The sequence below is a fragment of the Pseudarthrobacter sp. MEB009 genome (assembly GCF_030208875.1).
Taxonomy (GTDB): domain Bacteria; phylum Actinomycetota; class Actinomycetes; order Actinomycetales; family Micrococcaceae; genus Arthrobacter.
The window spans coordinates 1-98704 of sequence record NZ_JARVTC010000020.1; the positions used below are offsets into that span (position 1 = coordinate 1).

The 98704-nt window shown below is 66.3% G+C and carries 92 protein-coding genes; 54 read left to right on the forward strand and 38 right to left on the reverse strand.

Annotation, left to right across the window (positions count from 1 at the left end; genetic code table 11):
• The 5 genes from QRN07_RS18415 to QRN07_RS18435 form a co-directional block, all read right to left on the reverse strand.
• Positions 1 to 589, reverse strand: a 589-nt coding sequence (locus QRN07_RS18415) for an amino acid permease (RefSeq protein WP_285241839.1), incomplete at its 3' end; no start/stop codon positions are given.
• A gap of 76 nt (positions 590 to 665) precedes the next feature.
• Positions 666 to 1598 carry a glutaminase gene (locus QRN07_RS18420; RefSeq protein WP_285241840.1) on the reverse strand — a complete coding sequence of 311 codons (933 nt, stop codon included), beginning with the start codon at positions 1596 to 1598 and terminating at the stop codon, positions 666 to 668.
• The gene (locus QRN07_RS18425; protein ID WP_285241841.1) at positions 1595 to 3193 is read right to left on the reverse strand and encodes a PucR family transcriptional regulator; all 1599 of its coding nucleotides are present in this window, start codon (positions 3191 to 3193) and stop codon (positions 1595 to 1597) included. The genes QRN07_RS18420 and QRN07_RS18425 overlap by 4 nt, the downstream gene beginning before the upstream one ends.
• A 210-nt stretch (positions 3194 to 3403) precedes the next feature.
• Entirely contained in the window at positions 3404 to 5152 is a 1749-nt protein-coding gene (locus tag QRN07_RS18430; RefSeq protein WP_285241842.1) for an ABC transporter ATP-binding protein, read from the reverse strand.
• 48 nt (positions 5153 to 5200) lie between these two features.
• Positions 5201 to 6052 carry a sugar phosphate isomerase/epimerase family protein gene (locus QRN07_RS18435; RefSeq protein ID WP_285241843.1) on the reverse strand — a complete coding sequence of 284 codons (852 nt, stop codon included), beginning with the start codon at positions 6050 to 6052 and terminating at the stop codon, positions 5201 to 5203.
• A 103-nt stretch (positions 6053 to 6155) separates the two neighbouring features.
• Here QRN07_RS18435 and QRN07_RS18440 point away from each other — a divergent pair, with 103 nt between their 5' ends.
• The 7 genes from QRN07_RS18440 to QRN07_RS18470 all read left to right on the forward strand — a co-directional run bounded on the left by QRN07_RS18440 (position 6156) and on the right by QRN07_RS18470 (position 14810).
• Positions 6156 to 7310 (forward strand): substrate-binding domain-containing protein, encoded by a 1155-nt coding sequence (locus tag QRN07_RS18440; protein ID WP_285241844.1) that lies wholly within the window; start codon positions 6156 to 6158, stop codon positions 7308 to 7310.
• A gap of 158 nt (positions 7311 to 7468) precedes the next feature.
• Positions 7469 to 8782 carry an ABC transporter substrate-binding protein gene (locus tag QRN07_RS18445; protein WP_285241845.1) on the forward strand — a complete coding sequence of 438 codons (1314 nt, stop codon included), beginning with the start codon at positions 7469 to 7471 and terminating at the stop codon, positions 8780 to 8782.
• A gap of 54 nt (positions 8783 to 8836) precedes the next feature.
• The gene (locus QRN07_RS18450) at positions 8837 to 9784 is read left to right on the forward strand and encodes a carbohydrate ABC transporter permease (protein ID WP_285241846.1); all 948 of its coding nucleotides are present in this window, start codon (positions 8837 to 8839) and stop codon (positions 9782 to 9784) included.
• A complete protein-coding gene (locus QRN07_RS18455; protein WP_285241847.1) occupies positions 9781 to 10707 on the forward strand; it encodes a carbohydrate ABC transporter permease in 927 nt (308 codons plus the stop codon). Before QRN07_RS18450 ends, QRN07_RS18455 begins: the two co-directional genes overlap by 4 nt.
• Positions 10704 to 11717 carry a hydroxyacid dehydrogenase gene (locus QRN07_RS18460; protein WP_285241848.1) on the forward strand — a complete coding sequence of 338 codons (1014 nt, stop codon included), beginning with the start codon at positions 10704 to 10706 and terminating at the stop codon, positions 11715 to 11717. Before QRN07_RS18455 ends, QRN07_RS18460 begins: the two co-directional genes overlap by 4 nt.
• Before the next feature lie 124 nt (positions 11718 to 11841).
• Entirely contained in the window at positions 11842 to 13857 is a 2016-nt protein-coding gene (locus QRN07_RS18465) for an outer membrane protein assembly factor BamB family protein (protein WP_285241849.1), read from the forward strand.
• Entirely contained in the window at positions 13857 to 14810 is a 954-nt protein-coding gene (locus QRN07_RS18470; protein WP_285241850.1) for an ROK family protein, read from the forward strand. The genes QRN07_RS18465 and QRN07_RS18470 overlap by 1 nt, the downstream gene beginning before the upstream one ends.
• A 25-nt stretch (positions 14811 to 14835) precedes the next feature.
• On the opposite strand, the gene QRN07_RS18475 is transcribed toward QRN07_RS18470, so the two are convergent.
• Positions 14836 to 16866, reverse strand: a complete 2031-nt coding sequence (locus QRN07_RS18475) for an outer membrane protein assembly factor BamB family protein (RefSeq protein ID WP_285241851.1) — start codon at positions 16864 to 16866, stop codon at positions 14836 to 14838.
• 133 nt (positions 16867 to 16999) lie between these two features.
• Positions 17000 to 17494: a MarR family winged helix-turn-helix transcriptional regulator gene (locus QRN07_RS18480; RefSeq protein WP_235504692.1), complete on the reverse strand. Its 495-nt coding sequence runs from the start codon at positions 17492 to 17494 to the stop codon at positions 17000 to 17002.
• Positions 17495 to 17591: 97 nt separating this feature from the next.
• Here QRN07_RS18480 and QRN07_RS18485 point away from each other — a divergent pair, with 97 nt between their 5' ends.
• The 4 genes from QRN07_RS18485 to QRN07_RS18500 all read left to right on the forward strand — a co-directional run bounded on the left by QRN07_RS18485 (position 17592) and on the right by QRN07_RS18500 (position 20635).
• Positions 17592 to 18632: an LLM class flavin-dependent oxidoreductase gene (locus tag QRN07_RS18485; RefSeq protein WP_285241852.1), complete on the forward strand. Its 1041-nt coding sequence runs from the start codon at positions 17592 to 17594 to the stop codon at positions 18630 to 18632.
• A 44-nt stretch (positions 18633 to 18676) separates the two neighbouring features.
• On the forward strand, positions 18677 to 19051 hold the full coding sequence (locus tag QRN07_RS18490; protein WP_050685009.1) for a DoxX family protein: 375 nt from the start codon (positions 18677 to 18679) through the stop codon (positions 19049 to 19051).
• A gap of 226 nt (positions 19052 to 19277) precedes the next feature.
• Positions 19278 to 19646 carry a GntR family transcriptional regulator gene (locus tag QRN07_RS18495; RefSeq protein ID WP_050685010.1) on the forward strand — a complete coding sequence of 123 codons (369 nt, stop codon included), beginning with the start codon at positions 19278 to 19280 and terminating at the stop codon, positions 19644 to 19646.
• Complete coding sequence (locus QRN07_RS18500; protein ID WP_285241853.1) at positions 19643 to 20635, forward strand: hypothetical protein; 993 nt, start codon at positions 19643 to 19645, stop codon at positions 20633 to 20635. The genes QRN07_RS18495 and QRN07_RS18500 overlap by 4 nt, the downstream gene beginning before the upstream one ends.
• Before the next feature lie 88 nt (positions 20636 to 20723).
• Here the strand turns inward: QRN07_RS18500 and QRN07_RS18505 are convergent, their stop codons facing one another.
• Positions 20724 to 20924, reverse strand: coding sequence for a hypothetical protein (locus QRN07_RS18505; RefSeq protein WP_056598450.1), 201 nt, complete (start codon positions 20922 to 20924; stop codon positions 20724 to 20726).
• Between the two features lie 80 nt (positions 20925 to 21004).
• Positions 21005 to 21826: a response regulator transcription factor gene (locus QRN07_RS18510; protein WP_285241888.1), complete on the reverse strand. Its 822-nt coding sequence runs from the start codon at positions 21824 to 21826 to the stop codon at positions 21005 to 21007.
• A gap of 399 nt (positions 21827 to 22225) precedes the next feature.
• Between QRN07_RS18510 and QRN07_RS18515 the strand changes: the two genes are divergently transcribed.
• Positions 22226 to 23293, forward strand: a complete 1068-nt coding sequence (locus QRN07_RS18515; RefSeq protein WP_285241854.1) for a glycoside hydrolase family 16 protein — start codon at positions 22226 to 22228, stop codon at positions 23291 to 23293.
• An 80-nt stretch (positions 23294 to 23373) separates the two neighbouring features.
• On the opposite strand, the gene QRN07_RS18520 is transcribed toward QRN07_RS18515, so the two are convergent.
• The 3 genes from QRN07_RS18520 to QRN07_RS18530 form a co-directional block, all read right to left on the reverse strand.
• Complete coding sequence (locus tag QRN07_RS18520) at positions 23374 to 23538, reverse strand: hypothetical protein (protein ID WP_285241855.1); 165 nt, start codon at positions 23536 to 23538, stop codon at positions 23374 to 23376.
• A gap of 4 nt (positions 23539 to 23542) precedes the next feature.
• A complete protein-coding gene (locus tag QRN07_RS18525; RefSeq protein WP_082178239.1) occupies positions 23543 to 24664 on the reverse strand; it encodes a glycosyltransferase family 2 protein in 1122 nt (373 codons plus the stop codon).
• A gap of 245 nt (positions 24665 to 24909) precedes the next feature.
• Positions 24910 to 25668, reverse strand: a complete 759-nt coding sequence (locus tag QRN07_RS18530) for a ZIP family metal transporter (protein ID WP_285241856.1) — start codon at positions 25666 to 25668, stop codon at positions 24910 to 24912.
• A 199-nt stretch (positions 25669 to 25867) separates the two neighbouring features.
• On the opposite strand from QRN07_RS18530, the gene QRN07_RS18535 reads away from it, so the two are divergent.
• Complete coding sequence (locus QRN07_RS18535; RefSeq protein WP_285241857.1) at positions 25868 to 26344, forward strand: sensor histidine kinase; 477 nt, start codon at positions 25868 to 25870, stop codon at positions 26342 to 26344.
• A gap of 30 nt (positions 26345 to 26374) precedes the next feature.
• Here the strand turns inward: QRN07_RS18535 and QRN07_RS18540 are convergent, their stop codons facing one another.
• Positions 26375 to 26986 (reverse strand): NADPH-dependent FMN reductase, encoded by a 612-nt coding sequence (locus tag QRN07_RS18540; RefSeq protein WP_050685016.1) that lies wholly within the window; start codon positions 26984 to 26986, stop codon positions 26375 to 26377.
• Positions 26987 to 27361: 375 nt separating this feature from the next.
• Between QRN07_RS18540 and QRN07_RS18545 the strand changes: the two genes are divergently transcribed.
• The 3 genes from QRN07_RS18545 (at position 27362) to QRN07_RS18555 (ending at position 32386) form a co-directional block, all read left to right on the forward strand.
• The gene (locus QRN07_RS18545) at positions 27362 to 30106 is read left to right on the forward strand and encodes an exo-rhamnogalacturonan lyase family protein (RefSeq protein ID WP_285241858.1); all 2745 of its coding nucleotides are present in this window, start codon (positions 27362 to 27364) and stop codon (positions 30104 to 30106) included.
• A gap of 447 nt (positions 30107 to 30553) precedes the next feature.
• Positions 30554 to 31291: a hypothetical protein gene (locus tag QRN07_RS18550; protein ID WP_350224303.1), complete on the forward strand. Its 738-nt coding sequence runs from the start codon at positions 30554 to 30556 to the stop codon at positions 31289 to 31291.
• 168 nt (positions 31292 to 31459) lie between these two features.
• Positions 31460 to 32386: an SRPBCC family protein gene (locus QRN07_RS18555; protein ID WP_050685019.1), complete on the forward strand. Its 927-nt coding sequence runs from the start codon at positions 31460 to 31462 to the stop codon at positions 32384 to 32386.
• 116 nt (positions 32387 to 32502) lie between these two features.
• Here the strand turns inward: QRN07_RS18555 and QRN07_RS18560 are convergent, their stop codons facing one another.
• Both QRN07_RS18560 and QRN07_RS18565 read right to left on the reverse strand, forming a co-directional pair.
• Positions 32503 to 33669 (reverse strand): SLC13 family permease, encoded by a 1167-nt coding sequence (locus QRN07_RS18560; RefSeq protein WP_050685047.1) that lies wholly within the window; start codon positions 33667 to 33669, stop codon positions 32503 to 32505.
• Between the two features lie 113 nt (positions 33670 to 33782).
• Complete coding sequence (locus QRN07_RS18565) at positions 33783 to 35792, reverse strand: rhamnogalacturonan lyase (RefSeq protein ID WP_285241859.1); 2010 nt, start codon at positions 35790 to 35792, stop codon at positions 33783 to 33785.
• 440 nt (positions 35793 to 36232) lie between these two features.
• Here QRN07_RS18565 and QRN07_RS19810 point away from each other — a divergent pair, with 440 nt between their 5' ends.
• Together QRN07_RS19810 and QRN07_RS18575 are read left to right on the forward strand one after the other, a co-directional pair.
• A complete protein-coding gene (locus QRN07_RS19810) occupies positions 36233 to 36481 on the forward strand; it encodes a helix-turn-helix transcriptional regulator (RefSeq protein WP_350224305.1) in 249 nt (82 codons plus the stop codon).
• Positions 36465 to 37709: a type II toxin-antitoxin system HipA family toxin gene (locus QRN07_RS18575; protein WP_285241861.1), complete on the forward strand. Its 1245-nt coding sequence runs from the start codon at positions 36465 to 36467 to the stop codon at positions 37707 to 37709. Before QRN07_RS19810 ends, QRN07_RS18575 begins: the two co-directional genes overlap by 17 nt.
• A 14-nt stretch (positions 37710 to 37723) precedes the next feature.
• On the opposite strand, the gene QRN07_RS18580 is transcribed toward QRN07_RS18575, so the two are convergent.
• The 3 genes from QRN07_RS18580 to QRN07_RS18590 all read right to left on the reverse strand — a co-directional run bounded on the left by QRN07_RS18580 (position 37724) and on the right by QRN07_RS18590 (position 41329).
• Entirely contained in the window at positions 37724 to 38497 is a 774-nt protein-coding gene (locus QRN07_RS18580) for an SAM-dependent methyltransferase (protein ID WP_285241862.1), read from the reverse strand.
• A 77-nt stretch (positions 38498 to 38574) separates the two neighbouring features.
• Positions 38575 to 39888, reverse strand: coding sequence for an MFS transporter (locus QRN07_RS18585; protein WP_056598482.1), 1314 nt, complete (start codon positions 39886 to 39888; stop codon positions 38575 to 38577).
• A gap of 16 nt (positions 39889 to 39904) precedes the next feature.
• Positions 39905 to 41329, reverse strand: coding sequence for a M20 family metallopeptidase (locus QRN07_RS18590; protein WP_285241863.1), 1425 nt, complete (start codon positions 41327 to 41329; stop codon positions 39905 to 39907).
• Between the two features lie 120 nt (positions 41330 to 41449).
• Between QRN07_RS18590 and QRN07_RS18595 the strand changes: the two genes are divergently transcribed.
• A complete protein-coding gene (locus QRN07_RS18595; RefSeq protein ID WP_285241864.1) occupies positions 41450 to 42352 on the forward strand; it encodes a LysR family transcriptional regulator in 903 nt (300 codons plus the stop codon).
• Between the two features lie 39 nt (positions 42353 to 42391).
• Here the strand turns inward: QRN07_RS18595 and QRN07_RS18600 are convergent, their stop codons facing one another.
• Positions 42392 to 42874: an Lrp/AsnC family transcriptional regulator gene (locus QRN07_RS18600; protein WP_285241865.1), complete on the reverse strand. Its 483-nt coding sequence runs from the start codon at positions 42872 to 42874 to the stop codon at positions 42392 to 42394.
• 91 nt (positions 42875 to 42965) lie between these two features.
• Between QRN07_RS18600 and hisC the strand changes: the two genes are divergently transcribed.
• The 4 genes from hisC (at position 42966) to QRN07_RS18620 (ending at position 45920) form a co-directional block, all read left to right on the forward strand.
• The gene (gene hisC, locus QRN07_RS18605) at positions 42966 to 44060 is read left to right on the forward strand and encodes a histidinol-phosphate transaminase (protein WP_285241866.1); all 1095 of its coding nucleotides are present in this window, start codon (positions 42966 to 42968) and stop codon (positions 44058 to 44060) included.
• Positions 44057 to 44716 (forward strand): YitT family protein, encoded by a 660-nt coding sequence (locus QRN07_RS18610; protein WP_285241867.1) that lies wholly within the window; start codon positions 44057 to 44059, stop codon positions 44714 to 44716. Before hisC ends, QRN07_RS18610 begins: the two co-directional genes overlap by 4 nt.
• A 69-nt stretch (positions 44717 to 44785) precedes the next feature.
• Positions 44786 to 45448 (forward strand): NADPH-dependent F420 reductase, encoded by a 663-nt coding sequence (locus tag QRN07_RS18615; protein WP_285241868.1) that lies wholly within the window; start codon positions 44786 to 44788, stop codon positions 45446 to 45448.
• Positions 45449 to 45572: 124 nt separating this feature from the next.
• Positions 45573 to 45920 (forward strand): hypothetical protein, encoded by a 348-nt coding sequence (locus tag QRN07_RS18620; RefSeq protein ID WP_050685031.1) that lies wholly within the window; start codon positions 45573 to 45575, stop codon positions 45918 to 45920.
• Between the two features lie 23 nt (positions 45921 to 45943).
• Here the strand turns inward: QRN07_RS18620 and QRN07_RS18625 are convergent, their stop codons facing one another.
• Together QRN07_RS18625 and QRN07_RS18630 are read right to left on the reverse strand one after the other, a co-directional pair.
• Positions 45944 to 46897 carry a threonine/serine dehydratase gene (locus tag QRN07_RS18625; RefSeq protein ID WP_502934799.1) on the reverse strand — a complete coding sequence of 318 codons (954 nt, stop codon included), beginning with the start codon at positions 46895 to 46897 and terminating at the stop codon, positions 45944 to 45946.
• Positions 46884 to 47060 (reverse strand): hypothetical protein, encoded by a 177-nt coding sequence (locus QRN07_RS18630; RefSeq protein WP_157370959.1) that lies wholly within the window; start codon positions 47058 to 47060, stop codon positions 46884 to 46886. The genes QRN07_RS18625 and QRN07_RS18630 overlap by 14 nt, the downstream gene beginning before the upstream one ends.
• A gap of 207 nt (positions 47061 to 47267) precedes the next feature.
• On the opposite strand from QRN07_RS18630, the gene QRN07_RS18635 reads away from it, so the two are divergent.
• From QRN07_RS18635 to QRN07_RS18690, 12 genes are all read left to right on the forward strand, one after another.
• On the forward strand, positions 47268 to 47597 hold the full coding sequence (locus tag QRN07_RS18635; RefSeq protein ID WP_050685034.1) for a PadR family transcriptional regulator: 330 nt from the start codon (positions 47268 to 47270) through the stop codon (positions 47595 to 47597).
• Positions 47594 to 47965 (forward strand): DUF1048 domain-containing protein, encoded by a 372-nt coding sequence (locus tag QRN07_RS18640; protein WP_285241869.1) that lies wholly within the window; start codon positions 47594 to 47596, stop codon positions 47963 to 47965. Before QRN07_RS18635 ends, QRN07_RS18640 begins: the two co-directional genes overlap by 4 nt.
• A gap of 52 nt (positions 47966 to 48017) precedes the next feature.
• The gene (locus QRN07_RS18645) at positions 48018 to 48797 is read left to right on the forward strand and encodes an ABC transporter ATP-binding protein (protein ID WP_285241870.1); all 780 of its coding nucleotides are present in this window, start codon (positions 48018 to 48020) and stop codon (positions 48795 to 48797) included.
• Positions 48798 to 48803: 6 nt separating this feature from the next.
• Entirely contained in the window at positions 48804 to 49565 is a 762-nt protein-coding gene (locus QRN07_RS18650; protein ID WP_285241871.1) for an ABC transporter permease, read from the forward strand.
• 100 nt (positions 49566 to 49665) lie between these two features.
• On the forward strand, positions 49666 to 50268 hold the full coding sequence (locus QRN07_RS18655; RefSeq protein ID WP_285241872.1) for a nucleoside/nucleotide kinase family protein: 603 nt from the start codon (positions 49666 to 49668) through the stop codon (positions 50266 to 50268).
• Positions 50269 to 50555: 287 nt separating this feature from the next.
• Positions 50556 to 51416 (forward strand): MurR/RpiR family transcriptional regulator, encoded by an 861-nt coding sequence (locus QRN07_RS18660; protein WP_285241890.1) that lies wholly within the window; start codon positions 50556 to 50558, stop codon positions 51414 to 51416.
• 47 nt (positions 51417 to 51463) lie between these two features.
• Positions 51464 to 52375, forward strand: a complete 912-nt coding sequence (locus QRN07_RS18665; protein ID WP_056598505.1) for an NAD(P)-dependent oxidoreductase — start codon at positions 51464 to 51466, stop codon at positions 52373 to 52375.
• A 25-nt stretch (positions 52376 to 52400) separates the two neighbouring features.
• Positions 52401 to 53948: an aldehyde dehydrogenase family protein gene (locus QRN07_RS18670; protein WP_285241873.1), complete on the forward strand. Its 1548-nt coding sequence runs from the start codon at positions 52401 to 52403 to the stop codon at positions 53946 to 53948.
• A 29-nt stretch (positions 53949 to 53977) separates the two neighbouring features.
• On the forward strand, positions 53978 to 55204 hold the full coding sequence (locus tag QRN07_RS18675) for an amidohydrolase (protein ID WP_285241874.1): 1227 nt from the start codon (positions 53978 to 53980) through the stop codon (positions 55202 to 55204).
• The gene (locus QRN07_RS18680; protein WP_050685042.1) at positions 55201 to 56577 is read left to right on the forward strand and encodes a DUF3100 domain-containing protein; all 1377 of its coding nucleotides are present in this window, start codon (positions 55201 to 55203) and stop codon (positions 56575 to 56577) included. Before QRN07_RS18675 ends, QRN07_RS18680 begins: the two co-directional genes overlap by 4 nt.
• A gap of 276 nt (positions 56578 to 56853) precedes the next feature.
• Positions 56854 to 58338, forward strand: a complete 1485-nt coding sequence (gene dctA, locus QRN07_RS18685; protein WP_050685982.1) for a C4-dicarboxylate transporter DctA — start codon at positions 56854 to 56856, stop codon at positions 58336 to 58338.
• 298 nt (positions 58339 to 58636) lie between these two features.
• Positions 58637 to 59386, forward strand: coding sequence for a GntR family transcriptional regulator (locus tag QRN07_RS18690; RefSeq protein WP_050685984.1), 750 nt, complete (start codon positions 58637 to 58639; stop codon positions 59384 to 59386).
• Between the two features lie 85 nt (positions 59387 to 59471).
• Here the strand turns inward: QRN07_RS18690 and QRN07_RS18695 are convergent, their stop codons facing one another.
• Both QRN07_RS18695 and QRN07_RS18700 read right to left on the reverse strand, forming a co-directional pair.
• Positions 59472 to 59930, reverse strand: a complete 459-nt coding sequence (locus QRN07_RS18695; RefSeq protein ID WP_285241875.1) for a PTS sugar transporter subunit IIA — start codon at positions 59928 to 59930, stop codon at positions 59472 to 59474.
• The gene (locus QRN07_RS18700; protein ID WP_050685988.1) at positions 59930 to 60160 is read right to left on the reverse strand and encodes a PTS sugar transporter subunit IIB; all 231 of its coding nucleotides are present in this window, start codon (positions 60158 to 60160) and stop codon (positions 59930 to 59932) included. The genes QRN07_RS18695 and QRN07_RS18700 overlap by 1 nt, the downstream gene beginning before the upstream one ends.
• 229 nt (positions 60161 to 60389) lie before the next feature.
• On the opposite strand from QRN07_RS18700, the gene QRN07_RS18705 reads away from it, so the two are divergent.
• The 5 genes from QRN07_RS18705 (at position 60390) to QRN07_RS18725 (ending at position 66332) form a co-directional block, all read left to right on the forward strand.
• Positions 60390 to 61640 carry a PTS transporter subunit EIIC gene (locus tag QRN07_RS18705; protein ID WP_056598516.1) on the forward strand — a complete coding sequence of 417 codons (1251 nt, stop codon included), beginning with the start codon at positions 60390 to 60392 and terminating at the stop codon, positions 61638 to 61640.
• 42 nt (positions 61641 to 61682) lie between these two features.
• On the forward strand, positions 61683 to 62462 hold the full coding sequence (gene nagB / locus QRN07_RS18710) for a glucosamine-6-phosphate deaminase (protein ID WP_056598519.1): 780 nt from the start codon (positions 61683 to 61685) through the stop codon (positions 62460 to 62462).
• 2 nt (positions 62463 to 62464) lie between these two features.
• Positions 62465 to 63223, forward strand: coding sequence for a copper homeostasis protein CutC (locus tag QRN07_RS18715; RefSeq protein WP_285241876.1), 759 nt, complete (start codon positions 62465 to 62467; stop codon positions 63221 to 63223).
• Positions 63220 to 64542 (forward strand): N-acetylglucosamine-6-phosphate deacetylase, encoded by a 1323-nt coding sequence (locus QRN07_RS18720; RefSeq protein WP_285241877.1) that lies wholly within the window; start codon positions 63220 to 63222, stop codon positions 64540 to 64542. The genes QRN07_RS18715 and QRN07_RS18720 overlap by 4 nt, the downstream gene beginning before the upstream one ends.
• Before the next feature lie 125 nt (positions 64543 to 64667).
• Positions 64668 to 66332 carry an HNH endonuclease signature motif containing protein gene (locus QRN07_RS18725; RefSeq protein WP_285241878.1) on the forward strand — a complete coding sequence of 555 codons (1665 nt, stop codon included), beginning with the start codon at positions 64668 to 64670 and terminating at the stop codon, positions 66330 to 66332.
• Positions 66333 to 66610: 278 nt separating this feature from the next.
• Here the strand turns inward: QRN07_RS18725 and QRN07_RS18730 are convergent, their stop codons facing one another.
• From QRN07_RS18730 to QRN07_RS18750, 5 genes are all read right to left on the reverse strand, one after another.
• Positions 66611 to 67513 carry a Rieske (2Fe-2S) protein gene (locus QRN07_RS18730; RefSeq protein WP_285241879.1) on the reverse strand — a complete coding sequence of 301 codons (903 nt, stop codon included), beginning with the start codon at positions 67511 to 67513 and terminating at the stop codon, positions 66611 to 66613.
• A gap of 121 nt (positions 67514 to 67634) precedes the next feature.
• Entirely contained in the window at positions 67635 to 67934 is a 300-nt protein-coding gene (locus tag QRN07_RS18735) for a putative quinol monooxygenase (RefSeq protein ID WP_056598530.1), read from the reverse strand.
• Positions 67935 to 67994: 60 nt separating this feature from the next.
• Positions 67995 to 68744, reverse strand: a complete 750-nt coding sequence (locus QRN07_RS18740; protein WP_056598532.1) for a ThuA domain-containing protein — start codon at positions 68742 to 68744, stop codon at positions 67995 to 67997.
• Entirely contained in the window at positions 68744 to 69814 is a 1071-nt protein-coding gene (locus QRN07_RS18745) for a Gfo/Idh/MocA family protein (RefSeq protein WP_285241891.1), read from the reverse strand. Before QRN07_RS18745 ends, QRN07_RS18740 begins: the two co-directional genes overlap by 1 nt.
• 283 nt (positions 69815 to 70097) lie before the next feature.
• Positions 70098 to 71105 carry a LacI family DNA-binding transcriptional regulator gene (locus QRN07_RS18750; protein WP_285241880.1) on the reverse strand — a complete coding sequence of 336 codons (1008 nt, stop codon included), beginning with the start codon at positions 71103 to 71105 and terminating at the stop codon, positions 70098 to 70100.
• A 320-nt stretch (positions 71106 to 71425) separates the two neighbouring features.
• On the opposite strand from QRN07_RS18750, the gene QRN07_RS18755 reads away from it, so the two are divergent.
• The 11 genes from QRN07_RS18755 (at position 71426) to bcp (ending at position 82770) form a co-directional block, all read left to right on the forward strand.
• Entirely contained in the window at positions 71426 to 71755 is a 330-nt protein-coding gene (locus QRN07_RS18755; protein ID WP_285241881.1) for a hypothetical protein, read from the forward strand.
• Positions 71739 to 72326, forward strand: coding sequence for a hypothetical protein (locus QRN07_RS18760; protein WP_285241882.1), 588 nt, complete (start codon positions 71739 to 71741; stop codon positions 72324 to 72326). The genes QRN07_RS18755 and QRN07_RS18760 overlap by 17 nt, the downstream gene beginning before the upstream one ends.
• Positions 72327 to 72471: 145 nt before the next feature.
• Complete coding sequence (locus QRN07_RS18765; protein WP_056598543.1) at positions 72472 to 73035, forward strand: hypothetical protein; 564 nt, start codon at positions 72472 to 72474, stop codon at positions 73033 to 73035.
• Positions 73032 to 74819 (forward strand): glycoside hydrolase family 15 protein, encoded by a 1788-nt coding sequence (locus QRN07_RS18770; protein ID WP_056598546.1) that lies wholly within the window; start codon positions 73032 to 73034, stop codon positions 74817 to 74819. The genes QRN07_RS18765 and QRN07_RS18770 overlap by 4 nt, the downstream gene beginning before the upstream one ends.
• A 458-nt stretch (positions 74820 to 75277) precedes the next feature.
• Positions 75278 to 76081, forward strand: coding sequence for a hydroxypyruvate isomerase family protein (locus tag QRN07_RS18775; protein WP_285241883.1), 804 nt, complete (start codon positions 75278 to 75280; stop codon positions 76079 to 76081).
• A gap of 110 nt (positions 76082 to 76191) precedes the next feature.
• On the forward strand, positions 76192 to 77070 hold the full coding sequence (locus tag QRN07_RS18780) for a 2-hydroxy-3-oxopropionate reductase (RefSeq protein ID WP_050686010.1): 879 nt from the start codon (positions 76192 to 76194) through the stop codon (positions 77068 to 77070).
• Positions 77071 to 77201: 131 nt separating this feature from the next.
• Entirely contained in the window at positions 77202 to 78980 is a 1779-nt protein-coding gene (gcl, locus tag QRN07_RS18785; RefSeq protein ID WP_050686011.1) for a glyoxylate carboligase, read from the forward strand.
• 3 nt (positions 78981 to 78983) lie between these two features.
• A complete protein-coding gene (locus QRN07_RS18790) occupies positions 78984 to 80180 on the forward strand; it encodes a glycerate kinase (RefSeq protein ID WP_050686012.1) in 1197 nt (398 codons plus the stop codon).
• Positions 80173 to 81516, forward strand: a complete 1344-nt coding sequence (gene allB / locus QRN07_RS18795; RefSeq protein WP_285241884.1) for an allantoinase AllB — start codon at positions 80173 to 80175, stop codon at positions 81514 to 81516. The genes QRN07_RS18790 and allB overlap by 8 nt, the downstream gene beginning before the upstream one ends.
• Before the next feature lie 9 nt (positions 81517 to 81525).
• Positions 81526 to 82200 carry a winged helix-turn-helix domain-containing protein gene (locus tag QRN07_RS18800; RefSeq protein ID WP_050686014.1) on the forward strand — a complete coding sequence of 225 codons (675 nt, stop codon included), beginning with the start codon at positions 81526 to 81528 and terminating at the stop codon, positions 82198 to 82200.
• A gap of 90 nt (positions 82201 to 82290) precedes the next feature.
• Complete coding sequence (bcp, locus tag QRN07_RS18805; protein WP_050686015.1) at positions 82291 to 82770, forward strand: thioredoxin-dependent thiol peroxidase; 480 nt, start codon at positions 82291 to 82293, stop codon at positions 82768 to 82770.
• 99 nt (positions 82771 to 82869) lie between these two features.
• Here bcp and purU read toward each other — a convergent pair whose 3' ends face one another.
• From purU to hxlB, 9 genes are all read right to left on the reverse strand, one after another.
• Positions 82870 to 83757 carry a formyltetrahydrofolate deformylase gene (purU, locus tag QRN07_RS18810; RefSeq protein ID WP_050686016.1) on the reverse strand — a complete coding sequence of 296 codons (888 nt, stop codon included), beginning with the start codon at positions 83755 to 83757 and terminating at the stop codon, positions 82870 to 82872.
• Between the two features lie 3 nt (positions 83758 to 83760).
• Complete coding sequence (locus QRN07_RS18815) at positions 83761 to 85134, reverse strand: L-serine ammonia-lyase (protein ID WP_056598566.1); 1374 nt, start codon at positions 85132 to 85134, stop codon at positions 83761 to 83763.
• On the reverse strand, positions 85134 to 85769 hold the full coding sequence (locus QRN07_RS18820; protein ID WP_050686019.1) for a sarcosine oxidase subunit gamma: 636 nt from the start codon (positions 85767 to 85769) through the stop codon (positions 85134 to 85136). Before QRN07_RS18820 ends, QRN07_RS18815 begins: the two co-directional genes overlap by 1 nt.
• The gene (locus QRN07_RS18825; protein WP_285241885.1) at positions 85762 to 88704 is read right to left on the reverse strand and encodes a sarcosine oxidase subunit alpha family protein; all 2943 of its coding nucleotides are present in this window, start codon (positions 88702 to 88704) and stop codon (positions 85762 to 85764) included. The genes QRN07_RS18820 and QRN07_RS18825 overlap by 8 nt, the downstream gene beginning before the upstream one ends.
• Entirely contained in the window at positions 88701 to 89105 is a 405-nt protein-coding gene (locus tag QRN07_RS18830; protein ID WP_050686022.1) for a sarcosine oxidase subunit delta, read from the reverse strand. Before QRN07_RS18830 ends, QRN07_RS18825 begins: the two co-directional genes overlap by 4 nt.
• A gap of 27 nt (positions 89106 to 89132) precedes the next feature.
• The gene (locus tag QRN07_RS18835; protein WP_050686024.1) at positions 89133 to 90353 is read right to left on the reverse strand and encodes a sarcosine oxidase subunit beta family protein; all 1221 of its coding nucleotides are present in this window, start codon (positions 90351 to 90353) and stop codon (positions 89133 to 89135) included.
• The gene (gene glyA, locus QRN07_RS18840; RefSeq protein ID WP_285241886.1) at positions 90350 to 91705 is read right to left on the reverse strand and encodes a serine hydroxymethyltransferase; all 1356 of its coding nucleotides are present in this window, start codon (positions 91703 to 91705) and stop codon (positions 90350 to 90352) included. Before glyA ends, QRN07_RS18835 begins: the two co-directional genes overlap by 4 nt.
• 313 nt (positions 91706 to 92018) lie before the next feature.
• The gene (hxlA, locus tag QRN07_RS18845) at positions 92019 to 92642 is read right to left on the reverse strand and encodes a 3-hexulose-6-phosphate synthase (protein ID WP_050686032.1); all 624 of its coding nucleotides are present in this window, start codon (positions 92640 to 92642) and stop codon (positions 92019 to 92021) included.
• A gap of 86 nt (positions 92643 to 92728) precedes the next feature.
• Positions 92729 to 93346 (reverse strand): 6-phospho-3-hexuloisomerase, encoded by a 618-nt coding sequence (hxlB, locus tag QRN07_RS18850; RefSeq protein ID WP_502934800.1) that lies wholly within the window; start codon positions 93344 to 93346, stop codon positions 92729 to 92731.
• 138 nt (positions 93347 to 93484) lie between these two features.
• On the opposite strand from hxlB, the gene QRN07_RS18855 reads away from it, so the two are divergent.
• The 3 genes from QRN07_RS18855 (at position 93485) to QRN07_RS18865 (ending at position 98224) form a co-directional block, all read left to right on the forward strand.
• The gene (locus QRN07_RS18855) at positions 93485 to 94813 is read left to right on the forward strand and encodes a LuxR C-terminal-related transcriptional regulator (RefSeq protein ID WP_502934801.1); all 1329 of its coding nucleotides are present in this window, start codon (positions 93485 to 93487) and stop codon (positions 94811 to 94813) included.
• A gap of 84 nt (positions 94814 to 94897) precedes the next feature.
• Positions 94898 to 95701: an IclR family transcriptional regulator gene (locus QRN07_RS18860; RefSeq protein ID WP_056598575.1), complete on the forward strand. Its 804-nt coding sequence runs from the start codon at positions 94898 to 94900 to the stop codon at positions 95699 to 95701.
• Positions 95702 to 96259: 558 nt separating this feature from the next.
• Positions 96260 to 98224 carry a BCCT family transporter gene (locus QRN07_RS18865; protein WP_285241887.1) on the forward strand — a complete coding sequence of 655 codons (1965 nt, stop codon included), beginning with the start codon at positions 96260 to 96262 and terminating at the stop codon, positions 98222 to 98224.
• Positions 98225 to 98412: 188 nt separating this feature from the next.
• Here the strand turns inward: QRN07_RS18865 and QRN07_RS18870 are convergent.
• On the reverse strand, positions 98413 to 98704 hold a 292-nt coding region (locus QRN07_RS18870; protein ID WP_350224304.1), incomplete at its 5' end, for a hypothetical protein.

Below are 98704 nucleotides of genomic sequence, written 5' to 3' on the forward strand. Positions count from 1 at the left end.
CGACCTTGATCAGGGCGAACCAGAATTCCATCTCGCCAAAGACCTTCACCGAGACCAGGTTCAGGGCCAGGACCACCACCAGGGCGATCAGGGCCCAGGCCCACTGCGGGACCGCACCCATCCAGGGGACGTAGTTGCCGAAGAAGTTCATGTAGATCGCGGCGGCGGTGATGTCCACGATGGTGGTGGTGGCCCAGTTGATCCAGTAGAACCAGCCGGAAACAAACGCGGCTTTTTCGCCGAAGAACTCCCGGGCGTAGGAAACGAAGGAACCGGACGAGGGCCGGTGCAGCACGAGTTCGCCCAGGGCACGCAGGATCAGGAACGCGAAGAAACCACACACCGCGTAGGCGATCACCAGCGACGGGCCGGCCTCGGCCAAGCGGCCACCGGCACCCAGGAACAGGCCGGTACCGATCGCACCGCCAATGGCGATCATCTGGATCTGCCGCGGCTTCAGGTTCTTGTGGTAACCCGTGTCCTCAGCGTGCAGGGACGACTCGGTCGCATGGGCATGGCCACCATCAATCAGGTGGTCGGGGACAGCGCTGCGCTCCTGAACAACCTCGTCTTTGGGGTTGATAGGCATGGGTGATCCTTTCGGTGGGGTGATGGTGAAGCGTTGTGGGGGGGGAAAGTAGTTGCGGGGCTGCGCAGCCCGGCGTTTAAAACACGGACCAGCCGGTGCGGTCCGAAAGGTCGGCCAGGGCGGCGGTGCCGGCCAGCGAATTGCCCTTAGCGTCCAGCCGGGGGCTCCAGACGCAGATGGCACATTCGCCTGGCACAATCACCAGGATCCCGCCGCCCACGCCGCTTTTTCCGGGCAGGCCAACCCGGTAGGCGAACTCCCCGGCGGCGTCATACATGCCGCAGGTGAGCATGATGGAGCCGATGCGTTTCGCTTCGCTGGGAGAGACCACGGGGCCGTGGGCCCCGTGGCCGTCGCGGGCCAGGAAAAGCCCCGCTTTGGCGAGTTCCACGCAGCTCATCATGATGGAGCATTGCCGGACATAGTTCTCCACCACTGATTCCGCCGGCCGCGCCAGGTTGCCAAAATCCTTGAGGAAATGCGCCAGGGCCAAGTTGCGGCTGCTGCTGGAAAGCTCGCTGGCCGCAGCCTCCTCATCGATGAACGGCCTCTCGCTGCCCGCCTCTGCGGTGAGGAACCGCAACAGCCGGGTGGCGGCGTCGGGCGTTTCCTTCATCAGGTGGTCCGTCACCACCAGGGCGCCGGCGTTGATAAAAGGGTTCCGCGGGATGCCATGCTCCACTTCCAGCTGGACCAGGGAGTTGAACGGGGTACCGGACGGCTCCCGGAGCACGCGGGACCACAAGGTTCCCGGGCCGTCCCCCCGGAGGGCCATGGCCAGGGTGAACACCTTGGAGATGCTTTGGATGGAGAACGGAACGCAGGCATCGCCGGAACTGAACAGCTCACCGGACGTGGTGGCAACCGCGATCCCGAACCTGTTGAACGGTACCGCCGCCAGGTGCGGGATGCTGGCCGGGACTGAACCGCTCTCCCGTTGCGGCGTGTGGCTGCGGACAATGTCGTCCAGTAACGGGCCCAACGGAGGTGCCTCGAGTGCGGTGGTCATTTCCTGCCTAAAAGTTCTTTGTGTGTGCCGGCCCATTCCTGGATGTGGAGCAGGGCCACCAACGCATCCCGGGGGTTGCCAAAATCCAGGCCGGTCAGGCGGGATGCCTTGCTGATCCGGTAATAGACGGTGTTTTTGTGGAGCTTCATCCTGGCGGCGCACGCTGCCACATCAAGGGCTGCCTCAAAATATGCGTGCAGGGTTTCGGCAAGTTCCCCGCCTTCGCGCAGCAACGCGGAAAGGCTGCGGTGACGGAACGTTGAGGACGTGAAATTGTGGACTGCTTCGCGGAAGAGGATTTCGGCTTCAAAGTCGTCCACGCTGGCAACGTGCGCGTCCCGGGACGTGCCGACGCAGCCAAGCAGGGCCCCGGTGATACGGGTGGTTGAGTGCAGCGACAGCAGGTCCGGGACCACCGGACCCACGGCGGCGAACGGCCGGAGGCCAAGGTGCTTGCCAGCGTCCCGGACGATCGATTCAGCCAGGCTGCGCAGCCCAAGTTCCGCGGCGGCGGACTGCAGGCCAGGGACAATCACCGCGGTGTCGCCCTTGAACTGGCCCACGATCGCGGAGGCTTTGTACGCGGCGGCATGAATGGATGCCAGGTTGGCCAGCTCGCCGTGCTTCAGCGCCGCGTCGTCGGCCTGCGCCTCGGCATCAGAGATCCCCAACAGGATCAAGGCCGCCGGACGGTCAGCGGGGATCTTCTCGCTGTGGGCGCTGGCCGCGGCTTCCGCCGGGCCGGACAGGATCCGGGCCACCCGGTCTTCGCGCATGTGCACGGACTGCTGGTTGCGGTAGCGGATCAGCTCGGCCGAGGCCCTGGCGGCGGATCCGTTGAGGACATAGTCAACGTCCGCGCCGAACCCCGCCCCGGTTTCCTGGAGCCAGATGTACCCCATGATCCGGTCCCCGGCGAACAGCGTGATGGCCACGCGTTCCCGCAGCCCGTCCTGCGGCCGGGCCGGCACCCGCACCGGCAGCCGGGTCCGGTGCAGTTCCCGGTACGCGCCCAGGTCCTTGAGCAGCAGTTCATATTTCCGCGGACCGCGCCGGGTAAGGATGGAAGCCTTGCGCAGCTCATCGATGTCGTTGGAAACAGTGGAGTAGGCCAGCACCTTGTTGGCGGCGTCTTCGATGAGCACGTGGCTGGAGGTGAGCCGGGCCGTGGTCTGGGCGATTGCAAACAGATCCTCTTCCAGCAGGGTCAGCACTTCGCTCTGGTAGCTGCGGGGCTGGATCCGGTCCTTGGCGATGGACAGCAGGCGGTCCCAGTCAGCCGACGGATCCACCAGGAGCAGGCCGGTGCCCGCATCGCGGAGCAGCTCTTCGGCTTCGATCAGCTCGTCCCGGTTGCCCTTAACGGCAATCACCGGCGGAGGATTCTTCACCAGCCGCCGCAGCGCGGGCAGGGCCGACCGGCCGCGGACACCGATCAGCAGCACAAAGGCCGCGCCGCCGTCGGACGTCTCATCATCGGCGTCCACGATCAGGAACCGTTCAATGGCGGAGCCGGCCGGGACAGGCCTGAGGACCAGGGTGGCGAAACCCACGGGGAGATCCGAGAGGATGTCGTCCACCGTCACCGCTGCCATGGGTTTCCTTCTGCGTCGAACTGGCCGGACGGCTCTGTCCGGACACCTCATGCTACCGAGGCGGGCGCCCCCAAAATATGGGCGGGAGCCCAAAGGCGGTGGCAGCTTTTCGGTCTACGGACCAAGTTCGCAGGGTTCCCTGGGCGTCGGGTGCCTCGCACCGGGCCACAGCCAGCCAGGATCCGCCAGTGCCGGACATCGGCGCCGGGCTCAGACCGCCTCCTCCGCCGAGAGCTGGGAGGAAACAATCTCCCGGTACGTCTCCGAGTTCGCCAGCAGCTCACTGTGCGTTCCGCGCCCCACGATCGTGCCGTCGTCGAGCACTAAAATCTGGTCCGCGTCCACAATGCTGGAGACCCGCTGGGCGATGACCACCAGCGTGGCGCCGGCGGTGTTCCGGTGCAGCGCCTGCCGCAGCCGGGCGTCCGTGCCGGTGTCCAGCGAGGAAAACGAGTCATCAAAAATGAACAGCTCGGGCCGTTTCACCAGCGCCCGCGCAATGGCCAGCCGCTGCCGCTGCCCGCCGGAAACGTTGGTGCCGCCCTGGCTGATGGGCGCATCCAGCCCGCCCTCCATCCGTTCCACAAAGTCCCGCGCCTGCGCCGTTTCCAGCGCTGCCCAGCACTCCTCCTCGCTGGCGTCCGGCTTGCCGTACTGCAGGTTGCTGCGCACCGTGCCGCTGAACAGGTAGGGCCGCTGCGGCACCAGGCCGATGTGCCCCCACAACTGGTCCGGATGCAGTTCACGCACATCCACGCCGTCCATCCGCACGGACCCGGACGTGGCGTCAAAGAGCCGGGGCATCAGGTTCACCAGCGTGGTCTTCCCGGCCCCGGTGCTGCCGATGATCGCCGTGGTCTGCCCCGCCCGCGCGGTGAAGCTGATCCCGGACAGGACCGGCTGCTCGGCACCCGGGTAGGAGAAGCCGACGTCGGCCATTTCCAGTTCCGCGCCCCGCACACCATCCTGCCGTTCCCGGCGGTCCATGGGCCGGGCAGGCGGCCGGACGCTGGACGTGGTGCCCAGCACCTCGCCGATCCGGTCCGCGGACACCGCCGCCCGCGGAATCATCACGGCCATAAACGTGGCCATCATAACGGACATCAGGATCTGCATCAGGTAGCTCAGGAAGGCGATGAGGGTGCCCACCTGCATGGACCCGTCCTGGATCCGGAAGGACCCGAACCAGATCACCGCCACACTCGAGACGTTCAGCACCAGCATCACCACCGGGAATGCGAGCGCCATCAGCCGGCCGGCCCGCAACGCCGTGTCCGTCACGTCCTCGTTGGCGCGGGCAAACCGGGCCGTCTCGATGTCCTCCCGGACAAAGGAACGCACCACCCGGATGCCTGTGAGCTGCTCGCGGAGCACCCGGTTCACGGTGTCGATCCGCTTCTGCATCTGCCGGAACAGCGGCACCATCCGCATGGTGATCAGGCCCACGGCGATCAGCAGCACCGGGACACTGACGGCAATCAGCCAGGACAGCTGGACGTCCTGCCGGACCGCCATGACCACCCCGCCGATACTCAGCATGGGCGCCGTCACCAGCATGGTGGCGCTCATCAGCACCAGCTGCTGGACCTGCTGGACGTCGTTGGTGGACCGGGTGATCAGGCTGGCAGCCCCGAATCTGGTGACTTCCTGCTCGGAGAATTCACCTACCCTGGTGAAGATGGCGCCGCGGAGGTCACGGCCCACACCCATGGCCGCTTTGGCCGCGAAGTACACGGCGACGATGGAGCAGGCGATCTGCGCCAGCGTGATCACCAGCATCACCGCGCCCAGTCCCAGGATGAACCCGGTATCGCCCTTCGCCACACCCTCATCGATGATGTCCGCGTTCAGGGTGGGCAGGTACAGCGACGCAATGGACTGCGCCAGCTGGAAAACGACGACGGCGGCCAGCAGCCTGCGGTGCGGCCGCAGGTATTCAACAAGCAGTTTCCACAGCATCCAACGGTCCTCAAAAAGACTCAGGCTCGCAATGAACCGAAGGTCAGTTTACGACCGCAGGCTGGGTGTTGAGGTGGGGTGCGGCAGGAAAATTCGGCCAGGTTCTCCTGCTTCGTCCTGGCTGATGGACGTATCCGCCGACGGGGTGGCGGCCAGCAGGCCGTGCAGAGCCGCAGCATCCGCGATGACGTTCTCCGGCGCGTCCCCCGCCACAAACTCCAGCATGATCTCCAGGTCCCTGTTGGCTGACCTGAGGATGTCCACCGCACCCTGCCACAGGTTGCTTCGCGCAACCAGCGAAAGCCGCTCGGTGGCGGGCCACCAGGAGAAAGCGTGGACCCCAACCACGTGGTCCAGGACCAGCCGAAGGGATGCGAGGGCCGCCTGGTCCGTCAGGCCGACCGCGGGCTGCCAGTAGGTACCCACGCCGGGCCGGTCCACCCGGTGGAGAAGGTCCAAGGTGGTTTCCGGGGAATCCGTCAGGGTGCCGCCGTGGTATTCGAAGGCCAGGCTGACGCCCCGCGCCGCAGCCAGCGCGGCGACCCGATGGGTATCCTCGATGACGCCGTCCCACTGTGCAGCTGTGGCATCAGCAGAGCCTGCGTCCCCGGCCCAGATCCGGATCCTGGGTGCGCCGAGTTCCGTGGCGAGGGCCAGAACGTCCGCAAAATTACCGAACGACCCGGCCCGGTAGTAGGACCCCAGGGACATAACGCGCAGCCCGGCGGCCAGCGTTGCGCTGCGCGCACCGGCTGCCGAGCCGGCGTCGTGGACATGGACATCCGATCCCCATTCAATCCCGGCCAGCCCGGCAGCGGCGGCGGTTCGGGCCACGGCATCAATATCCACCGCGCGGAGGGTCACGGAACAGAGTCCCGGGCGCAGTAACGCCTCTGCCATGGTTCATTCCTCCTGTTGAGCGGGCTGCTTGACTCCCCACCGTATGTTGGGTGTAGTTCATTGTGAACAATACGAACAAAAATAAACACAGAGGGGTGTGCACGTGCTGACTGATGACAGGCAGAACCAGATCCTGCGTGAGCTGGCGCTCCGGGGGTCAATCAACGCAGCCGAGTTTGCGCGGCGGATGGGGATCTCCGGGATGACAGTGCGGCGTGACCTGGCGTTACTCGACGCCCAGGGCCTGCTGCAGCGGGTCCACGGCGGGGCTGTTGCCTTGGCCGGACCGGCCCGGAGTCCTGCCGGCCAGGGTCGGGGAAACAACGCCCCCTCAAACCGCGAGGGAAGAACCATGGCTCCGGCCGGCCGCAACGCGCCGATCCCGGCGAAGCAGCGCCCGCTGGCCACCATCGGCATGATCGTACCCACCGCCCGGTATTACTTTCCGGGGATCATCAGGGGCGCCGAGGCCGCCGCCCAGGAGCTGGGCGTCCGGCTGGTTCTGGGCGTCTCGAACTACTCTGCCGCCGAGGAGCAGCGCCAAATCCAGCGGCTGCTCAAGAGCGGCGTGGACGGGCTCCTGGTGACCCCCAGCGGCGAGTCGCTGGCGGGCACCCCCACCCTGGACCTCCTGGCCTCAGCAGACGTGCCCGTGGTGATCATCGAACGCTCCATTGACGGGGTGCTGGATGAGGGCCGGCTGGAGTCGGTCCGCAGCGACCACGCCCGCGGGGCCGAACTCGCCGTCAACCACCTGGTATCGCTGGGGCACCGGAAAATAGCGCTCTGTGTCCGCGAAAGCAGCCCCACGTCCTCACCGGTCAGCGAAGGGTATCGCAAGGCGATGCAGGCTGCGGGCCTGCCGCATGATCCTGCCATGACCCGCGCCATCACCCTCTCGGCCACCGATCCTGAGACGCTCCGCCACGAGCTGGACAGCATTGTTGGCAGTTTCACCGACGCCGGCGCCACGGCCGCGATCGTCCACAACGACGAGGACGCGCTGATGTTTGCTGACCTGTGCGAGGCGCGGGGGCTCCACGTTCCGGGGGACCTGGCGCTGGTGGCGTACGACGACGAGATCGCCTCTTTCGGCAGCGTCCCCATGAGCGCGGTGGCCCCGCCAAAATTCGACGTCGGGTACCACGGGGTGCAGATGTGCCTGAACCGGCTGGGCCCGCGGCGGGTTTCGAGCCTGGCCCTGCAGCGCGTCATTCTCTCCCCCACCCTGGTGGTCAGGGACTCCACGGCCAGCTGATCAGGACGCAGGATCCTGGTCGGCAAAGAAGCGAACATCCACCGATGTTCACTACTGTTCAGTTCGTTGGCTTTGTTCAACTTTGCGTGTTTCATTGAAATACACCATGTGGCACCGGCCACATCCCACCTTCGCATCGTGGATTTCAAAGGAGAACAATGAAGCGTCGCAATCTTCTCGTCGGGGCCGCCAGCCTGGCCAGCAGCGCACTGCTGCTGGCAGCCTGCGGAACCGGGCCCGGCACATCCACTGCCCCCACACCCGCTGCAGACCCGTCAGGCAGCATCACCTTCTGGTCATCACTGGCCGGCATGGACAAGGTGGCTGCAGCGTTCAACGCGAGCCAAAGCAAGATCAAAGTCACGTTTGAAACGATCCCCAACGCCGACAGCGGCGGCTATGCCAAGCTGTCCACCGCCATCACGGCAGGGAACGGCCCCGATGTCTCCACCATCGAATACCCCCAGCTGCCGCAGTTCGTCAGCAACGGGCAGGTGCAGCCCCTGGACGGCCTGATCGACAAGTCAGCCACCGTGGACAAGCTCGCCGGCGAGATCCGGAGCATGGTCCAGTTCGGCGACAAGACCTACGGCCTGCCGTATGACGCGGCTCCGATGGTGATGTACTACCGCCAGGACATGCTGGCCAAGGCCGGGGTGGAGGTTCCCAGGACCTGGCAGGAATTCGAGGATGCGGCAAAGAAGCTGAAAGCCGTTGCCCCGGACTCCTACCTGGCAAGCTTCAACCCCAACCAGGTCCCGGCAACAGCCGGTCTGGCCTGGCAGGCAGGTGCGAAGTGGTTCGGCACCTCTGACGACAGCTGGGAGGTGGGGGTGAACGACGAGGCCACCCGGAAGGTGGCCGGCTACTGGCAGAAGCTCATTGACAACAAACTGGTCAAGGTCAGCCAGGCCTTCAGCGACGAGTGGAGCCTGGACCTGGCCAACAGCACGGTTGTGGGCGTCATCGGTGCCAACTGGAGCGCCACCGGGATCCAGAAACGGACAGAGGCCAGCGGCCAAAAGGGGCAGTGGATCGCCGCCGAAATGCCCAACTGGGGCACCCCGGCAGGCGCCTTCTTTGGTGGATCCAGTTTCAATGTCACCAAAAGCAGCAAGAACCCGGCAGCTGCAGCCAAGTTCGTCGAGTTCCTCACCACCAACCAGGAAGCCATCAAGGCCCGGGGGAACACGGGTTCCGCCTTCCTGGCCTATCCCGGCCTGACACCGGTAGCGCAGCAGGCCTACGACGCCAGCTACTTCGGTAACGACATCTACGACGTGTTCGAAAAGGCCTACGCCACCGTCAGCCCGGGCTGGCAGTGGGGCCCCAGCTGGGACCTCACCAACACCGCGCTCAAAGACGCCTACGGCAACCTCGGCACCGGCGGCACGGTCCCCACAGCGCTTGATACCGCCCAGAAGGCCACCGTGGCCGGGCTGGAACAGGCCGGACTTTCCGTCAAACAGTAGCTTCGCCCCTGGGCTGCCTCTCCGGAGGCAGCCCAGCCAGTTTAGGAGATCATCATGGCCATACAGGCCCCTACTGCTGTTCCGCAGCCCGCTGCACCGCAGCGCAGGCGCAGTACCGCCTCCGGCACGGGCGGGCGGACAGCAGCCCTCTTCCTCGTCCCGTTTTTTGCCGTCTTTGCAATCGCCATGGTGGCCCCGGTCATCTACGCCATCGTGCTCAGTTTCTACGCACAGCAGAAGTCCGGACTTGGCTTCGGGGAAGCCAAAACCTCTTTCGTTGGCTTCGAGAACTACCTGCAGGTCCTTGAATCCGAGTCCTTCGTCACCGGCATTGCCCGGCTTGGCCTGTACTGCGCGATCTACATTCCCTGCATGGTGGGCGGCGCCGTTGTGTTCGCGCTCCTCCTTGACGCCACCGTGGCGCGGGCACGGAAGCTGTTCCAGCTGCTCGTCTTCCTGCCCCACGCCGTACCCGGCGTAATCGCCGCCCTCATCTGGGCCTACCTGTACACGCCGGGCATCAGCCCTGTGGTCCAGGCGCTCCAGGGCGGCGGGATCCAGGTCAACTTCCTCGATGCCCACATGGTCCTGCCGGCGATCGTCAATATCGGTGTCTGGGAGTGGACGGGCTACAACGTCATCATCCTCTTCACCGCACTGCAGGCCGTCCCACGGGAAATCCTGGAAGCCGCCCGGGTGGACGGGGCAGGGGAAATCCGGGCCGCCGTGAGCATCAAGTTCCCGCTCATCCTGCCCGCGCTGAGCGTCATTATGCTCTTCACCATCATCGGCACCCTGCAGCTCTTCACCGAACCCTCCATCATCGCCAAGGCCACCCCGTCCATCACCAGCACCTGGGTGCCCAACATGTGGGCCTACGACGCGGCCTTCATCCGGCACAACCTCAACCAGGCTGCGGCTGCCTCGATCATCATCGCCGCACTCGCTGCGTTCCTTTCCCTGGTGGTCACCCGCTTCAGTTCCAGGATGAACAAATCATGAGCACAAAGACCCTTCCCGCCCTCCGGACCAAGACGCCCAGGACCATGCCAAGGAAACCCGCCCAGCGTCAGGACACCGTGGCAGGCCACGGAGGTTTTGCCAGCAAGCTGACGGTCAACGGGCTGCTGGTGGTGGGCTCCCTCTATATGGTGGTCCCGGTCCTCTGGCTCCTGTTCGCCTCCACCAAAAACGCTGCGGACCTTTACGGCACCAGCGCCTACGCCCTGGGCAACTTTGCCCTGTTCGAGAACATCGCCGCCGTGGCGGCCCAGGACGGCGGAGTGTTCTTCCGCTGGATGGCCAACTCCATCCTTTACGCCGGCGTCGGCGCCGTAGTGGGCAGCCTCATCTCCGTGATGGCCGGCTACGCGTTCGACAAGTTCAACTTCCGCTGGAAGGACTCGCTGTTCGGGTTTGTGCTGGTGGGTGTGCTGATCCCCAATACGGCGACAGTGCTCCCCATGTATCTGCTCGCCTCGGTGGTGGGCATGACCAACACCATCTGGGCGGCCCTGATCCCGGTCCTCTGCAACCCCTTCGGCGTGTACCTGGCCCGCGTCTACGCCGCATCCTATGTTCCCTCGGAAACGCTGGAGGCAGCACGGGTGGACGGCGCCGGTCCCATCAGGTCCTTCTTCGCCCTTGGCCTGCCCATGATGATGCCGGGCTACATCACCATCGCCCTGTTCCAGTTCGTGGGCGTGTGGAACAACTTCATGCTTCCCCTGGTGATGCTGCAGGACCAGCAACTCCTCCCGGTCAGCGTGGGCATCTCCATCTGGCAGGGCTACGCCGTCCCCCAGCCCGAGTTTGTTCCCCTGGTGATCACCGGATCATTGCTCTCCATCATTCCGTTGCTGGTGGCTTTCATCATGCTGCAGCGTTTCTGGAAGTCCGGACTAACCACAGGAGCCGTCAAATGAGCAGGGAAACACTGAACGTCGCCCTGGCCATGGGCCCCGGCGTCGCGTCCCGGATCTTCTCGGCCGGGCACCTGGAATCCCTGCCGGCAGGCCTGCGGCTCCTGAACCATGAACCCATGGAGGAATTCAGCTCCCGGCGTTCGCTGGCGTTACTGGCCGAGACAGATATCCTCCTCACCGGCTGGAACTGCGCAAGGGTGGATGCAACCGTTTTGGATGCCGCACCGCGCCTGCGCCACATCCTGCATGCCGGCGGCACGGTCAAAAACCATGTTGACGGTGCCTGTTGGGCCCGCGGTGTCCAGGTCAGCACGGCAGCTGAAGCCAACGCCATCCCCGTAGCGGAATACACGCTGGCCATGATCCTGCTCGCCAACAAACGGGTCCTGCAGATCGCGGGCACCTTGCACCGCGAGAAGGCACCGGTGGAACCGGATGGCCTGTTTCCGGACATGGGCAACTACGGCAAACGGGTGGGCATCATTGGCGCATCAAAAATCGGCAGGCATGTCATCCGTCTGCTCCAGCCGTTCGAACTGGACATTGTGGTGGCCGATCCGTTCCTGTCCGCTGATGAGGCCAAGGTCCTGGGCGTGAGGGCGGTAGGGCTCGAGGAACTGATGGAGACCAGCAACGTGGTGTCGCTGCATGCTCCCTCGCTGCCGTCCACGCTGGACCTGGTCAACGCCGGACTCATTGCGCGAATGCGCACCGGAACCACGTTCATTAACACCGCCCGCGGAGAGCTGGTGGACCAGGAAGCCCTTTTGGCCCGGTTGGAACGGCACGAACTTTTTGCCGTCCTGGACGTCACCACACCCTGGGTCCTGCCCCCGGACTCGCGTTTCTACGCCAACCCCAACGTCCTGCTCACCCCGCACCTCGCCGGGTCCCTCGGCACCGAGTTGGAACGGCTGGCGGCCACGGCCCTTGCCGAGGCCCAGCGCATTTCCCAAGGTGAGCCGCTGCGCTTCCCCGTCCAGGACGAAGACCTGGCCTTCACCGCCTGACCCACCCCGCCGCCGTCGTCCGCATCATGGCCGGTACCACCGGCCCTGTTATCGGCGCGCAAAAAAGTACGACGGCGGCCCCCGCCTCTGCCCTTCACCTCCCCTTCAAAACAAAGGAAGTTCAATGCAGATCTCCCATCCCAGCAGGCGTTCCGTCCTCCAGGCGGGCGGCGCAGCCGGCCTGGCCGCAGCGTTGGGCCTGACCGCATCCGGGCCCGCCACCGCAGCACCGGCGAAGGCCGGCAGCACCGAAATCACCGACCTCGGACCGGCAGTGGTCCAGTTCTCGCTGATGAGTTCCCTCCTGGTGGGCGACATCGCCTACATCGGGTCCCGCAATCTCGATCCCGTCCGGATCGTCGCCTTCCACGTGCCTACGGGCAAAGTAGTGGGTGAGACCGTGGTGGCCACGGGCTACAGCATCCAGACCCTGGCCGCCGATCCGGCCGGCCGCTACTTGTACGCCGGTGTCCTGCAGAAGTCCGGCGGCCCACAGCCGAACCTCTACCGCTGGGACCTGGCCACCCTGTCCGCGCCGGCAACACCGATCGGCCAGATCGGCGACCGCGACGTGCGCGACCTCAGCGTGTCACCCGACGGACGGCTCTACGCAGTGGGCGGCGGCAACCCGGGCGCGCCAGCGCTGTGGGAGTACAACCCCGCCACCGGCCAGGTCAGCAACCTGGGCATTCCCGACGCCGGCGCCACCCTGGCCCGCGCGGTTGCGGCAACGGACGCCACCGTGTTCTTCGGCGCCGGCAGTACCCTCAATGGCGGCGGCAGTGCGGGCCGCGCGTGCCTCTACGCCTACAGCCGCGCCACCCAAACCTTCGCGCAGGTCACCCCTGCGGAGATGCTGGCCGATCCCAGCATCCGTGAACTGGCCATCCTTGGAGACAAGCTCCTGGTCGGTTCCGCCGCGTCCACGCAGCAGTCCAAAATCGCGTTGCTGGACTTGGCCAACCCGTCCTCCTACTCGGTGGCCACGTCCATCGGCAAGACCGCCAAGAACTTCACCAGCATCGGCGACCAGGTGTACTTCGCCAACGAAACCGGCCTGTGCACCTTTTCACCCGCCACGAATTCGATCGCCCAGCTGACACTCAACGGCCCGTCCCTCGGCGAGATCTGGGGTGTGGACGCACGGAACAACAGGATCCTGGCCACCTCGGGTTACGGCTTCGTGGCCGAGATCGATCCCGGCACGGGAACCATGGTCGTCACCGACCTTGGCGAAGCCGGGGCCTCCGCCACTCCCCAGACGGTCATGGGCATTGCCGCAGGCGCGGGTTACGCCTACGTCGGGGGGAACGGAGTGATCGCCCGTCACTCGCTCGCCACCGGCGGGGTGGCCAACCTGAACGCCCCGGGTGAGGCCAAGGACGCCGTCATTGTGGGCGGTGTCCTCTACACGGGCCAGTACAGCTCGCAGGGCATCTGGACGTACGATCCGCTCAGTGGCCAGCCGATCCACCAGGCCGCCGATTTCCCGGGCGCGCAGAACCGGCCGCTTGACGTCTGCTGGGACGAGGTCAACCGGCTTGTGCTGGTGGCGGCGCAGTCCGATACGGAGGGCGGGGGGTCCTTCTGGACGTACAACCCCGCCACCGGGGCAAAGCAGTGCTTCATCAACCCGATCGACAACCGCCAGCTCCTGCGCGCCGTGGCCACCAGGGATGGTGTCGCGTTCCTGGGTGGCGGGCTGCCAACCCTGGACGGAGCCGGCACCGTTGTCGCCTTCGACCCGGCGGCCGGCCGCGAACTGTGGCGCCTCGATGCCGGGTCCGGCGCGGGGCTGGCAGCCCTCGCCGTGCAGGGCCGCAACCTGTATGGGCTCACGCGCAAGGGCGGCCTCTTTGTCCTGGACATCCCCACCCGGAAGGTGGTCCACCGGGCAGACATCAGCTCCCTCTCCTACGGTTTTGGGGCCCTGGTGGCCAACAGGGGCGTCATCTATGGGGTCTCGGATACCAACGTGTTCCGCTTCGACCCCAAGTCCTTCGAGGTGTCCACCGTCCTCGCCGATACCGACGGCGGGTGGTACAGCGGGTCCCACATCACCAACGATGAAAACGGGTACCTGTACACGATGCGTGGCCGCAACCTGGTCCGCATTGACGACCACCCCCGGAAGCCGTGATGCCCCGGGGAACCGGGGCGGTGCAGCCCGCTGCGGGGTCCATGCGGATCGGGGTGGACATCGGCGGGACCAAAACCGAAGCGGTGGCAATCGACGAACACAACACCGTCCTCTGCTCGCTGCGGCGGCCAACCGGCCAAGGCAACAGCGGTGTGCTTCGAACGCTCTTCGCGGCAGTTGCCGAACTCCGGGAGGCCGAAATCCTGGCCCCGTACCGGCTGGCCGGGCTGGGAATCGGGGTCCCGGGGGCCGTGGATCCGGCAACGGGGAAGGTATCAAACGCAGTGAACATCGGCGTGGCGGAACTGGAGCTGGGTGCATTGGCGGAAGCCGGGCTCGGGTTAAAGGTCCACGTGGAAAACGATGTGAATGCCGCTGCTCTGGGCGCCCACCACCTGCTCTCCGACCGGACCTGTGCGGACCAGGGGTCCAGCGCCTACCTGAACCTGGGGACGGGCCTTGCTGCAGGGTTGATCAGCAATGGTGGCCTGGTGCGGGGGGCGGCCGGGGCGGCCGGCGAGATTGGCCACCTCCCCCTGGGCATCACGCAGGAGCCCTGCCCCTGCGGCCAGACCGGTTGCCTGGAACTGATCGCTTCCGGCTCAGGCATCGCCCGCCAGTGGACCGGTGACGGCGAATTCCCCGCAGTGTCGCTCTTTGAGCACGCATTGCTTGGTGAGCCGCTGGCGGTTGCGGTCCAGGACAGGTTTTTCCGGGGTGCAGCTGCTGCAATCCGTGTCCTGGGCCTCTCCGTCGATCCTGCCGTGATCTACATCGGCGGTGGTTTAAACGCGTTGGGCGAACCCCTGCTCGAGGGCATCCACAGGGAGTTGGCCCGCACTGCCGGCCTGTCCCCCTTTATCGCCGGCCTGGGCCTGGGCCGCCGCGTCCGGCTGGTCCCGCCCGGACTGCCTATCGGCTCGGCCGGAGCAGCGCTGGCAGCCACCGGTTAGGCAATGTCGCGCAGGGAAGTGGCCCTCACCGGCCACTTCCCTGCCGCCGCAGGCCCTGCACGGCTGCGCCGTCATCAATCCGGACGAGGTTGGGGCCGCGGAGCGTGTAGAGCGCCCCTTGCTCGTCAGCTGTGATGTGCGGTCCGCTGTACCAGCCGCCGTTGATCCCCGCCACCACCACGGAGACGGCGAAAGTCGCCGGGTCGATCCGGAACACGGTGGTGTCGGAGACTCCGTAAACCATCCCCCTGCTGACCGTTAGGGCGCCGAAATCGGTGCACACGCTGCGGAGGTCGCCGGTATGGACCAGCGCCCGGGTTTCCAGGTCGATGACAAACAAACCGGCTGCCCGGCGGGACATGCCGTAAAGGTAACGGCCCTGGATCGCCAGGGCTGCCACCCCTGACGTCTGGCCCGGGTCCAGGCGCCACAGCTCCTGGTTGGTGGTTGGGTCCCACGCCACTACTGTGCTGCGGGGACCGGTGCCGTAGATGTTGTCACCGCCGAGGTAGGCAACACCGTCCTTCGTCGCAACAGCGCGCACCATCTGGAGGGTGTCAATGGGATTGACCTTGGTGGTCACCTGGCCAGTGGCAGGGTTGTAGGCGGCGAAGCAGCCGCCGCCGCCGGTATCGTTCTGGGCGCCTGCAAGAACCAAACCGTTCGTGGCGTCCCAGCAGATGTCGAGCGGCCGGTTCTGGCCTGCCGGCAGCGCGGCAACCTGGTGCGGAAGCTGCCCGGTGGCGGGATCGTAGGCGTAGATTCCCCGTGAGTTGTATTGCCCGGTGTAAAGGATGCCACCCACAACAACAGCGTCCTTGGCCTCGCCGGTGGCGCGGAGATAGGACACCGCCGCCGGGCCTGCCTGGTGCCGCGCGATGGTGCCGGTGCCGCCAACGTAGACGTCGCCCGCACCCGCGGCCAGTCCCATGCACAGCTGCGGACCGCCCGGGGCTCCTGCTCCGGCGAGGTCGTATTTCAGCGCGGTGGCTGTGGCCGGGTTGATGCTGATGACGTCGTAGGACGAACCAGCCACCGCTTGGGATCCGAAGACATCCAGTCCCCAGATGGCTCCCACGTCCTCGGTGAGGATCTGGGTGATCTTCTTGGTTCCGGTGTTGTAGGCCCAGACACCGGGCTCCTTGACGAAGAACACCTGGTTTCCGAGTTGCCGGAACATCACTCCGGTTTTGGGTATAACGGTGTAGTCGGTGTGGTCTGACAGATTGATCAGCACGGACTTTCCCGGTCCCTTGACGCCAACGCCGAGCTGTCCATCGAGAACGTTCAAGGAGGTTACGGACACGCCGGTGGCGACGTCCGCCGGCAGGATGTTCGCTGACATCCTTGTGGCCCGGTCAAAAGCGAACAGCCGGGCGGGGCTCGAACCACTTCCACCGCCCAGGGTGCTGCCGGTTCCGAAATAGACGGTGCTTGCCGTGGCAGCGATGGCTTGGGCAATAGTGGCTCCCGGGTCCGGAACACCCCAGCTGGTGGTGGCGCCGGTGCCGGGATCGTACTCCCACAAGGCCGGCGGATTGGTGGTCTGGCCGCCGCCTGCGGCGTAGACCCTGCCATCCGGAGCGACTGCAAGGGCACGGATGTCACGGTCTCCGGTCTCGGCCACGCCTACCGCGGGCAGGTCCGGTGTGCCAAGGTCCCAGCGGTAGATGTTCGGTTTGCCGTCGATCCCATCACGGAGGACGCCCGCGTACAGGTACCGGCCTGTGGCGTCCGCCGCAAGCGCCTGGATGCTGTAACCCGAACCGAGGTCGGTCCGTGCGGTGATGGTCCCGGTGGGAAGGTGGAACCCTACGATCCGTGCCGGATTCAGGTTGCGGGAGCCGATGTAGACCGTGTCGCCTACCAGTAACGAACTCATCAGGGAGAACTGGACCACTGCGGGTCCCAGGTCGGTGATGGCAGGGCTGTCCGCGGCCAGCCGGCCGGAGTCAGCCATGGCAGTGCCGTCGGCCAGCGCGGCGAAGACAGCGGCGAGGCTCCCGGCGCCTGATGCCTGCAGTAGCCGGCGGCGGTTGAACGTGGCGTTGGCCATGGGAATCTCCTCGTTGAGTTACCTGCGCTGGATGGTCCAGATAGGGAACACTAGCTGCGGCCAGGTTCCGGGGACACCGGTCTGCACAGAACTGAACAGAGGTTGTTGTGGGGCCAGCTGCTGCACTGGCCACTCACTGGGACCTGGTTTCACCGTCCGGCCCGGAAAGGTGGTTCCGCAGTTTGCCGGTAATCCTGCCGAGGTCCGCCAGGTCGTCGGGGGTGAGGGCATCGACGAACAGCTGGCGGATCAGGCGCAGATGCGGGGCCGATGAGGCCCGGAAGAGGCGGGCACCCTCATCGGCAAGCTCCACCACGGCGCCGCGGCTGTCATTGCCGGATTTTTTGCGGTGGATGAGGCCGCGGCTTTCCATCCGGCCCAGGTGGTGGGACAGCCTGCTCCGCTCCCAGCCAATGGCCTCCGCCAGGACCGAGGACCGTAGCCTGCCCTCCTCCGCCTCGCTGAGAGCCAGCAGCACTCCGTAGTCGCCCGGGGAGATACCCGAAGTGGCCTGCAGCCCGGCCGCCATCATCTGGCGGACCACCTCACTGGTTTCCACGTACTCACGCCAAACTGCCAGCTCGCCTGCCGTGGGGCCCCGACGCCCCTGTATGCCGTTCTGATCCACGCGCCCTCCTCGTTGCTTGACATGTCAAGCATAGTGGGGTGATGATTGACGCGTCAATTAACTAATTGACGTATCAATTAAAAGGGCGCGTGACTTCATGATTTTTGGTTTGGACACCTTCGGCGACGTTCCCCTGGACGACGCCGGTAAGCCCGTCAGCCATGCCAGGTCCATCCGCCAGCTGGTGGATGAAGCGGTCCTCGCCGACCAGCTGGGCGTGGACGTTTTCACAGTGGGCGAGCACCACCGCCCGGAGTATTCGGTCTCGAGCCCGGAAACGGTCCTGGCCGGAATGGCCACCGTTACCAAGCGGATCCGTCTGGGCTCCGGGGTGACTGTGCTCAGCTCAGATGATCCGGTGCGCGTCTTCCAGCGTTTTGCCACCGTTGATGCGCTCTCCAACGGCCGTGCGGACGTGATTCTGGGCCGGGGTTCCTTCACCGAGTCCTTCCCGCTGTTTGGGTACGACCTGCAGGACTACAACGTCCTGTTTGAGGAGAAGATCGAGCTTTTCGCCCGGCTCCTCAAGGAAGCACCCGTCACCTGGAGCGGGAGCACGCGGGCCCCGCTGGTGGACGCCGATGTGTACCCCAAGACCAAAGGTGGCCTTAAGACCTGGGTGGGGGTGGGCGGCACGCCGGCCTCCGTGGTGCGGACCGCAAAGTACGGCTTCCCGCTGATGCTGGCCATTATTGGCGGCCAGCCGGAGCGGTTCAGCCCGTTCATCGACCTCTACAAGCGGTCGGCGGGAGAGTTCGGCACCACCGCCTGGCCGGTGGGGATGCACTCCCCCGGCTTCATCGCCGATACCGACAATGAAGCGAAGGAGATCTTCTGGCCCCACTACAAAGTGGTCCGGGACCGCATCGGAGCGCTCCGGGGCTGGCCGCCGGTGCGCCGCGAAGAGTTCGACGCAGAGATCGAACACGGCTCCATGTACATCGGTTCCCCGGACACTGTGGCCAGGAAAATCGCCCGGACCGCGGCAGCCATGGATGTGGGCCGGTTTGACCTGATCTTCACAGCCGGGACCCAACCCATCAGCGCCAGGCTGAAAGCCGTGGAGCTTTACGGCAGCAAAGTAGTCCCCCTGGTCCGCGAGATGCTCGCCGAAAACCCCCGCCCAACGGGGTCCTAACTCCCGCTTTTCCCAGCCCCGCTCACTCCCCCGAAGGACAAACCATGAACATCACCCTCTGGATCATCACCGCACTGCTCGCCCTGGCCTTCCTGGCCGCCGGAGCCATGAAAATTGCGCAGCCCCAAGCAAAGCTGGCCGCCGGCGGACAAGGCTGGGTGGAGGGCTTCTCCGCCGGAGCCGTCAAAGGGATTGGCGGCTTGGAGGTCCTCGCGGCGCTGGGGCTGGTCCTGCCTGCGCTGCTCAACGTCGCCCCCGTCCTGGTTCCCCTGGCCGCAACGGGGTTGTTCCTGCTGATGGTGGGGGCGGCCATCACCCACGCCCGCCGCGGCGAAAAGCCCAACGTTATGGTCAACGCAGTCCTAGGTGTCCTGGCGCTCCTGGTGGCCATCTTCCGGTTCGGGCCCTACGCCTTCTAATACTCCAGACGTGCCCCCGGAGCTGGCCCCTGCGGTCCCGGCCCCGGACGCGAAAGGCGGTCAGGGAATCAGCTTCGATCCAGGTCGGGTTCGCTCAGGTGGTGCCGGCCGGCCAGTTCCCGCCATTGGTCCTCCCGGCCGGGCATTGACTGTTCGAGGAGCCGGGTGAACGAGTCGACCACTGGTGGGCATTGTTATAGTTGCAATATAATAATAGAATGGGTGCATGCTGATCCGTTTGACGCCAGATAACGCGTCGCCCCTCCATGAGCAGATTGCCGGCGCGATCCGTCAAGGAATCCTGGAGGGCTCACTCGTCGATGGGGAACGGCTGCCGGCAGCAAAGGCGCTCGGTGAATCGCTAGGCGTAAGCCTGCATACCGTTCTACACGCCTACCAGGACCTGCGCGGGCAGGGCCTGATCGAGCTGCGCCGCGGACGGGGTGCTGTTGTGACCGCACCGGAAACGGCATCCCGCGAACACGCCACACGGATTCTCGACGAAGCAGCCCGACAACTCGCAGGCCTGGGTCTCTCGACCGAGACGACTCTTGCGCTGTTCCGCCAACGACTCGACAGGGGAAAAGCTTCATGACGACGGATACAACACACCGCTCGGTGACCGAACCAGATCCACGGTTTTGGCTCGGCGCGTTCCTACCCACAGCGGCAGTGCTCCTCGGCGCCCTCGCCCTTACCTTCAGTTGGAGCGGTCGGCTGCCGTCGCCCGTCGCCCAAAAATGGGACTGGTCCACTCAGGACGTCATTACCGTCGCACCACTCTGGCAAGGAGTGCTCTCCCTCGCTGTTCCGTCCGCGGGGGTGCTGATCTTCCTGGTGTTCTTGAAGTGGACAGGCAAACTCACCGGATGGGGGCGGCGCATCTCCATCGCCGCCCTCGCAGGAATCGCCGTCTTCACTGCCGCGTCGCTTCCGGTCATGCTCAATGGCCAGGTCGGGCTCACGGACCCACAGCTTGCCCCCGACCCACGCACCATCATGGGCGTCACCGCGGCGCTCAGCCTCGCCTACGGAATCCTCACAGCCCTCATCGCCGGCGGACGCCCGCTCGCGACCCCGGCCGCGGGCACCACACCCACTCCGGCCCTCGAGTTGGAGCCCAACGAGCTCGCCGTGTGGACTACCACGACCACCGCCTGGGTGTGTCTGCTCGGCGGCGGCTTACCGGGGCTAACCCTGATCATCCTTGGCAGCACCACAACGGTCTGGGGCCTGGCCATCCCTGGCGGGATATTACTGGCGCTGGGGATTACCACCGGCCGATGGACCATCACCGTCGACCACAAGGGCCTGACCTGCACCACACTCCTCGGCTTAGGCCGCTTCGCAGTCCCGGCCAGCCCGGGAGCTGCCGCCGAGGTAGTCAACGTGCACGGATTGTCCGAGTTCCTCGGCTGGGGCATCCGCGTAGGAGGATCCAGCTCCATCGGCCTGATCTTCCGCAACGGGGAAGCTCTCCGCGTCCACGGACCCAACGGCTACAGCCTCACCGTCACCACCTATGACGCCACAACAGCAGCAGCCCTCTTCAACGCCCAAACAGCCCGTCCCCACACCACATAAACCGTTCTCTCGACGCAACCGGGAGCCCCCGGCCGGGGGCTGCACCGCCCCTCCCGGCCTGGCTTCCGTCAACAGCCGGCTGACGCCGTCAGGATTTCTCTGTGGCTTCCGGGTCCTCTTCGGGCTCAAAGCTGTTGGGTTCCGTGTCCGCACCGATGCCTACGCCGTCGCTCCCGCCGGGGATCCCGCCGTCGTCCGCGTCCTTTTTGCCCGCGGAACGGTCCTTGTCCTTGTCCTTGTCCTTGTCCGGGTCCTGCGGCGGCAGCGATTCGGGTGAGTTGATGGACATGGCATCTCCTTTAATAGCCCGGGCTTTCACGCTAACAGCCCGGTGCGGCAAAAGAACCTGCTCCGCCGGGGAAATTCTGCCTACTGCGTCATTCGGTAGCCCACGCCGCGGACCGTCTCCAGCCACCGCGGCTGCCGCGAATCGTCACCCAGCCGCTGCCGCAGGGAGGCCACCTGCGCACCGAGGGACCGCTCCTCACCGGCGCTGACAAACGAGCGCGAATCGGCGCGTTCCTGCCGCAACTGCCGCACCAGCTGCGCCTTCGTGAGGACATTCCTGCCGTTTTCCATCAGGATCACCAGCAGGTCGAACTGGTTGGCGGACAGCTCCACCGGCTGTCCGTCCAACGCCGCCTGCCGCCCGGCAGGGTCCACGGTCAGTCCGTGGTGGGCAAGGTCCGCCGGGCCGTCCGGTGCGGGGGCATGCGGGGACGGGAAAGGCACGACGGCGGCAGGCACCCCAGACGCGGCATGCACCGATGGAACCGGCGCGGCCCCCTCGCCTGCAGCTTCCGCCGGAACGGCAGCGATGCTCCGGGGCCTGCGCAGCAAGGCCGCAATCCTGGCGCGCAGCTCCCTCGGGCTGAAGGGCTTCACCAGGTAGTCGTCAGCTCCGGTTTCGAAGCCCATCAGGGCGTCGGCCTCGTCCGCCTGCCCGGAGATGATGATGAGGTAGGCGTCGCTGAAGGAACGGATCCGGCGCACGGCCTCAAGCCCGTCAAAGTCGGGCAGCCCCACGTCCATGGTGACCACGTCAGGGTGGAACTCGCGGACGGCCGCCACAGCTTCCTGGCCGGTACCCACGGCATGGACGGTGAACCCGGCCTGCTGGAGCACTTTTTCCAGCAGCCCCCTGGTTTCCTCGTCGTCCTCCACCACTAACGCCATGCCGCGTTGGGCCATGCTTTTCACGTCCTTTTGCCTTGGGACCGGCCGCGGTAGTCCGGTGGGCCTGCGGTCCGGAATCCGGCCCTGGGCGTCCCGTGACGTGCGGACGGCGGAAATTTCAGCACTTATGTGCCGCGCATTTCCCTCAGCTGTTCGGAGCGCCTCGACAAAAAGATGGCTGCAATTCCCTTCATAACATGCAAATTTACCGCTATAAATCCGGGTGCGGAAACCATAACGGGCGGAAAGCGTACCAGCTGGAAATTGCGCTGAAATTGCGTTTATCCTGAGCGGAATACTGAAGCTTCTTGAAGGACTTCCCCTATTGCAAACTCCCATTGTTGTGCCCCATGATCTAGCTACGCCAGAAAGCGGCGTACTTGCTCGCTGGGAGCAACTGACAAAGGGGCCTGCATGTCTCGTTCTTCTTCTCCGGTCTCATCACGGCTCCGCCGGACCCGGACGGCTGCCATGATCTTCACCGCGGCCCTGGCCATGCTGGCCACCATCCCTCCCGCCAATGCTGCAGACACAACCCCCATGGACCCGAATCCGGGTCCGGCCGGGAGTTTCAGCTGGAAGGGTTTTAACTGGGAAAAGCGCTTCTGGGGCGGCTCACCCCAATTCAACGGGCAATTTGCCACTGCGAATGTTGTTAACCCGGATGCCAACGGCTACATCTCCATGAAATTGACCAACCCCACCGGCACCGCACCCGTGGCCTCGGAATTCCAGTCGACCCGCAAGGGATTCGGCTACGGGACCTACAGCACCACCGTGGAGAAGGACCTCAGCATCCTGCAGAAGGAAGTGGTGTGGGGCTGCCTCTTCACGTACGACCCGGATGCGGAGCCCGGCTACAACGAGATCGACCTGTGCGAGGCCTCGGCGTGGGGCGGCGGCGCAAGCTACGGCGAATCATGGCCGGTGACCCAGGGCCACGGCTACTGGTTTGATGCCACCAAGCCGCCGGGACAGGGCAATAACACTGTCACGTTCGGCGTCACCTCAAGTTCCATCACCACCCACAGGATGGTGTGGGAACCCGGCAGGATCACCTTTGAGACCTTCGCGGGCACCGGCTACACCGGTGCCCTGTTGAAGCGGACGGTCCTGGAAGGGACCACGGTGCCGGTCCCGGCCCAGGAACAGGTGCACTTCAACCTGTGGGTCACCGGCGGCGGGGGCGGTAATCCGGCCGCCGTTAAGGCGGAGACCGTCAAGATCCGCGATTTTTCGTTTGTGGCAGCCCCGGCGCCGGCCATCAGCCTCCGGGCGGCCACAAGCACATACACCGGCGGCTACACCACCAACAGCATGAAGTGGACGGGAGCCCAGGGGGACACTGTCACGCTCTGGATGAACAACATCCAGAAGGTGGTGCCCAACACCGGAAGCTTCCCCCACAGGTACAAGGGAACCGCCGACTACGCCTATAAGGTCTGCGACGCCAACGGCTGCTCCAACGTGGTCAACCCGTAGCCCGGCGTGCTGCGGGACTTACCCTGCCGGACAGGGCGAATCCGGTTTCCGGATGCGTGCCCTGCCCGGCAGGAGCTTCGTTAGGACTTCCTGGTGCCGACCGGGACGATCCGCTGGATGGCCAGTCCCAGGGCCAGTAGGGCGAAGGCCGCCAGCGCGAACCAGAAGATGTCCCCTGCGCCGGTCATGGCCAGGGTTCCGGAACCGGCGCCTGCGGCAGCGGGAAGTGCGGGGTTGTTGTACATGGTGTTACCAGGCTTTCTTTTTGTTGAATGCTGCGTCGGCATAGGCCTTCGCATGGACCGCCTGCAGGAACAGGTCAATCACGATTTCGTACATGGTGGCGGCGGCAAGCATGTAGCGCCAGCCGCGGAGCCGGACGGTGATCACGCGCTCGAGGATGAACACGCCGGTCACGGCCAGCCAGAAGGGCTGGATGTTCATTCCCGCGCCGCTGATCAGCGCAAACGCGATGGTGCTGAAGTAGGCGATGGTGACAACCACACCCACCATGGCCAGGATCTGGCGGCCCCAGTAGGGCTTGGTGACCCAGGTCCAGCCGTACTGCACGCAGTTCTCCACGGCGCCGCGCTTCCAGCGGAGCCGCTGGGCCCACAGTTCCCGCCACGTGGGCATCACTTCGGTGACCAGGGTGCAGTCTGCCGGCGAAAGGATCCGGTACTTGAGTGTCAGCAGGGCGAAGGAGAGTTCGTTGTCCTCGGTGAGCACCGACGTGTCGTAGACGCCGCCGCTGCCGTTTCCGGGAGGCAGGGCGCCGGAAAGCCGGCCCGCCACCACGTCGCGCAGGGTCCGGACCCGGAACAGTGCCGCGGTGCCGGTCACCACCAGGCATTTGCCGTTCAGCCGGCGGACGTCGCGGGCGTAGCGGGCGTATTCGTTGCGCTGCAGGTGGCCCACAAATCCGCCGCCGTGGCCGCCCTTGAAAACGCCGCCGACGGCGCCAAGCCGGGTATCGGAGAGCAGGTGGCCTACGGCGAGCTCAATGAAGTCGTGGGACAGCTGGGAGTCGGCGTCCTGGACCAGGATCATGTCTTCCGGTTTGCCGGTGGGCAGGAGCCCGGAGAGGACGTAGTTGAGGGCGCCGGCCTTCTTGTCGGTGTTGCCCACGGTCCGGACCACCTCTGCGCCCGCGGCCACGGCGATGGCTTCGGTGGCGTCGGTGCAGTTATCGGCCACAACGATGATGCGGTCCGGGACCAGCGTCTGGTTCTGGAGGGAGGTCAGGGTCTCAAGGATCCCGGCTTCTTCATTGTGCGCGGGAACCAGCACGGTGATCCGTGCCGGACCCCCTTGCGTGGTGGGTCCGGGGCGGAGTTCTTCGCCCTGCGGCCCCGTCTGTGTGTCTTCCATGATTCCCGTCGATCCTCCGCAGCAACATTTCCTTGCTGAGAGTGTTCCAACGGAAACGCAAGCAATTGGCACCGATCAGGCAGGAAAACCGCAAGCTTGGGTCAAGATCATGACGGGCCTAAAAGCGGCCGCGGCGTACACTTCTGAACCCCGAAGTCCACGAGGTTCACGGGATTCAGCGGCAGGGCACTTGGCTGCAGCGCCGCCGTCGTACGGTCCGTGGACGCGCACCGGCCGCCCCGGGTTTACGAGCCGCCCAGGTGGTGGACCGTGAAGGCGGTGAGGAAGCCCAAGGAAGCCGTCAGGCCGGTGAGGTTGTGGTGCTCTTCGAACGCCTCGGGGATCATGGTGTCGGCCAGCATGGCCAGGATGCCGCCGGCGGCAACCGAGGTAATGAAGGCCACCAGCTCACCGGAAGCGTTCTCCAGCGCCACGTATCCCAGCAGCGACGCCAGCCCGGACAGCAGCGCGATGCCGCCCCACAGGCCAAAAACGTAGCCGGCGCTGCGGCCGGATTTTCTCATGCCGGCGGTCCCTGACAGCCCCTCGGGGACGTTGGAGATGAAAACGGCAGCCATCATGGCCGGGCTGACGGCGCCGCCCGCCAGCATGCCCACACCCAGGACCACGGACTCGGGCACGCCGTCCAGCAGTGCGCCCACCGCGATGGCGGACCCGCTGCCCGGGCTGTCCTGCTCGGACGGCTGCTGGCCGCCGGAACGCTTGCGGTGTTTGGCGCCAGCCCGGGCCAGCAGCATGTTGGCGCCGACGTACACCACCGCGCCCGCCATGAACCCTGCCACCGTGGGCCACAGCCCGCCGCCGGCCACCGCTTCATCCACCAATTCGAAGGCCAGTGCGGAGATCAGCACGCCCGCGCCGAACGCCATCACGGTGGAGACCACCTTGGGCGGCAGCTTCCAGCGCCAGGACACGGCCGCTCCCAGCACCAGCGCCGCCCCCGCGGCAGTACCCCACGCAAACGCCTGCAGCCACACCGGCATACGAACCCACTCTCCGGTTCCCGCAGGAACCACTCCGGCGGGGCTGTTCCCGTGGCGGGACGCCCCAAGGGCCACAGTAGTTCAGCGCACCCGCCGGGCAGAATTGATGGGATCTTGACCCAAACCTTGCAGGGCCCTGACATTGCGGGTTCACGCTGGTGCCATCAGACCAACCAGCTTATGGGGAGCAGGAAACGGCATGGCACAGAAGGCAGCTCTTGACGACGGCGTCATCGCAGTGGAAGGCGTCCTCACGGACCAGCACCCGCTGGACTTCCACGCATTGGGGCTGGCCGGATGCATCGACCGCCTCACCGGGCCCCTGCGCCGGCGCGGCACCACCATCAACTGGGACACTCCGCACTGGGGCATCGAGATCCCGCCGGACTGCGCCACCCTTCTGTACCAGTCCGCCCGCGAAGCCCTCAGCAACGCGTTCAAGTACTCGGATGCGTCCCGGCTCACGGTGCAGCTTTCGGCGGTGCACCACGGTATCCGCCTGGTGGTGGCCGACGACGGCACAGGCTTTGACAGCCACAGCGCCACTTGCGGGCGGCACCACGGCTATGGGTTGCGTCTGATGGCAGTGGCAGTGCATGAGGCAGGCGGTTCCCTGGACATCAACTCAACCCCGGGCGCCGGCACCAGCGTGACCGTGACCCTGCCACTCGACTAGGTCACGGCCTGGCCGGCGCCGCGTGGTTCGTCAGCGGGAGAGTTTGCCCTCGTCGGGCTCTGCATCGCCGATATGGCCGGGTGCGTTGGCCGCCAGGACCCGTTCAACAAAAGCCCCGTATTCCTCCATGTAGTGGCTCAGGAACTTGCGGGTGGCCTCGTCCTTGACCTCGCCGTCGTCGCCGAAGGCACCGGCGTCGTACTTTACGTAGGCCTCCGGGGCGTTGAGCTGCGGTGCGTCCAGGAAGCTAAGCACGCTGCGCATCGAGGACTGCATCACCGCGGTGCCGATGCTGCCCGGTGAAGTGCCGATGATGCCCGTGGGCTTCCGGGCAAATGAGTTGGTGCCCCACGGCCGGGAACCCCAGTCGATGGCGTTCTTCAGGGCGCCGGGGATGGACCTGTTGTATTCGGGTGAGACGAACAGGATCCCGTCAGAGGCTTCGATGGCCTCCTTCAGCGCACGGCCGGCGGGTGGAAAGTCCGCGTCGTAGTCGTAGCTGTACAGCGGCAGGTCCTTGATGGGGATCTCCGTGAACTCCAGGTCGTCCGGGGCCACCGAGATCAGGGCCTTGGCCAGGATCCTGTTGATGGAGCCCGCTGCCAGGCTCCCCACGAAATAGCCGATCTTGTACGGTGCCATGCGCGTTCCTTCCGTGGCCGGCTCAGGCCGGCCGTGCTTGGATCCTGCCAACAAGGTCCGCCGCATTCTTCCGGCGGCGTGCTGCCGCGGTGCTGGTTTCCGGAGTGCTGACTGCCGGACCCTGCCGGTAGCGGGCACCGATTATGGGAGACCGGCCGGATGAGCTGCGACGGTGCTGCTCACTGCATCATCAGCCAAGCACAGTTGCCCGGCCGCGGCCAGAGCGGAAAGCGATCCAGCCGGAAAGAAGACACCGGACTGCGGCGGGCCCTTGCCTTGGCCGTCGCAGCGGACTAAATTGAAACGAATCAGAAGGCGCTTTCCCGGACGATAGTGGTGTCTGCGGCGCACCACCTCCCTACGGATTTGGATCCCATGACGGTCAATACCCCCATCAGATGGCTCGACGGCGAAGCGCCGGCTGAGATCAGCGGCGGCACCACGTGGGGCATGCCCTTTGCCCGCGGTTCCGTGGCAGGCCCGGAACTCCTCAACGTGACGGACGATCTCGGCGCACCGGTGTCCAGCCAGGCCTGGACCCTCGCCACGTGGCCTGACGGATCCCTGAAATGGGCGGGCTTGGCCCTGCCGGCGAGCAGTACACCGGCGGCGGGGTACCGCGTCGGCGCGGGTGGAAGCGCCGCAGGCGCGGGTGGAAGCGCCGCAGGCACCGGCGAAGGTGGGCCAGGCACCGGCGAGGGCGGGCCAGGCACCGGCGAGGGCGGGCCAGGCGTCGACCACACGAGCGGCCGTGATGCCGCCGCCGCGACACCCGGACCCGTCCTGCACATCACCGAAGCACCTGACGCCATCACCGTGAATACCGGAAAGCTCCGGATGGTCCTTCCGCGCAGCGGCACCACACTGTTCAGCAGCCTCACACGTGACGGCCGCACCGTGGCACGGGACGCCCGCCTGGTCAGCCTGCTGCAGGACGAAATCCCCGAGGGCGCCGGAACGGCCAGCCGGGAAGCCTTCACCGGCGAGGTCACCGCCGTCGTGCTGGAACAGGACGGCCCGGTCCGGGCGGTGGTCCGCGTTGACGGCCGGCACCGTCCGGATGCCTCGGACAGCGGACGCAGCCACTGGCTGCCGTTTGTGGTGCGGTTCTACTTTTCGGCCAACGCGCGCAGCGTGCGGGTGGTGCACTCCTTTATCTGGGACGGCGATCCGGACCGGGACTTCCTGGCCGGGCTGGGGATCCGGTTCACGGTGCCGCTGGAGGCGGAACTGCACAACCGCCACATCAGGATCGCCGGAGCTGACGGCGGTTTCCTGGCCGAGGCCGTCCGCGGCCTGACGGGCCTTCGCCGGGATCCCGGCGAAGAAACCAGGGCTGCGCAGATTGCCGGCCGGCCCACCCCGCCCGCGGAGAGCTGGAACCCGGAGGTTTCCGGACGCCTGCACCTGATCCCGGCCTGGAACGACTACACCCTGACCCAGCTCAGCGCTGACGGTTTCGAACTCCGGAAACGCACGGCCGCCGGGCATGCCTGGGTGGGCATCTCCGGGGGAACCCGGTCCGCAGGGTTCTGCTCGCTGACGGACACCCGGGGCGGGCTGGGCGTGGGCATCAAGGATTTCTGGCAGTCCCACCCGGGCCAGCTGGACATCCGGGGCGCGGCAACCGGGGAAGCCTCGCTGACCGCCTGGCTCTACTCCCCCGAAGCCCAGCCCATGGACCTGCGGTTCTATCACGACGGGTTGGGGCAGGACACATTCGCCGAACAGCTCGAAGGCCTTGAAATCACCTACGAGGACTACGAGCCCGGCTTCGGCAACCCCACCGGCATTGCCCGCACCCATGAGTTAACTCTCTTCGCCTACGATGCCACCCCGGAAACCGAAAGCCTCGCCGCGGACGCCGCGATGGCTGCCGCACCGGCACTGCTGCAGGCCGGCCCGGACTACCTACATTCGGCGGGGGTTTTCGGCGACTGGGATCCCGTGGACCGCAGCACCGCAGCGCGCGCCAAGCTTGAGGACAGCCTGGACTTCCTGTTCGACTTCTACCAGGGCCAGGTGGAGCAGCGCCGCTGGTACGGCTTCTGGAACTACGGCGACGTGATGCACACCTACGACTTCGACCGGCACGTATGGCGGTACGACGTGGGCGGCTATGCGTGGGACAACTCCGAGCTCTCCCCGGACCTGTGGCTCTGGTATTCGTACCTGCGCTCGGGCCGGGCGGACATCTTCCGGTTCGCCGAAGCCATGACCCGGCACACCGGCGAGGTGGACGTCTACCACCTGGGTCCGTGGCGCGGCCTGGGGTCCCGGCACAACGTCCAGCACTGGGGCTGCAGCGCCAAGCAGCTGCGCATCAGCACCCCTGCCTACCGCCGGTTCTACTACTACCTCACTGCCGACGAACGCACCGGCGATTTGCTCACGGAGCTGGTGGACAGCGACACGAACTTCCTGGGGCTTGATCCCGTCCGCAAGGTCCGGCCCGACGCCGACACGTACCGCCCGGACCGCGCAGCGCTGGGCGTGGGCCTTGGCACGGACTGGGGCTCGCTTGCCGCCACCTGGCTCACCGACTGGGAGCGCACCGGCAACCCGCGGTCCCGCGACCGGCTGCTGGGCACCATGGCGGACATCGGCAAACTCAAACACGGCTTCCTCACCGGCGAAGCGCTGTACAACCTGGACACCGGCCGGTTCGACACCAGCCGGGACCTGATCCAGGTGTCCCACCTCAGCGCCGTCTTCGGCCTGGTGGAAATCTGCAGCGAACTGGTGGACCTGGTGCAGGACCCGGACTTCGAACGGGCCTGGCTGCAGTACTGCCGGCTTTTCCTCGCCACGCCCGCGGAGCAGGAGGAAGCCGTCGGCCAGCCACTGCCCGGGATCTACCTCACCCAGGCGCACAGCCGGCTGACCGCCTGGGCCGCCGCCCGGCTGGACGATCCGGACCTGGCCGCCCGCGCATGGGAAAGCTTCGCCGAGGGGGGCGAGCACCTCAACCACGAATCGGCGTTTACGCTGCGGAGCATTGAACCCCCGTACGTCCTGCTGCCGGTGGACGAGGCGCCAACGGTGTCCACCAACGACACCGCCCAGTTCGGCCTCGCCGTCATCCAGAACCTGGCGCTGATAGGCAAGCACCTGCGCTGAACCACAAAGACGGACGACGCCGGCACTCGGCCGGGCCGGCAACGGAACCCGGGTGCCGCCGTCGTCCGCCCTGCAGAACCGCCGTGCCGAACCGCGGCCACCGGTACGCCCAAAGGGGCGTTGGCCGAAGCGTCCCGAAGCCCATGATCATGGGCTCTGGTCCGGCCTATCCAGTGGCGGTATGGTGTGCCTGGCGGAGGGATGGGCATATCTGAACGCCGCCACGGCGCGCCTGTCATTTCGGGGATTGCATGCGTCGAAACGGGTCCCGTACAACTCTCCATTGTCACGGGTTCCGTGCCGGAGCAAACTTGAATGGACGGCACTATCCCGTGCCGCCCGCGGGGCCACCCGGCTGCGGGGCCTCACAGTTTCCTGTAGCGGCCTGGTGGATCGATGCGCCCCGTGACGCCCCCCGGAAGGACTGCCAGGCGTTTCCGTCATCTCGTGCCCTTGGTGGCAATCGCCCTGGTCGGATGTCTCGGCGCCTGCGAGTATGAGTCCAAGGACGCCTCCCGCCTGCCCTCCCCTGCTCCGGCCACCGAGGCTGGCGCGGTTCCGCCGGGGCCGGACGGCGGCGGCACCGCCACGATCCCGCCACTGCCTGACGGCGGCGAAATTGACGCCGGCACCTACCTCGTCCTCGCCCCCGGCTACCCGGTGCCTTTTGAGATCACCGTCCCAGCCGGCTGGTCCAGTGAAGACGGCGATGGCCTGCGCAAAGACGACCCGGATCACCCGGATGACATGGCAGTCTTCGTGGGTTGGTGGTCCGCCGGCTATGTGCCGACGGACGCTTGCGCGTGGGAGGGCGCTCTCGTCCGGATCGATCCGTCGGCCAAGGCCTTCGTCGACGCGGTCACGGCGCAGGCGTCAACGGCGAGCACCCCTCCCGTGGAGGTCAAGGTTGGCAACTATTCCGGCTTCGAGTTCGACCACGCCATCGAGGGCAACGTGGACGTCACAGCCTGCGACCGCGGCAAGTTCTGCATCCACTCAGAACTCTCCAACGAGTGCACACGCTGGTACTCAACCCGGGAAGAGCATGAAGCGTACCGGGTGGTCGACCTCTACGGGCAGCGCGCCGTGAGCTGGGTGGTCCAATTCCACGAAGCGATCAATCCGGAGCTGACCAACGAGGCGCGCACCGTCTTCGACTCGATCGTGTACAGGTCCGGCCAGTGACCGGCTCTGCCGGAGAAATCAGGCCCCGCCTTCACACCCAACCGGGACTGTCGCCAAACCTGATCCCCTCCGGCCCCTCTGGAATCCGGGTCTTCGACGCTATATGGTAAGCATACTGATGAATGTTCGAATGTTCCTCAGGTTCGTGTAGACAGCAAAGGAGTAGCGATGAGCACCAAGGTGGAAAAACGCATTCTGGTCAACGTTCCGGTCAGCACTGCTTACAACCAGTGGACCCAGTTCGAAGAGTTCCCGCACTTCATGGGCGGAGTCAAGAGTGTCCGGCAGCTCAGCGACGACCGGCTGGAATGGGTGGCCGAGATCGGTGGCATCCGCCGCCAGTGGGAGGCCCGCATCCTGGAGCAGGTGGTGGACCGCAGGGTTGCCTGGGCGGCAACCGAGGGTGCCACCAATGCTGGCGCCGTGGAGTTCGAGGATGTGGGCGGCGGTCAGACGTCCCTGCAGTTGACCCTCGAATACGAACCGGAAGGCCTGATCGAAAAAGTCGGTGACAAACTCAATGTCGTGGACCGCCAGGCCGAGGCCGACCTGCAGCGCTTCAAGGAGTTCATCGAGGACGAAGGCTACGCCAGCGGAGCCTGGCGCGGGACCGTGGACCAGGGCGGGACCGTGGGCACGCCCGGCGTCGAGGACGCCGCCGGTTCGCGTGGGGATTCCGGCAAGGCGGGCATCTCAGGAGCCGTAGCCGCAGGCTTGGGCGTCGCAGCCGCCGCCGGCGCCGTTGCCGCCGTGGGCGCCGCCACTTCAAAGCAGGACGACACAACACGGGGAACCGTTCCTCCCGTCACAGTGGAACCTGTGCCGGCCGCTGGGGCCGGCAGTCCGGCCGCCACCCCCGTGGTGGACGTTCCGGTGGAAAGCACAACGCCGGGCACTGGCTCGGCGGGTTCCGTCGCCGACCTGGGGGATGACAGGATCGGCCACACCTTTGACCAGACGAACGGTTTGGTGGACACGTCCGGAGAATCCGACGGTACGGCTGAGGGAGACCTTGCGAGCAAGGGCGAGCGCGAAGACGGCGGATTGCCGGCGGTCCCGTTGCCGCCCATCAACAACAACCTGCGCCAGCCCTGACCCTGCGCCGCGATCCCGCCTCCGGGCTGCCGGGGGCGGGTCCGGCGTCGGCCGTTCCCTAACAGCGGTTGTCGAACCGCCCCTTCCCTAACCTGCCGTTCCAAAACCGCCCGTACCTAACCGGCCGTCAGTGCCAGGGCTGCGACGGCCGCCAAGACTGTCAGCGGTCCCACCAGCAGGCCGAAGACGGCGAACCCCTTCCAGGAAATCAACACGTTCATTTTTTGCAACCGGTCGTGCCACAACAGTGTGGCCAGAGAGGCCCAGGGCGTGATCAGCGGGCCTGCATTAACGCCGATCAGCAGCGCCGCGAGCCGGAGCGGGGACCCTGCAACTGCTTCAAGGGCCAGGTAGGCCGGCAGGTTGTTCAGCAGGTTGGCGCCCACCATGCCGGTGGCGGCCAAGCGGAGCAGCTCCCCGGCGTCGTCCCCCTGGCCGGACAGGGCGGACAGCAGCGCGGGCGCCCCCAGGTGCTGGGCTGTTTCCATGACCAGGAACAGGCCTGAGGCGAACAACAGCAGCGACCACGGCACCAGCAACGGCGAGAGCACTGCCCGCCTCCGGACCGCGAAGATCACGGCGAGCATGAGGGCCGCGCCCGTCGAGGGAATCCACACCGGCACCCCGGAAACAAGCATGACCAACAGGACGGCCAAAACGCCCGCACTGCCGTACAGCAGGACCCGGTCCGGCACGTTTTGCGGAGCGGCGTCCAGTGGTGGCTGGTACTTCCGGGCCAGGTCCTTGCGGAAAACAACTGCGATGAACGCCAGCGGAATGATGATGGCCACCAACGCCGGCGCAAGCATGAGCCGGGCAAACTGCAGCGGCGTGATCCCTCCCATCGCGTGCTGGGCCAGGAGGTTGGTCAGATTGGAGATGGGCAGCAGGAGGCTGGCCGTATTGGCCAGCCACACGGTGGTGAGGACAAAGGGCAGCGGCGGGAGCTTTGCCTGGCGTGCCAGGGTCACCACAACGGGTGTCAGCAGGACTGCCGTGGTGTCCAGGGACAGAAAGATGGTGGTCACACAGGCGGCAGCTGACACCAGCAGCCACAGCAGGACGCTGCTTCCCCGGCCCCACTTCCGCAGACGCCGGGCCAGGAGCTGGAACAGGCCGGCCTCGCTGACCAGCTCGGTCACCACCGTCATGGCCGCCACAAACACCAGGATGGGGGCGACGCGCTCAACGAGTGCCCCGAAATCAGCGGCCGGAACCACACCAAAAAGGGCTGCTGCGCCGCCGGCGGCCAGCAGGACGGCACCGATGATCGCCAGACGCATGACGGGAGCATATCCGACGAACCCGGGAATACCGGCGCCGGCCGCCCCTTTGGGGACGACCGGCGCTATGAGGTAAAAGTCGGTGCGGTTGGCCCGCAGGTTTCTGCTTGCTGCTACTCGCCGCTGCCGGCATAGGTCACGGCCGGCATGGCCGGGGTGGCCATGCCCTCGCCCAGGTAGAAGCTGGGGTGCGGGGGCTGGTTGTAGCCCACGGTCTCCCGCGCAACGCCGGTACGGTACATGGGATCGTGCATCAGGGTGCGGAGCCGGATTTCGGTGGGTGAGGTGCTGGTGTAGATCCGCAGTTCGGTGCTGTCCGTCGACGGGAAGACCAGTTCCTCCCGCCAGTCGCCCAGGAGGTCAGCCTGGAGCGACGGGTTGCCCTTGGTGTGGTTGTTGGTGCGGGCGCCGGTGGCGGTCAGCAGGTTATCGCTGGTTTCGGTTTCCCAGTTCCATTTGGAGATGGTGGGAACGCCCACGCCCGCTACGGCATCAAAGTTGTGGTCGACAATTTCGCGGAGCAGGTCGCCGTCCCACCAGGCCATGAAGTTGGCGGCCGGAATTTTGTCGGAGATCCGTTCCCCCTTGGCTGACATCAGGAACCCCACGGGTGAGTTCCAGGCGGCGTCGCCACCCACGGCCCAGCTCTCGGAGCCGGGGAATCGCGGGTCGATATCGCCGGTGGCGCCGCGGCCGGTGTCCTTGATGGCGGGGATGCTCCACAGCACCTCACCGGTGGCGGCATCGCGGAAGGTGGCGCCCCGGTTGCCGCTCTGGCTCATGCTTTCGTGGACCGCGAACGTTTCCAGGCCGGGCCGGGCCGGGTCCAGGTCTCCGGTGTGGATGGCGTCGCCGTGGCCCAGCTTGGTGTTGTACAGCGGGGTTCCGTCGTCGTCGATGGTCATGGAGCCAAAGACAAACTCGTCCTTGCCGTCCTGGTCAACGTCGGCCACGGACAAGTTATGGTTGCCCTGGCCCTTGTACTGGTCGCCGGCGACGTCGGAATCGAAAGTCCAGCGCTTCACCAGCTTGCCGTCCACCAGGTCATAGGTGACCAGGACCGCCCGGGTGTAATAGCCGCGGCTGAACATCATGGATGGCTTCTCGCCGTCGAGGTAAGCGACGCCGGCCAGGAACCTGTCCACCCGGTTGCCGTAGTTGTCCCCCCAGGAGGCCACGGATCCGCGCGGCGGATCGTACGGAACGGTGTCCATGATGGTGCCGTCGGCCCCCTTGAAGACCGTGAGGAATTCCGGGCCGGACAGCACGTAGCCGGCGCTGGTTCGGTAATCGGCCGCGGCGTCCCCGATGACGGTGCCTGCCGCGTCCGTGGTACCGTCCGCCGTCTTGAAGGCCACTTCCGCCTTGCCATCGCCGTCAAAATCGTAGGCAAGCATCTGCGTATAGTGCGCCCCGGCCCGGATGTTCCGGCCCAGGTCGATCCGCCACAGCTTGGTGCCGTCCATCTTGTAGGCATCGACAAACACGTTGCCGGTGTACCCGGCCTTGGAATTGTCCTGGGCGTTGGACGGGTTCCAGAGCTGGATGATCTCGTAGCTGCCGTCGCCGTCCAGGTCCGCCACACTGGAGTCGTTGGCGGAGTAGGTGTACGCCTTGCCGTCAGGGGCGATGCCGTCCGCCGGTTTGTCCAGCGGGACGGCCAGGTAGTCCTGGGCCAGCGGGGTGAATTCCGCACTGAGTTTGTCCTGGCCGTTGCCGTTGCCCACGGTTTTGATGACATATTTCGAGTCGGCCGTACCGGCGGGATCAACGAAGGTGGTGGTGTCCCGGATGGGCTGCTTGGTGATTTGCTTGCCGTCCCGGAGAACCTGGAAGCCGATGCTGTCCTTGTCCAGGCCCAGCATCCGCCAGCCCAAGGTGACACCCTGGTCTGTCAGCACCGCAACGGGCGCCCGGTCCAGGTTTTCAACCTGCCGCTTGAGCGCGGTGGCGCCGGCTGCCGGCTGGCCCGGATTTCCCGGGGCGGCCTGGGCCAGGGACACACCCGTGAAGGCCAGTGCTGCTGCCGTTATCGACGCGGCGGCCGCAAGCGGGACGGTTTTCCAGCCGCGACTGCGGCAGCCGGGGTCCTGCGGGGATTTGTTGTGCGAGGGATAGGTCAAAAGAACATCTCCTTTGATGCTGCGGCACCTGAGGTGGCGCGCTAACGGGCTTGGAACGTTTCATTTCTTGGCCGAAAGGCGCCTGTCACTACTTTTGACAGGGGCTTTACAGCAGCAGTAAACGCTTTCTGCCTTTTTGTTTTATCAGGTGCTGCTTGACGAGGTCAATGGTTTGCCGTGAGGAAATGGGAGAAATTGTTCCGTTACGTACAGTTCCCACCCTGGCGCCCGGCAGGTCAAAGGCAACTGTCGCGACGACGACGCGCTCACTGATGGCCACCTTCTCGCACAAACTTGAATGGGTAATAGTTTACCCATAAGTGTGCTTTAGGGGTAAACTATTACCCATGGGACGTCGAGAACTTGGTCTAACCCGCACTGCCGAGGACGCGGTTGCCGTGCTCGGGCAGCAAATTCGGATGGCGCGCGTTGCGCGAGGGATGACCGCCGAGCACCTCGCTGGCACAGCTGGCATTACGCGGAAAACCCTTGCGGCCATCGAGCACGGAAGCGCCGCGGGCAGTATCGGCAACGTGTTCAATGTTGCGTCGATCGTTGGCGTCCCCCTGTTCGGGGTCGACGACCCCAGTGAACTCATCGCGCTCCGCCGACGAGGCGAGGAACGACTCGCACTGCTTCCCACACGCGTCGACAAGAAGCGGGACAACGACGATGGCCTCGACTTCTGACATATATGTTTGGGCGTGGCTGCCCGAGGCCACCGCACCGGTGCCCGCTGGCCGTCTTCGAGAGGGTGCGCCCGGCCAGTTCTCCTTCGACTACGGCCGGCGGTACCTGGAGCGCCGAAACGCCATCTCCCTGGCTCCAACCCTCCCGCTGTCCGAGCGAACGTTCGGGCCCACCGGGTCACTGGGGCTACCTGGGGCCCTGCGCGACGCTTCGCCAGATGCCTGGGGGCGGCGCGTCGTTCAGTACCAAGTCACCGGTGACCGCGGTGACGACGCCGACACCGGTGACCTTGATGAACGCACATATCTCTTGAACTCCGGCTCCAACCGCTTCGGCGCCATCGATTTCCAGAGGTCAGTCACCGACTACGTCCCGCGTGCTGCGGCCCCCGCCCCGCTGGAAACTCTCCTGGACGCCGCAGACCTCATTGAAGCCGGCGGCGATCTGCCGTTCGAACTCGAGCGGGCCCTCCTGAGCGGTACAGCGATGGGTGGGGCGCGCCCGAAGTCCGTCATCCACGACTCTGGTCGCGAGTACATAGCGAAGTTCACCGCGTCCAACGACCACTTCCCGGTGGTCGGGGCAGAGGCAGCGAGCATGTTTCTCGCCGGGAAGGCGGGGCTCAACGTCGCTCGAACCCGCGTCGAAAGCGTCCTCGGCCGGGTTGTCTTGCTGGTTGAGCGATTCGACCGAACGAACGACGGCGGGCGCATCCTTGCGACGAGCGCCCTGACCCTGACCGGCTTGGACGAGTTGCAGGCGCGCAGCGGCAGTTATGTCGAGTTTCTGGACGCTCTTCGCAGCAACGGTGCGCCCGAGGGTACTGCCGCCGAACTCTTCGGACGCATCGCGTTCAGCATGGCAATCTCCAACTCCGACGACCACCTTCGGAACCACGCGGCGCTCTGGGACGGATCCGTAGCCATACTCAGCCCCGCCTATGACCTTTCGCCCATGCGGCGTAGCGGAGAGACGGCTTCGCAGGCCATCGCATATGACCGGAAAGGGACAAGGCGGAACAACTTATCTGACCTCATCGCCGTCCGTAGTCTCTATGACCTGACCAGGGATGAGGCCAACACCATCGTTGCCCGAATCGAGGACGCTATTCGTGAGCACTGGACGGAGGCTGCGGACTTTGGAATGCTGACCAGCGCCGACCGGCGCCTCCTGTGGGGGCGGCAGTTTCTCAACCCCGGCAGCCTCTACGGTTTCCGCGATCGGTGAGTCGCAGGGGTCTCCTACCCCCTGAGGCAGAAATACGCCATCCCGAGTACGCCCCGGTAGCCCTCTTCGTAGGCAGCGCGCTGTTCCTCGTATCGCCGACGGACCTGCTCCGCGGCGGGATGGTCCGCATCATGTGCTTCCAGCCAACGGGTAAACCTGTCGCGGAAGCCGGCCTCGAACACGTCCCACTCCTGAACGCTTGCCTGGTCGTTGTCCACCACCTCGAAACCAGCGGCGCAGATCTGCTGGCGCAACGCATCCGCTGACAGGTACTCGTCGTCACGTCCAGCCAGAGGGGCGGTGGCCGCCAGATGAGGTGTTGCTGACCAGATCGCCTCGCCGTAGACGAGCCGGCCGCCCGGAAGCACCAAAGCCCGAAGGGCGCGCAGGGCCGCGGCGTAGTCGAGCGGCTGGGCGTCCTCGACCGGCGGCCCCCAGATCTGGCTCGCGCCGATGCAAATGACAGCGTCTGCGGGGCGAACCTGGGCTTCCCGCCCAGGCATCGAATCAAACGCCGCCCTGTCGAGCAGCCCGCGGGTCAACGCCTGTTCCCTCGCCCGGTCGATGGATGCGGAAGCACTGTCCACCCCCCGTCCCCGTGCCTGCGGGGCCGACGTCAAAACCCGAAGCAGCAGTTCACCCCATCCGCACCCCATGTCCAGCACCTCAGCCGGTGCCGGGTTGGACAAAAACGCCACAAGGCGTGCAGCGCGTTCCTCGGAGAGCGGGGTCAGCCAGGTCAGGGATTCGTAGAGGGGCGGCAGTTCAAGCGAAGTGTCGTCGGTCACTCAATGATGCTCTCACGATTCACGGCTGCGGCTGCTTGTCCATAACCCCGTGGCACTGCGGACAGCCCGGCCCCGCCTCAGCGGATCCCGCGGAGCTTCACGCCGGAGGCCAACGCCACAAGGCTGATGACTGCCACCACTGCAAGGTAGTAGCCGGGGGCCACAGCCTGCCCGGTCTGCTGCACCAGGAACGCCGCAATCATCGGCGTGAACCCGCCGAAGGCCACCACTGCCGTGTTGTAACTGAAGGACAGACCGGTGGCCCGGGTCCGCGGATCGAACGCATCGGACATCACTGACGGCAGCGCCCCGAAGTAGGCAGCCTTGAGCAGGCCGAGGATGGTCATCACCAGCGCCAGGACCAGGAACGAGCGGGCCGTGATCACCCAGAGGAAGAGCGGCACCACGCCGATCATCAGCACAATCACCGTGGGAACCATGATATTCAGGCGCCCGTACCGGTCCGACAGGTGGCCCACCAGCGGGGTCCCGAAGGTGAGGATCACGCCGGTGATGATCAGGGAGGTGAACGCGATGCCCGGCTCCATATCCAGTTCCTTAATGGCAAACGTGGGCATGTACTGCAGGATGAAGTTCAGGGCCGTGGAGACTGCCAGCGCACCACCGGCCAGCAGGATGCCGGTTTTCTGGGTGGCGAAGACTTCCTTGACCGGCGAGTGCTCACGCCCGTCCTTGGCGGGGTCCACGGCCACAGGAACCTCCCGCATGTTCCTGCGGATCAGGAAGCCCGCCGGTCCCACCAGCAGGCCGAACAGGAACGGGATCCGCCAGCCCCACGCCGTCATGTCCGCATCGGAAAGGACGGTTGTCAGCACGGCCACGAAGATGGCCGCCAGCAGGCTGCCCAACCCCTGGCTGGCGAACTGGAAACTGCCCAGGAAACCCTTGCGCTTGCCGTTCTGCGCGATCAGGTACGCCGTTGCGGCACCGAACTCGCCGCCGGCGGAGAACCCCTGGATCAGCCGCGCCAGGACAATTCCGACCGGCGCCAGGATGCCGATGCTCTGGTAGTTCGGCATAAAGGCGATCAGGGCGGTGCCCACCACCATCAGCCGGATGGTGACCGTGAGGCCTTTTTTCAGTCCGTGCTTGTCGGCAAACGCGCCCAGCACCAAGCCACCCACGGGTCGGATCAGGTACGAGACGCCGAACACCGCGAAGGCCTGGATCAGTTCCACCCCTGGATCGTCGCTGGGGAAGAAGTTCCGGCCGATGTAGATGGCCAGGAGGGCGTAGATGGCAATGTCGAACCATTCCAGGGCGTTGCCGATGGTGGCCGCGACGATGCCCCGGGTGGCTGACGGTCCGGAGTCGGCGGTTTCCTGGGGACCGGCCGGACGGGGCTGGTTCTTTTGCTGCGGGATGCTCATGGGGACTCCAGTGGTTTCAGGGTGCGGAGCGGGCGGATTCGGTGGCAGCCATCCCCAGAGGGGTGGCCGCGGCAGCAAGGTCGTGGAACAAGCCGCAGGCCAGCTGCAGGCCCTCACGCGCGACGGCGGCGAGCAGGTGTTCGTCCGGGGCGTGCTGTTGGCAGCCTGGATGGGAATGCGGGATCCAGATGGTGGGCAGGCCCAGGACGTCCGCAAAAACAAAGCTGGGCAGGGAACCGCCGATGTTCGGCAGCACCACCGGCCGGGACCCGGTGGTGGCCGCCAGGGAACCGGTCGCCCAGGCAACCCAGGGATTGTCCGGGTCCAGCCGGCTGGCCGGGAAGGACATGCCCATGGACACGTCCACCATGGTGAAGCCGGCGGCATCCAGGTGCCGCCGGACCGCCGCTTCAAGGCCCGCGGTGTCCGTCCCGGGAACAAAGCGGAGCTGCAGGGATGCCCGTGCGGAGCCCGGAATGGCGTTGACCGGTTTGTCCGGGTTGCCGGCGCCGAGGGCCAGCACCTCCAGTGTGTTCCAGGCGTACAGGCGCTCGGCCGGGCTCAGGCTGCCGTCCCCCCAACCGGGATCGGTGGCGGGATCGCCAGGGTTGGGGACCAGGTCAATCAATTCCAGGGCCCCGGCCACGGATTCCGGAATGCCGGTGGGCAGCAGCTCGGGCAACCTGATGATCCCGTGGCCGTCCACCAGCGATGCCACTGCGGCGGAGATGGTGGTGGCCGGGTTCCGGAGCAGACCGCCCCAGTTACCGGAGTGGTAGGAGCCGGCCCGCAGGTCCGCCACCAGATCGAAGCTGACGCCACCCCGGGCGCCCAGGAAAACCGTGGGGCTGCCGGCGGCCAGCCGTGGCCCGTCCGAGCCGATGAAGACATCCGCCTGCAGGTCGCTGCGGTGTTCGGCAGCAAACTCGGCAAGGTCCGGGGAGCCGATTTCCTCGGCGCCCTCCAGCAGGAAGACCAGGTTGAAACCGAGGCTGCCCCGGCGTTCCAGCAGAAGCCGCAGGGCCACGATATTGATCCAGTGCTGGCCCTTGTTGTCCGCCGAACCGCGGCCGTACCAGCGGTCCCCTTCGGCACTGAGTGTCCAGGGGCTGCGGCCCCCGGTCCAGCCGGCGTCCTGCCCGTCCACCACGTCCGCGTGGCCGTAGCAAAGGACGGTAGGGAGGTCGGCGCCCTCGTGCCGGGTGGCCACGAGGAAGGAGTTCAGCCCGCCGCGCCAGGAGTCATGACGGGCCACCGTGCAACCCAGGGCCAGGAATGCGGGTTCAATAATGTCGTCCAGGTATGACTTCAGCGCAACCCTGCCTTCCGGCGTGGAGCTTTCCGTGGGGTAAGCCACCAGCCGCGCCAGATCCGCCTCAAACGTGCCGGAATCCACGAAGTCGGCCGCTGCTGCCAAGAGATCATTGCGTTGCTGCATCATTTTCCGTTCATCGATTACGTTCCCGGGTCCAAAGCTAAATGGCCCCACGGCAAACAACCAGTATCATTTTGTCGACCAGCTTTGACTTCAACGCAAACCTCACGGTGAAAGAGCCGCCGCATGAACATGCTGACGCCAGGCCTGCTGTATTTCGATGCGGTGGCGCAGGAAGGCACGCTGACGCAGGCGGCGGAAAAACTGCACGTCTCCGCGTCCGCCATCAGCCGCCAGATCAACAAGCTGGAATCGTCCCTGGGCACCCCGCTGTTCACGCGGCACGCCCGCGGCGTGGAGCTCACGGAGGCCGGCCGGCTGCTCCAGGCCTACGTCCGGCGGGCAGAGGCCGAGGGCGCCGCAGTCCGCGAGGAGCTCCTGGTTTCCGTGCAGCGGAAAACCCGCACCCTGCGGGTGGTCTGTGCCGAAGGGTTCGCCAGGGTGTGGGTGCCGTCCGCGATTGCCCGCTTCAGCCGCCAGCACAACGACATCGAGTTCCATCTGGATGTGGTGGCCTCCTCGGAGGGCACGCGCCGGGTGGCCGAAGGCGAGGCGGACGTGGCGGCTGTTTTTTCGCTGGGCCCGCAGCCGCGCGTGACGGTGGAGCATTCCACTCCCATGCCGGTGGCTTATGCCCTGGTGGCCCCGGACCATCCGCTGGCCACCCAGCCCAGCGCCAGCATGCAGGACCTGTGCCGGTACAAACTGGCGGTGACAGCGCCCGGCTCCAGCCAGCGGGAGCTGTTTGACCTGGCCATGCAGATCGAGGGGCTGGTCCCGGCCATCACCCTGCAGAGCGACCACATCAACCCGGTGATCGAGTTTGCCCGCGCAGGGGTGGGGGTGTCGCTGGTGGCCGGCCTGTCGCTGGACCGTCGGGACCGCGAGGACCTGGTGACCGTGCGGCTGGACCATCCGGTGCTGCGGCAGCGGCAGGGGCAGATCCAGACCATGACCGGACGCGCCCAGCCGGCCATCCTGACGGCGTTTGTGGATGCGCTGATCGATGCCTTGGATGACCTGGTGTGAGGTTTCCCCTGCAGTGCCGGCCGGTCAGCGCCGTTCCGGTCAGGCCCCGCCGGCCGCCGCTTCCAGCAACGGCAGCGTCCGGACGGGCATAACCTCCACCAGCGACATGGCCGTGCTGGTGCGGACGACGCCGTCGATCGCCAGCATCCTGTTGGTGATCCGGTGCAGCCCGGCCGGGTCCGCCGCTGCCACTTTGGCGAGGAGGTCGGCATCGCCGGTGGTGGCGTGCATCTCGATAATCTCGGGGATGGTCTGCAGCGCCGCAACCGCAGCGTCGCTGGAGGACTGGCTGATGGAGATCGAGATGAACCCGATCAGCGGCAGGCCCAGCGCTTCGGTGCGGACCCGCTGGCTGAAGGGGGCCAGGCTGCCATCGCCCAGCAGCCTCCGGAGCCTGGCATGCACGGTGTTCCGGGCAACGCCCAGCGTGCGGGAGAGGGACAGGACGGTGGCCTGCGGATCGGCATCGAGCGACAGCAGGATTTTGGCGTCCAGCGGGTCAAGAAGGTGCATACTGAGCATTTTGTCATATGAAGCGGACCAGAGAACCTGATCTGTCCGGCCACTTTGGCCTGTGTTGTGCACATCCGACGAAATGCCAGACGATGCTTGCATGACCAGCATCCTTCCCGAAGCTTCCGCACCCAAGGTGCGTCCCGACGTCGCACAGTTGCCCGCCTATGTTGCCGGCAGGAGCGCCCTAACTGACCTGACCGCGGCGCTGGCCTCGAATGAGAGCCACTTCGCGCCCCTGCCGTCCGTGCTGGACGTGTTGGGCGCGGAAGCAGGCAGGATCCACCGCTATCCCAGCATGGGGGCGGTGGAGGCCCGCGAAGCGATTGCCCAACACCACGGCGTCACACCGGACGAGGTGGCGGCCGGTCCGGGAAGCTCAGGGGTGCTGCAGCAGATCCTGTCCGCAATGTGCGGGCACGGCGACGAGGTAATCTTCGCGTGGCGGTCCTTTGAGGCCTATCCCATCCTGGTGACGGTGGCCGGCGCGGTATCGGTCCCGGTCCCGCTGCGGGCGGACGAGCACCACGACCTGCCCGCCATGGCAGCGGCCATCACGGAGCGCACCCGCGTGGTACTGCTTTGCTCCCCCAACAACCCCACTGGCGTTTCCATCGGCGCGGCGGACCTTGACGACTTCCTCGCCGCCGTTCCCCCGCATGTGCTGGTGGTTCTGGATGAGGCCTACATCGAGTTCCAGCGCGGGCCGGGCGTGGATTCACTGGACTTCTACCGCCGGCACCCGAACCTGTGCATCCTGCGCACCTTCTCCAAGGCGTACGGGCTGGCCGGCCTGCGGATTGGTTACGCGATCGCCCGGCCGGAGATTGCGGACGGACTGCGCCGCACCGCCGTGCCCTTCGGCGTGAACCGGATGGCCCAGGCGGCCGCGGTGGCGTCCCTCGCCGCCGACGCCGAAATCACCGAACGCACCGGGGCCGTGGCCGCGGAACGCAGCCGCGTGACGGCCGCCCTGCGGCTGGCAGGCTGGGACCTGCCGGACAGCCAGGCCAACTTCTTCTGGATCCGGGCCTCGGACGCGCTCCGGGAGGACATCGTTGCAGCGCTGGGCGCAGCGGACATCCTGGTGCGGGGATACGCGGGCGACGGCGTCCGCATCACTTTGGCGGACACCGCCACCAACAACCGGGTGCTGGCAGTCCTGGGCCACCGCGCGGGGTTCGCCGCCGCATGAGCACTCCCGCTGCCACACTTTCCGCTGCCGAAAAACCTGCCCATGCGCAGGGCGGGCCTGCCACCTTCCGCCATACTGCCGCGGAAGACATCCTTGGCATCCTCACCGGGACCTTCGCCGCATCCCTGGGCCTTTACCTGCTCAAATCCAGCGAGGCGGTAACCGGTGGAACGGCCGGCCTGGCCCTGCTGTTCAGCTACTCCGTGACGGTACCCTTCGGCGTCATTTTTGTGGCCGTGAACCTGCCGTTCTTTATCCTGGCCGTGTGGAAGAAGGGCTGGGACTTCGCGCTGCGGACCGGTGCGGCCATCGCCCTGGTGTCTGTCATGTCCAGCCTGCACCCGCTGTTCCTGGGCGCCCTGGACATCCAGCCCGCCTACGGCGTGGTGGCCGGGAACCTGCTGGCCGGGGTTGGCCTGCTGATCCTGTTCCGGCACAGGTCGAGCCTTGGGGGCTTCAACATCCTGGCGCTGATTCTGCAGGATCGCCTGGGCTGGCGGGCGGGCTATGTGCAGATGGTCCTGGACGTGGCCATTGTGCTGGCATCGCTGGCGCTGGTTCCGGTGCCCATGGTGTTGCTGTCGGCGGCTGGTGCGACACTCCTGAACCTCATCCTGGCGCTCAACCACCGGCCAGGCCGCTATCTGGGACAGTAGCCGCCGGGGCGCTGGTTTATTCCCCGGGCCGGACTGAAATATCTGCGCCCGGTCCGCCGTTGGCCCCATATGACGACTATTGGAATCATCGGAGCAGGACACATCGGCAGCCAGGTAGCCCGGAAGGCGGTGGCCACCGGTTATGACGTGGTCATCAGCAACTCCCGCGGGCCGGAAACCCTGGCGGACCTCGTGGCGGAACTCGGCCCCAGGGCGCGGGCGGCAACCGCGGCCGAGGCGGCAGAGGCGGGCGACTTCGCCGTGGTGACGGTGCCGCTGAAGAACTACCGGGACATTCCGGTGGCGCCGCTGGCCGGCAAGATCGTGATCGACACCAACAACTATTACTGGGAGCGGGACGGCCGCGTCCCCGCCCTCGACAACGGCGAAGCCACCACTGCGGGGTTGCTCCAGGAGCACCTGCCGGAGTCCAAGGTGGCCAAGGGCTTCAACCACATCATGGCCAAGGACATCTCCGGGGGCACCCCTGCAGGAACCGAAAACCGGCGGGCGCTGGCCACGGCCAGCGACTTTCCGGAGGGCTCGGACCTGGTGGCAAAGCTGTATGACGAGTTCGGTTTCGACACGGTCAATATCGGCCCGCTGTCCGAATCCTGGCGCGTGGAGCGCGACCGCCCGGCCTACGTGGTCCGGCAGAACGCCGCCGAGCTTGAGGCGAACCTCGCCAAGGCACCCCGCACCGTTAGCGGCGCACCAAGCGGGCAACCTTGAGCGGCGGCGGGCCGGGACTATCGTGCCTGCCGCCGCTTTGTTGCGCCGCCGCGACCTGCCCGGCAAGGCGCATCAGGCGCTGTTCTGCTTACAATCGAAACCTCAATCAACTACTGAGGGATCCATGAAGAAATTCACCATTGCCCTGTTTGCCGCCGGACTCGCCGTCTCAGCCACGGCCTGCACCGCTTCGAACCAGCTCACCACCCAGGAAACCTGCGAGCGGATCCAGGCAGTGGTGTCCAGCCCGGCCAACAATGCCGGCAAGACGGGCATGAACCGCCTGGCCAACCAGATCCGGCCCATCCACGCCGTTGCGTCCGACGACCTGAAGCCGGCACTGGAATCCATCCTCGAATTCACTGATGAGCAGGCCAAGGAGACCCCCGACGAGGACAAGCTCGCTGACTTGTCAGCTGATTACCAGGAAGCCGGCACCACGTTCAGCTCGCTCTGCGGCGGCCAGCAGTAGCTTCCGGACCGCACCCGGCAGCCCTACAGGGTTGCCGGGTCCGTGTTTGAGCCGCAGAGAATAACGGCCACCTTCTCGCCGGGTTGCGGCGCGTAGGAGCCGGCCGCCAGCGCCGCATAAGCCGCGGCGGCACCGTGTTCCACCACCATCCGGTAGCCGTTCCACAGGGCCGACCGCGCGGCGATGATGTCCGCATCCCTCACCAGGACGCTTTCGACGCCGGTGCGGACCGCCACGGAGTAGCCGATCTCCCCTATGCGGCGGGCACCCAGCGAGTCGGCCGCAACGCCGGAGACGGCCACGTCCACGGGTTTTCCGGCCGCGAGCGCGGCGTGGAGGGTGGGCGCGGTCGCCGGTTCCACTGCCACCACTTTGGCCGAACCTTCCACGGCTGCCGCGATGCCGGCCATCAGCCCGCCGCCGCCCACGGCCACCAGGATGGTGTCCACGCCCGGCAGCTGTGCCAGCAGTTCAGACCCCACGGTTCCGGCCCCGGCGGCAATTTCCGGCTGGTCGTACGCGTGGCAGTACACGGCGCCGGTTTCAGCCGCGTACGCCACCGCAGCCTGGTACGCCACGGCATATTCCGCCCCTGCCTGGACCACCGTGGCGCCGATGGCCTTCAGTTTCTGCACCATCACGGCGGGCGCAGTCTCCGGGACAAACACGGTTGCCGGCACCCCCACCTGGGCGGCGGCGTAGGCGTTGGCCAGCCCGGCGTTCCCGCCGGAGGCCACCACCACGCCCACGTCCGGCCGCAGTTCCCCGCGTTCCCGGCTCGCCAGGATCCGGTTCAGCGCGCCCCGCGCCTTGAAGGTGCCGGTGTGCTGCATAAACTCGCACTTGAACCAGACCTGCCCGGCAACCGTTCCTGGGTCGCCGGCCAGGATGGGGGTGGTCCGGGCGAGGCCCTTGGTTCGAGCGGCCGCCTGGGCAACGTCAACGCTGGTGATCACGGGCGGCTCAGACCTCGTCATCCCAGGTGCCCGGCTCTTCCAGGGCATCCTCGGGTTTGTCCTCCTGGCCAGGTTCGCCCTTGCCAACGAACGATGCGGGGACGGTTCCGGCAGCCTGCGTCTGCTGTTCCTCGCGGATGTTGGCGGCCTGCCCGGTGGGCTGCTCTTCGTTGGACGTGCTCATGATCATTCCTCTCGCTGGGAGTGGCGGTAGTTCCTGCCGGGTCCGGCCCGGCATGCCTCCAGCCTAGAGGTTCCGGCTGCTCCGCTGCGGACCCCGCCTGGTCGGTTGAGTCCGGCGGCTCCGCCGAAAACTGCCCCTTGCGCCATCACTACCTAGTGCTACTATGTAGTGGTAGTCAGCAATACTAAGTAGTGATGGGAGGACCTGATGGGCAAGCAAATGACGGAGATGCTCAAAGGCACCCTCGAAGGCATCGTCCTGGCCATCCTGGCGGGCAGCCCCGCCTATGGCTACGACATCACGGCCCGCCTGCGGGACAAGGGGCTCACGGACATCGCCGAGGGAACGGTATACGCGCTCCTGGTGCGGATCGAGCAGCGCGGACTGGTGGACGTTGAGAAGCGCCCCTCCGAAAAAGGGCCGCCGCGCAAGGTGTACTCGCTCAACGCCCAGGGCGGGGAATACCTCGAGGAATTCTGGAAAACATGGAGCTTCCTGTCCGGGCGGCTCGAACAGCTCCGCAACGAAGGGAGATGACGTTGTTCATCACAGACATGATCGACCAGAAGAGGCGGTTCCGCCGGTACAAGGCCCGCAAGGAGCAGCTCCCGGCGAACTACCGCAAGGTGCTGGACGCTGTGGAGCGCTACTTCTGGCACTTCTCCTCGGGCAAGGGCGAGAGCATCCTGCAGCTCCTGGACGACGTGGCGGACCTCTTTGAGCAGGCCGCCGCTGACGCCACCCCGGTCCGGGACATTGTGGGCGCGGACCCGGTGGAGTTTGCCGAGGAACTGATGCGCAACTATCCGGAGAGCCTGTGGATCAACAAGGAGCGCGAGCGGCTCGCCCAAACCATCAACAGCATTGCCGGGGACCACGGAACCTCCGGCGACGGGCGAAGCTAACCACCCGCCGTCGGCCGTTCCCCGGCGCAAGCCAGGAAGGAACTGCAACGACATGGCAACACAACAGGAACCGGCGCCGGCAATCCGGGTGCGCGGCATGGAGAAGTCCTTCAAGGACCTGCATGTCCTGCGCGGCGTGGACTTTGACGTGGCCCAGGGCTCCATTTACGCATTGCTCGGCTCCAACGGCGCGGGCAAAACCACCATCATCCGGATCCTGTCCACGCTGCTGCGGCAGGACGCCGGCACCGCCTCGGTCAACGGGTTCGACGTCGGCACCCATCCTTTGGCGGTCCGGCAATCCATCAGCCTGACGGGCCAGTTTGCCGCCGTGGACGAGATCCTCACCGGCCGGGAGAACCTGGTGCTGGTGGCACGGCTGCGGCACCTTGCCGGCCCGGGCGGGATCGCGGACGACGCCCTTGCGCAGTTCAACCTGACCGACGCCGGGACCCGCAAGGTGGCCACCTACTCCGGCGGCATGCGGCGGCGCCTCGACATCGCCATGAGCCTGGTGGGTAATCCGCCGGTGATTTTCCTGGACGAGCCCACCACCGGACTGGACCCCGAAGCGCGCAAGGACGTGTGGCAGGTGGTCAGGACACTGGCGGGGCAGGGCACCACCGTGGTGCTCACCACGCAGTACCTGGACGAAGCCGAACAGTTAGCGGACCGGATCGGCATCCTCCATCAGGGCCGCATCATCGCGGACGACACCCTGGCCGGACTGAAGCAGCTCCTGCCCCCGGCCAGGACGGAATATGTGGAGAAACAGCCGAGCCTCGAGGATATTTTCCTCGCCATCATCGGCAACAACGCATCAGGCAGGTAGGACACCATGGCCACCCATTTTTTCAGCGACACCTCCGTCCTGCTGGGACGGTCCCTGCGGCACATCGCCCGCAGCCCGGACACCATCATCACTGTCACCATCACCCCGATCGCACTGATGCTGCTGTTTGTCTACGTCTTCGGCGGCGCCATCAGCACCGGGACCGGCAACTATGTCAACTATCTGCTGCCGGGCATCCTGCTGATCGCCATCGCTTCGGGCATCGCCTACACCGCATTCCGGTTGTTCACGGACCTGCAGGGCGGCATTTTCGATCGTTTCCACTCCATGCCCATCGCGCGGTCCTCTGTTCTTTGGGCGCACGTCATCACGTCCCTGGTGGCCAACGGCCTGTCGCTGGTGATCATTGTGCTGGTGGCGCTGCTGATGGGTTTCCGCACCCCGGCCGGGCCGCTGGCATGGCTGGGCGTTGCCGGCATCCTCGCCCTGTTTACGCTGGCGCTGACGTGGGTGGCCGTGATCGCAGGGCTGTCCGCCAAGTCCGTTGACGGCGCAGGCGGCTTTTCCTACCCGCTGATCTTCCTGCCGTTCATCAGCTCCGCCTTCGTTCCCACGGACACCATGCCCGGGCCGGTGCGCGCCTTCGCGGAAAACCAGCCGGTCACCGCGATCGTCAACACCATCCAGGACCTGTTTGCCGAACGGCCGGTGGGTTCCGGGATCTGGGTGGCCCTCGCCTGGTGCGTGGGCGCCCTGGTCGTGGCCTACGTACTGGCCATGGCGGCCTACCGCAAGCGGTTTCCTTGACCGGCACCGCCTTCGCGGGCGTCCCAACGACTGTGAGTTGGGACTCAGCCGGGACACACGGCCGCCCTCCGGCGTTAAGCAGACGGCGGAAGGAGGCCACATGATCATTGTCCTGACCGGAATCGACGGTTCGGGTAAGTCCACGGCCGCCCGCGCTTTGGTAGCAGCCGTGAAAGCAGGCGGCGGAGAGGCGCTGCTGCTCAACAACCACGCGGGCCGCCGCAGCATGTCAGTGCTGGGCGACCGGCTGGGGGTCCGGCTCCCGCCCCGGCTGGCCGACGCCATCGAAACAACGGTGCGCGGGTGGAACGTCCTGGTCTCGCACCTCCGGGCCAGCCGTCACCCGGGCCTGGTGGTGATGGACCGGCACCTGCACTGCCAGTTGGCGCTCCGGGACACCAAGGGGATCCCCCAGGGCCGACTCCTGCCCTGGCTCCTGGCGGCACTTCCCCAGCCGGCCGCCGTCGTCCATCTCGAGGTGGATCCCGCCACCGCCCACCAGCGCATCCTTGCGAGGGGCGCCGATAACGAGACCCTGGAGGACCTGGCCGCCTTCCACGAGGCCTACCGCAGGCTTCCGGGGTACGGCACGTTCGTGAGGCTGGATGCCGCAGTGACGCCGCAGGAACTGGCGCAGCAGCTGCTGGCCGTGGTGAACCGGCCCCTCCCTGCCACCGGCACCCTTAGCCCGGACCGGACCTAGCTGTATTGGCCTGGCAGCTGCTGGTGCCTGCAGCGGTCCCGCGGGCCGCCAAAAGGGCTCCGCCTGGAGCGGGCCCGACTAAAGCCGCCGGCATAACAAACCCGGAAAATCCTGCAACCAACAGGGTTTTACCTTCCTGAAACACAAAACACTGTTCGCAAACGCAATTGCAGGCTACATTTGATGCAATTGCACTTGCAGAGTGATCTGCGTTACAGAATGGTCCTGCCTTGAACCCCAGCTTTTCCCCCGAGCACCTTTCCGAAGAGAACGAGTTCGGTTCCGGCATCGACTCCAGCTCCGGCATCAGCTCGCACGAATGGCTGGGGGACGCACTGCCGGACGTTGCGCTGACCAAGGCGCAGAGCCGCGTGGTGGAAGTCATCCGCCGCAACCCGCAGCTGTCGTCGTACGCGGAACTGGCCGAAATCGCCCAGCGCGCCGACGTCAACAACTCCTCGGTGGTGCGCACAGCGCAGCACCTGGGCTACCGGGGCTGGCCGGACCTGCAACGCGAGCTCCGCTCCAGGTACCTGGTGATGATCTCCACCGAGGAAACCCTCACCGAACACGGCGTCACCCGCAGCCCGCTGTACGAAGCCATCACCCACGACATCGAAAACCTCCGCCTGACGCTGGACTCCAACACCCCGGAGGAAGCTGAGGGGGCCATTGCGGCAATGGCCGCGGCCAGGTCAATCACCGTTGTTGGCATTGGCTCGTTCGCCGGTCCCGCCGGCGTGATGGCCCACCTGGGCTCCACCATGGGCTACCCCATCACGCTGGAAAACCGCGCCGGTGTCCACCTGGCGTCGAGCACCAACAGCCTTGGCCCCGGGGACGTCCTGGTGGTCATCAACATGTGGCGCTCGGTAAAGCACATCATCATTGCCGCCGAAGCCGCCAAAGAGGCGGGCGCCACCGTCGTGGCCATCAGCGACCTGCGCCGCGGCCGCCTGGCCACCGCCGCCGACCACCTCCTGGTGGTGGCCTCGGAGGGCATCTCGTTCTTCCAATCCGTTACCGCCGCGAACTCCCTGGTCTACGGCCTGCTCGCCGGCATGGAGGCTGCGCATCCGGAACGCAGCCGGGCCACCATCCGGCGCACCCAGCAGCTCTGGAAAGACCTTGACGTCTACCTCGACTGACTGCGCCGAACAGCCAAACCACCACCACCTCCTGAGGAGTACCCCCTGTGAACCAGCCAACAAGCCGCCGCATCGCCGTGATCGGCCTCGGCGCCATGGGCGGCGCCATGGCCGCCACCCTGCACAAGGCAGGGTGGGACGTCACTGGTTTCGACCCGTCCGAAGCCGCCCGGAAATCCGCCGCAGATGCAGGCATCAGCACCACTGACAGCCTGCCCGGCATCGCCGGCACACCGTATGCAGTCCTGTCCCTGCCCGCGGCCAGCATCGTGGAAACCACCGTTCCCCAGCTGCTGGCAGCACCGGGCACCGTGGCCATCATCGACACCACCACGTCCGAACCCGCCACCAGCAAGCACATGGCCCAGCTTGCGGCGGCACAGGGTGCGGCCTTCATCGATGCCCCCGTCTCCGGCGGCCGGGACGGCGCCGCAACCGGCACCCTCAGCGCCTTCGTGGGCGCCACGGATGCCGCACTGGAGGCCGCCGGGCCGGTGCTGCAGGCCCTCACCGGCGGAAACTTCAGCCACATCGGCGGACCGGGTTCGGGCAACGTGGTCAAGCTGCTCAACAACGTCCTGGCCGCCGCGAACCTCGCGTCAGTGGGAGAGGCCCTCGGCGTCGCCAAGGCCTACGGCATCGATCCCGCCACGGCCGCGGCCAGCATCAGCGGAGCCTCCGGCGGCAGCAAAGTCTCCGCCAACATGTACCCCACCTGGGTCCTCACCGGCACCCACAACTCCGGCTTCTCCCTCGGCCTGATGGCACGCGACGCGGCCCTCGCCGTGGAGATCGCCACCCGGATCGGCGAAAGCCCCACCCTGCTCACCGCCGTCGCCAACCAGTGGCAGGACGCCTTGGCCCTCCTCGGCCCGCGGGCCGACTTCACGGAAATCGCACGGACCGTCGCCCCGGCCATCACGCCCGCGGGCGCGCCCACCACCACACCCACCGCCTGATTCCCAGCCCTTAAGGACCATTACCTTGCCTATCACCACAGCACCCACCTCCTCCTCGGCGGCCACCGCCCGGGCCGTCCTGGACGCCGCCTTCCCGGCCGGCCTCGGGGCCTTTGTTGACGGCAGGGTTGCCACCGGCAGCGGCGACAGCATCACGCTCACCGCAGCAGCCACCGGCGAACCCTTCGCCACCTACGCCGACCCAGGCACCGACGGCGCCAACGCCATCCTTGAAAGCTCGACGGCGGGCGCGGCCATCTGGGGAGCGCTCAACGGTTTCGAGCGGGCAGCCATCCTCCGCAACGTCAGCCGCGTTGTCGAGGCGCACGGCGAGGAACTGGCCATCCTCGAATCCGCCACCACCGGCAAACCCATCCGCGATGCCCGCGTCGAAGCCGCCAAAGTCGCCGAAATGTTCGGCTACTACGCCGGCTGGGCGGATAAACTGACCGGCCACACCATCCCGGTCCCGGGCAACTGGCACACCTACACCGAGCGCGTCCCATGGGGCGTTGTTGTCGCCATCACGCCCTGGAACGCTCCGCTGTTCACGGCCGGCTGGAATTCCGCAGCACCCCTGGCCGCCGGCAACGCCGTGATCATCAAGCCCAGCGAATTCACCCCCGCCTCCTCGGTCCGGCTGGCCCAGTTGGCCCACGAGGCGGGACTTCCGGCCGGCGTCTTCAACGTGGCGGCAGGACTCGGCCAGACCGTCGGCGCCGCCCTCACCACCGACCGGCGCGTGGGGAAGGTCAGCTTCATCGGCTCCGTCCCCACCGGCCGCCGGGTGGCCGTCGCTGCAGCTCAAGCCGGCATCCCGGCGCTGCTGGAACTCGGCGGCAAAAGCGCCAACATCGTGTTTGCCGACGCCGACCTGGACCGCGCCGCGGACGGCGCCATCTCCGCGATCTTCTCCGGCGCCGGCCAGTCCTGCGTGGCAGGATCCCGGCTCCTGGTGGAGCGCAGCGTGCACGCGCAGTTCATCGAGATGGTCGCTGCCAAAGCCGCCCGGCTCCGCGTCGGCGACCCGCTCAGCGCAGACACCGAGGTGGGCCCCATCATCACCGCCCAGCAGTTCGCCACGGTCACCACACTCATCGAGGAGGGAATGCACGACGGCGGCCGCCGGGTCACGGAGGCGGCGCTTCCGGAGGCACTGGCCGGGTCCGCCCTGGCTGGCGGGCACTGGGTGATGCCCACCCTGCTGGACGGCGTGACACCGGCCAACCGGCTCGAAACCACCGAGGTCTTCGGTCCTGTGGTGGGCGCTGACGCGTTCGACACCGAGGCAGAGGCCATCGCCCGGGCCAACAACACCAACTTCGGCCTGGCCGGAGCGGTGTGGACCTCCGACGTCTCCCGCGCCCACCACGTGGCCCGCGAGGTAAAGGCCGGCACGTTCTGGATCAACTCCTACAAAACCATCCACGTGGCAGTCCCGTTCGGCGGATTCGGCGACTCCGGCCATGGCCGCTCCTCCGGCCCGGGCGTCCTGGACGAGTACACCCAGACAAAAGCCATCTGGGTGCCCACCCGTGCCGCCGGGTCCCCCTTTCCTTCCCTGTCCTACTAGACCGGCCCACCCAGAACAGGCAGCTACCCATGGAACAGACAGAGCCAACCCCCCCGGCGCCGGACCTCCGCGCCGAACTCGCTGCCGGCGTCGAACGCTGGCGTCCGCAGGTGCAGGAACTGGCCCGCGACATCCACGCCCACCAGGAGGTTTCCTTCGAGGAGGTCCGCTCGGCGGAGGCCATCGCCGCGCTCCTGGAAGCGGGCGGCTTTTCGGTGGAACGCGGCACAGCCGGCCTGCCCACGGCCTTCACCGCCACCGCCGGCACGGGTGAACTGACCGTTGCCCTGTGCGTGGAATACGACGCGCTTCCGGACATCGGCCACGCCTGCGGGCACAACCTGATCGCCGGCGCTTCGGTGGCGGCGGCCCTGGCCCTCCAGCCGCTGGTGGACCAGCTGGGCATCACATTGAAGGCCATCGGCACCCCGGCCGAGGAGCACGGCGGCGGCAAGGTACTGATGCTCAAAGCCGGGGCGTTCGACGGCGTCGGGCTGGCACTGATGGTCCATCCGGTCCAGGACGGGGTGACCTACAACCCGGCGGGGACCAGCGCCCAGGCGGTGGGCAGGTACCAGGCAACGTTCACCGGCAAGGCCGCGCACGCCGCAGCGGCCCCGCACCTGGCCGTGAACGCAGCCGACGCCGCCGTGTTGAGCCAGGTTGCCGTTGGCCTGCTGCGCCAGCAGATCCCCGGCGACCACCGCATCGCGCTGTATGTGGCTGAGGCCGGGCATGTCACCAACATCATCCCGGAGAAGGCAGTGGTCCAGTTTGAATGCCGGGCCTTCACCCTGCCGGAGTACGAGGCCCTCCTGGAACGCGTCCGCCGCTGCTTTGAAGGGGCCGCCCTGGCCACCGGAACAACGCTGGCCATCGAACCGACCGAACCGTTGTATGAACCGCTGCGCCAGGACGACGAACTTGCCGCACACTGGACCGCGGCCATGGACACTTTCGGCAAGGACACCTCACCGTCGGCCGGCCTCAGCGGCGGTTCAACCGACATGGGCAACATCTCCCAGGTCATCCCGTCCCTTCATCCCTGGCTCAGCATCCCTGGAGCCAACGTCCCCATCCACTCGCACGCGTTCGCAGCGCTTGCCGACACCCCCGGGGCCTACGGCGTGATGTTCGAGGCAGCCACAGCGCTGGCCTGGACCGTCTCCGCCGCTGCCTCAACCCCCACCCAACGGGAACGCTTCACCAAAGCGGCATACCGCCGTCGTACTTTCACCCAGGAAGGCACCTCATGAGTACCAGCACCACAACCCCGCGGAAAGACACAGCTGGTGCCCGGCTGACGCTTCCGGTCGCCGCGCTGGCGTTTGTCATTGCGCTGGCCGTGCAGTTCATTGGCCAGGCCAAAATCGACCTCGGAATCGGCGCAATCGTCATCTTCCCCATGGTCTGGGGGCTGATCCTCGGGCTGCTTGTATCCATCCAGAAGTTCAAGCCCATGGGCATCGACCTGCAACGGGTCGCGGCAGCCCTGGTGGGGGTGGCCGTCCTGCTGCTGGTGGCCCGGCTGGCCTTCAACATCGGCCCCAGCCTGCCCACGCTGCTCCGGGCCGGACCCGCCCTGCTCCTCCAGGAGGTGGGGCACCTGCTGGGCACCATCATGCTGGCCCTCCCGCTGGCTGTCCTGCTCCGGATGGGCAAGGCAACGGTTGGCGCCACGTTCTCGCTGGACCGCGAACCGTCGTTCGCCATGGTCTCCGAAAAGTACGGTCCGGACTCGGACCAGTACCGCGGTGTGCTGGCCATGTACGTCTTCGGCACCCTGTTCGGCGCCGTGTTCATTACGCTGCTCACCTCGCTGGTTGCCAACTGGAAGATCTTCGATCCGCTGGCTCTCGCGATGGGCGCCGGCGTGGGCTCCGGCTCCATGATGGCGGCTTCCTCGGCCAGCATCATCGCCGCTTACCCGGCGGACCAGGAAGCCATCCTGGGCATGGCAGCGGTATCCAACCTGATCACCACCATCCTGGGCGTCTATGTGGGCATCTACATCGCACTGCCCCTGGCGGACAAGTTCTACAAGTTCCTTACCCGCAAGCAGACGGCCCGCGAAAAGGCTGCGGTGGCTGCCGACGGCGGCACTGTCCGCAGCCAGGCCGACGTTGACCGCGAAGCCGCCCAGGCCGAGGAGAACCGGGCATTCCGCGAAAAGGTTGCGGAGTCCTCCGCCGCCATCAAGCTCCCGTTGTGGCTGTCCCTGTCGGTCCTGACGGTCCTCGGCATCGGCACCGCGTCGGTGGCTGCCAAGGGGTTCAGCCTGTCCATCGTGGGCGGCTACGGCATCATGCTGGCCCTGGTCCTGGTCAGCCTGGCACTGGCGAAGGCCACCCGGAAGATCTCGGCGATTGTCTACGTCACCACCATCGGCGCGTACATCTCCAGCCCCTGGTTCTTCGGGGCGGAGGCCCTGAATTCGGTGATGAAAACGGTCGACTTCCTGTCCATCGCCACCGTGATGCTCACCCTGGCCGGCCTCTCGCTGGGCAAGGACATTCCGTTGCTGAAGAACATCGGCTGGAAGATCATCCCGGTGGGCCTGGTGGCCATCACGGCATCGTTCCTGCTGTCCACGGTCATCGCGGAGTTCGCCCTCGGGTTCTGGCACTGAGCCGGCAGGGGCCGCCGCGCCGGCGGCCCCTGCCCCTTTTTTTGCAAATCGCGGCACGGGAATCCCGGCCTCCTTTGTGGCACTACCGGCTCTTCGGCAACGTCTGCGCCGGTCAGCTCCACGAGGGCCCAGGCTGCCCCCCCACAGTCACAATTGGTTTTTAGACTTCCATAATATGGAAATGCATTTTCCCCTTGTGGAAAGTATGTGATCGGGGTTACTTTTGGGCAAGGCCACGCTCCCGCCGGCCGTTCCCGATTTGATAGGCAAAGGTCAATGAAGATCCCCAACCCTGAGGCACTGAAGGCGAGTTCGGTGCCCGCGAAGAAGAAGCGGCTGTATAAGTCGCTTTTCTTCCAGATCCTGATCGCCGTCGTGGCAGGTGTCCTCATCGGACATTTCTGGCCGGACCTTGGCTCCCAGCTGAGGCCCCTCGGAGATGGCTTCATCAAGTTGATCAAGATGATCATCGCGCCGCTGATCTTCCTGGTGATCGTTACCGGAATTTCAGCCGTAGGCGACGTCAAGGCGGTAGGACGGGTGGGCGTCAAGGCCCTTGTCTACTTCACAGCAGCAACTCTTTTTGCACTGGTCTTCGGGCTGATCGTTGGCAATATCGTGCAGCCCGGCGCCGGCCTGAACATCGATCCATCAACACTGTCGCAGGCGGACCTGGACGCCAAGACGGGCTCGGCGGAATCCAAGGACGCCGCTTCCTTCATCCTGGATGTCATTCCGGCCAGCGTCATCGGCGCCTTTGCCAGCAACAGCCTCCTGCAGGTGCTGTTTTTCTCCGTGTTCTTTGGCGCAGCCATCGTGGTGATTGGCCGCCAGCGGTGCATGCCCGTGATCAGCCTGATGGAAACGGTCCTGGAACTCATTTTCAAGATCATGTCCTGGATCATGAAGGTGGCACCCATCGGCGCATTCGGCGCCATGGCCTTTATCATCGGCCAGTACGGCCTTGGCACGCTCAGCACGTACGCCAAGCTGATTGCTGCCTGCTACGGCGCGGCCATCATCTTCATTGGCCTGCTTTTCCTGGTGGCGTGGAGCTTTGCCCGCGTCCCGCTGTGGCACTTCCTCAAGTACACCCGGGAGGAATTCCTCCTGGCTCTTGGCACAGCATCCACCGAGGCGGTTATGCCGCGGATCATGACCAAGCTGACGAACGCCGGCTGCTCCCGAGCCACCACAGGCCTGGTGGTCCCCACGGGCTACTCCTTCAACCTCGACGGCGCCGCCATCTACCTGTCCATCTCCCTGCTGTTCCTGGCACAGGCCTTCGGCCACAACCTGGACCTTGGCCAGCAACTGGCTGCCCTCGGCGTCCTCCTGCTGACCTCCAAGGGAATGGCCGGCGTTCCCGGTTCCTCCTTCCTGGCCCTGTCCGCCACCGCGGCAGCACTCGGCATCTTCCCGGTGGCCGGCGTTGCCCTGCTCCTGGGCGCGGACCGGCTGATGGACTCCATGCGGGTGGTGGTCAACCTCCTGGGCAACTGCGTGGCCACGTTCATCGTCTCCAAGTGGGAAGGCCAGTTTGACCGCAGCGTAATGCTCCGCGCCTTCAAGGGCGAGATCACCAACCACGATTCCGCCATCATGCTGGGCAAGGAGGAGGACTTCGAGGGCCAGGAACTCCAGCGGCTCAGCGAAGGGCAGGATCCCTCGCCTAAGTTCCGCGGCGGCCCGCACCCGGGTGAGATCCCGCAGTTCCAGATGAGCAAGGCTGCCCGCTCGGACGCACGCACCCCCGAGTAGGACAGCGGACCACTGGGTCGCCCTTTGTTTAGCGGCCGACGGCGGGCGGGGCCTTCGCGGCCCTGCCCGCCTTTCGTTTGTGCCGGCTGCGTCCCGGCTGTGCCGGCTGCCCGCGTTTCGTTTGTGCTGGCTGCGCCCCGGCTGTGCCGGCTGCCCGCCTTTCGTTTGTGCTGGCTGCGCCCCGTCACGTAGTGCCTTTCCACGGCACCCGCCGCCCGTTCCGCGCCCGGGACTGCCCCTTGTGGAATAATCCGAGGTAGTGGTCCTTACCGGACCGCTCCACAAACGAGGGACCGACTTGGCTACATCCGGGAGCAGTGCACAGGCGGCGAGCGCCCACATCAACAACTCGCAGGTCCCCAAGCATGAGCAGTTGCGGCTGATCATCCTCAAACTGGCCAAGGACGAACTGGAGCCCGGGGCCCGCCTGCCCAGCGAGCGGACCCTGATGGATTCCTACGGGGTCAGCCGGATCACGGTCCGCGCGGCCATCGGCAGGCTGGTGCATGAAGGCCATCTGGTCCGGGTGCCGGCCAAGGGCACGTTCGTGGCGGACTCGCCGGTCCAGTCCACCCTCCACCTGGCCTCATTCACGCAGGAAATGGAAGCCATGGGGCACATTCCCAGCACGGTGGTGCTGGTGGCCGAGAGCGCACCCGTACCTGCTGATACGGCAGAGGAACTCAGCCTGGCCACTGGATCCGCCGCCTTCCACCTGCGCCGCCTCCGCCTGGCCGATGGCCGCCCGGTCAGCGTGGACGATGCCTGGTACAACCCCGAACACGCTCCCGGGCTGCTGGACATCGACCTGACAGGCTCGGTCTACAAGGCACTCGCTGCGCAGTTCGGCCACCAGATCGACAGGGCCCGGCAAAGCGTCAGGGCCGAGGGCGCACCGCCGGACATCTCCGCCCTCCTGGGCACCGGCACCGGCGCTCCCGTTCTGGCTTTCGACAGGGTTTCGTGGTCCGGGCCCCTGGCCATCGAGCACTCCCGCTCCTGGTACCGTTCCGACCGCTACTCCCTGAACATGGAAGTCCGGCTTTAGGCAGCGCCGGGGCAGGTTGCGTCGCAACCCGCCCCGGCACGCCGATCAGCCGGCCAGCCAATCAGCCGATCAGTCAGTCAGCCGATCAGCCGAGGGTAAACAGCGCTTCCCCCGAAGCTACTGCGCCGCCCGCCACGAGAGTCGCGGTGTCCGGCTTGGTATCCAGCACCACAACGGGACTCACCAACGAGTAGCCGGCGGCCAGGGCTGCGGTGGGATCCACGCGCATCACGGCGGCACCGGCCGCAACGGTATCGCCCTGGGCAATATGCAGCGTGAAGCCGTCGCCCTCGAGCTTGACGGTGTCGATCCCCACGTGGGTCAGGACGCCCTGCCCTGACTCCGCCACCACCACAAAGGCGTGCGGCAGGAGCTTGACCACTTTTCCCGCAACCGGGGATACGACGTCGAACGCTGCTCCTGCAGGCGGCTCGACGGCGGCGCCGGAACCCACCATCTGGCCGGCGAATACCGGGTCCGGCACCTCGGTGAGGGGGACGACGGCGCCGCTGATGGGAGCGAGGACGGTGAGGGTGCCTGCCACTAGAGCAGGTCCTCGATGTCTTCTGCGAGGTTGTCCGCCTCGGGGCCCACGATGACCTGCACCGCGGTGCCTGCGGTCAGCACGCCATGGGCGCCGGCAGCCTTCAACGATGCCTCGCTGACCAGCGACACATCCTTGACCTCGGTCCGCAGCCGGGTGATGCAGGCCTCCACCTCAAGGATGTTGGCGGCGCCGCCCAGGCCTTCAATGATTTTCTCTGCTTTGGACATGGCTGCCCTTTCTGACGGTGCCCGTTGGAGCACGTTCTCAACACCGGACCGGCGGCCCTGATGCGACCAATTATGGCGCCCCGTCCGCTGGTGAGCCTCCTCGCCGACGGACTTCAGGGCCTCCTTGACAGGGCCCCGTGGGATGAATCACACTGAACTGGTCATAACCAGACAGTACCGGCTGGAACCGTCTCTCCACAACCCCATCCGAACCCGCAGAGGTGCCACCATGTCAACATCCGAGACCACCGCCCAGGCTCCAGAGAAGAAGCCGAACCGGGCCTTCGCCGTCCTCCAGCGCCTGGGGCGCTGCCTGATGCTTCCCATCGCGGTCCTGCCTGCCGCCGGGCTCCTGCTGCGCATCGGACAACCCGACCTGCTCGGCGCCATCCCAGGGTTCGAGGGCGGCGCCGCCGTTATCTCCTCCGCGGGCAACGCCGTCTTCACCTGGCTGCCGCTGATTTTCGCCGTTGGCATCGCCATCGGCTGGGCCAAGAAGTCAGACGGTTCCACCGCCCTGGCCGCCGTTGTGGGCTACATGGTGATCGACGGCGTCTTCAAGGCGATGTCCCCGCTGGTCCTGGCCGGCCAGGTGGACGCCGGGGGCAAACCTTCCATGATCAACTACGGCGTCCTGGCCGGCATCGTGGTGGGCCTGCTGTCCGCCATGCTGTGGCAGCGGTTCTACCGGACCAAACTGCCGGACTTCCTGGGCTTCTTCAGCGGCCGCCGGCTGGTTCCCATCCTGACGTCCGTCACCAGCCTGGTGGTCGGCATCGCGCTGGCTTTGGTGTACCCCATCTTCAACTCAGGGCTCTCCGCGGCAGGCGAAGCCGTTGCCGGAAACCCTGAACTCGGCGGCGGGATCTATGGCTTCGCCAACCGCATGCTGCTGCCGGCCGGCCTGCACCACATCCTCAACTCGGGACTCTGGTTCCTGATCGGCGACTATACGGACGCCTCCGGCCAGCTGGTCCGCGGCGACCTGAACCGCTTCTTTGCAGGCGACCCCACCGCGGGAGTCTTTATGACCGGGTTCTTCCCCATCATGATGTTCGGCCTGCCCGCCGCCGCACTTGCCATCTGGCGCCACGCCAAGCCCTCCCAGAAGAAGATCGTCGGCGGCATCATGCTTTCCACGGCCCTCACCGCATTCTTCACCGGCATCACCGAACCGCTCGAATACTCCTTTATGTTTGTCGCCTTCCCCCTCTACATCGTGCACGCTGTCCTCACCGGCACATCCATGGCGCTGGTGAATGCCCTGGACATCCATCACGGGTTTACGTTCTCCGCCGGGCTCATCGACTTTGTCCTCAACTTCGGCAAGTCCGAGAACGGCTGGCTGCTGATCCCCATCGGCCTGGGTTACGCAGTGATTTACTACTTCCTCTTCTCGTTCGTCATCAAGCGCTGGAACCTGCGCACCCCCGGCCGGGAAGATGACGAGGTCTCCGTGGAGACCGAAGCCGCCAAGTAACGCCCCATCCTTATCCACTCCACACGAAAGCAGCCTTCCCGCATGGAAATCGTCATCCTCCCTTCCCCCGCCGAGGTGGCCCGCAAGGCCGCCGATGCCATCGAACAGTACGTCCGGCGCGGCCCGGCCGTCCTGGGCCTCGCCACCGGGTCCACCCCGCTGGGCACGTACCAGGAGCTCATTGAGCGGCACCGGAACAGCGGCCTCGGCTTTGGCCAGGCCCAGGCGTTCCTCCTGGACGAATACGTTGGCCTGCCTGCTGCGCATCCGCAGTCCTACCATTCGGTCATCCGGGACGAGTTCACTGACAGTGTGGACTTCGCCGCCGGCGCCGTGCACGGACTGGACGGCATGGCGCAGGATCCGCAAGCCGAGGCTGCGCAGTACGAGGAACGCATCGCCGCTGCCGGCGGGGTGGACATCCAGATCCTGGGCATCGGAACGGACGGGCACGTTGGCTTTAACGAGCCCATGTCCTCGCTGGCGTCCCGGACCAGGATCAAGACCCTGACCCGGCAGACCCGGCAGGACAACGCCAGGTTCTTCGACCGGGAGCAGGACGTTCCGGACCATGTCCTGACGCAGGGGCTGGGCACCATCGGGCAGGCGCGGCACCTGCTGCTGCTCGCCATGGGTGCGGCCAAGGCGGACGCGATCGCCGCTGCTGTGGAGGGGCCGCTGGCCGCCATCTGCCCGGCGTCCGTCCTGCAACTGCACCCGCACGTCACCGTGCTGGTGGATGAGGCCGCGGCGTCGAAGCTCACGCACCAGGACTATTACCGGGACACGTTCAGCCGCAAGCCGGCCTGGCAGGGACTCTGAGCATGCCAGCCGTTCCTCCAGCCCGGACGCCTGCGCTGGAACTCGCCGTCGAGGGCCTGGCCGGGGTTCGCCTGGCCGCAGCCGTGGGCGCGGCCCGTGTGGAGCTGTGCGCTGCCCTGGCGGAGACCGAGGGGGTCACGCCCAGCATTGGCGCCGTGGCCCAGGCGTGCGCAGCGGGGGTCCCGGTCCACGTCCTGGTGCGGCCGCGGACGGGCAACTTCACGTACTCGCCGGACGAGCTGGAGGTTGTTGAGCGCGACGTCGTCGCCGCTTTAGCCGCTGGCGCCGCCGGTGTGGTGGTGGGAATCCTCGCGGCCGACGGCGGACCGGACGTAGGTGCCATCCGCCGGATTGTGGAGCTGGTGCGGGAGCGGGACCCGGCTGCGGAGATCACGTTCCACCGGGCGTTCGACGCCGCCTTGGCAGGCGGCGCCGATCCGGCGGAATCCCTGGCCAGGCTCGAGCAGGCAGGCGTTAACCGGGTGTTGACCAGCGGCGGCGGTGCAGACTGCGCCGCGGGCCTGCCCATGCTGGCCCGACTAGTGGAACTCGGACGGACGCACGCCCCTTCTGTCCAGATCATGGCAGGGGGCGGTGTGGGCCTTGGGTTGATCCCCGCCCTCCTCCATAGTGGTGTGCATGCCGTTCACACCTCGGCCCGGCCACGGACAACCTCCGGCCCGGGCCGCACCAGCCAGCCCGACCCGCAACTCGCAGCCGGCATTTCAGCGGCTTTGACCACAGGATCACTTCCCGCATGAACACTTCAGGCGCCACAGCAACCAGTGGCAATGGGCTGGTCCTTCGCGGCCGCATCGTCTCCGCGGACCTGGACGTGGCTGACGGGATCATCGCAGTGGCGGGCGGCGTGATCACCTTCGCAGGGCCGGCGTCGGGCTTTCCCGGCGAAAGCGGGCCCGCCCGGCCTGACCGCATCCTGCTGCCGGGCCTGGTGGACCTGCACTGCCACGGCGCACTGGGGGCGGACTTTGCTGACGGTTCGGCGGAAGGCGCCACGGCCGCTGCCCGGTACTTGCACAGCAGGGGCACCACCACGCTCCTGGCCAGTGTGGTGACGGGACCACCGGCGCAGACGCTCCGGAACCTTGAAGTACTGCGGCAACTGGCGGCTGACGGGCTGATTGCCGGGTCGCATCTGGAGGGACCGTTCCTCTCGTCCGGGCAGTGCGGCGCTCATGATCCGGCGTTGCTGCTGGAACCGGACCTGGACCTGCTGGCCGCCATGATGACGGCGGCCGGACCCACGCTGGCGTCCATGACCCTCGCTGCTGAGCTTCCCGGCATGGCGGGCGTGGTGGAGTTGCTGACGCGGCACGGGGTGATCCCTTCGCTGGGCCACACGGCGGCGGACAATACCGTGGCGGCGGAGTTCCTGAAACAGGCTGCTGCCGGGCTGGCTGAGTTCGCCGGGCTCGCTGGGGCTGCCGCGTCCATGGGCGGCGCCGGGGTACTCGGATCGGCCGGGTCTGCTGAGCTGTTCGGGTTGGGTGACCCTGCCGGTTCCGCTCCGCCGTCAGGCCGGTTGCGGCCCACCGTGACGCACCTGTTCAACGCCATGCCCAGCCTGCATCACCGGTCCCCCGGACCTGTCTCGGCCAGTTTGGGCGCCGCACGCGCAGGTGAAGCCGTGGTGGAACTCATTGCGGACGGGGTCCACCTGGCGCCCGAAACTGTGAAACTGGTTTTCGACCTGGTGGGAGCCCGCAACATTGCCCTGGTCACCGATTCGATGGCGGCCACCGGGCTGCAGGACGGCCAGTACAAACTGGGGCCGCTGGCTGTAACCGTGCAGCAAGGCGTGGCGCGAGTGGACACTACCGGCGCCATCGCCGGTGGCACGTCCACCTTGCTGGACGTGGTCCGGTCGACAGTTGCCGCGGGCATCCCGCTGCAGGACGCGGTCACCGCCGCGACAGCTGTTCCGGCTGATGTTCTGGGGGTCTCGGCACACGTGGGCGGGCTGCGTCCCGGGATGGCTGCCGATGTCCTGGTGGTCGACCCGGATCTTACGCTGGCGGGTGTGCTGCGGCGCGGTAAATGGGTCACTCAGCTGCAGTGATGCGAGCTGCCTTGTTTCAGGGTCCAGCCACGTGCGGGCGTCTGTCTGGCGGTGCCGGTTACCGATTTCGCCCAGCCGCAAGCATCGCAGCCTAAAATGTCAGACCCCCGATGGATGATATTGGTATGGGAAACAGCACTCGGCAGGCAGCAGCAATGGAAGCGGTTCACGCCTCCATTAGCGTCCTGGCTGAGCTGTTCCGCTCCGATCCGGGCACTTCGGGCCTTGCCCTGGAAGCCTCCGCTGCTGGCAGTTGGGCTGCGGACGGTGTCAGCGCGGGCGATTTGAACGCGGCCGGTTTGAGCGCGGCTCATCCCGATGCTTCGAAGAACAGCGCTGTCGACGCTGGGACCGATCTGCTCCAGCGCGCCTACGATGTCCGCCTCGACCGGCTTGCGGAAGTTTCCAGGTTGGAGGCAATGCTCGCGGCGATCAAAGCCCGTGACGCCGCCGAGTGCGCCGAACTCCAATTGGCCATGACCCCTCCTGACGCTTCAGCCCAGACCCGGACCTTCCGGGGGATGTCCGTGGTGGAGGAAGTGGCAGGGGTCCTCACCGTGAGCGCGGCTGCGGCCGGAGCGTTGATCGCTTCAGCACGCCAGCTGTGCACGCTGCCGCTGGCTATGGCCGAACTCGCTTCGGGACGGATGTCGTGGCAGCACGCCCGCATCATTGCGGACGAGACCGACGGACTCGACGCCGAGGCCGCAGCAGAGCTGACCTCCCATTTCCTGGACCCTGACGATACCGATCCGGCCAGGGGCTGCCCCGCCGGAGAGCTGGTCCCGGGCAGGTTCCGGCAGAAAGTCCGGAGATGGCGCGAACGGCACCACCCGGAATCACTGGAAACCCGCCACGCCAAGGGATTCGCGGACCGCCGCATCGAATTTTCGCCTGACCGGGACGGCATGGCCTGGGTCTCTGGATTCCTTCCCGCTACGGCCGCGTCGGCCATCTGCAACCGGACCACCTCGCTCGCCAGGGGAACCCAGGGGCCGAACGAACAGCGGACCCTTACCCAGCTCAAGGCCGACATCTTCGCGGCCGCGCTTTTGGGCAATGGAGCCAGCAAGGCCTCTCAAGCCGGGGACTTTGAGGAAAGCGCTGGCGGTTTCAGGGAACAGGAGGTTCGCGGCGCTGTCAACGACGTCCAAGGGCTCCCTGGCGATCACGTCAACGACGTCATTCCTGACGGCACCGCCGGTTTCCGGGACCTGAGTGAAGTTCCCGTGCCTGCGGCGCAGGTGCTGGTCACGGTGCCGGTGTTCTCTTTGCTGGGCGTCGGCGATGAACCCGCAATACTGGATGGCTATGGGCCGATCCCGGCGTCGATGGCACGGAAGTTGGTGGCGGAGGGCGCCAGCTCGTTTTATCGCGTACTGATCGACCCCCGCAACGGCGCACCGCTGGAGATTGGAAGGAAAAGCTACCGCCTCACGGAAGCCATGAAGCGGTGGCTGCGCTTACGGGATGGAAAATGCCCGTTTCCAGGGTGCAGCAACCCATCCCTGGACAACGAGGCCGATCATCTTCTGTCCTGGCACAGCGGCGGGACCACCGGCATCAGCAACCTGGGCCAGCCCTGCCGCAAACACCACCGGCTGAAACACAACAGCGCCTGGCGGCCCACTGCGGCCACCAAAGATGAGCCGCCCGGCTGGATTTCCCCCTCGGGCAGGCAGTACAAGAGTGAGCAGCAGGACTGGGAGCCTCCCGAATGGCCACCCGGGCTGCTGCCCGGCGATCGAAGCCCCTTCGAAGAAGCGCTGGTACTGCACCTATCCGCCTGATGGGCCGGCGGCCCGGGTCAAACGTGGACCCACGACCCACACCCCAGTCCCCCGCCCCCAGGACCCCGCCCCCAGTACCCACGACCCAGCGACCCAGCGACCCAGCGACCCAGGACCCAGCGACCCAGCGACCCAGGACCCAGCGACCCAGGACCCGGAGACCCAGCGACCCAGCGACCCAGGACCCGGAGACCCGGAGACCCAGCGACCCAGCGACCCAGGACCCGGAGACCCAGCGACCCAGCGACCCAGCGACCCAGCGACCCAGCGACCCAGGCTTAGTCGGCACCCGGCAGGCAAACTTCCACAAGCCCGTCGGTGATACGGGAGCTGAACAGCGGCTGGCGTGCAGTTGCAGGCCCGGACAGGACATCCCCCGTCCGCAGCGCGAAAGTGCTCTTGTGCCAAGGACACACCACACAAGGCTGGTTGTCCCCGGCGGTGCCGCCCGGAATTTCGGCAGCGGCCTTCAGTTTGCCTTCATGCAGCGGACCGGACAAGTGGCTGCACACATCGGACAGCACGTTGATGCGGTTCCCCTCGCGGTGCACCAGCAAGGGGATCCCAGCCACATCGCGTTTGGTAAGTTTGCCATCCGGCAGTTCCGCCAGTGGTGCCAGCTTGTGCCAGCCCTGCGGGAACCGGTGCGGGATTTCCTCGCTGTGGTTCACGCCGGCAGCTTGCCGGTACGTAAGGTGACCGCCCAGGAAGCCGCCTGCGCTTATGGTGCCGAGCCCGAGATAGGCCAGCGCTTTGCCGCTGCCCTGCCGTCCGCGGGCACGCTGGACCAGGGACGCGGCGTACAACGTCGTTGCGGCAATATTGGCTGCGGCATGGACCAGTCCCACCCGCTGCTGCTGGGGATGCAGTTCGGACCAGTCGGTAAAACCGGCCACCGCTGCCGGCACTGCGCTCAGCGCTCCGACGCCGACCAGGACTGCCGACGCCCGTTCATTTCCCGACAGGGCGTCCAGGACGGCCGCCGAGATCCAGGCACCCATGGGCACCTGCACCGCCAGCGGGTGCACGGGGTGCCCCACAGGAACGCCATGCAGGACGTCGCGGGCCCAGCGGGGCCGGATAACGGTCCTCACCACTTTCCTGACCTTCTTGGACACCGGGTCCAGCCAGGCAGCGTCCTCAAGGCGGGCGACAAGTTCCAGTGCAGGCAGCGGCTTCATACCCGCCCCGTACCCCGTTTTGCGGCCGACAGACGGGATCCGCAGGAAACTTTGGCACCGGTAAAATTCTTCGCCACCAGCGGGAACTTTGGGCCCTGCGCAGTTCCATGGCCAAGGACACCTAGCGCAGTGGCGATCCAACGACGTTGAAGCGGAATCCGCCCATCTCCCCGGAAAGCAGCGGCCTGGCTTCTGCAATCGCGGCCTGGACACTGTCCAACTGCAGCGATGCCTGGTGCGCTTCAGCAGATTCCCAGAGTTCGCTGACGAACACGGTGTCCGGCACATCGGGGTTGACGCCCACCTCGTACTGCAGGCAGCCGGCCACCGAAAGGCCAGCGGACGGACGGGTAAGGATGGCAACCAGGGCGTCCTGCTGGCCTGGCTTGGTTCCGAGCGTTCCCACGTTTGCAAAGGTCATGGGAACAGTCTGCCGCACGGCAGCGACAGGAAGGCCCAGCCCCGATCAGCAGCGACGCGCCTAGGCTTCCTCGAACCAGCCCCGGGCCGGGTTGCTGACGGCAGGGACCGAGCGGCGAAGCTCCGGCTGGGCAGCCCAGCCCACACCGTTCGCCAGGACCCGCTGGATCTGCGGGTGGTGGTAGACCGGGTATTCCTGGTCGCCGGGGCTGAAATAGAAAATCCGCCCCTTGCCGCGCGTGAACGTAACGCCGGAGCGGAACACCTCGCCGCCGGCGAACGAGCTGATGAAGATCAGGTCGTCGGGGTCAGGGATATCAAACAGCTCGCCGTACATCTCCTGCTCCGGGATAACGATAGGGCTGTCCACGCCCTCTGCAATGGGGTGCGACGGTTTGACGGTCCACACCAGTTCACGCTCGCCGTCATTCCGCCAGGCCAGGGAGCAACTGGTGCCCAGCAGCTTGGTGAATATCTTGGCGAAGTGCCCCGAATGGAGCACAATAAGCCCCATTCCGCCCAGGACGTGCCGGTGGACGCGTTCGACGACGGCCTCGCTCACCTGGCCGTGCGCCACGTGGCCCCACCAGAGCAGCACATCCGTCTCGGCGAGGGTTTCTTCATCGAGGCCATGTTCGTCGTCGGTAGCGAGGACCGCCGTGGAGATTTCCGACTCCGGGTAGAAGGAGCGGAGCCCCGCGGCGATGGCACCGTGGATGCCGTCAGGGTAGATTTCCCCAATGTGGGCGGGCTCGTTGCGGGCCTCGTGGACGCCTTCGTTCCAGACGCGGATTCTCAGCTTGTCGTTCATCAGAGACGAACCTCCCTTTGCTCCTGCGCCGATTGGTAGCAGGCGTCGATGATGTGGGCGCGGGAGAGGGCCATGGATCCGTCGTGCCGTCCCCAAACTTCCGCCCCGCCGCGGACTGCGGCCACAAAGTCCTCCACCACCGCCTGGTGTGCCCGGCCCGGCACGGCGGGCGGTACGTAGTCGGCATTTTCGCCGTCCTTGTCCGTGAAAACCTTCAGCTCACCCACGGCAGCCATTGGTGCGCCCTGAACCTTGAGCTCAGCGCCGCCGTCGGTTCCGTAGACCGTGAAATCCAGCAGGTCCTCCACTTCCCGGTAACTGGCCCAGCCGGCTTCGAGCAGCAGCGTCGCACCGCCCTCCAGGCGGAGGAACGCCGAGGCGAAGTCCTCCACCTCAAAAGGATGGCTGGCTGCCATGGCGGAGTAACGGTTGTTCCCGCCCCGCCCCCGTGGCCCAAGCTCGGAATGGGTTGTGGCGGACACCGCCACCACTTTGGGTTCGCCCAGAAGGTGCAGGGCATAGTCGAGGGCATGGACTCCGATGTCGGCAAGCGGCCCGCCGCCTGCAAGCTCAGGGTTGGTGAACCAGCTTCCCATCATCGGGATGCCGGCCCGGCGCAGCCATGATGCCTTGGCGTAGTACGGGCGGCCCACACCGCCGTCGTCGATTATTTGCTTCAGCGCCTGGATATCGCCGCGGCGCCTGTGGTTGAAGGCGACGTCCAGGACCCGCCCGGCCTTGCGGGCAGCGTCCACCATGGCCCGGCCTTCGACGGCGTTACGGGCCAACGGCTTTTCGCTCAACACATGCAGGCCCTGCTCAAGGGCCGCGATGGAGATGGGGGCGTGCAGGAAGGTGGGTACCGCAACACTGATCGCGTCCAGGCCGCCATGCTGGAGCATCTTCTCCCAGCCGTCGAATGCGCTGGGGATCGAGTATTCAGCCTGCAGCGAGTCACGGAGGTCCTTCTCCATCCCTGCCAGCGAAACAATGCGTACGCCGTCCATCCGGCTGTAAGCAGCCAGGTGCTGCTGCCCGGCCCAACCGATGCCAACAACACCCACTCTCAGTTCTCCACCATGCTCCTTCGGGTCAGGCGCCTGCTGTCCGGCAGGCCGCTGTCCGGGCTGCTGACTGGTGGGGTGCTGTCCGGGCTGACTGGTGGGCTGCTGTCCGGTGGGCTGTTGGTTGCTCACACTTGGTTCCTCTCCTATCGCGTCGCGCTGTATTCGGGTCGCGGGAAATTTGGGACGGTCCCAGAGGGTTGGAATCGATTCCAAAGATCTTCCAAAATATCGACTCCAACCCGTGGAATCGATTCCAAACAAGTCTGGCAGCGGACTCGTGGGACTGTCAACCCCCTGAGCCCTTCGTCGAATCCCGCACCACAAGCTCATGGGGAAGGAACACCCGGCCACGGCGGTGCGCGCCGGGCACGGTCATCCGCTCCAGGAGTTCCGCGAAAGCCACCCGGCCCATCTCGTAAGCAGGCTGCCGCACGGTTGTCAGTTCCGGGACACACATCTCCGCCTGGGCCGAGTCATCAAAACCCGCAACGGCGATGTCGTGCGGCACCCGGAGCCCGGCGTCCGTAAGTTCACGGACGCAGCCGGCCGCCGCAACGTCGGTGCCGCAAAACACCGCATCCGGAAGATCCCCAGCCGCCAGCAGGTCCCTGGCCAGGCTGCGGCCGGCGTGGAAGCCAAAACTGCCTTCACCGGACAGCACCCGCCCTGGCGGCAGGCCGGCGTCGGCAACGGCCTGGCGGAATCCGGCCTCGCGCAGCCGGCCTGAACGGGCACTCCTGTGCGCGATCATGGCCAGCCTTCGCCCGCCGGTGTCGATCAGGTGGCGCGTCATGTCATATGCGGCCTGGCGGTCGTCAATGGAAACACCGAACGCCGCATCGGCGTCGACAATTTCGCAGACCTGGACAACACTCAGTTGCCCGGCCACCGCGTCAACATCCTCGTCCGGCATGGTGGGCGAAAACAAAACCATGCCATCCACGGACCCGTTCCGGAGCATGTCCACCAATTGCTGCTCCCGCTCCAGGTCGCCGGCAGTCGCAGCGATCAGGCTGACGTAGCCCGAGTCAGCCGCCGCATCCCCCACCCCGCGGAAGACTTCACTGACCACCAGGGACTCCAGGTTCTTGGCCAGCGCCAAAACACGCATGGTCCGGTCCCTGCGGAGGTCGCGGGCTGAGGCAAGCGGCCGGTAGCTGAGCCGGCGGATGGCCTCATTGACCTTTTCCCTGCTTGCCGCGCTGACAGCCGGACTCCCATTCAGGACCCGGGACACCGTGCCAACGGACACACCCGCCGTTTTGGCGACGTCCTGGACTGTCGCTCGAGCCATTCGGTTTGTCCTTCCGCGACCAGTAACGATGGTCCTTGCCGCCACGTCCCGCCCTGCCTTACGGCGTTCCTCAGCATAGCCGCCGCGGGAAAGCCTACAATCCGGGACCTGCAGCCGGCGGTGGGCATCACCGCAAACACCACAAATCACAGCCGCAGGCCTTCCCGCCGAAGACAGCGGCCGGCGGTGCGCCCGGAGCGGCCAGGGCACCCCCGGAGAGGCCCGGCAGCCAGCGCCGCCACTGATTCAAACGTCAACTTTTGGTTGACAAAAGCGGACGACGCCGGACATCCTTGAGTATGCGCAACCTACTCGTATCCTTGCTCGTAGCAGTCGCGGTGGCCGTTGCCGTAGGGCTCCTGACGGGGGCGGGATGGCCGGGTTTCCTGATGGGGGCAGTCTGGGCGCTATCGCTCTGGGTCATGCTGTTTTTCGGCTCCTACACCACACCGCGCCGGGGCTACGTCCAACCGGCCGTATATGCTGCCGCCGCCGCGGCTGCCGTGGCCCTGGGCTTCGTATTCTTCAGGACGGGCGACGGAAATGCTGCGTGGTGGGCTCCGGCCTTCATCATGGCCGGCGCCGTCTTCCCGGCAGCATGGACAGCCGCCAAAGCAGGACCGTCAGGGAGCCATGGACGCGACGGATGACCCCTCCGGCCTGGCCGCCGTGGCAGCTGCACGGGACCAACTGGATATTGCCCGGCGGAATCTGCGGGAAGCCGTGGACACTGCCCGTCGGGACTATACGTGGGCAGAGATCGGCGGCGTGCTCGGCATGAGCCGGCAGGCGGCATTTAAGCGGTTCGGTTCGGCCAGGGACCCCAGGACGGGAGAAACCATGCAGGCGGGAATGAAGGCCATGGATGTGGCGGCACGGACGGAGCAGGTCTTCCGGCTGGTGGACAGCGGCGACTACGGATCGCTGGCGCCGATGCTGACCGACGATGCCGCTGCGGTACTGACACGCGGCCGGGTCCTGGGCACGTGGGCGCAGGCTGTGGCAGACACCGGTAACCTCGTGTCCTTCCACGGGACCGGCGTCGAGCTTCCAGACGGCAGCGCCCTGTCCCCCGGCGAGGAAGCGACAGGCACACTGGTGGGACACACAATGATCGACTGCGAAGCCGGGCAGTGGGTGGGCCGGGTGGCTTTCAACGCGGCCGGTCTGATCACCGGGCTCCTGATCGTTCCGACGCAGCACGGCGAGCTGCCCTTCTAGCGTGACTGGCCCGCGGCATGTTCAGTCCCCGCGCCGGATCAGCCTAACTCAGGTGCCGCAGGCCGCCGTCGGGGTTCTTCCGGCCGTTTTCCCGCACCGGCATCCATTGATGGCCCCCTGACCCGCGCCGGTCTAGGGTGGACCGATGAGGAAGTGGATCAGGGAACACCCCACCCGAGCCGCGGTCCTGGTTTTCCTGGCCGTTTGGCTGCTCATGATGGGCGTTAACGTGGCTGTGCACCGCAGGCTTGATGATGCGCTTTTCAATTCAACGTTCTACGCCTTGTTCATGGCCGGCGGCATGTACCTGCAGCAGAAGCGGATGCGCAAAACCGGAGCCAAACTCGCTGCCGATGGAAAACTCCTCCTGTGGATCCGCTACCCCGATTCCCGGCCCGGCTCCTTATCCAGCATCTGGAACATGGTGGTTACCACCGCCGGGCCCGGAGAAACGGTGTTTCAACCAGCGGTGTACGACACAGCAGAGCCCTCCGGGCGGCCCGTGAAGCTGCGCGTCCTGGAACTGGCAGCCCAGCGGCGCGAGACCACCGGGCAGGACCGCAAGTACATCACTGACCGCAGCGTGCTGGCAGTCATGGCGGTCACAGATAAGGGCCGGCTGGAGATTGCGGGCACACCCGAAAACCTGGACCTGCTTTCTGCGGCAATAGCATCCGCTGCCCGCTCCAACGAAAGCGATGCCGCATGACCCAGTATGTCCGGGACCAACACGGGTACGCAGACCTGCGAAGCTACGCCGCCATCGGCGATGGCCGCACCATCGGGCTGGTGGCGGCCGATGGCCGGATCGACTGGCTTCCCTTGCCGGGCCTGGACTCGGTCATCCCGTTCGCCGCCCTGCTGGACGCTGCCGGCGGCGGATATCTGCAGCTTCAGCCCACGGAGCCCTTCACCACGGAGCGCAGCTACCTGGGCCGGACCAATGTCCTGGTGACAACGTTCACCACGGCCAGGGGCCGGGTGCGTGTCACCGATTCGCTGAACACGGGGATCGCAGGACGGTTGCCCTGGTCTGAGCTTGGCCGCCGCATCGAGGGCCTGGACGGCGAGGTGCCCATGCGGGCAGTGGCCAGGCCCGGAACTTGCCTGGGCCGGGTGTCGCCGTGGATCCAGGACACTGTCCACGGGGTGGTCCTCCGGCTCGATGGACTCACCATGGCGGTCCGGTCCGCAGGCGAGGACACCGTGGGCTGGGATGATAAAAGCATCACGATTGACTACACGGCCACCGCCGGTTCCCGGGCGATTTTTGGCCTGGTCGCCACGGAGGGCGAACCCCTCCTTATTCCCGCCCCGGAGACTGTGGACGAGGGGATCGACAGGACCATAGAAAAGTGGCAGCGGTGGAGCTCCTCCTTTAACTACGAGGGCGGGTTCGCAGCCCAGGTACACCGGAGCGTGCTCACCTTGAAGCTCCTGATCATGGGCGACGAAGGTTCGGTTGCCGCTGCGGGCACCACCTCCGTGCCCGAAAGCCTGGACGGCGGCAAGAACTGGGACTACCGCTACGCGTGGGTCCGCGACACGGCCTACAGCCTTACGGCGTTGTTCCGCTTTGGCCTGCGTGAGGAGACCCATGCCGCCATGTCATGGATGCTCAGGACCATCCGAAACAACAATGATTATCCTGCCGTGATGTATCGCCTGGACGGCTCTGCCTGTATTGACGATGTGGCCAATTACGACGTTCCCGGCTGGCGCGGCATCGGCCCTGTCGTGACCGGCAACAGGGCTTCTGGCCAGCTGCAGCTGGGCGTCTTTAGCGACGTCTTCAGTATTGTCACGCTGTACGTGGACCACGGCAATGTCCTGGACGCCGCCACAGGCAGGACATTGGCCACCATCGCCGATTCCGCCTGCGATGCATGGCAGCGGCGCGATGCCGGGATGTGGGAGCTTACCGAACCGCAAAATTACACCAGCTCGAAGATGGGGTGCTGGCATGCCCTGCAGCAGGCAGTCCATCTCGCTGAGTTGGGCCAGATCCCGGGCGACCCCTCCCGGTGGCGTGCGGAAGCTGAACGGATCCGGGCATGGGTAGAGGAAAACTGCTGGTCGGAAGAGCTGCAGGCCTACGCCTGGTATCCGGGGTCAACGCAACTGGATGCGTCAGTCCTGCTCCATGCGATCAGCGGGTTTGACCGTGGAACACGCATGAGCGCAACCATTGATGCGTTGGACCGCGAACTTTCCGCAGGCCCGCACCTGTACCGCTTTTCCGGCGCAGAGAAGGAGGAAGGAACGTTCGTCGCCTGTTCCTACTGGATGGTCTCCGCCCTGCACTTCTGCGGCCGGACCAACGAGGCCCGGGCCAGGATGGCTGAACTGGCGGGCACCGCGAACGACGTCGGAATCCTGGCTGAAATGTTCGACCCCGCTGACGGATCGGCGCTGGGGAACCTCCCGCAAGCCCTCAGCCACCTGGCCCTGATCAATGCAGCCATAACGTTGGACGGGCCAGTCCCGGACTAGGTCCCGCCACTCCCCAACGGCGCGGACAGCACGTTTTTGGTACTGAACAACCCGGATATCCACGACGACGTGGTGGACTACCGCGTCTACCTGACGGCAAGCCACTCGGCACCGCAGGGGAAAATGCCAAGTGCACTCCCGTCACGGTGACCACAACGCCCACACGGCACCGCAACGTAGGGGCGCATCCGGCGTCCAAAGCCAATGGTGACGGCGTCAAGCTGGATACCGGGGCCATCCAGAAGGCCGTCGAAGGCCGAGGGCCCGCTTTCCCGTAACGGAAGGCGGGCCCTTCAGTTTAAGCGCCCGAACCGGAAGCCGGCCCGCCCCTTGACTCGACACCCCCTCCTTCCCTACACTTTTCATAAAGCAGAATCTAAATTCCACAAAGCGGAAACGGTTGATAGCCAAAGAAGCATAGGAAGATGGATCAACGCCCCTCCTTGGAAGGACCTACGATGACGTACACAGTGAACTGCTCCATCCTCCTCACGGAGCTGCCCCTGCTCGAGCGCCCGGCCGCAGCCAAGGCAGCCGGCTTCGACGCCGTCGAGTTCTGGTGGCCCTTCGACTCCTCCGTCCCTTCAGACGCCGAGACCACCCGGTTCGAGAACGCCATCAAGGATGCCGGCGTCCAGCTCACGGGCCTGAACTTCAACGCCGGCAACATGCCGGGCGGCGACCGCGGACTGGTTTCCTGGAAGGGCCGCTGCTCCGAATTCAAGGACAACATCGACGCCGTGACCGGCATCGGCGAGCGCCTGGGCTGCAAGGGCTTCAATGCCCTCTACGGCAACCGCCAGAACGAATTCACCCCTGAAGAGCAGGACGAACTGGCCGCAAAGAACCTGGCAGCCGCGGCCGCCGGCGTCGCCCGCATCGGCGGCACAGTCCTCCTGGAACCCGTCAGCGGCGCTGCTAAGTACCCGCTCCTGACCGCCGCAGACGCCCTCAAGGTGATCGCCCGCGTCAAGGATGAGTCCGGAGCCACCAACATCAAGCTCCTGGCCGACTTCTACCACCTGGCCGTCAACGGTGATGACGTCGCAGCCGTCATCGAAAACCACGCCAAGGACTTCGGCCACATCCAGATCGCCGACAACCCCGGCCGCGGCGCCCCCGGCACCGGCAACCTCCCGCTGGGTGAATGGATCGCCCGCAGCCGCGAACTCGGCTACGAGGGCCACATCGGCCTCGAGTACAAGGAACCGCAGGAAACCGCGTTCAGCTGGGCCATCCGGGACCGCGCCACCGCTTCTTGAGCCCACCCGCCCAACTGACTGGCAGTTGTTGTCGTTTTGAACCCTCATAACGACAACAACTGCGACCTAGTTGGGTATCCCACCCGCAGACTTTTTAGAAAGAGAACCTCATGAGCAACGTTGCAGTCATCGGACTCGGAATCATGGGCCTGCCCATGGCCATCAACCTGGTCAAGGCCGGCCACACCGTCACCGGCTTCAACCGCAGCCAGGACAAGATCGACAAGCTCGTCTCCGAAGGCGGCCAGGGCGCCACCAGCATCGCGGACGCGGTCAAGGCGGCCGACGTCGTTATCACCATGGTGCCGGACTCCCCCGATGTTGAGGGCGTCGTCAGCGGCAAGGACGGCGTGTTCGCCAACGCCAAGCAGGGCGCCCTCTGGATCGACGCGTCCAGCATCCGCCCGGACGTGGCCAAGCGCCTCGCCGAGGACGCCGCAGCAGCCGGCATCCGCCCCCTCGACGCACCGGTCTCCGGCGGCGAACAGGGCGCCATCGACGCCGCCCTGTCCATCATGGTGGGCGGCGAAAAGGCAGACTTCGACGCCGCACAGGACGTCCTGACGGCAGTGGGAAAAACCATCGTCCACGTGGGCCCCTCCGGCTCCGGCCAGACCGTCAAGGCAGCCAACCAGCTGATCGTCGCGGTCAACATCCAGGTCCTCGGCGAAGCCATCGCCTTCCTTGAGGCTTACGGCGTGGACACCGACGCCGCCCTGAAGGTCCTCGGCGGCGGGCTTGCCGGCTCCAAGGTCCTGGACCAGAAGGGCCAGAAGATGCTGGACCGCAACTTCGACCCCGGCTTCCGTCTTGCCCTGCACCACAAGGACCTGGGCATCGTCACCTCCGCCGCCCGCGAAGCCAACGTCGCCGTCCCCCTCGGCGCCGTCGTCGCCCAGCTCGTCGCCGCCACCGTCAACCAGGGTGATGGCGCACTGGACCACTCCGGCCTCTTCAAGCAGGTCCTGCAGCTCTCCGGCCGGGAGTAAAGCACCGCGGCGAAAGCCGCTCCACAGCACTCAACGGAAGCCCCGGCGTCGTACACACCCGACGCCGGCTCCCCTTCCACACCCAAAAACCAGCCCGCACAGGGCCCCCAAAGTTTCCCAAGGAGCACACCATGAGCAAGATGCGTACCGTTGATGCAGCGGTTGCAATCCTGGAAAAGGAAGGCGCCATCGAGGCGTTCGGCCTGCCAGGTGCGGCAATCAACCCCTTCTACTCCGCCATGCGGGCCCACGGCGGCATCCGCCACACCCTGGCCCGCCACGTCGAAGGCGCCAGCCACATGGCAGACGGGTACTCCCGCGCCAAGGACGGCAACATCGGCATCTGCATCGGTACCTCCGGCCCCGCCGGCACCGACATGATCACCGGCCTGTACGCCGCCTGGGCAGATTCCATCCCCATGCTCTGCATCACGGGCCAGGCCCCCGTGGCCAAGCTGCACAAGGAAGACTTCCAGGCCGTGGACATCGAGTCCATCGCCAAGCCCGTCACCAAGATGGCCATGACCGTGCTGGAGCCCGGCCAGGTTCCCGGCGCCTTCCAGAAGGCCTTCCAGCTGATGCGCTCAGGCCGCCCGGGCCCGGTCCTGCTGGACCTGCCCATCGACGTGCAGATGGCCGAAATCGAATTCGACATCGACACCTACGAGCCGCTGCCCGTGGAAAAGCCGAAGGCCAGCCGCAAGCAGCTGGAAAAGGCCCTGGCCATGCTCCTGGCCGGCGAGCGCCCGCTGATCGTGGCCGGCGGCGGCATCATCAACGCCGGTGCGTCCGCCCAGTTGGTTGAACTGGCCGAGACCCTGAACGTTCCCGTCATCCCCACCCTGATGGGCTGGGGCGCCATCGCCGATGACCACTCCCTGATGGCCGGCATGGTGGGCCTGCAGACCTCGCACCGCTACGGCAACGAGAACTACCTGCGCAGCGACTTCGTGATCGGCATCGGCAACCGCTGGGCCAACCGCCACACAGGCGGCCTGGACACCTACACGGCCGGCCGCACGTTTGTGCACATCGACATCGAGCCCACCCAGATCGGCCGCGTCTTCTCCCCGGACCTGGGCATCGCGTCCGACGCCGGTGCGGCGCTGGCCGGGCTGGTTGAGCTCGCCAAGGAGCGCAAGGCCGCAGGGTCCCTGCCGGACTACAGCGCCTGGGTTGCCGAATGCCAGGAGCGCAAGGGTTCCCTGCACCGCAAGACGCACTTCGAAAACATCCCGATCAAGCCGCAGCGCGTCTACGAGGAAATGAACAAGGCGTTTGGCCGCGACACCACGTACGTGTCCACCATCGGCCTGTCCCAGATCGCCGGCGCGCAGATGCTCCACGTCTTCGGCCCGCGCAAGTGGATCAACGCCGGCCAGGCCGGCCCGCTGGGCTGGACCGGCCCCGCAGCCCTGGGCGTGGTGCGCGGCAAGCCCGACGAGACGGTGGTGGCACTGTCCGGCGACTACGACTTCCAGTTCATGATCGAAGAACTCGCCGTGGGCGCCCAGTTCAACATCCCGTACATCCACGTGGTGGTGAACAACTCCTACCTGGGCCTGATCCGCCAGTCCCAGCGCGGCTTCAAGATGGAGCAGAACGTCTCCCTGGCGTTTGAAAACATCAACTCCCCCGAAACCAACGGCTACGGCGTGGACCACCTCAAGGTGGCCGAAGGCCTGGGCTGCAAGGCCGTCCGCGTACAGGACCCGGCAGACCTGCCGGCGGCGTTCGACAAGGCCAAGGCCCTGATGGGCGAGTTCCAGGTGCCCGTGGTGGTGGAAGTGATCCTGGAAAAGATCACCAACATCTCCATGGGTGTGGAAATCAACGCCGTGAACGAGTTCGAGGAACTGGCCGAAACGGCTGCGGACGCCCCCACCGCCATCCTGGCACTGCAGGCCTAAACCATGCGGATCGTCATTGCCCCGGACAAGTTCAAGGGCTCCCTCTCCGCCCCGGACGTCTGCCGGCACCTCGAACGAGGCCTGCAGGCAGGCGCCGGCGGCAACCTTGACGTCCTCCGGATTCCCGTGGCCGACGGCGGCGAGGGCACCCTCGACGCCGCCGTCGGCTCCGGGTTCACCCGCCGCACGGTCACGGTGGCCGGGCCCACGGGCCAGCCGGTCCAGGCCGACTTCGCGGTCCGCGACCACCAGGCAGTCATCGAAATGGCTACCGCGTCCGGCCTGGCCCTGCTGCCGCAGGTCCTGGCCGGGGGCGCCCCCGATGCCGAAGCAGCTGCCACGGCCACCAGCCTTGGCACCGGCCAGCTGATCAGCGCCGCCCTGGATGCGGGCTGCCGGCGGATTGTGCTGGGCGTTGGGGGCAGCGCAAACACCGACGGCGGCGCAGGACTCCTGCAGGGCCTCGGCGCGCGGTTCCTGGACCAGCAGAACAACGAACTCCCGGCCGGCGGCGCCGCGCTGGCCAATCTTCACACCATTGATTTCACCGACTTTGATCCCCGTCTGGTGGATACGCGATTTGTGCTGGCGTCCGACGTCGACAACCCGTTGCTGGGCGCCCAGGGCGCCGCACGGGTTTTCGGCCCGCAAAAGGGCGCCGCACCTCAAGATGTCGACTCGCTCGACGCCGCCCTGGCCAGGTTTGTCGAAGTCCTGGCCAGGGAAATCGGATTCCGTGCTGTTAAGGCAGCCGAAGCGCCCGGCGCCGGGGCGGCAGGCGGTGTTGGCTACGCGGCCATCGCCGTCCTGGCCGCCACCCGCCGCCCGGGCATCGACGTGGTCCTCGAATTCACGGGCCTCGCAGAACGCCTCGCCGGCGCCGATCTGGTGATCACCGGCGAAGGCAGCCTGGACGAACAAAGCCTGCTGGGCAAAACCCCCATCGGGGTGGCCCGGGCCGCCGCAGCCCAGGGCGTCCCCGTCATCGCCGTGTGCGGGCGGACCACCCTGGCGCCGGAACAGGCCGCCGCCGCAGGGTTCGAGGACATTTATGCTTTGACCGCGCTGGAAAGCAATGTAGACAGGTGCATAGCAGAGGCTGGAACGCTTCTGGAGCAGCTGGGTACCCAGATCAGCGGCTGGCTGGCGGCCGAAAAGCCTGCCGCCACCGCCAACACCAAGGAGGACCTCCGTGTCTGAAGAACGTTATGACCTGGTCATCCGGGGCCAGCGCATCCTCACCACCGCCGGCATCGCCCCGCGCGAAGTGGGCGTCCGCAATGGCCGGATCGTGGCCCTGGAACCCCTGGGCAACGGCCTGGCCGGCACCGAGATCATCGAACTGGCCGACGACGAGACCCTCCTTCCCGGCCTCGTCGACACCCACGTGCACGTCAACGAGCCCGGCCGCACCGAGTGGGAGGGCTTCGCCTCCGCCACCCGCGCTGCCGCTGCCGGCGGCGTGACCACCATCATCGACATGCCGTTGAACTCGGTGCCGCCCACCACCACCGTTGAAAACCTCAAGCTTAAGCGTGAGGTGGCGGAGGACCAGGCGTTCATCGACGTCGGGTTCTGGGGCGGCGCGATTCCGGGCAACAAGGCGGACCTGCGGCCCCTGCACGATGAAGGCGTTTTCGGCTTCAAATGCTTCCTGCTGCACTCCGGCGTGGACGAGTTCCCGCACCTGGACGCCGATGAGATGGAAGCGGACATGGCGGAGCTGAAGTCCTTCGATTCCATCATGATCGTCCACGCCGAGGACTCGCACGCGATCGACCGTGCCCCGCACCCCGGCGGCGACCACTACTCCACGTTCCTGGCCTCCCGCCCCCGCGGCGCCGAGAACAAGGCCATCGCGGAGGTCATCGAACGTTCCCGCTGGACCGGCGCGCGGGCGCACATCCTCCACCTGTCGTCCTCTGACGCCCTGCCCATGATCGCCTCCGCCAAGCGCGACGGCGTGAAGCTCACCGTGGAAACCTGCCCGCACTACCTCACCCTGATGGCGGAGGAAATTCCGGACGGCGCCACAGCGTACAAGTGCTGCCCGCCCATCCGTGAAGCCGCCAACCGGGAACTGCTCTGGCAGGGCCTCCAGGACGGCACCATCGACTGCATCGTCTCGGACCACTCCCCTTCCACCCTGGACCTCAAGGACCTGGAGAACGGCGACTTTGCTGTGGCTTGGGGCGGGGTTTCGTCGCTGCAGCTGGGCCTGTCCCTGATCTGGACCGAGGCCCGGCACCGTGGCATCCCCCTGGAGCAGGTGGTGTCCTGGATGGCTGAGAAGCCGGCCGCGCTGGCCCGCCTGTCCACCAAGGGCCAGCTGGCGCTGGGCTACGACGCCGACTTCGCGGTATTCGCCCCTGACGAGGCCTTTGTGGTGGACGTGTCCAAGCTCAAGCACAAAAACCCCATCACCCCCTACGACGGCAAGGCCCTCTCCGGAGTGGTCCGCAGGACCTACCTGCGCGGTGCGGTGGTGGACGGCCAGACGCCCACCGGCAAGCTCATCCGCCGCGGCGGAGTGTAGGGACGCGCCATGGCAGTGGAAGCCCACCATCCGCGGGCGGAGGCCCGGCACCGTTTCCCCGCACAGGGCGCAGCCGCACGCGGTCTCGCCGTGTGGGTGGTCCCTGCCGATGGCACCAGTCCCGAACTGATGCGCCGCGCCGCCGAACTGGTCCTGGCGCGCGCCCTGCAAACTGCTCCGGAGGCGGAAGTCCACTGGCCCGCCGCCGGAGCGCCCACGCCGGAATGTTCCGCGACCGCGGAGGGGACTGCAGCCGACTCCTCTCCGGAACCCTCCGCGGCGGAACATTCCCTTCCCGGTGCCGCCCCGGCAGCACCGGAGGACGACGGCGGCACCCGGCTGCCGCCGTCGGCCGGCCCCGTGAGCCGCATGGCCGTGGACCTGGCCGCCGACCAGGTGCTGCTGGACGGACGTCCGGTGGCGCTGACCGGCGTCGAATTCAAGGTGCTCCGGTACCTGGTGACCCACCTGTCCCGCACCGTGGCCCGGGAGGAACTGCAGGCCTTCCTGGATTCCTTCGAGACGCCCGGCGCGTCCGAACGGTCCATCGACGTCTACGTGGGCCGGATCCGGCGCAAACTGGGCAACGCCCGGCACGCGGTGGCCACGGTCCGCGGCGGCGGCTACCAGTTCGTCCCCGGAAAATCGGCAACAGTGCGGGGTCCCGCGGAATACTGCATATGACGCCGGAGTTGTTGAATATGCACGGAAGACGCTTCACTGGATGCTTTGCCCCAAAATTTTGCCCCTGACAGATTCTTCAAAAGGAACGCCATGAGCCCCACCCTGACCACCAAGCTTCAGCCCGGCACCCAGGCCCCCGACTTCACCCTGAAGGATGCCCAGGGCAACGCGACGGCCCTCGCCGATTACCGCGGCAAAAACGTGATCGTGTACTTCTACCCCAAGGCGGCCACCCCCGGCTGCACCACCGAGGCCTGCGATTTCCGCGACAACCTGGCCTCGCTGCAGGGCAAGGGTTATGAGGTCATCGGGATCTCCCCTGACGCCCCCGAAGCCCTGGCCGGCTTCACCGGCGACTTCTCCCTGACCTTCCCGCTGCTCTCCGACGAGGACCACAAAGTGGCCCTGGCTTACGGCGCCTGGGGCGAAAAGCTGGTCAACGGCGAAATCGTCGAAGGCATCGTCCGCTCCACCGTGGTGCTGGACCCCCAGGGCAACGTCACCCTGGCGCAGTACCAGGTGCAGGCAACCGGCCACGTCGCCGCACTGAAGGAAGCCCTGGGCGTCTAGGACGCAGGTTTCCCCGAAACAACAAAAAACAGGGCCGCCCCTCGCCTTCCGCAAGGAAAGGTGTGGGGCGGCCCGGGCTTTACGACAGGAAATCGTGTTTCAGCCGAGCACCACTGTCCGGCTGCCCTGCAGGATCACCCGGCCTTCGCAGTGCCAGCGCACGGCGTTGCTCAGTGCCTTGCATTCGGTGTCGCGGCCGGCAGCCACCAGGTCCTCGGGCCCGAAGGTGTGGTCCACTTCCACCGTCTGCTGGGCGATGATTGGTCCCTCGTCCAGTTCCGCGTTGACGTAGTGCGCGGTGGCTCCTACCGTCTTCACACCGCGGGCGTAGGCCTGGTGGTACGGCTTGGCGCCCTTGAAGCTGGGCAGGAATGAGTGGTGGATGTTGATGGCCCGGCCCTCGAGCTTGCGGGTAAGGCTGTCGCTGAGGACCTGCATGTAGCGGGCCAGCACCACCAGTTCGACGTCGAGCTCGTCCACGAGCTCCAGCAGCCTGGCTTCCGCCTCAGGCTTGGTGGCGGCGGTGACCGGCACGTGGAAGAACGGGATGCCGTGCCATTCCACCAGGGTCTGGTGGTCGGTGTGGTTTGACACCACTGCGACCACTTCAATGGGCAGTTCGCCGATCCGGGCGCGGAACAGCAGGTCGTTGAGGCAGTGCCCGAACTTGGAGACCATGATCAGCACCCGGCGCTTGGAGCCGTGCCGTTCCAGCCGCCAGCTCATGCCGAAGCGTTCGGCGACGGGGGTGAAAGCCGCCCGCAGCGTTTCCGCGGTGGTGGCATCGCCGTCGGACGAGAAGTGCACCCGCATAAAGAAGTGCTTTTCGGAGCGTTCGCCGAACTGCTGGTTGTCGATGATGTCGCAGCCGTGTTCCAGCAGGAACCCGGAAACGGCGTGGACAATACCCGGCGATTCGCTGCAGTCCAGCGTCAGGACATGCTCCACGGTGGTGGGGGCGGAGGTCTCAGCCTCAATGGCAGTCATGGCTCAGCACTCAATCACGTTGACGGCGAGTCCTCCGCGGGAGGTCTCCTTGTATTTGGTTTTCATGTCCGCTCCTGTCTCACGCATGGTTTTGATGGCTTTATCCAGCGACACCTTGTGGCTGCCATCGCCGTGCAGCGCCAGCCGCGCAGCATTGATGGCCTTCACGCTGGCGATCGCGTTCCGTTCGATGCAGGGAATCTGCACCAAGCCGCCAACAGGGTCGCAGGTCAGGCCGAGGTTGTGTTCGATCCCCACTTCGGCGGCGTTCTCCACCTGTTCGGGGGTTCCGCCCAGCACCTCGCAGAGCCCGGCAGCTGCCATGGAGCAGGCCGAGCCCACCTCACCCTGGCACCCGACTTCGGCTCCGGAAATGGAGGCGTTGATCTTGAAGAGGATTCCGACGGCGGCCGCCGCCAGCAGGAAGCGGACCACACCGTCGTCGTCGGCTCCCGGAACAAATTTGATGTAGTAGTGAAGCACGGCGGGCACGATTCCGGCAGCGCCGTTGGTGGGGGCCGTGACGATGCGCCCGCCGGCGGCGTTTTCCTCGTTGACCGCCAGTGCGAACAGGTTGACCCATTCCATGGCCCGGAGCGGATCAGTGACGCCGGTGTCCGCGGTCAGCGTGCGGAACAACGACGGCGCCCGGCGCCGGACCTTGAGTCCGCCGGGAAGGATGCCTTCCGCCGCGCAGCCGTTGTCAACACATTCGCGCATCACGGCCCACAGCTTCAGCAGGCTCTCCCGGAGCTCCGCCTCGCTGCGCCACACCAGTTCGTTGGCCAGCATGACGTCGGAGATGGACATTCCTTCGCGGCGGCAGATGGCCAGCAGCTCATCGGCCGTGGTGAAGGGGTACGGCAGCGGAGTTTCGTCCGCCACCACCTGGTCACCGGGGCCGGCATCGCCGTCAACAACGAAGCCGCCCCCAATGGAATAAAAGCTCCGCTCGCTGAGGACGGACCCGGTGTGGTCCAGTGCGCGGAAGGTCATGCCGTTGGGGTGCGCGGGCAGCGACTTCCGGCGGTGCAGCACCACGTCCTCGTCCCAGTTGAAGTCCACCCGGTGGTTTCCGCCGATCAGGAGCTCGGCGTCCAGGGCGGCGGCAGCCACCTGGTCGTCAGCCGTAGCGGTGTTCACCGTTTCCGGGTCGAGGCCCTGCAGGCCCAGGACCACTGCCTTGTCGGAGCCGTGGCCGCGGCCCGTGGCGCCGAGCGAGCCGAAGAGCTCCGACTGGACCCGGACTGTATCGCTGAGGTAGCCGTCGGCCTTGAGTCCTTCGGCGAACAGCTTCGCTGCCCGCATCGGGCCGACCGTGTGTGAGGACGACGGCCCGATGCCAACAGAGAAAAGATCCAGGGCACTAAGTGCCATCAGGGGACCTCGGGGGAAGCGAACTCCCTCATTGCATCCAGGAGCCACCTGCCAAGGAAGTCCGCAAACGAAGCGCGGGGGAAGAGCCGGTAGCTCTCCTCGCCGGACTTCAGCAGGATGACCGGAATGAAGCCCACTTCGGTGTTCAGTGCTGTCCCTGCGGTGAAGGTGCGGGGGTGCAGGTCCAGCGCGCAGCCCTTTTCCAGGACGGCGCGGGCGCGCGGTCCGGTGAGTTCGAACGTGGTGCGGTTGGCGGAGAGGTCCACCACCTGCCCGGGTGCATCGCCCAGGGCGGCCACGAGTGAACCGATCAGGTCGCCGCCCAGGGAGTCGTGGGCCTCTTCGGGCGCCACCATCAGGAACTCGGACGGTCCCAGCCAGAGCACGCTGGCACGCTCCGTGCCGCCCACTTCCCCGCACCGTGCCGGCAGGCCGCCAACAACGGAGGCGATGCGCGAGCCGGCTTCGGATCCGGGGTCGACGCGGACGCCGGCCATGGTCTGGAACGGGCCCTCCTTCAGGACGACGGTTCCTTCGATGGACCCGGCTTCCAGTGCGGGGGCCAGGTGTGAGGCCGGGCTGCGGCGGATGTCCCGGAGTCCATTGATGCCTTCGAGTGCTGCTGTGTTAGCCATCTTTGCGGGTCCCTTCGGGGTCAAAAAGTACGGTTTCTGCGACAACAACATCAACCAGCTGGTCGCCTGCGGCGGCCAGCAGGGTCTCACCGATGCGGTTGCGGCCGTTAGTGATCAGTGCGAGCGCAAACGACCGGCCCAGGGCGGCGCTGTGGTAGCTGGAGGTCACGAAGCCCTGCATGGGGACGGGTCCGTCTGCGGGGTTGGTGTTGATCCCCTTCTCCACCAGCTGGGTGCCCTCGGGCAGCCGCAGGGTTTTGTCGACCGGAAGGACGCTTACCAGGTGCTTGCGGTCCGTACGCTGTGCGTCCTCGCGGGTGTAGGAGCGCTTGCCGATGAAGTCCTTGGCCTTGGAGATGATCCATTCCATCCCGGCATCCTGCGGGGTGACGGTGCCGTCGGTGTCCTGGCCAACAATCGGGTAGCCCTTTTCGGCGCGGAGCACGTGCATGGTTTCCGTGCCGTAAGGGGTGATGTTGAACTCGGCCCCGGCAGCCGCCACGGACTCCCAGGTGTTCAGGCCGTACCAGGCGGGTACGTTGATTTCGTAAGCCAGTTCACCGGAGAACGAGATCCGGCAGACCCGGGCCTGCACGCCGGAGGCCAGCGTGGTTTCGCGGAAGGTCATGAACGGGAAGGCTTCCGGCTCCAGGCCACCGTTGGCGGCGAGTTCCGGGGCCACCCGGGCGATCACTTCGCGGGACTTGGGCCCGACGACGGCGATGGTGCTCCACTGTTCGGTGACCGAGGTGCAGTGCACATCCAGCTCCGGCCATTCGGTCTGCAGCCATTCCTCCAGCCAGTCCAGCACCTTCGCGGCGCCACCGGTGGTGGTGGTCATAAAGAACCGGTCCTCGTCCAGGCGCAGGGTCACGCCGTCGTCGAAGATCATGCCGTCAGCCATGCACATCACGCCGTAGCGGGCGGAACCCGGGGCGAGCTTCTTGAAAGCGTTGGTGTAGATCCGGTTGAGGAACTCGCCGGCGTCCTTGCCGCGGATTTCGATCTTGCCCAGGGTGGTGGCATCCATAAAGCCCACGGATTCGCGGACGGCGGCGCATTCGCGCAGCACTGCTGCGTCCATGTCCTCCCCGCCCTGCGGGTAGTACCAGGGGCGCTTCCACTGCCCGACGTCCTCGAACAGGGCTTCCTTGGCCACGTGCCAGGGGTGGATCGAGGTGACGCGGGCGGGGTCGAAGAGTTCGCCGCGCTGGCGTCCGGCCAATGCTGCGAAGGCCACGGGGGTGAACGGCGCCCGGTAGGTGGTGGTGCCGATGTCGCCGATGCCGCGGGCCGCTTCGCCGGCAGTACGCAGTGCGGCGGCGATGACACCGATCGCGTTGACGCCGGAGGTTTTGCCCTGGTCGTTGGCGGTGCTGATGGAGGTGTAGCGCTTGATGTGCTCCACCGACCGCATGCCTGCACCCGTGGACCGCAGCACGTCAGCCACTGACTGGTCCCGCTGGAAGTCAACGAAGTGGTGGTGCCAGTCGTCCGGGGTGCCTGCCGTGCCGGGTACCAGCCACAGCTGGCGGGTGGGGGCCGAAGCCTTCACGTCCTGCAGCGGAACGGGGACAACGGCGGATTCGAAGCCGGCGGCGATCGCTGCCGCGGCGCCCGCGGAAATGCCTTCGGCCAGGCAGTCGGCCAGGTCGAAGCTGCCGCGGCCGGAACCGACGCTCTGCTGGTTGGGAACCACGGTGCTCGGCACAAATGCCGCGAGGTCATCATCCCAGCGCAGCTTGCCCTGCCGCTGCGAGTGGAGGTGCACCAGCGGGCTCCAGCCACCGGAGACGGCCAGCAGGTCGCAGGCGATCTGTTCGACGCCGGAGGTGAGTTCGCCGTCCTCGTTGATGCTGCGGACGGTCACGCCGTCCAGGCGGGAATCCGCGCCGGCGGAGGTGTCCGCCACGGCGCTGCCGATCAGCACCCGGATGCCGGCTTCAACGGCGGCGGCTGCCACGCCGCTGAGCACGGGGCGGGCGTCCACAATGGCGGCAACCTTGACGCCGGCGGCGGCGAGGTCTGCGGCCACGGCATAGGCGCTGTCATTGGTGGTGCTGATGACGGTGCGCTGGCCGGCGGCTACGGCGTAGCGGTTGAGGTAGGTGCGGACGGCCGAGGCGAGCATGATGCCGGGGCGGTCGTTGTTCTCGAAGACCAGGGGCCGTTCGTGGGCGCCGGGGGCCAGGATCACCTGGCTGGCGCGGACGTGCCAGATCCGCTGGCGGGAGACACCGGAAGCCGCCGGGCTGGAGAGGTGGTCGGTCCGGTTCTGGACTGCGATGACGTAGTTGGCGTCGTAGGCGCCGAACGCGGTGGTGCGGTTCAGGACGGTGGATTCCGTGGCGGAGACGAGTTCGGCCTCGACATCCGCCACCCATTCCAGGGCGGGCTTGCCCTCGATGGTTTCGGCCAGGCCGGGCGCGGTTGAGCCGGAGAGGAGCGAGCCGCCAAGTTCGGGCTGGTCATCCATCAGCATCACGCGGGCGCCGGTGCGGACGGCTTCGCGGGCGGCTGCGAGGCCGGCGGCGCCGCCGCCAATCACCAGGACGTCGGTGTGGACGTACTTCTTGTCGTACTGGGCGTGGTCCTCTTCAGGATCCAGGCGGCCCAGTCCGTTGAGCAGGTCCGCCTTCAGGCCATCCACCAGGGTGATGGTGGTGGCGGGCAGCATGGACTCGGCCACGTGGCCGGGGAACCGGGGTTCGATCCGGACCAGGGCGTTGGCTTCCTCCACACCGGCGGACATAATGCCGCGGGGGCGGTCCTCATAGAGGGAGTTGCCGACGGCGACGCGGCCGTTGGCCAGCAGGGCCGAGGCCAGCGTATCGCCCGGGTGGCCAACGAATTCCTCGCCGTTTACGGTGAAACGCCAGGAGATGCTGCGGTCGATGCGTCCGCCGGCAGCGAGGCGGGCGTTCTGGGAAGTCACTTGGTTGCTCCTTCCGGGGCGGTGGCGGGAGAGATGCTGGTGCCGGTGACGTCCGGCGCGGCGGTCCCGGTGGTGGTGCTGTCCGGAGCGAGGCTGGCGGTGCCGGAATCAGGGGTCGGCGCGCCGGCCGAATCCGGGCGGGCCGAACCCATCGGGTAGATGGCCTGGATGTCATAGGTGACGGTGTCGCGGAGCATGTTGAACCACTGCCGGCAGCCGGTGCTGTGCAGCCACCGCTCGGCGAAGGTGCCCTTGGTGTTGTCGCGGTAGAACAGGTACTCGGACCATTCGCGGTCGTTCAGTTCGCTGGGGACTTCCGGGTAGGGAACGTGGGCCTGGCCGCCGTAGTGGAACTCGGTCTCGTCGCGCGAGCCGCAGTTGGGGCATGAAATGAGCAGCATGTGCGTCTTCTTTCTAGGGGACGGCGGCTAGTGGGCCACGGCGGCAGCGCCGTGTTCGTCGATCAGGGCTCCGGTTTCGAAGCGTTCCAGCGCGAACGGCTTGTTCAGCTCGTGCGGGGCGCCCGTGGCGATGGTGTGCGCAAACGTGAGTCCGGCAGCGGGGGTGCCCTTGAAGCCGCCGGTTCCCCAGCCGCAGTTCACAAACATGTTCTCCACCGGGGTGGTGCCCACGATCGGCGAGGCGTCCAGGGTGGTGTCGACGATGCCGCCCCAGGTCCGCAGCACGTGTGCACGGGCGAAAATGGGGAAGAGTTCGACGGCGGCAGCCATCTGGTTTTCGATCACGTGGAAGGACCCGCGCTGGCCGTAGCCGTTGTAGGAGTCCACGCCGGCGCCCATGACCAGTTCGCCCTTGTGTGCCTGCGAAACGTAGACATGCACGTGGTTGGACATCACCACGGTGGGGTGGACGGGTTCGTGCAGCTCCGAGACCAGCGCCTGGAGCGGGTGGGACTGGATGGGGAGCCGGAAGCCCGCCATTTCGGCCAGGACCGAGCTGTGCCCGGCGGCGCAGAGGCCAACCTTCTCGGTGTTGATGGTGCCGCGGTTGGTCTTGACGCCTACCACGCGGTTGCCGTCCTTGAGGAAGCCGGTGACCTCGCAGTTCTGGATGATGTCCACGCCCAGCTCGTCACACTTCCGGGCAAAGGCCCATGCGACGTGGTCGTGCTTGGCGATGCCCGCGCGGGGCTGGTAGGTGGCTCCCATCACGGGGTACCGGATGTTGTCGTTGATGTTCAGGATGGGGCAGAGTTCCTTGACCTGCTTCGGGTCCAGCCATTCAGCGTCCACACCGTTGAGCTTGTTGGCGCCCACGCGGCGCATGCTTTCACGGACATCGCCCAGGGTGTGGGCGAGGTTCATCACGCCGCGCTGGCTGAAGAGGAAGTCGTATTCCAATTCCTCCGGCAGGACCTCCCACAGCTTGAGCGCCTTTTCGTACATGGCCGCGCTCTCGTCCCAGAGGTAGTTGGAACGGATGATGGTGGTGTTGCGGGCCATGTTGCCACCGGCCAGCCAGCCCTTTTCCAGGACGGCGATGTTGGTCATGCCAAAGTTCTTGGCCAGGAAGTACGCAGTGGCCAGGCCGTGCCCGCCGCCGCCCACGATGATGGCGTCGTAGGAGGACTTGGGCTCCGGGTTGCGCCAGAGGAAATCCGGGTGCTCCGGAAGCTGGTGGGTGCTCACTGGGCTGCTCCGATCAGGTCTGCTTCGAACGCTGCGATTTCGGTGCCGTTGACCAGGTGGGGGTAGAGCGGGAACGCGTTGGCCAGTGCGGTGACCCGGGAGCGGAGTTCGACGGCGGTGGCCTCGCTGAGGGATTCGCCCGCCACGGCGCCGTTGCCTGCAGCGGCGATCAGCGCCGTCGCGATGATGTCCGCGACTTCGGTGAATTCAGCGGCGCCGAAGCCACGGGTGGCGAGGGCGGGGGTACCGATCCGGAGGCCGGAGGAAACCATCGGCGGGCGGGGGTCGAACGGGACGGCGTTGCGGTTGACCGTGATGCCGATCCTGTGCAGCGCGTCTTCGGCCTGCTGGCCGTCGAGTTCGGACTTCCGCAGGTCCACCAGGACCAGGTGGACGTCGGTTCCGCCGTTGACCACGGAGATGCCGGCTGCGGCGACGTCGTCGCGGAGCAGGCGCTCGGCCAGCAGCTTGGAGCCCTGCAGGACGCGTTCCTGGCGTTCCTTGAATTCCGGACCGGCGGCCAGCTTGAAGGCGACGGCCTTGGCGGCGATGACGTGCTCCAGCGGCCCGCCCTGCTGGCCGGGGAACACGGCGCTGTTGATTTTCTTGGCGTACTGCTCCTTGGCGAGGATGACTCCGCCGCGGGGTCCGCCCAGGGTTTTGTGTGTGGTGGTGGTGACGACGTCGGCGTACGGCACCGGATTGGGGTGCAGCCCTGCTGCCACCAGGCCGGCGAAGTGGGCCATGTCCACCATCAGGTAGGCGCCCACGAGGTCCGCGATGCGGCGGAACTCGGCGAAGTCGAGCTGGCGGGAATACGCGGACCAGCCAGCCACGATCAGCTTGGGCTTGTGCTCCAGGGCCAGCGCTTCAACCTCGGCCATATCGATCCGGAGATCGTCTTCACGCACGTTGTACGGGACCACGTTGTAGAGCTTGCCGGAGAAGTTGATCTTCATGCCGTGGGTGAGGTGGCCGCCGTGGGCCAGGCTCAGGCCCATGATGGTATCGCCCGGGTTGAGCAGTGCGAACATGGCCGCTGCGTTGGCCTGTGCGCCGGAGTGCGGCTGGACATTGGCGAACTCTGCGCCGAACAGGTCCTTTACGCGGTCGATGGCGAGCTGCTCAATCACGTCAACGTGCTCGCAGCCGCCGTAGTAGCGCTTTCCCGGGTAGCCCTCGGCGTACTTATTGGTCAGGACCGAGCCCTGCGCCTCCATGACGGCGGCGGGTGCGAAGTTCTCCGAGGCGATCATTTCCAGCGTTGACTGCTGGCGATCCAGCTCGCGGACGATTGCCTGCTGGACCTCGGGATCGACTGCGGAAAGTCGCTCGTTCAACTGCTCAACCACGGTGGCTCCTTTGAAATACTATTGCTATCAAACTAATATATTAGTGTGGCTTCAATGGTATGAGGGGGATCACAGGGGCGTCAAGGGGTGATCGGAAAATGACACCAGGCCTCCGGTCAGGACCCCTCCCACCGGAAAATGACACCAGGCCTCCCGCCAGGACCCCCGCCGCCGGAACCCGACTGGACGGCGCAGCACCGCACCGGCGACTCCAGGCCTGCCCAGCACCACCACAAAACGGCGGCCCGCACCCAAGGTGCGGACCGCCGTCGTGGTTTCCTGCCTGGCTTTGCCCGGCGGGGATGGATGCGGCCTAGATGATGGCCGCGCGGAGTTCCTTTGCAGCCACTGCGGGGTCGCTGGCGCTGTAGATGGAACCGCCAACAACGGCCACGTCGGCACCGGCGCGCTGCACCGCGTTGATGGTGGAGAGGTTGACTCCGCCGGCAACGGAGAACGGCACGCGGGCTTCTTCGCCGGCACCGAGGAGGACGTCCAGGTTGTAACCCGGCTTGGCCTGCTCGTCGAGGCCGGCGTGGAACTCGATGAACTTGGCGCCGAGTGCGCGGGCTTCCTTGGCGCGGGTCACCTTGTCCGCGACACCGATCAGGTCAACAACGATGCCCTTGTTGTGTGCCTTGGCGGCCTTGACGGCTCCGGCGATGGTGGAGTCGTCGGCGCTGCCGAGCACGGAGACCAGGTCTGCACCGGCGTTGAACGCGATCTCGGCTTCCAGTTCCCCGGCGTCCATGGTTTTCATGTCGGCAAAGACGATCTTGTCCGGGTGGGCGTTCTTGACGGCGGTCACGGCGGACAGGCCGGCGTTCTTCACCAGCGGGGTGCCGAGTTCGATGATGTCGACGTATTCGGCAACCTTGCCGGCGAGATCCAGGGCGGCTTCGACGGTGAGGACGTCCATGGCAACTTGCAGTTTCATGATGGTTTTCCTTGCGTTGGGTGGGACTGCTGGGTTGGGGAGCTGGAATGGGCAAAGCTGAGGTTGGGAAAGCTGGGCTGGGTCAGCTATTCAAGGTTCGCGTGGCGCTGCCAGAGTTCCTCGGCGGCCACAGCGTCGGCGTCCCAAAGGCTCTGGAACACCGCTTCGGTGGCTGCGAACAGCACCTGCTCAAAAAGGCTGCCGGAGTACTGCCGGGAAACGGCCGAGCCGTGGTCCGTTTTTTGGGCGGCCGGGATGACCACAACGGCGGCCGCGGCAGCTGCGAGGGGCGAACCGGGGTTGGTGGTGTACGCGGCCACGGCAGCACCCTGGCCGGCAGCGGTTTCGGCCGCCTTGACCACACCCGCGGTGGTTCCGGAGCCGGAGGCCGCGAGCAACAGGTCGCCGGCACGGATGGCGGGCGCCGTAGTCTCGCCAACCACGTGGACCGTCAGTCCAAAGTGCATCAGCCGCATGGCCGCCATTTTCAGTACCAGGCCGCTTCGCCCGGCGCCGGTCACGAAGACCCGGTCGGCCAGCCTGAGCTGGGTCACCAGGGCCGCCACCTGTTCAGGATCAATACGACGGAACACCGCACTGATCTCGGCCAGGACAAGCTCCCGGTTGCGGCTGAATGCCCGGGCGGTATCGGCAGGGGCCACGTGATCGGTGTCTGCCGGATCAGTGTTCGTGATGATGCTCAATTGACGGCTCCCTCCTTCCAGCGAAAGTTACCTTCTAATCCTGACTCCCCCGGCGGGCAGGTCCAACGCCAAGATTGAACGGTCTTACCTACCCAAACGGATAGGCAGGATGGCCGGAAAACGTAGAATGGACGGGTGATCCCTTTCTCTGTTGCCGGCACCCCCACGGCCGTCCGCACCCCCGCACCCGTTACGGCGGCCCCGCCCCTGCTGGCTGCCGTTGCAGCTTTATGCACGGCGCCACTGGCCACCATCGCCCAGCGGCTCAGGGATGCAGCCCTCCCGTACGTGGGCAGCAGCGCGCTGGTCATCTTCACCGAGGAATGCACCGGCCGGCCGCAGAAGAAGGCCGGCGACGAGGCCATCATCAGCCAAGTGACCATCACGGAACTGGACCATATCCGGGCGTCCCTGCCCGGCTCCGGAACCCCGCAGGGTGGGGTGTGGCAGGGCGAAGCGTTCCTGGCCGGCAGGGACCGCACCGTGTTGACACTTACTTCGCCGAGCAATGCCCTGCTGGTCCTCATCGACCCCAAACCCCTGCCCGATCCTGCGGACCACCCGGCGGCGGAGCGGATGCTCCGCTACCTGTGGACCCTGGCCGCCGAGCGGATCCGCGAAAAGGTGGCTGATGCGCCGCCGTCGTACCTCATTGAATCCCGCGCGGCCTCCGCTGAACGGGTCCGGGTCACGGCGGAACTGGTGGACAGCCACTCCACCACGCTCGAAACCCTGCTCGCGGCCTTGCGCTCCCCCGCACTGGACGATGAAGCGGCCCGCAAGTCCGCCACCGACGTCGCCGCCAAGGCATTGGTGGGACTCCGCACGCTCAGCGACCGGACCACGGAAATGGTGGAAGAGCCGGTTGTCACCGCCTTCCAGCGCCTCCGCGAAGACCTGAGACCGCTCACGCATTTCAGCGGCATCGACGTGCAGTTCATCGAACCGCCCGTGAACGGCCGCGCGCTGCCCGGCGAAGTGGCACATGCGGCCCGCGCGATCGTCCGCGGGCTGGTGCTCGCCATGGTGGACCAGTCGGGGGTCCGTCGGATCCGCATGCAGTGGGACTGCGACGGCTTGAACCTCCTGGTCAACGTCCGCGACGACGGCGCAGGCGAACTGTCCGCGGCGGCGCCCAGCATGGTGCGGCTCACCCAGCGCGTCGAGGCCCTGCACGGCCGCATGTCCGTGGACGTGATGTCCGGGTGGGGCTCCGACGTCGCCGTCTCGCTCCCCCTGGATCCGCCGGCGCGTCCGCTGGCCGATGTCTCCGGCTGGAAGCTCGGCGACCGTGAACTGGACGTGCTGCAGCTGCTGGCCGCCGGCCAACGGAACCGCGCCATCGCCACGAAGCTGCATATCAGCGAGAACACGGTGAAGTTCCACCTCCGGAACATTTACCGCAAGGTTGGTGCTTCCTCGCGGACGGAGGCCATCGCGATGGCCCACAGCAGCGGCATCGGGTAGACGCCTGATGCTGGCGCAGTCCGCTGTGGCCCTGACCCCGCTCTTGCCCCCGCCCGGAACGGATGACAGGGTGGCCCTGTGCCCATGAACAGCGAACCCGGACCCGATGTCGGGGCGCCAACCGGCCCGCACGGCGGCGTCCAGTCCGTGGACCGGGCCCTCGCTGTCCTGGAAATCCTGGCGCGGACCGGCCATGCGGGGGTCAGCGAAATCGCGGAAGAGCTGGGCATCCACAAGTCCACCGCCTCGCGCCTGCTGGGGTCGCTGGTCAGCAGGGAGATGGTCCACCAGAACAGCGAACGCGGGAAGTACCAGCTGGGTTTCGGCATCCTGCGGCTGGCAGGTTCCATCCCCGGCCGGCTCAGCCTGGTGCGGGAGGCCAGGCCCGTCCTGGAAAGCCTTGCGGACGAATTCAAGGAAACGGTGAACCTGGCCGTACTGCGCTCCAACTACGCCGTCAACGTGGACCAGGCCATGGGCCCGGCAACCCTCGCCACCTACGACTGGGTGGGCAGCCTGACACCCCTGCATGCCACTTCAAGCGGAAAAGTCCTGCTGGCTGCGCTGACCGTGGCGGACCGGGACCGCATTTTGAAGGAAACCGGACTGCCGGCGAGGACGCCGCGGACCATCACCAGCCGGAAAAAGCTGGAACACCAGCTGCTCAACGTCGTCCGCAACGGCTACGCCATGGTTCATGAGGAGTTCGAAATCGGCCTGACCGCAGTGGCCGTTCCCGTCTTCAACCATGTTGGCCTGGTGATTGGCGCCCTCAGCATTTCCGGGCCGGCGTTCCGCTTTGAGCCCGAGGCCGTCCCCGGCGCGGTTGAAACGCTGAAAGAAGCCGGCCTGCTGACCAGCGCCAAAATGGGCTACACCCGGCGGTAGCGGCCGCCGGTCGTTAAAAGCGGTCGAGCCTGTCCATTTGGCCAGCGCAAGCACCTGCGTGTCTCGGTTTGATGAATTGCTTGATACGCAACACTCATCGTGATGCGCAACAACAGTGACATTAGGAAAGTCTCCGAAATACGACCCCAAAGTCCTTGACACGGGGGTGTGACGGGGCGCACTCTGTTGCTTACTGCGAAATCTGTTGATTCTTGCGGAACGCTCTCCGAGTGCGCCGCTCCAGTGTTCACAACGACACTTCCGGACCCTAACGAGGTGCTCCATGCACAACGCTTGCCCGCTCAGCGACCCCGCTTCCGGGAAGGCACAACGGTTGGACCCAGCCCCGCCTGACACCGTCCTCCGCACGAAGGACGGTTGAATCCTGCCACCGACGACCCCTGTACCCAGCGGTTTTGGGCTGCGTGAGAGCAAGCAGGATTCCCGACGGCAACACCATGGTTATCGCCCCGGCCAAGGCCCACAATCCCCACCCGGCCCACCCCCAAAGACCATGTTCATCGCACGCCCATGACTCGCCGAGCAAAGGACCCGCTCATGGCCATTAATAGTGAAGTATCAACCCCTAAACCTAACGAGCTTCCCGCCGACGTCAACGCGGCGGGCTCGCCCATCCCGCCGGACCCGGAAGACGCCGGTGCATCAGCCGGTTTGCCTGACGCGGAAGAGCACGCGCAGATCATGGAGGAGCTGCGCAGCGCCAGGACTGAGCGGGCTGTTGCGGACCGCCGCAACCACAAACTCACCCTGGATAAAGTCACTTTTGGCATCACGGGCGCGATTGCCATTGCGTTTGTGGTCTGGGGCTTTGTTGGGCGGGACAGCCTGTCCGCCAGCTCAACAACCGCCCTGAACTGGGTGATGGAGTACACCGGCTGGCTCTTTATGCTCCTGGCCTCCCTGTTCGTCGTCTTCGTCCTCTGGCTCGCGATGGGCAAATTCGGGAACATCCCCCTGGGCAAAGACGGCGAAAAACCCGAATTCCGGACCGTGTCCTGGGTCGCCATGATGTTCGCCGCCGGCATGGGCATCGGCCTGATGTTCTACGGCGTCGCCGAACCCCTCTACCACTACGTCTCACCCCCACCAGGGACCGTGGACGGCCGCACCCCCGCCGCCATCCAAACCGCCATGGCCACCTCAATCTTCCACTGGACCCTGCACCCCTGGGCCATGTACGCCGTGGTCGGCATCGCCATGGCCTACGGCACCTACCGCCTGGGCCGCCGGCAACTGATCTCCCTCGCCTTCACCTCACTCTTCGGAGTCCGCGTCGTCGAAGGACCCGTCGGGAAATTCATCAACATCCTGGCCATCTTCGCCACCCTCTTCGGCACCGCCGCGTCCCTGGGCCTGGGCGCCCTGCAAATCGGCAGCGGCATGACCTCCAACGGCTGGTTCGGACAAATCGGCACCCCCGTCCTCGTGGTCATCGTCGCCATCCTGACCCTGTGCTTCGTCGCCTCCGCCGTCTCCGGCATCAGCCGCGGCATCCAATGGCTCTCCAACATCAACATGGTCCTCGCCGTCGTCCTGGCCCTGATCGTGTTCCTCGTCGGCCCCACCCTGTTCATCCTGAACCTCATCCCCTCCGCCGTCGGCGACTACGTCCGGGACCTCGCCGAAATGTCCTCCCGCACCGAAGCCGTCGGCGATGACGCCCTGCGCACCTGGCTCTCCGGCTGGACCATCTTCTACTGGGCCTGGTGGATCTCCTGGACACCCTTCGTAGGCCTCTTCATCGCCCGGATCAGCCGCGGCCGCACCATCCGTCAATTCGTCACCGGCGTCCTCCTGGTCCCCAGCGTCGTGAGCATCATCTGGTTCGCGATCTTCGGCGGCGCCGCCATCAACATCCAACAACAAGCCGACACAAACAACACCCCCGGCCTGGTCACCATGGTCAACGGCAGCCCCTCCATCAACTTCGACGGCGCCCTCTTCGACCTCGTCAAAAACCTCAGCATGCCCGACTGGGCCACCGCCGCCGTCATCATCCTCGCCATGGTCCTCGTCGCGATCTTCTTCATCACCGGCGCCGACGCAGCCTCAATCGTCATGGGCTCCCTCAGCTCCAACGGCGCAGAACACCCCCGCCGCCCCATCGTCATCTTCTGGGGCTGCCTCACCGGCGCCGTCGCAGCCGTCATGCTCCTCGCCGGCGGCGACGTCCCCTCCGAAGCCCTCGCCGGACTCCAACGCATCACCATCGTCGCAGCACTACCCTTCGTCATCGTCATGCTCCTCCTCTGCGCAGCCCTCACCAAAGACCTCCGCCGCGACCCCCTCTCCCTCCACCGCCGCCTCGCCACCTCCGTCGTCGAACGCGCCATCCGCACCGGCGTCGAACAACACCGCGGCATCCAATTCGACCTCGTCACCCGGCACGATTCCGAGAATTGTACGGACGCCGACTGCTCCGGTGGGACCCCAACCGGAAGCATCCCCACAACCAGGGCGCCTGCCAACCGCGATAGGGCGGACAGGACAGACCTCAGTTGAGCCGAAGTCCTGTCCCCGGCGCCAGTGGCACCGGGGACAGGACTCTGCGCGTTAAACCGCAACCAGCGTGGCCTGACGCCGTCGGGACCGCCAGTCAATGCCGGGCATCAGGACGGGCACGAACAAACGCCAAAGCCCCGGCGGACACGGGTCCGGCCGAGGCCTTGGCAGTCAGGATATCTGCGGGTTCAGGCCCATATCTGGTAGCCACTGAATTTATCGAACAGGCGCCGGGTATCGGCGCCGGCGCCGGCGATCCAGAGCACCGAGTCATCGTCGGCAGCCTGATCAACAATGCCGGTGGCAATGTGCTCCCCCTGCATCCATACCTCAACGGTGCGCCCGGTCAGCTGTGACCAGTCCTCCCGCCTGCCACGTCCCGTGGCGGTTTTCACCGGGCGCGTCCCCAGCATGGTCATGTCCGCTACCAGCCGCGTTCTGCGAGGCGGTGCGGCTGCGGGATCTCGTCGACGTTGATGC

Excerpts from the sequence above, each read along its gene's own strand:
- QRN07_RS18530 (WP_285241856.1), bottom strand. The coding sequence starts at position 25,668 with ATGCCGGTGTGGCTGCAGGCGTTTGCGTGGGGTACTGCCGCGGGGGCG.
- QRN07_RS18815 (WP_056598566.1), bottom strand. The coding sequence starts at position 85,134 with ATGGCACTTAGTGCCCTGGATCTTTTCTCTGTTGGCATCGGGCCGTCG.
- nagB (WP_056598519.1), top strand. The coding sequence starts at position 61,683 with ATGGAAATCGTCATCCTCCCTTCCCCCGCCGAGGTGGCCCGCAAGGCC.
- QRN07_RS18540 (WP_050685016.1), bottom strand. The coding sequence starts at position 26,986 with ATGGCACCGTACAAGATCGGCTATTTCGTGGGGAGCCTGGCAGCGGGC.
- QRN07_RS18770 (WP_056598546.1), top strand. The coding sequence starts at position 73,032 with ATGACCCAGTATGTCCGGGACCAACACGGGTACGCAGACCTGCGAAGC.
- QRN07_RS18780 (WP_050686010.1), top strand. The coding sequence starts at position 76,192 with ATGAGCAACGTTGCAGTCATCGGACTCGGAATCATGGGCCTGCCCATG.
- QRN07_RS18575 (WP_285241861.1), top strand. The coding sequence starts at position 36,465 with ATGGCCTCGACTTCTGACATATATGTTTGGGCGTGGCTGCCCGAGGCC.
- QRN07_RS18765 (WP_056598543.1), top strand. The coding sequence starts at position 72,472 with ATGAGGAAGTGGATCAGGGAACACCCCACCCGAGCCGCGGTCCTGGTT.
- QRN07_RS18650 (WP_285241871.1), top strand. The coding sequence starts at position 48,804 with ATGGCCACCCATTTTTTCAGCGACACCTCCGTCCTGCTGGGACGGTCC.
- QRN07_RS18515 (WP_285241854.1), top strand. The coding sequence starts at position 22,226 with ATGTCTCGTTCTTCTTCTCCGGTCTCATCACGGCTCCGCCGGACCCGG.
- QRN07_RS18680 (WP_050685042.1), top strand. The coding sequence starts at position 55,201 with ATGAGTACCAGCACCACAACCCCGCGGAAAGACACAGCTGGTGCCCGG.
- QRN07_RS18595 (WP_285241864.1), top strand. The coding sequence starts at position 41,450 with ATGAACATGCTGACGCCAGGCCTGCTGTATTTCGATGCGGTGGCGCAG.
- QRN07_RS18760 (WP_285241882.1), top strand. The coding sequence starts at position 71,739 with ATGGACGCGACGGATGACCCCTCCGGCCTGGCCGCCGTGGCAGCTGCA.
- QRN07_RS18445 (WP_285241845.1), top strand. The coding sequence starts at position 7,469 with ATGAAGCGTCGCAATCTTCTCGTCGGGGCCGCCAGCCTGGCCAGCAGC.
- QRN07_RS18740 (WP_056598532.1), bottom strand. The coding sequence starts at position 68,744 with ATGAACGACAAGCTGAGAATCCGCGTCTGGAACGAAGGCGTCCACGAG.
- QRN07_RS18820 (WP_050686019.1), bottom strand. The coding sequence starts at position 85,769 with ATGGCTAACACAGCAGCACTCGAAGGCATCAATGGACTCCGGGACATC.
- QRN07_RS18750 (WP_285241880.1), bottom strand. The coding sequence starts at position 71,105 with ATGGCTCGAGCGACAGTCCAGGACGTCGCCAAAACGGCGGGTGTGTCC.
- QRN07_RS18585 (WP_056598482.1), bottom strand. The coding sequence starts at position 39,888 with ATGAGCATCCCGCAGCAAAAGAACCAGCCCCGTCCGGCCGGTCCCCAG.
- QRN07_RS18430 (WP_285241842.1), bottom strand. The coding sequence starts at position 5,152 with ATGCTGTGGAAACTGCTTGTTGAATACCTGCGGCCGCACCGCAGGCTG.
- QRN07_RS18500 (WP_285241853.1), top strand. The coding sequence starts at position 19,643 with ATGACGACGGATACAACACACCGCTCGGTGACCGAACCAGATCCACGG.
- QRN07_RS18520 (WP_285241855.1), bottom strand. The coding sequence starts at position 23,538 with ATGTACAACAACCCCGCACTTCCCGCTGCCGCAGGCGCCGGTTCCGGA.
- QRN07_RS18525 (WP_082178239.1), bottom strand. The coding sequence starts at position 24,664 with ATGGAAGACACACAGACGGGGCCGCAGGGCGAAGAACTCCGCCCCGGA.
- QRN07_RS18775 (WP_285241883.1), top strand. The coding sequence starts at position 75,278 with ATGACGTACACAGTGAACTGCTCCATCCTCCTCACGGAGCTGCCCCTG.
- purU (WP_050686016.1), bottom strand. The coding sequence starts at position 83,757 with ATGACTGCCATTGAGGCTGAGACCTCCGCCCCCACCACCGTGGAGCAT.
- QRN07_RS18640 (WP_285241869.1), top strand. The coding sequence starts at position 47,594 with ATGACGTTGTTCATCACAGACATGATCGACCAGAAGAGGCGGTTCCGC.
- gcl (WP_050686011.1), top strand. The coding sequence starts at position 77,202 with ATGAGCAAGATGCGTACCGTTGATGCAGCGGTTGCAATCCTGGAAAAG.
- QRN07_RS18630 (WP_157370959.1), bottom strand. The coding sequence starts at position 47,060 with ATGAGCACGTCCAACGAAGAGCAGCCCACCGGGCAGGCCGCCAACATC.
- QRN07_RS18700 (WP_050685988.1), bottom strand. The coding sequence starts at position 60,160 with ATGTCCAAAGCAGAGAAAATCATTGAAGGCCTGGGCGGCGCCGCCAAC.
- QRN07_RS18715 (WP_285241876.1), top strand. The coding sequence starts at position 62,465 with ATGCCAGCCGTTCCTCCAGCCCGGACGCCTGCGCTGGAACTCGCCGTC.
- QRN07_RS18625 (WP_502934799.1), bottom strand. The coding sequence starts at position 46,897 with ATGACGAGGTCTGAGCCGCCCGTGATCACCAGCGTTGACGTTGCCCAG.
- QRN07_RS18475 (WP_285241851.1), bottom strand. The coding sequence starts at position 16,866 with ATGGCCAACGCCACGTTCAACCGCCGCCGGCTACTGCAGGCATCAGGC.
- QRN07_RS18830 (WP_050686022.1), bottom strand. The coding sequence starts at position 89,105 with ATGCTGCTCATTTCATGCCCCAACTGCGGCTCGCGCGACGAGACCGAG.
- QRN07_RS18545 (WP_285241858.1), top strand. The coding sequence starts at position 27,362 with ATGACGGTCAATACCCCCATCAGATGGCTCGACGGCGAAGCGCCGGCT.
- QRN07_RS18460 (WP_285241848.1), top strand. The coding sequence starts at position 10,704 with ATGAGCAGGGAAACACTGAACGTCGCCCTGGCCATGGGCCCCGGCGTC.
- QRN07_RS18435 (WP_285241843.1), bottom strand. The coding sequence starts at position 6,052 with ATGGCAGAGGCGTTACTGCGCCCGGGACTCTGTTCCGTGACCCTCCGC.
- QRN07_RS18720 (WP_285241877.1), top strand. The coding sequence starts at position 63,220 with ATGAACACTTCAGGCGCCACAGCAACCAGTGGCAATGGGCTGGTCCTT.
- QRN07_RS18425 (WP_285241841.1), bottom strand. The coding sequence starts at position 3,193 with ATGGCAGCGGTGACGGTGGACGACATCCTCTCGGATCTCCCCGTGGGT.
- QRN07_RS18455 (WP_285241847.1), top strand. The coding sequence starts at position 9,781 with ATGAGCACAAAGACCCTTCCCGCCCTCCGGACCAAGACGCCCAGGACC.
- QRN07_RS18790 (WP_050686012.1), top strand. The coding sequence starts at position 78,984 with ATGCGGATCGTCATTGCCCCGGACAAGTTCAAGGGCTCCCTCTCCGCC.
- QRN07_RS18800 (WP_050686014.1), top strand. The coding sequence starts at position 81,526 with ATGGCAGTGGAAGCCCACCATCCGCGGGCGGAGGCCCGGCACCGTTTC.
- QRN07_RS18490 (WP_050685009.1), top strand. The coding sequence starts at position 18,677 with ATGAACATCACCCTCTGGATCATCACCGCACTGCTCGCCCTGGCCTTC.
- QRN07_RS18645 (WP_285241870.1), top strand. The coding sequence starts at position 48,018 with ATGGCAACACAACAGGAACCGGCGCCGGCAATCCGGGTGCGCGGCATG.
- QRN07_RS18470 (WP_285241850.1), top strand. The coding sequence starts at position 13,857 with ATGCCCCGGGGAACCGGGGCGGTGCAGCCCGCTGCGGGGTCCATGCGG.
- QRN07_RS18450 (WP_285241846.1), top strand. The coding sequence starts at position 8,837 with ATGGCCATACAGGCCCCTACTGCTGTTCCGCAGCCCGCTGCACCGCAG.
- QRN07_RS19810 (WP_350224305.1), top strand. The coding sequence starts at position 36,233 with ATGACCGCCGAGCACCTCGCTGGCACAGCTGGCATTACGCGGAAAACC.
- QRN07_RS18535 (WP_285241857.1), top strand. The coding sequence starts at position 25,868 with ATGGCACAGAAGGCAGCTCTTGACGACGGCGTCATCGCAGTGGAAGGC.
- QRN07_RS18600 (WP_285241865.1), bottom strand. The coding sequence starts at position 42,874 with ATGCTCAGTATGCACCTTCTTGACCCGCTGGACGCCAAAATCCTGCTG.
- QRN07_RS18465 (WP_285241849.1), top strand. The coding sequence starts at position 11,842 with ATGCAGATCTCCCATCCCAGCAGGCGTTCCGTCCTCCAGGCGGGCGGC.
- QRN07_RS18420 (WP_285241840.1), bottom strand. The coding sequence starts at position 1,598 with ATGACCACCGCACTCGAGGCACCTCCGTTGGGCCCGTTACTGGACGAC.
- QRN07_RS18735 (WP_056598530.1), bottom strand. The coding sequence starts at position 67,934 with ATGACCTTTGCAAACGTGGGAACGCTCGGAACCAAGCCAGGCCAGCAG.
- QRN07_RS18610 (WP_285241867.1), top strand. The coding sequence starts at position 44,057 with ATGAGCACTCCCGCTGCCACACTTTCCGCTGCCGAAAAACCTGCCCAT.
- QRN07_RS18705 (WP_056598516.1), top strand. The coding sequence starts at position 60,390 with ATGTCAACATCCGAGACCACCGCCCAGGCTCCAGAGAAGAAGCCGAAC.
- QRN07_RS18485 (WP_285241852.1), top strand. The coding sequence starts at position 17,592 with ATGATTTTTGGTTTGGACACCTTCGGCGACGTTCCCCTGGACGACGCC.
- QRN07_RS18620 (WP_050685031.1), top strand. The coding sequence starts at position 45,573 with ATGAAGAAATTCACCATTGCCCTGTTTGCCGCCGGACTCGCCGTCTCA.
- QRN07_RS18675 (WP_285241874.1), top strand. The coding sequence starts at position 53,978 with ATGGAACAGACAGAGCCAACCCCCCCGGCGCCGGACCTCCGCGCCGAA.
- QRN07_RS18865 (WP_285241887.1), top strand. The coding sequence starts at position 96,260 with ATGGCCATTAATAGTGAAGTATCAACCCCTAAACCTAACGAGCTTCCC.
- bcp (WP_050686015.1), top strand. The coding sequence starts at position 82,291 with ATGAGCCCCACCCTGACCACCAAGCTTCAGCCCGGCACCCAGGCCCCC.
- QRN07_RS18505 (WP_056598450.1), bottom strand. The coding sequence starts at position 20,924 with ATGTCCATCAACTCACCCGAATCGCTGCCGCCGCAGGACCCGGACAAG.
- dctA (WP_050685982.1), top strand. The coding sequence starts at position 56,854 with ATGAAGATCCCCAACCCTGAGGCACTGAAGGCGAGTTCGGTGCCCGCG.
- QRN07_RS18615 (WP_285241868.1), top strand. The coding sequence starts at position 44,786 with ATGACGACTATTGGAATCATCGGAGCAGGACACATCGGCAGCCAGGTA.
- QRN07_RS18655 (WP_285241872.1), top strand. The coding sequence starts at position 49,666 with ATGATCATTGTCCTGACCGGAATCGACGGTTCGGGTAAGTCCACGGCC.
- QRN07_RS18635 (WP_050685034.1), top strand. The coding sequence starts at position 47,268 with ATGGGCAAGCAAATGACGGAGATGCTCAAAGGCACCCTCGAAGGCATC.
- QRN07_RS18510 (WP_285241888.1), bottom strand. The coding sequence starts at position 21,826 with ATGGCCCAACGCGGCATGGCGTTAGTGGTGGAGGACGACGAGGAAACC.
- QRN07_RS18560 (WP_050685047.1), bottom strand. The coding sequence starts at position 33,669 with ATGCGTCTGGCGATCATCGGTGCCGTCCTGCTGGCCGCCGGCGGCGCA.
- QRN07_RS18725 (WP_285241878.1), top strand. The coding sequence starts at position 64,668 with ATGGGAAACAGCACTCGGCAGGCAGCAGCAATGGAAGCGGTTCACGCC.
- QRN07_RS18590 (WP_285241863.1), bottom strand. The coding sequence starts at position 41,329 with ATGATGCAGCAACGCAATGATCTCTTGGCAGCAGCGGCCGACTTCGTG.
- QRN07_RS18860 (WP_056598575.1), top strand. The coding sequence starts at position 94,898 with ATGAACAGCGAACCCGGACCCGATGTCGGGGCGCCAACCGGCCCGCAC.
- QRN07_RS18555 (WP_050685019.1), top strand. The coding sequence starts at position 31,460 with ATGAGCACCAAGGTGGAAAAACGCATTCTGGTCAACGTTCCGGTCAGC.
- hisC (WP_285241866.1), top strand. The coding sequence starts at position 42,966 with ATGACCAGCATCCTTCCCGAAGCTTCCGCACCCAAGGTGCGTCCCGAC.
- QRN07_RS18730 (WP_285241879.1), bottom strand. The coding sequence starts at position 67,513 with ATGAAGCCGCTGCCTGCACTGGAACTTGTCGCCCGCCTTGAGGACGCT.
- QRN07_RS18495 (WP_050685010.1), top strand. The coding sequence starts at position 19,278 with ATGCTGATCCGTTTGACGCCAGATAACGCGTCGCCCCTCCATGAGCAG.
- hxlA (WP_050686032.1), bottom strand. The coding sequence starts at position 92,642 with ATGAAACTGCAAGTTGCCATGGACGTCCTCACCGTCGAAGCCGCCCTG.